This window comes from Vallitalea okinawensis (assembly GCF_002964605.1).
In the GTDB taxonomy this organism is placed as follows: Bacteria; Bacillota; Clostridia; order Lachnospirales; family PQDH01; genus Vallitalea_A; species Vallitalea_A okinawensis.
The window spans coordinates 1-115,343 of sequence record NZ_PQDH01000001.1; the positions used below are offsets into that span (position 1 = coordinate 1).

102 protein-coding genes, 1 tRNA gene and 1 other annotated feature (1 of these 104 running past the window's edge) are annotated in these 115,343 nt (G+C 33.5%); of the genes, 24 read left to right on the forward strand and 79 right to left on the reverse strand.

Annotated features, from left to right (window positions below; all coding sequences use genetic code 11):
* Window positions 1-223: 223 nt before the first annotated feature.
* Together C1Y58_RS00275 and C1Y58_RS00280 are read right to left on the reverse strand one after the other, a co-directional pair.
* On the reverse strand, window positions 224-1,090 hold the full coding sequence (locus tag C1Y58_RS00275; protein WP_105613993.1) for a tyrosine-type recombinase/integrase: 867 nt from the start codon (window positions 1,088-1,090) through the stop codon (window positions 224-226).
* 153 nt (window positions 1,091-1,243) lie between these two features.
* Window positions 1,244-2,071: a TrmH family RNA methyltransferase gene (locus C1Y58_RS00280; protein WP_105613994.1), complete on the reverse strand. Its 828-nt coding sequence runs from the start codon at window positions 2,069-2,071 to the stop codon at window positions 1,244-1,246.
* Between the two features lie 280 nt (window positions 2,072-2,351).
* Between C1Y58_RS00280 and C1Y58_RS00285 the strand changes: the two genes are divergently transcribed.
* The 3 genes from C1Y58_RS00285 to C1Y58_RS00295 all read left to right on the forward strand — a co-directional run bounded on the left by C1Y58_RS00285 (window position 2,352) and on the right by C1Y58_RS00295 (window position 5,311).
* Complete coding sequence (locus C1Y58_RS00285; protein ID WP_105613995.1) at window positions 2,352-3,176, forward strand: MerR family transcriptional regulator; 825 nt, start codon at window positions 2,352-2,354, stop codon at window positions 3,174-3,176.
* Window positions 3,177-3,263: 87 nt separating this feature from the next.
* Window positions 3,264-4,652: an MATE family efflux transporter gene (locus C1Y58_RS00290; protein ID WP_105613996.1), complete on the forward strand. Its 1,389-nt coding sequence runs from the start codon at window positions 3,264-3,266 to the stop codon at window positions 4,650-4,652.
* Window positions 4,653-4,975: 323 nt separating this feature from the next.
* On the forward strand, window positions 4,976-5,311 hold the full coding sequence (locus tag C1Y58_RS00295; RefSeq protein WP_105613997.1) for a hypothetical protein: 336 nt from the start codon (window positions 4,976-4,978) through the stop codon (window positions 5,309-5,311).
* A gap of 92 nt (window positions 5,312-5,403) precedes the next feature.
* Here the strand turns inward: C1Y58_RS00295 and C1Y58_RS00300 are convergent, their stop codons facing one another.
* Complete coding sequence (locus C1Y58_RS00300; RefSeq protein WP_105613998.1) at window positions 5,404-5,967, reverse strand: GNAT family N-acetyltransferase; 564 nt, start codon at window positions 5,965-5,967, stop codon at window positions 5,404-5,406.
* 255 nt (window positions 5,968-6,222) lie between these two features.
* Between C1Y58_RS00300 and C1Y58_RS00305 the strand changes: the two genes are divergently transcribed.
* Window positions 6,223-6,690 carry a hypothetical protein gene (locus C1Y58_RS00305; protein ID WP_105613999.1) on the forward strand — a complete coding sequence of 156 codons (468 nt, stop codon included), beginning with the start codon at window positions 6,223-6,225 and terminating at the stop codon, window positions 6,688-6,690.
* Between the two features lie 300 nt (window positions 6,691-6,990).
* On the opposite strand, the gene C1Y58_RS00310 is transcribed toward C1Y58_RS00305, so the two are convergent.
* The 3 genes from C1Y58_RS00310 to C1Y58_RS00320 form a co-directional block, all read right to left on the reverse strand.
* Window positions 6,991-7,494 (reverse strand): NUDIX hydrolase, encoded by a 504-nt coding sequence (locus C1Y58_RS00310; protein WP_242985299.1) that lies wholly within the window; start codon window positions 7,492-7,494, stop codon window positions 6,991-6,993.
* A gap of 41 nt (window positions 7,495-7,535) precedes the next feature.
* Window positions 7,536-8,015: an NUDIX domain-containing protein gene (locus tag C1Y58_RS00315; RefSeq protein ID WP_105614000.1), complete on the reverse strand. Its 480-nt coding sequence runs from the start codon at window positions 8,013-8,015 to the stop codon at window positions 7,536-7,538.
* Window positions 8,016-8,091: 76 nt separating this feature from the next.
* Window positions 8,092-8,481, reverse strand: coding sequence for a MerR family transcriptional regulator (locus tag C1Y58_RS00320; protein ID WP_105614001.1), 390 nt, complete (start codon window positions 8,479-8,481; stop codon window positions 8,092-8,094).
* Between the two features lie 381 nt (window positions 8,482-8,862).
* Here C1Y58_RS00320 and C1Y58_RS00325 point away from each other — a divergent pair, with 381 nt between their 5' ends.
* Window positions 8,863-9,552, forward strand: a complete 690-nt coding sequence (locus C1Y58_RS00325; protein ID WP_105614002.1) for an HAD family hydrolase — start codon at window positions 8,863-8,865, stop codon at window positions 9,550-9,552.
* A gap of 621 nt (window positions 9,553-10,173) precedes the next feature.
* Here C1Y58_RS00325 and C1Y58_RS00335 read toward each other — a convergent pair.
* Entirely contained in the window at window positions 10,174-10,806 is a 633-nt protein-coding gene (locus tag C1Y58_RS00335) for a flavodoxin family protein (RefSeq protein ID WP_105614004.1), read from the reverse strand.
* Between the two features lie 407 nt (window positions 10,807-11,213).
* Between C1Y58_RS00335 and C1Y58_RS00340 the strand changes: the two genes are divergently transcribed.
* Window positions 11,214-12,206, forward strand: a complete 993-nt coding sequence (locus tag C1Y58_RS00340) for a YVTN family beta-propeller repeat protein (RefSeq protein ID WP_170311471.1) — start codon at window positions 11,214-11,216, stop codon at window positions 12,204-12,206.
* 179 nt (window positions 12,207-12,385) lie between these two features.
* Here the strand turns inward: C1Y58_RS00340 and C1Y58_RS00345 are convergent, their stop codons facing one another.
* Complete coding sequence (locus C1Y58_RS00345; protein WP_105614006.1) at window positions 12,386-13,075, reverse strand: stalk domain-containing protein; 690 nt, start codon at window positions 13,073-13,075, stop codon at window positions 12,386-12,388.
* Window positions 13,076-13,548: 473 nt separating this feature from the next.
* Here C1Y58_RS00345 and C1Y58_RS00350 point away from each other — a divergent pair, with 473 nt between their 5' ends.
* The 4 genes from C1Y58_RS00350 (at window position 13,549) to C1Y58_RS00365 (ending at window position 16,094) form a co-directional block, all read left to right on the forward strand.
* A complete protein-coding gene (locus tag C1Y58_RS00350; RefSeq protein ID WP_105614007.1) occupies window positions 13,549-13,776 on the forward strand; it encodes a hypothetical protein in 228 nt (75 codons plus the stop codon).
* A 153-nt stretch (window positions 13,777-13,929) separates the two neighbouring features.
* Window positions 13,930-14,244: a hypothetical protein gene (locus C1Y58_RS00355; RefSeq protein ID WP_105614008.1), complete on the forward strand. Its 315-nt coding sequence runs from the start codon at window positions 13,930-13,932 to the stop codon at window positions 14,242-14,244.
* 361 nt (window positions 14,245-14,605) lie between these two features.
* Window positions 14,606-14,770 carry a hypothetical protein gene (locus C1Y58_RS26305; RefSeq protein WP_157949870.1) on the forward strand — a complete coding sequence of 55 codons (165 nt, stop codon included), beginning with the start codon at window positions 14,606-14,608 and terminating at the stop codon, window positions 14,768-14,770.
* Window positions 14,771-15,581: 811 nt separating this feature from the next.
* Window positions 15,582-16,094 carry a flavin reductase family protein gene (locus tag C1Y58_RS00365; protein WP_157949871.1) on the forward strand — a complete coding sequence of 171 codons (513 nt, stop codon included), beginning with the start codon at window positions 15,582-15,584 and terminating at the stop codon, window positions 16,092-16,094.
* 165 nt (window positions 16,095-16,259) lie between these two features.
* Here C1Y58_RS00365 and C1Y58_RS00370 read toward each other — a convergent pair whose 3' ends face one another.
* From C1Y58_RS00370 to C1Y58_RS00385, 5 genes are all read right to left on the reverse strand, one after another.
* Entirely contained in the window at window positions 16,260-17,723 is a 1,464-nt protein-coding gene (locus C1Y58_RS00370) for an LTA synthase family protein (RefSeq protein WP_170311472.1), read from the reverse strand.
* A 1,235-nt stretch (window positions 17,724-18,958) separates the two neighbouring features.
* Window positions 18,959-19,252 carry a hypothetical protein gene (locus tag C1Y58_RS00375; RefSeq protein ID WP_105614012.1) on the reverse strand — a complete coding sequence of 98 codons (294 nt, stop codon included), beginning with the start codon at window positions 19,250-19,252 and terminating at the stop codon, window positions 18,959-18,961.
* Between the two features lie 34 nt (window positions 19,253-19,286).
* On the reverse strand, window positions 19,287-19,442 hold the full coding sequence (locus C1Y58_RS26310; RefSeq protein ID WP_157949872.1) for a hypothetical protein: 156 nt from the start codon (window positions 19,440-19,442) through the stop codon (window positions 19,287-19,289).
* Window positions 19,443-19,559: 117 nt separating this feature from the next.
* On the reverse strand, window positions 19,560-19,742 hold the full coding sequence (locus tag C1Y58_RS00380; RefSeq protein ID WP_105614013.1) for a hypothetical protein: 183 nt from the start codon (window positions 19,740-19,742) through the stop codon (window positions 19,560-19,562).
* Between the two features lie 16 nt (window positions 19,743-19,758).
* Window positions 19,759-20,157, reverse strand: a complete 399-nt coding sequence (locus C1Y58_RS00385) for a site-specific integrase (RefSeq protein ID WP_105614014.1) — start codon at window positions 20,155-20,157, stop codon at window positions 19,759-19,761.
* Between the two features lie 156 nt (window positions 20,158-20,313).
* Between C1Y58_RS00385 and C1Y58_RS00390 the strand changes: the two genes are divergently transcribed.
* The 3 genes from C1Y58_RS00390 to C1Y58_RS00400 all read left to right on the forward strand — a co-directional run bounded on the left by C1Y58_RS00390 (window position 20,314) and on the right by C1Y58_RS00400 (window position 23,133).
* Complete coding sequence (locus C1Y58_RS00390; RefSeq protein WP_105614015.1) at window positions 20,314-21,288, forward strand: beta-propeller fold lactonase family protein; 975 nt, start codon at window positions 20,314-20,316, stop codon at window positions 21,286-21,288.
* 357 nt (window positions 21,289-21,645) lie between these two features.
* Window positions 21,646-22,623 carry a beta-propeller fold lactonase family protein gene (locus tag C1Y58_RS00395; RefSeq protein ID WP_105614016.1) on the forward strand — a complete coding sequence of 326 codons (978 nt, stop codon included), beginning with the start codon at window positions 21,646-21,648 and terminating at the stop codon, window positions 22,621-22,623.
* Window positions 22,624-22,884: 261 nt separating this feature from the next.
* Window positions 22,885-23,133 carry a hypothetical protein gene (locus C1Y58_RS00400; protein ID WP_105614017.1) on the forward strand — a complete coding sequence of 83 codons (249 nt, stop codon included), beginning with the start codon at window positions 22,885-22,887 and terminating at the stop codon, window positions 23,131-23,133.
* A gap of 1,142 nt (window positions 23,134-24,275) precedes the next feature.
* Here the strand turns inward: C1Y58_RS00400 and C1Y58_RS27205 are convergent.
* The 7 genes from C1Y58_RS27205 to C1Y58_RS00440 all read right to left on the reverse strand — a co-directional run bounded on the left by C1Y58_RS27205 (window position 24,276) and on the right by C1Y58_RS00440 (window position 29,238).
* Window positions 24,276-24,554, reverse strand: a complete 279-nt coding sequence (locus tag C1Y58_RS27205) for a lamin tail domain-containing protein (protein ID WP_105614019.1) — start codon at window positions 24,552-24,554, stop codon at window positions 24,276-24,278.
* A complete protein-coding gene (locus C1Y58_RS26805) occupies window positions 24,547-24,741 on the reverse strand; it encodes a hypothetical protein (protein WP_242985300.1) in 195 nt (64 codons plus the stop codon). Before C1Y58_RS26805 ends, C1Y58_RS27205 begins: the two co-directional genes overlap by 8 nt.
* 386 nt (window positions 24,742-25,127) lie before the next feature.
* A complete protein-coding gene (locus tag C1Y58_RS00420) occupies window positions 25,128-26,003 on the reverse strand; it encodes a class I SAM-dependent methyltransferase (RefSeq protein WP_105614020.1) in 876 nt (291 codons plus the stop codon).
* A 664-nt stretch (window positions 26,004-26,667) separates the two neighbouring features.
* Window positions 26,668-27,087, reverse strand: a complete 420-nt coding sequence (locus C1Y58_RS00425; RefSeq protein ID WP_157949874.1) for a DUF3888 domain-containing protein — start codon at window positions 27,085-27,087, stop codon at window positions 26,668-26,670.
* A gap of 156 nt (window positions 27,088-27,243) precedes the next feature.
* Window positions 27,244-27,606, reverse strand: coding sequence for a hypothetical protein (locus C1Y58_RS00430; protein ID WP_105614022.1), 363 nt, complete (start codon window positions 27,604-27,606; stop codon window positions 27,244-27,246).
* 106 nt (window positions 27,607-27,712) lie between these two features.
* Complete coding sequence (locus tag C1Y58_RS00435; RefSeq protein ID WP_105614023.1) at window positions 27,713-28,249, reverse strand: GNAT family N-acetyltransferase; 537 nt, start codon at window positions 28,247-28,249, stop codon at window positions 27,713-27,715.
* Window positions 28,250-28,611: 362 nt separating this feature from the next.
* Window positions 28,612-29,238 (reverse strand): SurA N-terminal domain-containing protein, encoded by a 627-nt coding sequence (locus C1Y58_RS00440; RefSeq protein ID WP_105614024.1) that lies wholly within the window; start codon window positions 29,236-29,238, stop codon window positions 28,612-28,614.
* A gap of 182 nt (window positions 29,239-29,420) precedes the next feature.
* Here C1Y58_RS00440 and C1Y58_RS00445 point away from each other — a divergent pair, with 182 nt between their 5' ends.
* A complete protein-coding gene (locus C1Y58_RS00445) occupies window positions 29,421-29,927 on the forward strand; it encodes a tyrosine-type recombinase/integrase (RefSeq protein ID WP_408646585.1) in 507 nt (168 codons plus the stop codon).
* On the opposite strand, the gene C1Y58_RS00450 is transcribed toward C1Y58_RS00445, so the two are convergent.
* From C1Y58_RS00450 to C1Y58_RS00460, 3 genes are all read right to left on the reverse strand, one after another.
* Window positions 29,927-29,999 (reverse strand) — tRNA-Thr (locus C1Y58_RS00450). The two genes, C1Y58_RS00445 and C1Y58_RS00450, sit on opposite strands and share 1 nt — an antisense overlap.
* 52 nt (window positions 30,000-30,051) lie before the next feature.
* Complete coding sequence (gene sigH / locus C1Y58_RS00455) at window positions 30,052-30,711, reverse strand: RNA polymerase sporulation sigma factor SigH (protein WP_170311473.1); 660 nt, start codon at window positions 30,709-30,711, stop codon at window positions 30,052-30,054.
* A 15-nt stretch (window positions 30,712-30,726) separates the two neighbouring features.
* The gene (locus C1Y58_RS00460) at window positions 30,727-31,242 is read right to left on the reverse strand and encodes an NYN domain-containing protein (RefSeq protein WP_105614026.1); all 516 of its coding nucleotides are present in this window, start codon (window positions 31,240-31,242) and stop codon (window positions 30,727-30,729) included.
* Between the two features lie 286 nt (window positions 31,243-31,528).
* On the opposite strand from C1Y58_RS00460, the gene C1Y58_RS00465 reads away from it, so the two are divergent.
* Window positions 31,529-32,557: a M42 family metallopeptidase gene (locus tag C1Y58_RS00465; RefSeq protein ID WP_105614027.1), complete on the forward strand. Its 1,029-nt coding sequence runs from the start codon at window positions 31,529-31,531 to the stop codon at window positions 32,555-32,557.
* A gap of 254 nt (window positions 32,558-32,811) precedes the next feature.
* Window positions 32,812-33,861, forward strand: coding sequence for a copper amine oxidase N-terminal domain-containing protein (locus tag C1Y58_RS00470; protein WP_105614028.1), 1,050 nt, complete (start codon window positions 32,812-32,814; stop codon window positions 33,859-33,861).
* A gap of 54 nt (window positions 33,862-33,915) precedes the next feature.
* Here C1Y58_RS00470 and C1Y58_RS00475 read toward each other — a convergent pair whose 3' ends face one another.
* The 40 genes from C1Y58_RS00475 to C1Y58_RS00670 form a co-directional block, all read right to left on the reverse strand.
* Window positions 33,916-36,459 carry a transglutaminase domain-containing protein gene (locus C1Y58_RS00475; protein ID WP_105614029.1) on the reverse strand — a complete coding sequence of 848 codons (2,544 nt, stop codon included), beginning with the start codon at window positions 36,457-36,459 and terminating at the stop codon, window positions 33,916-33,918.
* 98 nt (window positions 36,460-36,557) lie between these two features.
* Complete coding sequence (locus tag C1Y58_RS00480) at window positions 36,558-37,703, reverse strand: GntR family transcriptional regulator (protein WP_105614030.1); 1,146 nt, start codon at window positions 37,701-37,703, stop codon at window positions 36,558-36,560.
* A 174-nt stretch (window positions 37,704-37,877) separates the two neighbouring features.
* Window positions 37,878-38,897: a glycoside hydrolase family 18 protein gene (locus C1Y58_RS00485; protein WP_157949875.1), complete on the reverse strand. Its 1,020-nt coding sequence runs from the start codon at window positions 38,895-38,897 to the stop codon at window positions 37,878-37,880.
* A gap of 77 nt (window positions 38,898-38,974) precedes the next feature.
* A complete protein-coding gene (locus tag C1Y58_RS00490; protein WP_105614032.1) occupies window positions 38,975-40,627 on the reverse strand; it encodes a type 2 periplasmic-binding domain-containing protein in 1,653 nt (550 codons plus the stop codon).
* A 29-nt stretch (window positions 40,628-40,656) separates the two neighbouring features.
* Window positions 40,657-41,616: a carbohydrate ABC transporter permease gene (locus C1Y58_RS00495; protein ID WP_242985301.1), complete on the reverse strand. Its 960-nt coding sequence runs from the start codon at window positions 41,614-41,616 to the stop codon at window positions 40,657-40,659.
* Between the two features lie 14 nt (window positions 41,617-41,630).
* On the reverse strand, window positions 41,631-42,566 hold the full coding sequence (locus C1Y58_RS00500; protein ID WP_242985302.1) for an ABC transporter permease: 936 nt from the start codon (window positions 42,564-42,566) through the stop codon (window positions 41,631-41,633).
* 38 nt (window positions 42,567-42,604) lie between these two features.
* Window positions 42,605-44,014, reverse strand: a complete 1,410-nt coding sequence (locus tag C1Y58_RS00505) for an alpha-L-fucosidase (RefSeq protein WP_242985303.1) — start codon at window positions 44,012-44,014, stop codon at window positions 42,605-42,607.
* 16 nt (window positions 44,015-44,030) lie between these two features.
* Window positions 44,031-45,044: a carbohydrate-binding family 9-like protein gene (locus C1Y58_RS00510; protein WP_105614034.1), complete on the reverse strand. Its 1,014-nt coding sequence runs from the start codon at window positions 45,042-45,044 to the stop codon at window positions 44,031-44,033.
* Window positions 45,045-45,056: 12 nt separating this feature from the next.
* On the reverse strand, window positions 45,057-46,349 hold the full coding sequence (locus C1Y58_RS00515) for an alpha-L-fucosidase (protein WP_105614035.1): 1,293 nt from the start codon (window positions 46,347-46,349) through the stop codon (window positions 45,057-45,059).
* A 428-nt stretch (window positions 46,350-46,777) separates the two neighbouring features.
* Window positions 46,778-48,442: a RimK family alpha-L-glutamate ligase gene (locus tag C1Y58_RS00520; RefSeq protein ID WP_105614036.1), complete on the reverse strand. Its 1,665-nt coding sequence runs from the start codon at window positions 48,440-48,442 to the stop codon at window positions 46,778-46,780.
* A 390-nt stretch (window positions 48,443-48,832) separates the two neighbouring features.
* Window positions 48,833-49,474, reverse strand: a complete 642-nt coding sequence (locus C1Y58_RS00525) for an HAD family hydrolase (RefSeq protein WP_157949876.1) — start codon at window positions 49,472-49,474, stop codon at window positions 48,833-48,835.
* Window positions 49,475-49,513: 39 nt separating this feature from the next.
* A complete protein-coding gene (locus C1Y58_RS00530) occupies window positions 49,514-50,128 on the reverse strand; it encodes a class I SAM-dependent methyltransferase (protein ID WP_105614038.1) in 615 nt (204 codons plus the stop codon).
* A 163-nt stretch (window positions 50,129-50,291) separates the two neighbouring features.
* Complete coding sequence (locus tag C1Y58_RS00535) at window positions 50,292-50,753, reverse strand: GNAT family N-acetyltransferase (RefSeq protein ID WP_105614039.1); 462 nt, start codon at window positions 50,751-50,753, stop codon at window positions 50,292-50,294.
* A gap of 18 nt (window positions 50,754-50,771) precedes the next feature.
* The gene (locus tag C1Y58_RS00540) at window positions 50,772-51,266 is read right to left on the reverse strand and encodes a GNAT family N-acetyltransferase (RefSeq protein ID WP_157949877.1); all 495 of its coding nucleotides are present in this window, start codon (window positions 51,264-51,266) and stop codon (window positions 50,772-50,774) included.
* A gap of 22 nt (window positions 51,267-51,288) precedes the next feature.
* Window positions 51,289-51,963 (reverse strand): response regulator transcription factor, encoded by a 675-nt coding sequence (locus tag C1Y58_RS00545; RefSeq protein ID WP_105614041.1) that lies wholly within the window; start codon window positions 51,961-51,963, stop codon window positions 51,289-51,291.
* A 1-nt stretch (window position 51,964) separates the two neighbouring features.
* The gene (locus C1Y58_RS00550) at window positions 51,965-53,437 is read right to left on the reverse strand and encodes a sensor histidine kinase (protein ID WP_157949878.1); all 1,473 of its coding nucleotides are present in this window, start codon (window positions 53,435-53,437) and stop codon (window positions 51,965-51,967) included.
* A 93-nt stretch (window positions 53,438-53,530) separates the two neighbouring features.
* Window positions 53,531-54,913 carry an ABC transporter substrate-binding protein gene (locus tag C1Y58_RS00555; protein ID WP_207655684.1) on the reverse strand — a complete coding sequence of 461 codons (1,383 nt, stop codon included), beginning with the start codon at window positions 54,911-54,913 and terminating at the stop codon, window positions 53,531-53,533.
* Between the two features lie 42 nt (window positions 54,914-54,955).
* Window positions 54,956-55,852 (reverse strand): carbohydrate ABC transporter permease, encoded by an 897-nt coding sequence (locus tag C1Y58_RS00560; RefSeq protein WP_207655685.1) that lies wholly within the window; start codon window positions 55,850-55,852, stop codon window positions 54,956-54,958.
* A gap of 12 nt (window positions 55,853-55,864) precedes the next feature.
* Window positions 55,865-56,740 carry a carbohydrate ABC transporter permease gene (locus C1Y58_RS00565; RefSeq protein ID WP_105614043.1) on the reverse strand — a complete coding sequence of 292 codons (876 nt, stop codon included), beginning with the start codon at window positions 56,738-56,740 and terminating at the stop codon, window positions 55,865-55,867.
* A 269-nt stretch (window positions 56,741-57,009) separates the two neighbouring features.
* Entirely contained in the window at window positions 57,010-57,393 is a 384-nt protein-coding gene (locus tag C1Y58_RS00570; protein ID WP_105614044.1) for a hypothetical protein, read from the reverse strand.
* A gap of 172 nt (window positions 57,394-57,565) precedes the next feature.
* Entirely contained in the window at window positions 57,566-58,300 is a 735-nt protein-coding gene (gene rlmB / locus C1Y58_RS00575; protein WP_105614045.1) for a 23S rRNA (guanosine(2251)-2'-O)-methyltransferase RlmB, read from the reverse strand.
* Window position 58,301: 1 nt separating this feature from the next.
* A complete protein-coding gene (locus tag C1Y58_RS00580; protein ID WP_105614046.1) occupies window positions 58,302-59,906 on the reverse strand; it encodes a putative polysaccharide biosynthesis protein in 1,605 nt (534 codons plus the stop codon).
* Between the two features lies 1 nt (window position 59,907).
* Window positions 59,908-60,348 (reverse strand): Mini-ribonuclease 3, encoded by a 441-nt coding sequence (locus C1Y58_RS00585; protein ID WP_105614047.1) that lies wholly within the window; start codon window positions 60,346-60,348, stop codon window positions 59,908-59,910.
* 9 nt (window positions 60,349-60,357) lie between these two features.
* Window positions 60,358-61,755: a cysteine--tRNA ligase gene (gene cysS / locus C1Y58_RS00590; RefSeq protein WP_105614048.1), complete on the reverse strand. Its 1,398-nt coding sequence runs from the start codon at window positions 61,753-61,755 to the stop codon at window positions 60,358-60,360.
* Between the two features lie 12 nt (window positions 61,756-61,767).
* Window positions 61,768-62,415 carry a serine O-acetyltransferase gene (cysE, locus tag C1Y58_RS00595; RefSeq protein WP_105614902.1) on the reverse strand — a complete coding sequence of 216 codons (648 nt, stop codon included), beginning with the start codon at window positions 62,413-62,415 and terminating at the stop codon, window positions 61,768-61,770.
* A gap of 166 nt (window positions 62,416-62,581) precedes the next feature.
* Window positions 62,582-62,817, reverse strand: a binding site (T-box leader).
* A gap of 173 nt (window positions 62,818-62,990) precedes the next feature.
* Window positions 62,991-63,473 (reverse strand): HD domain-containing protein, encoded by a 483-nt coding sequence (locus C1Y58_RS00600; protein WP_105614049.1) that lies wholly within the window; start codon window positions 63,471-63,473, stop codon window positions 62,991-62,993.
* 286 nt (window positions 63,474-63,759) lie between these two features.
* Window positions 63,760-65,283, reverse strand: a complete 1,524-nt coding sequence (locus tag C1Y58_RS00605; protein ID WP_105614050.1) for a sulfatase family protein — start codon at window positions 65,281-65,283, stop codon at window positions 63,760-63,762.
* A 127-nt stretch (window positions 65,284-65,410) separates the two neighbouring features.
* Window positions 65,411-66,409 (reverse strand): LacI family DNA-binding transcriptional regulator, encoded by a 999-nt coding sequence (locus C1Y58_RS00610; protein WP_105614051.1) that lies wholly within the window; start codon window positions 66,407-66,409, stop codon window positions 65,411-65,413.
* A 126-nt stretch (window positions 66,410-66,535) separates the two neighbouring features.
* Window positions 66,536-68,218: an extracellular solute-binding protein gene (locus tag C1Y58_RS00615; RefSeq protein WP_105614052.1), complete on the reverse strand. Its 1,683-nt coding sequence runs from the start codon at window positions 68,216-68,218 to the stop codon at window positions 66,536-66,538.
* 47 nt (window positions 68,219-68,265) lie between these two features.
* The gene (locus C1Y58_RS00620) at window positions 68,266-69,159 is read right to left on the reverse strand and encodes a carbohydrate ABC transporter permease (protein ID WP_105614053.1); all 894 of its coding nucleotides are present in this window, start codon (window positions 69,157-69,159) and stop codon (window positions 68,266-68,268) included.
* An 11-nt stretch (window positions 69,160-69,170) separates the two neighbouring features.
* Entirely contained in the window at window positions 69,171-70,100 is a 930-nt protein-coding gene (locus tag C1Y58_RS00625) for an ABC transporter permease (RefSeq protein ID WP_207655686.1), read from the reverse strand.
* Window positions 70,101-70,140: 40 nt separating this feature from the next.
* Window positions 70,141-72,402 (reverse strand): beta-glucosidase BglX, encoded by a 2,262-nt coding sequence (gene bglX / locus C1Y58_RS00630; RefSeq protein ID WP_105614054.1) that lies wholly within the window; start codon window positions 72,400-72,402, stop codon window positions 70,141-70,143.
* 543 nt (window positions 72,403-72,945) lie between these two features.
* Window positions 72,946-74,415, reverse strand: coding sequence for a sulfatase (locus tag C1Y58_RS00635; protein ID WP_105614055.1), 1,470 nt, complete (start codon window positions 74,413-74,415; stop codon window positions 72,946-72,948).
* 87 nt (window positions 74,416-74,502) lie between these two features.
* Window positions 74,503-75,522, reverse strand: coding sequence for a LacI family DNA-binding transcriptional regulator (locus C1Y58_RS00640; protein ID WP_170311474.1), 1,020 nt, complete (start codon window positions 75,520-75,522; stop codon window positions 74,503-74,505).
* A 124-nt stretch (window positions 75,523-75,646) separates the two neighbouring features.
* Window positions 75,647-76,354, reverse strand: a complete 708-nt coding sequence (locus C1Y58_RS00645; protein WP_105614057.1) for a M48 family metallopeptidase — start codon at window positions 76,352-76,354, stop codon at window positions 75,647-75,649.
* 2 nt (window positions 76,355-76,356) lie between these two features.
* A complete protein-coding gene (locus tag C1Y58_RS00650; RefSeq protein WP_105614058.1) occupies window positions 76,357-77,184 on the reverse strand; it encodes an Mrp/NBP35 family ATP-binding protein in 828 nt (275 codons plus the stop codon).
* A 38-nt stretch (window positions 77,185-77,222) separates the two neighbouring features.
* Window positions 77,223-78,380, reverse strand: coding sequence for a GNAT family N-acetyltransferase (locus tag C1Y58_RS00655; protein ID WP_105614059.1), 1,158 nt, complete (start codon window positions 78,378-78,380; stop codon window positions 77,223-77,225).
* Entirely contained in the window at window positions 78,380-79,285 is a 906-nt protein-coding gene (locus C1Y58_RS00660) for a DUF2156 domain-containing protein (protein ID WP_157949879.1), read from the reverse strand. Before C1Y58_RS00660 ends, C1Y58_RS00655 begins: the two co-directional genes overlap by 1 nt.
* A 272-nt stretch (window positions 79,286-79,557) precedes the next feature.
* Window positions 79,558-80,493, reverse strand: a complete 936-nt coding sequence (locus C1Y58_RS00665) for an AEC family transporter (protein ID WP_105614061.1) — start codon at window positions 80,491-80,493, stop codon at window positions 79,558-79,560.
* A 243-nt stretch (window positions 80,494-80,736) separates the two neighbouring features.
* The gene (locus C1Y58_RS00670; protein ID WP_157949880.1) at window positions 80,737-82,590 is read right to left on the reverse strand and encodes a heparinase II/III domain-containing protein; all 1,854 of its coding nucleotides are present in this window, start codon (window positions 82,588-82,590) and stop codon (window positions 80,737-80,739) included.
* Window positions 82,591-82,782: 192 nt separating this feature from the next.
* Here C1Y58_RS00670 and C1Y58_RS00675 point away from each other — a divergent pair, with 192 nt between their 5' ends.
* Window positions 82,783-83,739: a helix-turn-helix transcriptional regulator gene (locus tag C1Y58_RS00675; RefSeq protein ID WP_105614063.1), complete on the forward strand. Its 957-nt coding sequence runs from the start codon at window positions 82,783-82,785 to the stop codon at window positions 83,737-83,739.
* A gap of 58 nt (window positions 83,740-83,797) precedes the next feature.
* Here C1Y58_RS00675 and C1Y58_RS00680 read toward each other — a convergent pair whose 3' ends face one another.
* The 6 genes from C1Y58_RS00680 to C1Y58_RS00705 form a co-directional block, all read right to left on the reverse strand.
* Entirely contained in the window at window positions 83,798-85,324 is a 1,527-nt protein-coding gene (locus C1Y58_RS00680) for an arylsulfatase (protein WP_157949881.1), read from the reverse strand.
* A 160-nt stretch (window positions 85,325-85,484) separates the two neighbouring features.
* Window positions 85,485-86,891, reverse strand: a complete 1,407-nt coding sequence (locus tag C1Y58_RS00685) for a carbon starvation CstA family protein (RefSeq protein ID WP_105614065.1) — start codon at window positions 86,889-86,891, stop codon at window positions 85,485-85,487.
* Window positions 86,892-87,036: 145 nt separating this feature from the next.
* Complete coding sequence (locus tag C1Y58_RS00690) at window positions 87,037-87,789, reverse strand: LytR/AlgR family response regulator transcription factor (protein WP_105614066.1); 753 nt, start codon at window positions 87,787-87,789, stop codon at window positions 87,037-87,039.
* Between the two features lie 38 nt (window positions 87,790-87,827).
* The gene (locus C1Y58_RS00695; RefSeq protein WP_105614067.1) at window positions 87,828-89,507 is read right to left on the reverse strand and encodes a sensor histidine kinase; all 1,680 of its coding nucleotides are present in this window, start codon (window positions 89,505-89,507) and stop codon (window positions 87,828-87,830) included.
* A gap of 197 nt (window positions 89,508-89,704) precedes the next feature.
* Complete coding sequence (gene ppdK / locus C1Y58_RS00700) at window positions 89,705-92,332, reverse strand: pyruvate, phosphate dikinase (protein WP_105614068.1); 2,628 nt, start codon at window positions 92,330-92,332, stop codon at window positions 89,705-89,707.
* A gap of 487 nt (window positions 92,333-92,819) precedes the next feature.
* On the reverse strand, window positions 92,820-94,487 hold the full coding sequence (locus tag C1Y58_RS00705) for a flavin monoamine oxidase family protein (RefSeq protein WP_105614069.1): 1,668 nt from the start codon (window positions 94,485-94,487) through the stop codon (window positions 92,820-92,822).
* A gap of 147 nt (window positions 94,488-94,634) precedes the next feature.
* Here C1Y58_RS00705 and nadA point away from each other — a divergent pair, with 147 nt between their 5' ends.
* Genes nadA through nadC form a run of 3 tightly spaced genes read left to right on the forward strand, consistent with a single transcriptional unit; the run spans window position 94,635 to window position 97,866 of the window.
* Window positions 94,635-95,549, forward strand: a complete 915-nt coding sequence (gene nadA, locus C1Y58_RS00710; RefSeq protein WP_105614070.1) for a quinolinate synthase NadA — start codon at window positions 94,635-94,637, stop codon at window positions 95,547-95,549.
* Between the two features lie 8 nt (window positions 95,550-95,557).
* Window positions 95,558-97,036, forward strand: coding sequence for an L-aspartate oxidase (gene nadB, locus C1Y58_RS00715; protein ID WP_105614071.1), 1,479 nt, complete (start codon window positions 95,558-95,560; stop codon window positions 97,034-97,036).
* Entirely contained in the window at window positions 97,036-97,866 is an 831-nt protein-coding gene (gene nadC / locus C1Y58_RS00720; protein WP_105614072.1) for a carboxylating nicotinate-nucleotide diphosphorylase, read from the forward strand. The genes nadB and nadC overlap by 1 nt, the downstream gene beginning before the upstream one ends.
* A gap of 98 nt (window positions 97,867-97,964) precedes the next feature.
* Here the strand turns inward: nadC and C1Y58_RS00725 are convergent, their stop codons facing one another.
* The 10 genes from C1Y58_RS00725 to era all read right to left on the reverse strand — a co-directional run bounded on the left by C1Y58_RS00725 (window position 97,965) and on the right by era (window position 110,186).
* Window positions 97,965-99,353 (reverse strand): glycine--tRNA ligase, encoded by a 1,389-nt coding sequence (locus C1Y58_RS00725; protein WP_105614073.1) that lies wholly within the window; start codon window positions 99,351-99,353, stop codon window positions 97,965-97,967.
* Window positions 99,354-99,707: 354 nt separating this feature from the next.
* Window positions 99,708-101,402: a M3 family oligoendopeptidase gene (locus tag C1Y58_RS00730; RefSeq protein WP_105614074.1), complete on the reverse strand. Its 1,695-nt coding sequence runs from the start codon at window positions 101,400-101,402 to the stop codon at window positions 99,708-99,710.
* Window positions 101,403-101,464: 62 nt separating this feature from the next.
* Window positions 101,465-101,872 (reverse strand): bacteriohemerythrin, encoded by a 408-nt coding sequence (locus C1Y58_RS00735; protein WP_105614075.1) that lies wholly within the window; start codon window positions 101,870-101,872, stop codon window positions 101,465-101,467.
* Between the two features lie 145 nt (window positions 101,873-102,017).
* Window positions 102,018-102,767 carry a DNA repair protein RecO gene (gene recO / locus C1Y58_RS00740; RefSeq protein WP_157949882.1) on the reverse strand — a complete coding sequence of 250 codons (750 nt, stop codon included), beginning with the start codon at window positions 102,765-102,767 and terminating at the stop codon, window positions 102,018-102,020.
* 160 nt (window positions 102,768-102,927) lie between these two features.
* On the reverse strand, window positions 102,928-103,779 hold the full coding sequence (locus tag C1Y58_RS00745) for an amidohydrolase family protein (RefSeq protein WP_105614077.1): 852 nt from the start codon (window positions 103,777-103,779) through the stop codon (window positions 102,928-102,930).
* 9 nt (window positions 103,780-103,788) lie between these two features.
* The gene (locus C1Y58_RS00750; protein WP_105614078.1) at window positions 103,789-106,881 is read right to left on the reverse strand and encodes a GNAT family N-acetyltransferase; all 3,093 of its coding nucleotides are present in this window, start codon (window positions 106,879-106,881) and stop codon (window positions 103,789-103,791) included.
* Window positions 106,882-107,229: 348 nt separating this feature from the next.
* Window positions 107,230-107,358: a hypothetical protein gene (locus C1Y58_RS26960; RefSeq protein ID WP_278286061.1), complete on the reverse strand. Its 129-nt coding sequence runs from the start codon at window positions 107,356-107,358 to the stop codon at window positions 107,230-107,232.
* A gap of 134 nt (window positions 107,359-107,492) precedes the next feature.
* Entirely contained in the window at window positions 107,493-108,824 is a 1,332-nt protein-coding gene (locus C1Y58_RS00755; protein ID WP_105614079.1) for a sulfatase family protein, read from the reverse strand.
* A 171-nt stretch (window positions 108,825-108,995) separates the two neighbouring features.
* Complete coding sequence (locus tag C1Y58_RS00760) at window positions 108,996-109,166, reverse strand: YqzL family protein (protein WP_105614080.1); 171 nt, start codon at window positions 109,164-109,166, stop codon at window positions 108,996-108,998.
* Between the two features lie 114 nt (window positions 109,167-109,280).
* Entirely contained in the window at window positions 109,281-110,186 is a 906-nt protein-coding gene (era, locus tag C1Y58_RS00765) for a GTPase Era (RefSeq protein ID WP_105614081.1), read from the reverse strand.
* A gap of 419 nt (window positions 110,187-110,605) precedes the next feature.
* Between era and C1Y58_RS00770 the strand changes: the two genes are divergently transcribed.
* The 4 genes from C1Y58_RS00770 to C1Y58_RS00785 all read left to right on the forward strand — a co-directional run.
* Window positions 110,606-111,886, forward strand: coding sequence for a PHP domain-containing protein (locus C1Y58_RS00770; protein ID WP_105614082.1), 1,281 nt, complete (start codon window positions 110,606-110,608; stop codon window positions 111,884-111,886).
* A gap of 29 nt (window positions 111,887-111,915) precedes the next feature.
* Entirely contained in the window at window positions 111,916-112,863 is a 948-nt protein-coding gene (locus tag C1Y58_RS00775) for a CehA/McbA family metallohydrolase (RefSeq protein ID WP_105614083.1), read from the forward strand.
* A 126-nt stretch (window positions 112,864-112,989) separates the two neighbouring features.
* Complete coding sequence (locus C1Y58_RS00780; RefSeq protein ID WP_105614084.1) at window positions 112,990-113,937, forward strand: CehA/McbA family metallohydrolase domain-containing protein; 948 nt, start codon at window positions 112,990-112,992, stop codon at window positions 113,935-113,937.
* A gap of 239 nt (window positions 113,938-114,176) precedes the next feature.
* Window positions 114,177-115,343, forward strand: partial view of a helix-turn-helix domain-containing protein gene (locus C1Y58_RS00785; RefSeq protein ID WP_105614085.1) — the 5' portion only. 1,173 nt of this gene lie beyond the right edge of the window; 1,167 of the gene's 2,340 nt are visible here — the first part of the coding sequence; its start codon is at window positions 114,177-114,179; its stop codon lies beyond the right edge, outside the window.

Consider the following 115,343-nt stretch of genomic DNA (forward strand, 5'->3'; position numbering starts at 1 on the left):
TCAAATACATTCATATATTAGATCTCCCTCTATAAACTTAAGTTGTTTTTTATATTTAGTAAAGCATGTTGCCTAACTATTGCATTACCGACAAAACAACAAAAGTCGTATATAATTCAATAATGGATATCTTTGCGACATATGTCGGTAATATTACCAATGGATGTAGATAAGTTTATGTCGGAAATACATCTAATGCAAATGTACTTCCGACATAATACTCTTACAACGTATCCAAAGGATTCGTAATGCTTGTTAATGATTGCGTTGACACATGTGTATAGATTTCAGTTGTCTTACTACTATTGTGTCCTAAAAACTCTTGAATGTATCTTATATCAACTCCGGACTCAAGTAAGTGTGTAGCAAAGGAATGTCTGAGGCTGTGAAAGGTTACATTCTTCTTTATTTTTGCTTTCAGAGCAGCATCATTGAAAACTCTTTGTATCGTACGGGTAGTCACATGCCCGTTCTTGTCACGATTTTCAAACAGCCATTCCTGTGGATGGTAAACTTTATAATAATCTCTTAATTGATCTAGCATTAAGGAGGATAAAGATGTAATTCTATCTTTTCTTCCTTTACCTTGATTGATTTTTACAATCATTCGGTGGCTATCAATGTCTTTAATCTTTAAATTAGCAACCTCGCTTACCCTTAGACCACATGAGTATCCCAACATCAACATGGTTTTGTGCTTTATGTTTTCTGTGACATTGAAGATGCTCTTTACCTCAGGTTTGCTTAGTACCTTAGGTAGTTTCTTCTCCTTAAAAGGTCTTACAATGCGAATGTAATCATCTTCTAATTCCTTATTATGTATTTTGAGTAGTATTTTTATAGCACTTATAGCTTGATTCACGTATGTATGGCTGAGTTTTTGATTTTCTAAAAGATCAAGTAAGTATCGATTCACTGTTTTGTAATCATCTTTACCCAAGCTATAGTCAAAAAATCGTAATAGATGTCCGAGATAAGTCTTAATGGTTTTTGTACTGTACCCTTTTCTAATCATGAATTCTCTAACTTCATTAATACATTCGTCAGCATATGTACAATGACTATTCTGATCAGTCTCTTTCCATTCCATCATACCAAATCCTTTAAATTATTCTCTTACACTATTTTACCATTATAATACAATATTTACAACGTACTCTTATAAAAATACTTTTATATAAGAAATAAATGGACAAAAAAATACTATTCCCTCGGAAATAGTATTTATTAATAAAATTATGAATTATGCTCCTCTTCTTTGCCTATCAATTTCATATAACATTATTGACGCTGCACATGAAACATTAAAGGAGGTAATTTCTCCATACATAGGGATTTTAACCAATGCATCACACATCTCTTTATACTTAAAGCTAAGTCCTTTTGTTTCATTACCAATTAAAAGTGCTGTTGGTCTGCTAAAGTCAGCTTTTTCGATGGATGTTTCTGTTTGTGAGGTAGACCCTATTATTTGAAAATTATTATACTCCTCTTTAATTTTTTCTAGCCAATTACTTACTTCTTTATGAGAATCTAGCCTTATTATTGGAATAGAAAAGAAAGTACCAAGGCTGGCTCGAATTGTTTTTACATCATATAAATCAACGGCATGACCTGTTATTATAAGACCATCTACGTTTAGAGCTTCACATGATCGAATAAGTGTACCTAAATTACCATGATTTGATGGTCTATCAAATATTACGATAAGTGGATTATCATACAATTTTATTCTCTCCAAATTATTTTCAGGAATCGATACTATTGCCAATATTTCTGAGACATCCTCATCCTTATCACTCAAATCAGTCATTAATTGTGCAGATAACTCAATATGTTTTTCTGCAGTTGAATTATTCAGAATATTTTTAGCCCAAAGACTTAATTCAGTCTCAGTACAATAAATAAAAGAGAGTATCTTCCAATTGTTTTGTACAGCATAAGTTATGGATTTTGCGCCCTCTACAAAAAATTCATTGAATTTACTTCGCTTTTTTCTATTTCTTTTTAGCACCTGGATATGCTGATATTCATTGTTTTTATTATAAACTTTAATAATTTTTGGCTTCATTTAAATCCCCTTATCTTGAGTTATAATTTACCATCAACTTTAAGTAAATTATATCACATATAGATTAAACTGGAAATATAGAGTAAAAAAGAATCCACATCTTGAATCAGAGTTAGATGGATATTAGTCTGTTTTTATATTGAAGTAACGAATGATTTATGTCATAGTAATACTTAGAACTGAAGACTTTGTTATATAAATTACTTCTTCTTAAAAAAAGATAGCTGATAAGCTATATTAGAATTCAAATCTTCAACAAGTTGATAGAGAGGAATTTGGTATGAAAGAGTTTTATACAATCGGTGAATTTGCTAAGTTAAAACAGATAACCACAGAAACCTTACGCCACTATGATCGGATAGATTTATTTAAGCCTGCTAAGACGGATAAAGAAACAGGTTATCGTTATTACCATCTTATGCAGGTAGAGCAGATTGATACCATATTAGAATTACGTCAATTGGGCATGAGTATTGAGGAGATAAAAGCCTACTTTAATAACAGAAATTTGGAACGCTCTTTTTCTATATTACAGCAAAAAAGAGAAGAATTAAGGAATCGGATTATGGAAATGCAACACCTTGAGGCTGTAATTGGTAAAAAGTTAAATCATCTTGATTCCTTAAAACAGATAAAGAATTTCGAGCAGATTGAGTTGAAGGAATTAAAAGAGAGGTATATCTTACTATCTGATAACCGTATCTCCACAGATTCGGAATTCGATTATACCATCTTACAGTTGGAAATTCAATTATTAGAGACCGCTCCTTTAGTAGCAAGTAACCGTATTGGTATCATGACAGATGCGGATGTTGCTCTAAATCAGTACAGAGAGAAATCACGATTATTTATTGTTATTGACAATCAAGAGGACTATGATCCCTCCAAAATAACAGTGATCCAGGGAGGTTTATACGCCTGTATAATGTGGAAAAAGGACATTTCATTAGTGACTAAATATGTTAAGTATATCCTTAATGATATTAAAGCTAAAGGGTATATCATTACTGGTCCATTAGTGCAGATATGCCAAATCGATATCTCTGTTACTGATGAGGAGGAAGAAGAAGTATTTGAATTGCAAGTACCAATAAAAAAGATTTGACCTTTGTGTTGCACAAAAGTTTATAATTATATCTATCGTTTTTATTAGACCTTTATAATTTTACTGGGTCAAGGAGGTAGATATGTAATGAATCAGACAACTTTAGGTACACAAAATATACACAAACTTTTTGCTCGGTTTACCATACCAGCAGTAATAGCCATGGTTATATCCGGTTCTCAGAGTATCATAGATGGTATATTTGTAGGAAATTATGTTGGGCAGAATGCCTTAGCAAGTATCAATATGGCCATTCCTTTTACACAAATTATTGTCGGTTTAAGTATGGTTATTAGTATGGGAGCCTTAAGCTTTATTGGCCGAAGTATGGGTGAAGGAAATATAAATAAAGCTCAAAATATTTTTAAAACAGCTACGAATCTAAACCTTATCATTATGATTAGTATTGCTGTTATAGCTCTGCTTTTCAATAAACAACTTGCAAGTTTGTTTGGAGCCAGTTCTGTCATACTAGATGACGTGTCTATATATATTAAAATATTTGGACTTTTTGCACCCTTTATTTCAACCATGTTCTTATTTGGCTTCACAGATAGAATCATGGGAAAACCTAACATTTATTTAATAGGAAGTATTTTTAGTTTAGTTATCAATGTTTTATTGGACTTTATCTTGATTAAGTACTTAAATCTTGGTGTTAAAGGCGCTGCCTTGGCTTCGGGTATAGCTTATTCAACGGCTTTCTTAGTTGTTATTTGGCCAATGCTCAATAAAAACAGTACATTGAATATTTTTGTAGGTAGTTTTGATAGGACAACAATATTACCAATGGTATATAATGGCTCTTCAGAAGCTGTTTCTTCGGCAGCAGCAGCTATAACCATTTTTATTTTTAATAATATCTTTATGCGAATAGCAGGAGAAGCTGGTGTTGCTGCCTATACAACCATAAGTTATATTTCACAATTTTCATCATTTATTATGTTCGGTATATCAGATGGAATAGGACCACTATTAAGCTATAACTATGGTCAGGGGAACTTAGATCGTGTTAAAAAAACTCTAAAGCTTTCAATTATCGTCAATACAACAGTAGGAGTATTTTTATTTATTGTACTGAATATTTTTGGTCGACAACTGATATCACTCTTTGTAGATGATGGTAGTCAAGTCATTGAGATAGCTGTAAGTGGAGCAAGACTTTTTGCTATAACCTTATTGATGAATGGTTTTAATATTATTAATAGTGGTTACTTTACAGCCATTGGTAATGCTCGTAACTCCATACTTATTGCTATAAGCAGAGGATTAATCTTTATTATAATCGGGCTGGTTATCTTGCCGGCGATATTAGGGTTATCAGGTGTGTGGCTAACAGTGCCTTTTGCTGAAGCAGTTACATTCATTATTGGGATTATTCTATTTAGAAAGCAACTGCAAAAAGATGCAGAGAATTTTTCTTTAAAAGAAGATGAAAAAAAGAAATATGCTATAAATAAGATGGTTACTGATTAATTATTAATTTCAAGTTGTTTAATATACTCTAGACCATTTATTAGTGAATAACTATACCCTAGTTATTATGAAGCTTATTATAAAAAAGAGTAAAGTTTATTATCCTGTTGGGTAATAGCTTTTACTCTTTAAATTTCTTACTATGCCAGTCCTAGTTCATTTTCAGAAGATATCATCTTATCCACTGCTTCCTTAAATGCCTCGTCTATTAAACTTAACTTTACACTAGATATATCCCATGTTATAATTCTAGTAATTACCAAATCAAAAGAAAATATTGAAATTTTAATTTCTTATTATTGAACTTTATTAAGGAGATTTTCATGCTAAATAATATAAAGAAACACAAGTTTGTAATGATCACTTTTATAATTGAAGTCCTACTATTTTGGATTGTTTTTTACTCAGGCATTATATTACCTTTTATAAACCCTAGCATTGATGAATACGAAACCTTAGTACAGGGAGGTACAAGTTTCCCTAGAGATTATATCCAGGGGTTGCTTTGGCATCTCTTACATGCACCTTCTTCTTTGATAATTGATTCCATTCTTCCAAGTGGATTTGATTTATTCTTTTTAATTGCAATCTTTCAAAACTGTTTTATTGTCCATTTAATAGAAAAGCACATTATAAGTAAACGAAAATTATCAGGATAATTTTCGCAGTTATGATATTATTCCTAGACTGGTTTGCTTTTATGGTGGTTCAAATGTAAATTAATGCAACTCACATGTTATTTACTATCAAACTATATAGTAGGTTTTATTTCTTCCCATTCTCTTCTTAATAAGTCCATATATAGTACATCGGTATACTGACCAGTCATACTATTAAAACTTTTTTCTCTTATATATCCAATCTTTTTAAATCCTAGTTTTTCATATAGTTTGAAAGCACTTATGTTATTAGTCAATGTTTTAAGTTCTACTCTATTAAGGTTTAAGTAATTATACAAATAATCAAAAAAATGATATAGTGTATCTAATCCATATCCCTGACCTCTATCTACGATATCACCAATTTCAATCCCAAACTCGGCGCTCCTATTTCGCTTATCCCAACTTCTATATGAAACATCCCCTATGGGTTCTAAATTATCTTTTTTACATATGATAAAGGTCTTTTCTTCTGGGAAAACATTGCTACTTTCAATCTCATTTTGTATCGATAATCGATATGCTTCTTTACTTATTAAAAATCCATGGTTAAAACCACAGTATTCATTTCCTTTTGAACTATTTCTCCACTTATGTAATAACTCTTCATCCCCTAATTCTAATTGCCTAATCACTACTTTAATACCCTCTATCAAAATTATACCTCCTAAAAAATAGCTCTATTGAGTAAATTATATCACATCATGAATTTAGTTGCATTTATTATAAGAATTAGCTATTTGGAGTCAACTACCTCTATAATTTCTCATTAGATTCCAAATTATTGTGTGGTTCTTTTTATACCAAAAATTCCATATCAACCATTTATATGATATAATTTACTTAATTAGTCTATAGGTAGTATTCGTTCAATTTATTAGCTTCAAATAATTAAGAGAGGTGCTGAAAACATGACGTATTGTCCAAAGTGTAAACAGATATATGAAACTAATGAGAAGGTATGCATAAAGTGTAAGAATGAATTAGAAGAAGCCTCTACTGTATGCCTAACAAATGTATCTAGCATTTATGAGGCTGACCAAATAGTACAACTTTTAAAAACTTTAGATGTCATAGGTTTTCATAAGAGTGAAGAGGCTGGGGATTACCTTCAGATTCGTCAGGGTTTTACTTTTGATAGATTTAATATATTTGTTTCTTCCTATGATCTTGAGAAGGCACAAAAAATATTGGAGGATTACCAGAATGCAACAAAGATAAATAATTCAGAGAAAGACATAGATAACACTGATGAAAATGACTATCCGATAGATACATATATTACTCGAAGAAGACGTGTTGCTAGATCTATAATAGTAGTGACGTTTATTATGCTTTTTATGTTTATAGCAACCTATTTTATGAGTCTAATAAAGTAAATCTTCAGGTTTGAGCCTTTACATATTAAATAACTTACTATGCCAGTCCTTGTTATTCAAGCAAAAGATGATCCTATGATTGGCTTTAATATTACTTCGAATTTTATTCAAGAAACAAAAACTGAAACTTGCATCTATGAAACGAGGTCATTTAATATCAGGGTATGGTATTCAAATGTCACTTGTTATCAATGAGTTTATTGAGAAGAATAGTAAATAAAACAAGGGGTTACTATAAACTTATAAAAGGCTTTCTTCTCTGACGTGAAACAAGCCTTTTACCAACAATCTGAAATACTATTATGATGTTGATTTCCAACTTAAATATTTCTCTAAGGTAACTATATGCATTGGATAGAATGACTCTTTATTATTATCCAATCTTCTTCTAAGTTCTTTTAAGGTAACCCATTGAATCTCTTCACTTTCATTTGATCTTTCCAGTAAATCGCCGCTAGCCCTGCAGATAAATGTATGTACCATAATAGGATATTCACCTATAGTGTTCTGTGAACATGAAAAAGGCTCATAATTAACTACTTTATAATTCCCTTGTTCAATTATTTCTGCCTCGTTTTCTCCATAGATCTCAATCAAATCTAGACCAGTTTCCTCTTTTATTTCACGTCTTAGACAATCAAAAATATTTTCATATTCTCTAATTTTACCTGCTGGGATTTCAAAGACTCCACTGCATTCTCTAGGATCTTTCATTCTTTTTTGAACCAATATCGTATCTTCACCATCTATTTTTCTTTCAATTATACCGCCAACACCTGGAATCATAAACTTCTCTTCTGTCATAAAATTCCCTCCAAGAATACTATTTTCATATATGTAAGACTCTATGAGATAGGACAATTTTCTAAATAAAAGTCCATAATACGTTTCTCGATATTATCGAAATTTCCAATGTCTTCTCTTGGATCCCATAATCTAATCTCTTTCATTTCTTCATTTTCATCAAAGTGAGTAAGTTCAACTAATGCTTGATGATAGATTGCTAGATATTCCGTTACATCTCTATTTCTATCATATAATTTAGCAAGACCAACTAAATGGGCATCATTAATTATTTGATCAGTTTCTTCATAAAGCTCACGGATGGCACAATCTTTAGGCGTCTCTCCCTCTTCAATACTACCACCTGGAAATTCCCATTGATCTCTAGATTTATGCAAACCAACGAGATACTTATCCTTGCATTTGATAAAGATTAACGTACATGTTATTGGCAGATGAATATGATTATTTTCTAGCTCCCCATCTCTCATCTTAATACACTCTAATAAACTGTATCCCCAATCATTTGTAGCCAATTCCATTTGATTTGCCCCCTTATTAGATACCTTTATTAATCACAATACCGATATATGTTTTAATCCCTTCACTTTAACTTAATTAAAATACGGTATTTGTATCTGTTTCATATACTCTCCGTTCTAGGGTTACATCTTCTAACCATCTTCTTAAATTCTCCTTATAGATAAAGTAATTATCATCCACTTTAAAATATGGGAACATCTCACCACTAAAACTACCTGTTTCACTTAATTTACTCTGTTCTATGAGTATTATTTTGAGAACTACTTCTTTATCCATTTTTAAATATTCTGCTACTTCATCTAAATTCAGTACGTCATCCACATTGTTATGATTGGTTTCTATTTCATCACTGGATTTTAATATATTTACAGCATTACTCTTAGTAAGCATATATGAGCAAGTAATCATAGATAAACTTAGAATGATAGCTGAAATCAAAATAGTGATATTATGCTTTTTACTCATTTTTAGTCCCCTCTCTTCGTTTATCTTTATACTAAGTTAACTTTTCAATTATATAATGGGAGCTAATTATTGTCAAATATTCACAACTTATTATACCTTACTTTGACAAAACATGTTTATGCGATGAAAAAGTACATGATTAATTTATACGTATAAAATTCCTATTTAGTCTATTCTGTGTTATAATCTACTCAATTAATGGATAAAGGTCTCATTTTCAGCAGTACATACATTAAGTGGTGACTTTTAGTATGTATACTTTTATTAGACTATTCATAAGTTTTGTTTTTAAAGAGCTATAGCAATGATTAGATTAGAAGAAGGATATATCGCATCAAATATATGGTGCAGACTTAATAAAACATCCAGGAGGGTGGTCACTTGCATGAAACAAATATAATTTTTGAAAAATTCAATTTAAAAAACAAAAATCAATACATTGGAATATTTGATATGGACGGGGTCATTATAGAATCCATACCTTTATGGAATGAGATAAATACAAAATTCTTCAAATCATATGGTGTAGGGTATGATGCCGTTATGTATCAGAAAGAAATCTGTGGATTGTCATATGACAAAACCGTGGAGCACATTTCAGTGAACTATATTAAGTCTCTTACTCCATCAGAAATATATGAGCAAATGACAAATATGGCTATTGAAAAATTTATTGAAACTAAAATAAATGAATATATATTGAATATAGCTATGAGTGGATTTAGAAAGACTATACTGTGTACTGCAAATATACGGCCTATCGCAAAAGCAGTATTAGACAAAATATACGCGTTATATAATTTTAGCTTTGATAAGGTTATAACTTCGGATGATCAAAATATGCGCCATTGTCATAATAAATATGATATGTATGAATCAACTATTTTAAGCAACGGCATTTCATATCCTATAAGTATATTTGATGATTCATTAAATACTTTAGAAAAACTTAGATCTGTATCACCACCCCTTAAATTAGTATACGTAGACAACGGTCATAATTTTGATAATTCTAGACATACCGGTATAACCAATCTTAGAAGACTATCTAATGAAGAAGTTAATGTTTAAATAATCTGTAGTCTTTATCAGCGGTAATAATTTTATATTGTCTTGACAACGTATATGTTACATAATTACTTGAATTTATCAATGCAATTTAAAGGAGTGATAAAATGTTATTTGCAAATACGTTTACAATGATTATTTTAATAATTGGGATCATCTATGTCGTAAAATCAATTATAAACATCTCAAAAGACCTCAGCTTTACTAATATTTTTTCTAAATTATTAGTATCACTTATATTATTTAACACATGTGCTTCTATATCATTAGGTGTAAACTATTATCAGCCCCGTTCTACAGAAGGTATAGGGAGGTATGGTCTTCTGACGCCAATAATCATCAGTCAAGATTATGGCTGGTCCTACGAATTATATTATGACTACTTTGCCCGTACTTTAATATTTACTGTTTTATTGATAATAGCACTTTTGACAGTTAACTTCCTAAAAAAGAACTTACATAGATAAGAGCTATTCACTTTTTCTCTACTCAACATAATCTTTTAAGATTAAATTCTGATTTAGCTTAAGAAGCATTTAAAGGCAAAACAATGGGATTGCTAGAAAATCATTTCCGCAACCCCTTTATTCACTATGACATGTCAGCCATCAATAATAATTTATTTTACTGTAAAGTTTTAAGCTTTAATTCAATTTGTTTTCTTAGTTTTAAAGTTTTTGCTAATTTCTCGCCAGCTTTTTTAGCTTGTTCTAATGCTTTATCATTCTTTGAAGCCTCATTCATTTTAAATAACTCTAAAATCTTAACAGTATCTACAACCCTATATCCTAAAGCTTCTAGAGGTTTAGTCATTGCTTCAGCAGTAAACCCCATGTCTTTTTCATCATCCTGCTCGCAAACAGCTATTGCAACAGCATATTTTCCACCCATAGCTTCGTTAACACTCATCCAGACTGAACGATCATCGTCATCAAACACCTCAAAGTTATAACATCTCTCTAAAAAAGCTTTTATATCTGATGATATATTATAAAAATATGTAGGTGATCCTAAAACAATAGCAGAGGATTCTAAGATAAGAGGGTACAACTTCTGCATATCATCTTTGATTATACATTTAAAAGTATCTTTACAGCCCTCACAACCATGACAACTATTTATATCATAATCTCCAAGAAATATTAGTTCTGTATCTACTTCTGTTTCTGTTTCTCTTACAGCTTTTAAAGTTTCTTGAACTAACGTTGAAGTATTACCTTTTTTTCTTTTACTACCTACAATACCTAAGACTTTCATCTAATATCACTTTTCCTTTCCATTTATGTCGTATCAAAATTATATTATAATTCAAAGACATACTTTAAAATATAGTTTAATCATCAGTATCTAAATTGTCTTCTTCTTTCCGGTGTTTGTCAAGTAAGTTGTCACTTTTAAATAAATTTAATACTAAAAGGTTTATATGAGACTTGCTAGCTAAAGTAGCTATCAGACATATTAAAGTCACCATCCTCTAATCGAATACAGTATTTCTTTTCAATATCCTTTTCGCATAATTTGATCATCTTACCTTCTTTCACAAAACATACTTTTTCTAGTGACCCTAGTTCCACAGTAAATATTGATGAATATAATATAATATAATATAAAGAAAATAAGGCTATTTGAAGTTATTAAGTCATCTTATGAAGAGGAGAGTTATAATGACTGTTTTCACTTTAGCATATATAACGAATTTTAATGATAATACTGTATCAGTAATTAATACCTCAAATAATACTGTTGTAGGTCAACCTATTCCTGTAGGAGACTCACCAATAGGAATTGCAGCAACTCCAAATGGTAGATTTGTATATGTTACTAATTTTAATGATAATACTGTATCAGTGATTGATACATCTATAAATGAAGTAATTGGTCAACCTATTCCTGTAGGAAATAATCCTAACGGAATAGCAATAACTCCAAATGGTAACTTTGCTTATGTCGTTAATTCAGGCGATAATAACATATCTGTAATAAATCTTACAACTAATACTGGAGTGGGTTCCCCAATAACTGTAGGAAATAATCCGATTGATATAGCAATAACTCCAGATGGACTTTTTGCATTTGTCACAAATTCAACAGATGGTACAACCACAAAAATTGATACATCAACTAATCAAGTAATTAATACAAACCCCACTGGCGGAAACAATCCCAGTGCAATAGCAATAACTCCAGATGGTATTAATGCATTTGTAACAAATTCTTCTGATAACACTGATTCAAAAATGGATACAGCTAGTAATTTACTCACTGGTCCACCTACTACTGTTGGAGCTAATCCTAGTGGTTTAGCAATAACTTTTGATGGTATAGATCTATATGTTACGAATTTTGATGATAATGATGTATCCCCACTTGATGTAGCTACTAATCTACTTACAGGTCAAGATATAAGTGTGGGAAATAATCCAAGTGGAATAGCAATAACCCCAACAGATAGTTTTGCTTATGTTGTTAATTCAGGTGATGGTAATGTATCCATAATTGATCTTTCAAATAATACTGTCGTGGGATCACCCATTGATGTTGGTAACTTCCCTAGAGGAATAGTAATAACTCAAGTTACAATAACCAAACCTAGAATTCTTAAAGTAACAGTATCAAATATTGAATTAGTTACTCTAACCTATGAAAATGGCATGTAATAGAAATTAGTTAAACTTATGGGCTAGAGGGATAATAAGATTGCCCTCTCCCTTCTCTTTGGTATAAACCAACATAGTTTTATATGTCCTTCCACCTATCCTGTACAAGTTTAAACTATAAAAGAGCCACCTCACTAATGAGATGACTTTTATTTTTTTACCTATTAAGCCTTATTTTTTTATTTAACCCTATTATATATCTCAATAGCTTCATTTAGAATATCAATTTCATCATAATCATTATTCACTATCGTGTAATTCCCCATATCTTCATAAGCAAAAACTTCATTATTTCTAACATAGTACTCTATATCCTTCCTTATGTAAACCACATTTCCATTAACATCGTAAATATAAAGATCATCGGATATATTACTCGACTTTAATATAGCTTCATAATCTGATGTACTTGTTTTATTCTTAACAAATAAATGTATAACCGTCCCATCACTTTCTTTGTATTCGACTACATAGTCATTTTCATGCCACATCTTATCTAATGGGTATTTACTCAGTATTTTTAGTATGTGATTTCTTTCTTGAATCTTTTCATCATAAGTTAATTCACTATCAGACTCAGGTTGTTCTTCAGCCGATCCATCCACATTGCCGTCATCTTCAAATAAATTTATGGTTCTTGTATCTCCATCCCATTCAACTTTTAATTCTAGCGCTTCTCCAATAACTCTTACAGGTAAATAAGAAGTGCCGTTTATAGTAATCACTTCTTCATCAATCTTTTTTCCATTTAAAAATAATTTAATATCCGAACTAAATGCTTGTAGTTGCCCTTTTCCATTAGCTACTCCAAACATAATCAAAAAAGTAATTACTACTATAAAAATAATACTTATTCTTTTATTTTTCATTTACACTAAACCTCCATCTAAGATTTGATAAATAAACATATTCTACGATTAAGACAGGTATATTATACCATACTATTTTAACTTTTCAAAACTTGTCGCTTTATGCATTACATAATAAGTTATATAATATTCTCCTAGCTTTTATCTTTTTGATTCTTAGTTCTTTCCTTTGATCTTGCTTGTCATAATGATAATAGTTGAGGAGTTTTATATATGTTCAGTGAATTTTTTTCGTTTTGAGGTAGATTAAGCCGTTTAAATTTTTATTTATTCTTTGCTTTTTATGTCCCCATTTATACTTCAAAGTATATATTATCCTTCATTATTTTTCCATCTACATTCTATAGATAATGATTTATCATTTATTAACAATCAATTACTATGCCTGTGGTCTTCACTCCTTATAGATAATATTGTTATTTTTTGTATCTTGATGTATAATAATGTTAAATACAAGAAAGTAGGTGAATCTTATGGATGAGATTTTTATTATTCAAGGATGGATTCTTATTGCAATCTCAATTTTAAATTACATACTATTATTAACTGGTATATCTAAAAAAATAAATCCTAAATTTGGTCATTTCCTTGATAATATAGCAATAAAGTTGCTTGCTTATTTTATGAATACTATAATATTAGTTATAGGTGTTATAGTTCTGAACAATACAGAACTTTTATCAAGCTTTATGTTTAAGTAGTCTCCATTGACTACTTACCAATCTTAATATAATCCATGTCTTATAAACTAAATAGAGCTATAATAACTAAATATCAACATTTTTTTCCATTGCATTACTCTACTTCTAGACCTATAATATTTACGCAAGTAACCATGCTAAAGGAGCGTACATATGATCATTATCATTTTTCTTTCTTGGATAATCTTCGCAGTTATCATGTATAAGCGGTCAAATAAAGATTTCCGTTTTTCTGAAGTATTATTACCTTTAATTCTTATTTACACAGTTTTCGCAATAGGACTTGGAGTCAATGCGGTTCAACCAGGTACCACTGAGGGAATATCAATTAATAACGTTTTAGCTTATTGGATCATAGGCGGAGATGATTGGAGTAGAACAGCTTTTTTGGAGTACTTTAACGAATTTCTGTATTCAGCTTTACTTTTGATTTTCATATATTCCTTATTGAAGTTATTTAAAAAGTAATAGTTTATTTTCACTTCTGAAAAGACTCCTTCTTTAGGAGTTTTTATTGATTAATCACAATTTTTATGCTTAATTTTTTTATGTAATACTTCTTTTTTTGTTATAATCATTAGGAGGAGGTGTTACTATGGGTATTACTTTAATTGGTCTTATTGTTTTAGTACTTATATTAGGTGGCGGTCTACTTGCTGCATTCATGAATAGAAAGTAAACACATGATTATCATCTACTCTAGGTTATATTTATGGTATTTAAATCTTTGGACCTCTTTTTCATCAACATGACTTTTCACTGTTAATGCTTGTACCATTTATATTGATTATGAATATAATATAGTAAAAGATAAAAGGCGGTGAATTGGATGGACACTATAGTAACTGCTACAGCTACATTTGGTGACGATGTAATTATTGAAATTACTGAAAACCCTGCAGATCCAGATATTCTTGTTGAAGCTCAGGCACAAAGACTCAGTACTCTACCACCATTATTTAGACTTAAATTAGATGTCACATCAAAGGAATAACTTAACGGTTGTCTCAAAATGACAACCTTTATTCATTTCTAATTTACAGTTTAAGTAATAAGTAAATTATGATTTAATGAATATATCTATTTATCAATATCCCCCCCCCCCTTTTTATACTTATCTTTTCATTATTGATTAGTGGTTACTTCATTTCTAAAGTCAAAAATCTTAAATCAGAAGACAAATAGAATTCGATAATTTATATTATTTGTAAATATTTAGCCATCAACAGAGGAATGAACTCTTCCCTATTATTGTAAAGTTATATAAATAATTCATCAACCTTATTAAACAAGTAAGGTTCTTTTTTATATTCTATAAATTCCAAATTAATCTATAATGTGATATAATTTACTCACAGTGAAGAATCTTTTGGCCGATTCAACAACTACTTACCAGACTTAGATAAAATCATTCCAAAAGCTTAATTTAATGAGAAGGGGGCATTACATTGGGATTTGCTATAGTAAGTATTCTCAACATTTTTCTATATGTATTAGGTATTATATTATTATTACAAATAGAACAAAAATCAATTATTTATAAATACCTAAATTTATTTTTTATTACTAAGATTATCTTACATATACTAAGTACGTTTTATTCATTCAGCCTATCTTGGATTATTAATTTATATCCTGATTTTTTAGATTTATTAGGCTATGTAAATGCTATTCTTTACATTCTAGGATGCATTCCTTATTGTATACTTATCTTGGGAATTTATAAGGTCGTTAAAACTTCTGAGTCGATGTTATAGTTAAAATCAATTAAAGCTCAATTTAATATAGACATGGGAGGCATTAATATGAAGATAGATGTAGAATATCTTGAGTTTATGTGGCCAATGAGACATTTTTTAATAACATGTGGTGATATAAAAGAGAAATCAAATATCGTAGCTATAAGTTTCTGCATGCCTCTATCAAAAGAACCACCACTCATAGCTTGTGCTATCGGAAGAGAGTTTTATTCTTATAACCTAATAAAAAATACAAAAGAATTTATAATAAACGTACCTCAAAAAGAATTAAAATCAAAGATATATTATTGTGGATTTCACTCAGGTTATCAAGTGGATAAATTTAAAAAAACTGGATTAACTCCACAACCTGCACGTAAATTAAAAGTTCCCATAATAAAAGAATGTGTAGCTCATATGGAATGTACCGTTAAGCAAGAATTAGTAACGGGAGATAAAGTACTTCTTATTGGTGAAGTTATTGAAGCCTATGCTGATAAAACTCTTATAATGGAACAAGATATGGAGTATGCTATGGGCGATTTCCCTAAAAAAATTTATACTACACGTTTTGATTGAGTAAAATGGAGGATGCAAACTAAATTATATATTAGCGAAGCCATGCAATTAATCTTGATCTTTTAATTATATATTTTTATAAAAAAGATACCTTAGATTATATGTTTAGAGTATCTTTTAAATTATTGATGAAGTTTCTTTTTTCTTTGACATTAATAAATATGTTCACTCAGTTAATAAATAATATTGCATAGTTTTATATTCTACCAACTTCTCTTCTAGCTCTTTAGATAGGCTGTCTGTATAGCCTAATGATGTTTTAAAATGATTATTAGGAGTCATTATTGGTAATTCATTGCATAATTTATTAGAATACTCAAATACAGGTGATAAATTTTCAAATTCCATAAGCTCTAAGAGTAAGCCACCTAAGTAATTAGCATTTATTACCGCACCATTAAATAAATCAATATTGTCTGCATTTGCTTGTAAATTAAAAATCTCTTTACAGGCTTTATTTTGCCATATTAAAAATGGAACCTTATTCATATTAAGTCTTTCCTCAATTGTACCATAAGTTTTCATAGGGTAGCCTAATTTTTGATACAACTCAACTCCTCCACCAAAAGAAGGTAAGTGATCTCCAAAGTACATTATTACAACAGGCTCATTGCTAATCTCTAGATTATCTGTAAGACGTCTTAATTCTAAATCAGCGTCTTTTAACCCTTCAAAATAATTGGATATCATATTTATTTCCTCTTCAGTAAGTAGCTTGTCTGTACTAAAATTTTGAGTTATTCCATTGTACTTGTTCTTATAAGCATAGTGATTTTGTAAGGTTACACAATGTATAAATATGGGGCTATGCGAATTTACTTGATGCTCTCTAAATGTATCAAGCACTTTATCTATTGTGACTTTTTCAGAAATATAATTACCTTTTACAGCATCTTGATTAAAATATGCACTATGAATAAATTCATCAAAACCTAAGTGTTTATACACATTCTGTCTATTATAAAACCATGAATATCCTGGATGTATTGCTATTGTCTTATAACCATTTTTTTTAAAAGTGTTTACAAGAGAATCTATTGGTTTTCTTATATACCAAAAAGAAGACGCATTTTCATTGATATATTTTGTACATAAGCCTGTCAAAACATCAAATTCAGTATTAGCTGTTCCTCCTCCAAAATTAGGTGTAATAATATAACCGCTTAAGCTATCTTGTTTTAGTTTCTCAAAATTCATAAGTGGATAAGTATATCCTTCAAAACTAAGATTCTTATTGTTACATATATCGGAAAAGGCTTCTCCCATAATTAAGATAACATTAATCTCGCTTGTATTAGCTTTGTTTTCAATGTCATTGTAATCCTTTAATAACGTTTCAGCCTTATCCAAACTATACCCTTCGGGTTTTTCTATCTTATTTGAGTTAATAAAATACCAAAAACAATAGATAAAACCTTTTGAATTATAATGATCCACTTGAAAGCAATCCGTTCCCTTAATATATAGACTGGAATATAATTGTTTATCGCTATAAACTGTTTGATTAAGCATAATAACACATAACACAGTAATAATGACACCACTAATACGAATATATAATTTAAATTTATATGTCCTAATCCGTAATACCAAAAAACTGGATAGTACTATGCCAATAATTACTATCATATATTCAAAATCCCTACTAAACTCAAAGATTTTAATAGACTTAATACTTTCTTTATATAGATTTATGTCTGCAGGTAAAAAAGGTTCTTGTCTTATAAGAATTTTATACCTATTAATTGTTGATAAAATTGTAATAATCCATGATGTACTCAGAATGGAAATGCTTATGTTTCCGAATAGAAAAAAAATAATTAATGCACCCAAGAAAATAGGCAAAAAGTTGTAAAGAATTATGATAGGATTTTTCTTTATACACTCTAAACATTCTACTATAGTATTGGGCTGTAATATAAATACAGTACAAGTAACAACCAAAGAAACTAAAAATATAGTTATTAGTGATATATATATTGTAAACTTAAATTGTTTTTTACCTACACCTCTTGTCATTTAAAGCCTCGTTTCAGTTATTTTTTCTCAAGTAAATAAAATGATTTACCAGCTCTATCGATATTCTGTAGTTTTATTTTACTCAAATGTACTTAATTTTACCCACGGCATTATAATCTAGGTGTTTTTAAGCAAGATAACTATCAATCATTTGTATAAGGTAAACTACTCTTTTGCTACATTCGAAATATGTATTATCTTTAAATAAAGTTGATACATATTATGTATTGCTTTTAACCCCTTGAGAATGTTCGTCAATCGATTCTCAAGGGGTTACTAATAAGCCATTGCATATAATCTAATTCTTTAATCTCTATAAGCAGTTCCTACAATTTGATTACTTTCAATATCAACTAATTTTTGTATATTCCCGATTGTAGGCTCGTTTTCTGATTCAAATGTAACCAGATATACCTCTTTACCATCAAGGTTTTCCTCATCAAGTGAAAATTGATTTGAATCTTTATCAGCTGTAATTTTTTCTATCGTACCATCCTTCCAATCACCGATTATTTCATTCCGCTCTCCTTCTGAAAGTTGTTCCCATACAATTTCTCTAACGTCTTTATCTGTAGTAGTTGTATTACCCTCACATCCTATTAGTAAGTTAAAAACTAATACTACTAATATTAAAGGTAAAAGCTTTATCCATTTTTAAATCTTCACTCCATATCTATCGTATTTATTACTTATTCTATCCAGTTGTTTACAGTATTATTGATACAGTGACGTACTAAATCTATCTTTAGTACATAACTTTCCAAGGCCAATATCAATACAAATCTTAGCCATTAAATTAATTTTGCTATTCTCTTTAGAAATTCACTCATATAGAACTCTCCTCTCTAATTTAAAACCCCTGCTACCATAACTGTAGCAAGGGCTGAAACTACTGCTGAAATAAATCCAGTTACGATAAGATCCCACCGTTTAGCTGGTTTTCCTTTCAAATCAAGTACATCTTTTTTGATTTCCTTTAACTCTTGTGTAGTTTGCTCCATCTGCTGAGCAATCAATTTTGTTGTAGTAACCATTTCATAGAGTAGCTTGTTGTCATCTTCTAGTTTGTCGATTCTATGATTATTGTTTTTACATCTCTGTTCATTTTCCTTTATTTGCTCTATAAATCTCTCTTCCATAGGCTACTCCTCTCTATGTAAAAATAACACTTATCTATTTCAGATAAGTGTTATTTTCTAGGAAAGCAATCTTGTTTTCTGTTAAAAGCTCATACTGCTCGTTTGTAATAATCCCCTTTTTCTTTAATTCTTCTACATAATTAATAAAATCTTTTGTCATTTGTTTTAAGGATTCAACATCATACGGCATAATAGTTCTCCTTTTATTTTATTAATTATGTATAATTATACCATATTAAGTTGAATTGTACAATTTTATCTTTCCACTTGTCAAATCACTTTATCACTTCATTAAATGTACTTTTACTTACTCTATAAAGTAATCTGGTTTCTTGCTAATAACAACACCTTGAGCATCTGTTACTTCAACATATAATTCATCTATCTTTGTGTTAGCCTCATCAACTGTTAGTAATTCTACTTGAGGATTTAACGCGCCTACTGCTGGGATTACATCAACTAAATTATCTTTAATATAAGCTATTGTCATATTATCCACTCCTCTATTATATTTTCTTATAATTTATATCCCCGTTGTAATCCTTTAACTCCTCTTTAAGTCTGGAAGGTATGAATATCTCTCGATACTTATTCCCCTTTCCTTTAATCACACATTTATCTTGCAATACATGTTGTGGTTCTATCTGCAAGAACTCTGATACTCTAGCACCTGTATGGTACAGAGTCTTAAACATTAAGTACGCTCTTTGATCTTTATGTAATTGAGTTCTATTAAGCATCCTCTCATACTCTCTGTACTCTAACAGATTCTCCAAATAGTATTGTTCTTGTACCTTTAATAGCTTTATCTCAGCAACTATCTTGTCATTATACTTTGGATTATTATTGATGAAGATAATGAAACGATTGATACTAGTAAGTTTCTGATTAATCGACTTAGGCACTAATGGTCTACCAGTTAGTTACTATTTGAACATATGATATTTAAAGTAATCAAGCAGCATAAACTGTTTATGCTAAATAAAGGTAATGAAACGCTTGTACAAATATTTGAATACAATATAGTAACAAGCAAATTTTAGTATGAAAGGTGTGTTATTATGTCATTTCAATCCTTTGCATATATTACAAATCAAAACGATAGCAATTTATCAGTTATACGTGTATCGGATAATATGGTCATTAACACTGTACCTGTTGGTAATGCTCCTGGTGGAATAGCAATAACTCCAAATGGTCAGTTTGCATATGTTGTAAATCAAAACGGTAACAATGTATCAGTTATACGGTTATCGGATAATATGATTGTCCAGACCATAACTGTGGGAACTTTCCCTTTTGGATTAGCAATAACACCTAATGGGCAGTTTGTATATGTTACAAATAGATCAGATGACACTGTATCAGTAATCCAAGTATCCACCAATATGGTGGTAGCGACTATATCTGTTGGAGATCTCCCTACAGAAGTAGCAATAACTCCCAATGGACAGTTTGCATATGTCACTAATGCTTTTACTAATGATGTATCAGTAATACGATTATCCGATAATATGGTCATTCTGACTGTACCTGTTGGAACCATCCCTCTTGGAATAGGGATAACTCCTAATGGACAGTTCGCATATGTTGTGAATCGATCGAACGATACAGTGTCAGTAATACGTTTATCAGATAATATGGTCATTCTGACTGTACCTGTTGGTGATGGACCAACTGACGTTGCAATAACTCCCAATGGTCAGTTTGCGTACGTAACTAATTCTTTTGACAACACTGTATCAGTAATACGTTTATCAGATAATATGGTCGTTCAGACCATAACTGTGGGAACTTTCCCTTTTGGAATAGCAATAACTCCTAACGGACAATTTGCATACGTTGCTAATTCGAGCTCTGATAATGTATCTGTAATACGTTTATCAGATAATATGGTCATTCAGACTGTACCTGTTGGTGATGCTCCATTAGATATCGCAATTACTCCACTGCCAGCTCCTATAACTAATCCCTCTTTCGTTAAAGTAACAGTATCTAATATTGAGTTAACTGCCATTGTTCGTGATATCAACTAAGTTGCTTATACAGGTAGTACATTGCAAAGTTTTAGTAATATACTACTTGTATAATTGATTCTTAATCTATTATAAAGAATCATTCTATCCTTAAAATCTGCCCCACATTCTTCTACTGGTAAATCTAGTTTACATTCTTTATTGATTTGCTCTAGCATGTTTAACAGTATTTCTTTAATTTACACTCCTCCTTATCTAAACTGAACTTATATTAATATTTAGTTTCATAACATATTCCTTGTCTTGTATATAATCAACATTCTATCTCTTATTATTTCTTCTATACAATGTAAAATAACGCTTGTACTAATTATTGAATATAATATAGTAAGTGTATTTTTCAAGAAAGGAGTAATCATGTCAAACCAACTTTTTGCTTATGTTGCAAATAGAAATGATAACGATGTATCAGTTATACGATTATCTGACAACTCAGTAGTTGATACAATTACCGTTGGTAATTTTCCCGAAGGAATAGCAATAACTCCCAATAATGAATTTGCGTATGTTGTTAATCGACTTGGCGGCACAGTATCAGTAATACGGATATCTGATAATACCGTAGTTGATACAGTCACTGTTGGAAATTCTCCTTTAAGGGTAGCAATAACTCCTAATGGACAGTTTGCTTACGTTACTAATTTAAACGATGGTACTGTATCAGTAATACGGATATCTGATAATACTGTAGTTGATACTGTTACTGTTGGAAATGGTCCTAGTGGAGTAGCAATAACTCCTAATGGACAGTTTGCTTATGTTACTAATTTGGCAGATGATACTGTATCAGTGATACGATTATCTGATAATACCGTAGTTGATACTATCACTGTTGGAGATGGTCCTACTGAGGTAGCAATAACTCCTAATGGACAGTTTGCTTATGTTTCAAATGTAGCAGATGATACTGTATCAGTGATACGATTATCTGATAATACCGTGATTGATACCATAAATGTTGGAGATCAACCCGTTGGTATTGCAATAACTCCTAATGGACAGTTTGTTTATGTTACAAATTCTAATGATGATACTGTATCAGTAATACGAATATCAGATAATACGGTAGTTGCTACTATCACTGTTGGAGACCAACCCTTTGGAATTGCAATAACTCCTAATGGACAGTTTGCATATGTTACTAATTTTAATGATGATACTGTATCAGTAATACAAACATCAGATAATACGGTAGTTGATACTATCACTGTTGGAGATCAACCCCTTGGAATTGCAATAACTCCAATAATTCAACCAATAGTTATACCTTTACCTATACTTAAGGTAACAGTATCTAATATAGAGTTAACTGCCATTGTTCGTGATATCAACTAAGTAACTTATACAGGTAGTGCATTGCAAAGTTTTAGTAATATGCTACTTGTATATTTCATTCTTAATCTATTATTAAAAATCATTCTCCAACTTCTTTAAACACAATTTTATCGACTATACCTTAATCATTTAAATCTGTATTGATGCTTTGTTACTTACAATCTTATTTTTAGTAATCACACAGCCCCACTAACAATTACCATTGCTCAATTATCAGAATCATTCTATACTCTTTATAGTTAAACTTTATGGAGGTATCGAATGGAACTGATTTTTAAATTTGCAATAATGATGATAACTGTATATCTGCTAGAAAAATTAAATGAACGATATCCATTCAAAAATAAAATATTCCCTCGCTCAAAAGTCATTCGCTTTATTGCAGTTATAACTACATATATGCTTTTAGATTTTCACCTAATTAATAAAATAATGATTGAATGGATTTATATAATTGTTGATTCCATTCTGTTTGTATTTGGTTTCTTTATAATCCTAGACACAGAGTAATTTATGATTTAGTTCTCTTCCACCCTTTTGAAAATGATGATATAATTAGTTATCTATACAAGGGTGATTACAAATGAAAACATTTTTAAAATTATTTTGTATTTATTAAATGTTGTTGTGTTCAACTATTGCATCTTTGTTCTGCCAAAATTTAATACTTTTATAACAGTTCTTGTTTTTTTCTAAGCATATATTAGAAAAGATGATGAAACCGAAGAACTGGATAGACATATCTTTTATGTCATACTAGGAATTTGGTATATTTCTGCTCTTATTTATTATATACCTAAAGTAAGATTTAACCACTGCTTCTCAATCCTCAGTTATGTTAATATCACTAGAGGTGATTTCATGCGTACATTAATCAGTTTACTTATTGCAATAAGATGTTTATTTATAGAACAGTACTTATTAAGCGCAAGTTTCTTTATTTTATCTTTAATAGCATATATAAACCGAAAAGAGAGAAACATATTTTTTTGAAGCAATTTTTTGGATCAGTATTGTTATTGTTCCAACATTGCTTGCGTTTCAAATACTTTTACCATTTTTGTAATTAAACTAATATTTAGTTACCGATTACCTAACCAGTAGTTCGTAAAGACAAGAAAATCCCTTCTATAAACGTTATGAAAGAGATTCTTGGAGATGTTAAAAAGAATAGACCTAACGCTTATCTAGTGTGCCTATTTCTTGCCTATACAGGTGCGAGACGAGGTGAAGCATGCGGCTTACAAGAAGATAGCATTTCATTAGACGACAGAATGGTAATTATTCAAGATAATTATGTCCGTGCTAACAATGAATTAATATTAAAACCCTATACTAAAAATACACAATTGTAATTTTATTCCAAATATTAGCGTTAACTGATCACTCCTTAACTATTATTTTAAACCTTATTACTCATCATTACAAGAACATACATTCGCTTTTATTATTTTTGTCAGAAATGCACGAAACACACTTTTGGTTTTTATTAATTTTCTATACTATTTTTGAGAACAATAAAATTTGAACCTATAAAAACATAAAAAAAGCCTTGTTGCTTTTCTAATGTACACAACAAGGCATATACCTGCAAACAGCACTTTATTCAAACTGAATTTTTAACCTAAAAACATGTTAATCGTTGTACCTATCTACGAGTTCACCTTTAGCATTATAAAGCTCTGCTGGATCACTTCGCTATTATTCCATGTACCTCTACCCTCAAGCCAATGAAAGTCTACATCTGGGTTCTTTGCAGAATCTCCTACTTTTACAGTTGAATTAGATTCCAAAATAAATTTAGAAAATGTAAAGGTTTGTCCACCTTTTACTGATAAGATTGTCCATCCTGAGAGATTAACTGGATCTGAACCCGAATTCTTAAGTATAATATACTCGTCCTTCTTATCAAGTTCAATTATTTCAATTATCTGTAGCCTCTTCCTTGACTACATTAACCTCATAGGGATTTACATTGTCAAACTCATCAATAATAACATTTCCATTAATAGTGTATGTGAAGCTATAGTGGCTAAGTATTTGTGTAGTTGTAATTGGATAAGTAATTTCAGCAAGAAAATATGTACATCCACCAGCATCCCTTATTACTTTTTCCATATATGCTTGATCACCATGCCTATTGAGCGTACTGTCTTGCGGTGTTATATTATATGCATTTGCGACACCTCCAAGAGAATCGGCAATTATATTTATGTCAAGAAAAACCTGTGGAAGTAATTATAGAAATGTTGTAATCACTGATCTAAAGGTTTTTACTACAACAAATTCTAAACATAATGAGAAGTTAATTATTAAATTCAAACTTTATTCACAAAAATTTACTTGATTCATTTCGCTTTTCATAGCAAATGTAAAACCAGTATCTCTTCGTCAGCTTTCAATTTGTAGGTATCTCGTTACTTACGATACGGTTCACCATAAATGCCTTATCACTGGTTTTATATCACCTGCACTTATGATTACAAATTATGAAATAAGAATAACTATTCTTTAACTTCAGCATAAGCAATTCGTTCAATTGGCATGATAGCCATCTCTCTAGCAATGGGTTCAAAATAACGTTTTTTATAATCTGTATTACCTACATCTTCTATCAAGACCAAGCCACATTGCTCTATAAACTCTGATATCTTTTCAGACTCAAGACCAGTAATCCACTCTTCTCCTACTCTCTTCGCCAGTTTAATAACCTTCCGGTACTCGGGAAAAGTTTCTGAAGAGGTGAATAGACTTTTAGGCACATATGTGAATACAACTTGGCTGCCTTTTAAACAAGATGCGATGTATTCCAAAGTACCAACGACTGCTTCAAGCGTGATATATTGCGTAACGCCTTCCCAAAGAAACAATGTTCTCTTATCTTTATCATAACCAGCCTTAACAAGTTCATTTCCAAGATTTTGAGTATTAAAATCAATCGGTACAAACTTAACATGTGCAGGGATGCCACCTTCTAATCCCGACATTATTTTTTTATAATTATCCATAACAGGCTTTTGGTCAACATGGTAGTATTCTAATCCTTTGAAATCAAATCTTAAACATTTAGTGTCATAACCCCCACCTAGATTGACAACGGCATCAAATTTATTTGCAATCGCCGCCTCCAAAACATCATCCATATACTTTGTTCGGCTGATAAATCCACCGTAAATACCAGGACCAGCCTTCTCCATTAAACTCATTATCCAATTTCTAACACCTTCATGCTTCATGATATTTATGAAGAATCTGTTAAAGCCTGTAAGAAACTCTTTGGAATATTTGTCAATATATAACCTCTCTTTTTCTGCAAACAACATTTCCATCGCTCTGCTTACTGCAGCCTTTTCTGGAGTTGACATACTTTTACTTTTCATTGTATTATACTCCTTTCTATAAGTTATATTGATACATATGTTTTTGCATGATCTTAAACTAATTGTATCACAAACAATTAGAATAAGAGCTATTCACCTACAAATCAGAAGTTAACATTGCCTTCATTCTCACATTTATAATTCTTATCTAATTAACGTCTTCATATAAATCTTCTTGTTGTTCATCATACCTATTAAGCAAATGTAAAAAAACTGTGTCAATCTTGTTAAGCTAATTCATCACTTGCATTTAATATTGATTCCGCTGATTTCATCGTAATAAAATTTTCATTTAGATTGAAAATCTAAACCTATGTAATCCAATATTCGTACGTAAGCATAAACCTAAACATTCCATTTATAATTTGAGTACTTCATCAATTAATATAGGATATGTAGATACTAAAAAAAAGGGACATATAAGTTCACTTTAACCAGTATAATAGCATGAATGATGAATATAACTAATAAAAAGCAAATCATTTTTGATTAATGTAAAAAAAGGATCCAAAATATTTATTCCTCTTGAACATAATTGTTATATCTGATAATCTTAATTTGCAATTAACATTCTTGTGTGAAGTAGTTTTAGCTATAGGTTTCATAAGTTATATAACTACTAAATAATGATTTAATGAACATATTATACAGTTGCAACAGATAATTATTTTACCACTTGATCTTCATGCTTATAGTCAACAGTATGTATACCTGAATGATCATATCTTATTGTTATAGTCTCTAATCCATATGGTGGATTATAAGACCCCTCATATGTCTTGGCTTGAACGGTTACCTCAAAATAGAATTGTCCTAGTGGTAATCTTTTTGCATCAATAATTTTCACTTCCCAAAGAGCATATTTTTTTAACTCTCCATAATATTCTATCATTGCAGAGTCAATATAAGGTTTTAGAAAAGATATCATAATATCTCTATATAACTCACATTCATCATTAGTGATTTCAGGATTTTTATTTTTATATGACTTAACTGAGAATTGGGCTAAAATAATTATTGCAAAGAATAAAAATAAAAAGGTAAGGATTTTAACAATATGAGGCTTAATCAATATTATTTTCATCATCTCAAATCCTTTAATTGTCTTCCTTCTATTTATATTCAGCCTAATGTTAAGTTATTAAACTGAGCTTTAATGAATTATTAAATTCATATTTCGATATTTACCTGCTTTTTCTTTGATTAGGGCATGAGAGGACATACCTAAACGATATGTTGTCTATTTTCTCATATAATCTGATAATTGACCTATAAAACCGTGGTCATCATCTATGATAGCTTCCCTGTAGCTTTGAAATGCTTCTAAAATTATCGTTAAAGCTTTTCTAGAATTATAACTGACTATGTAAAAATGAAGTTCATCATACATAATTAATCCAAGCTCATCTTCATTATATTCATCCACAAGATTACTATTACAATCTATCCACACATACCCTACCTTAAACTCTAAATAGATTCTATCTTTATTCACCTGATACTTTACTAGTTTTTCCTTAAAGCTGTTTTCTAAAAACTCCTCTTTACTAATCTCCTTTTCAGTAATAATTATAATCGAATTGATAGAATCACCCTTTTCCAACTACATTTTCCTCTGCATAAATATTCTTAGGCTTTTATTCCTCAGCTAAAGTGACATATGTAGTATACTAAATTAAACTTTAATAGGTTAAGAACTATAAAATAAACTAACGTTTATTATTCTCAAATTTAAATATTAATTTTTCTCCATGAATAGTTTCTCCAATAGATTCATCATAATCATTATTTGTGTATGTACTTACAGTCTTCCTCCAGAATTTTTGACCTATAAAATTTTTGGAGGAGGGATTTGTATATAATTCCCATCTACCTATAAATTTATTAAATACTTGTTTCGCTGCAATTTCTCCTATACTCTTACCCCTATATGGTCTTAATACAAAAAATTCATTGACATAATAATCTGTTGTTTTTGATACATATGGAGCTGTTGCTATCAAAATAAATCCTGCTGGTTTTTCATCTACCTTTATTATATATGGAAATAGTATATTGGGTTTATCAAACCATATATTTTGAACTTCATATTGATCTGCTAAAGTTTTAAATGGCTCATCTTCATATATTCCATAGTCGTTCGGTATATTACCATAATGCTCTGATAAATCATGTAAATATAATGGATATATGTTTTTAATGATATTTGAATTTTCTTTATTAGCTAGAACTACCTTAACTTCCACTTTAATTCCCCCAAATGCTCGATATTCATTGTAATACTTATCGTATCTAAAGATATAGTATAATCAATGTATTTATGGTTGGTTATTATGAATTAAACTAAACTTTACTTCAGTTCACCCTGTTAAATTATAGCATAATATGTAACAAATTTGAATATTTGATATAAAAAAAGAACAATAACAATATTTTATCAAATTATCTTAACTAACTTTTTGTTTAGCGCATAAGTAAAGAGCCTATCGGCTCCATCAATGATATGTAAGTTAACAAATATTCTTTTTAAAGAGTAATAATAATCATTAAAAAATTATGTATATGCTACTTAATTACCTCAAAGTCATTAAGTAGCATGATAATAATATTATTTATATTTAATTTTAGCATTTTCTTTAAGTTCTGCTAAATGTTCACTATAATATGCACTGTATTTTTCACTATATTCAGTATCTGTTTTTGCTATTCCTGTTGTAGTAATAAATTTTGCTTCTATACTATCTTTATATCTTCTAATTATTAAAGATTCTTCATATAATTTTCTTGCTAGATTCCAGTATTCTTCTTCAGTGATTCCATAACCCTCTATATAATCTAGTATTATTTGATAATTGATTGGATCGTTTTTAATTGCGTCCATATTCATTATAAAAATTTCTTGAACCTCTTCATCAGATGCTTTAACACCTTGCTCTATGGCTGTAGAATATAATAGTTTAGTGCTAATCAACTCTTCTAAGATTTCTTCATCTGTTATTTCTCTATTAATTGCTGTATACCAATTCTTTTGCTTTTCCAAATCACTATTCATGATTTTAATTCCATTAACCTCTGCAATAACCTTATCTTTATTTAAATTATTGGTAATTTCTTTATTTTTTTTACCTAGTTCCTTTAAGTCAAATTGTTGTTTCGATGAAATATTAAAAACGGCACCGAAGATCAAAAAAACAACAATAATTATGATTAATTTACTTTTAGAAAGTATTTTCATTATTATGTCTCCTATATTTATTAATTTTATGGTACTGTTATAAAAGATGGTGCATCGGCATTTAATTCTTGCGAAGTTGCAATATTTTCATTTGCGTATAATGCCTCTATTACATTGAATCTAGCATCAACTTGTCCTGATATAAGTACATTATTATTTGGTACAGATTACAAGAGGAAAGCATTTCTTTAGAAGATAGAATGGTAATCATTCAAGATAATTATGTTCGTGCTAACAAAGAATTAATATTAAAACCCTATACTAAAAATACACAAAAAAGAACCATACACCTTTTTGAAGATTTGGTTCCTATACTAAGAAAGTATGAACTTGATAAGAAAAAGAATCAATTACAGTTCGGTAAATACTATAATCATAACAATTTTTATTTTACATGGGATGATGGTCGACCTTTTGATCCTGACTATATCTATAAATCATTTAAAAAGTCATGTAAAAGATTAGGTTATAATGAATTGACTCTGCATGATCTGAGACACTTTTACGTTTCAGTAATGCTTGGCCGTGGTGATATTCCACTTAAGATTACCCAGGATAGTTTAGGACATTCTTCAGCAGAAATGATGGGCCTTAACGGACATCTAATGAATGATATGGCTAAAAAAGTATTTAAGGGCAAAACAATGGGATTGCTAGAAAATCATTTCTGCAATCCCCTTATCATCTAAGCTTCCGACGGGACTTGAACCCGAGACCTCTGCCTTACCAAGGCAACGCTCTACCTACTGAGCTACGGAAGCATGTTATATATCCTGTTCGCTAGGATATAGTAACATAGACTCTGTATAAGTGTCAAGATTTTTTTTCATTTTTCTCGTCCAACAATTCTTCTAATTTATGCTTTAATCTTTGGAGCGCATTATCGATGGATTTGATTGGTTTTCCAAGCACTTCTGCTATATCTTGATAACTCTTTCCTTGTAAATATAAGAAAAGAACTTTTTTCTCTAACTTACTTAACTTCTTACTGATCATTGCTTCAATCTTATGAACGTTTTCTTGTCCAACTAATATTTCTTCAGGATTAACCATTTTTGAAGTGGCAACAAGATCAATGAATGTGCTTCTTTCATTATCTTCTTCATACATAGGACGATTTAGTGATATATATGAGTTTAATGGCATGTGTTTTTGACGATTTGATGCTTTAACAGCTGTGATAATTTGTCTAGTGACACATAAGTCAGCAAAACTTTTGAAGGATGCCGCTTTATCTGGATTGTAATCACGGATAGCTTTATATAGTCCAATCATACCTTCCTGTAGGATATCATCACGATCTGCTCCAATTAGAAAATAGGTTCTTGTTTTAGCTCGAACAAAATCTTTGTATTTTGCCATCATATATTCTAGCGCAAAAAGGTCGCCTTGACGTACTTTCTCAACAAGTTCTTCATCTGTGTATTCGATAAATAATTCTTTCTCCAACACCATATCTTTAACATTTTCCATGATGCCACCCCCGTCTTATTTTTGTCTTCTTAATTTTTCCATGAACGCAACAACTTGCGGGTCTAGATGTGATTCCAGCATGTTTTCTTTAACTGGTTTATCCTCTATGTATTTTCGTCTAATTTTTTCTTCCATAGCTTGTACTTCTCTTTCAAATTCTTTAGCAGATACCCTGGTTGCACCTTTACTTAAGATAATGGTTTGTTCTAAAGCGTCAGATGTAGCTACACGCACTCTACATTCACGGCCAATGACATGGGCAACTCTTTCGATAAAATGATCTGCTGTCTCTGCTTCCTTTGTATAAACTACTTCTATATTATGATGGTTATAAATCTTACGAACGCTGCCCTTAACTTTATGGGCGTCAAATACTACAATAACTTCTATTTTTTTAAATCCTTGATAATTGGACATGATTTCTAAAAGTTTATCTCTAGCTTCACTTAGATTATCATCAGCTAGCTTTTTTAATTTTTCCCAAGCAAAGATTATATTATAACCGTCAACGAGTAAATATTCCGAAGTCAAATAACTTTTTCACCCTTCCGTTACCTTTCTTTTCTTCCTTTGTAGATCATTAGCACCTAGTCTTTCTCTATACCAACCCACACACATCCAATTTTAGTATTTATAAGCAAATTTTGAATAATTTACTTTTATTGATTTTAGTTATCAAAATGATATACTATACAAAGTATACTATAAAAATTCCTCAATGTTAATATAAAAAATATCCAAAACCATATTTTTTAGGTAAAAACTTATGTTATAATTAGTGATAACAATAGAAGCATATATTTTAGGAGGTATTCAAATGATGATTAACGAAAGTTATGTTAAAGAAATACTTAAGAATCTTTTAGAAATCCCTAGTCCAAGTGGTTTTTATCATGATATAATGGCTTATATAAATAGTGAAGTTAATAAACTAGGTTATACTTTTGAAACAACAAACAAGGGCTGTGGTGTTATTACCATCCCAGGTCAAGAAGAAGGTTATATTGTTGGTTTATCAGCACATGTTGATACTTTAGGTGCTATGGTACGTTCTATTAACGGTAGCGGTACACTTCGTTTGACTTCTGTTGGTGGTTATATGGGACAAACCATTGAAGGAGAGTATTGTAAGGTACATACCCGCGATGGTAAAGTCTATGACGGTACTATTTTGACTACTCAACCATCTGTACATGTTTACAGTGATGCTCGAAAGCAAGAAAGAACACTTGAAAATTATGAGATTCGTCTTGATGAAGATGTTGATAGTGATGAATCAGTTCGTGAATTAGGTATTGAAGTAGGGGATTATGTTTCCTTTGACCCACGTGCTCGTTTCTTTGATAATGGTTTTATTAAATCCCGTCATTTAGATGATAAAGCTGGTGTTGCTGCTTTATTTGGTTTCATGGAACATTTAAACACTAATAACCTTCAACCTAGGCATACAGTTAAAATCTTTATCTCTGTATATGAAGAAATGGGTCATGGTTCTTCTTTTATCCCTCAAGATATTGATGAACTGATTGCAGTGGATATGGGTGCTATGGGAGATGATCTTCAATGTACTGAGAAGCAGGTTTCCATTTGCGCTAAGGATTCATCAGGTCCTTACGATTATGATATTGTTAATCGCCTTGTTGCTTTATCAAAAGAAAAGGAGATTAACTATGTTGTTGATATTTATCCTTTCTACGGGTCAGATGTTTCTGCTGCGTTAAGAGGTGGTAATGATATTAAAGGTGGTCTTATTGGACCTGGTGTTCACGCATCACATAGTATGGAGCGAACACATATCAACGCTATACTTGATACAACTAAATTGTTAGTTTATTATACAGCTTAATCATCTAACTTTAGCTTATATGAAGCACATTGTTCCTTTTCGGAATTGATGTGCTTTTTTAATGCATTGATGACCTTCTCCTAATTATTAATTACTATAGATGAATATACCATAATAAAAGAGTCAATTATTTAGCTGTACCATTTGTGAACAATAAAAAATTTTTTATTAAAAAGGGAACCTTTTTGAAAAGTACATCGTCTAATGAACGTAATTCACAAAAAATAAAAAAGACCTCGAAAGGAAGATGACTTATGAAAAAATACAATAAACAAATCTTATCATTAGCATTAGCTGGATCAATAGCAATGGCAGGTTCAATGACGGCAGCTGCATCCACTGATTTAGTGACACCTGGTTTTCAATATGAAGAAGGTAAGATGTATATACAAACAATTAAAGAACCCGTTCCTGTGCAAATATCCGCTCCTACCCCAGTACCTATTTCTGCTCCAGCTGTACCCTTACACGAAGTAACTATTTCAGAGGATATGTTCTTTGAGCTAGAAGGTTCTTATATGATTCCAATAAGACATGTAGCAGAAAGCATAGGCTTTAATGTATCTTGGGTTCCAGAAACTATGACTGCTATTGTAAGTGATGACACGAAAGAAGCATCTGTTTCTGTAATGAATGACAGCGACGTAGTATCCTTCTTACCAAATGCTATTATTATTGATGGTTCTATGTATGTACCTTCTAACTTTTTTGAAAAAGAATTAGATACAACTGTCAATTTCAATGCAGAAGACATGTCCATTCATGTTGATACAATCAAGTATGAAGTCGAAAATACAATGACGGCTTTTATACAAGACATACGAGTAGACGATGAAAAGGATTATGCTTTTATTGACATAATGAATGATGCAACTGGCATGGAGTATTCATTGATCGTCAATGAAGAATCTGAAATCTTTGACCCAATCACAGGCGAAGATTTAAAGGTAACAGATTTGAAAGAAAATGATAGGATTTATGTTGAACACAGTCCTGCCATGACACGTTCACTTCCACCTCAAACAGTTGCTTTTAGTATTGAGCGGGTTAATGATACGGCTATCTCTTATGGCTTTGTAGAAGACATTGATATGGAGAATGATACAATACTCTTTAATATAGGTACACGTGGTGGCGTACATGTAACTTTTATGGAAGATTTAATCATCGAAGATGCAGAAGGTAATGAGCTTACTCTTGAAGAGTTGACTCCAGGAAAGAATATTAAAGTCTACCACTCACAGATTGTTTTAACAGTTGAACCTTTAACTTATCCAACATCAAAAGTTGTTGTTATCAACTAACTATGAATTCAGTAAAAGAGCCCAATATATCACTTTGGGCTCTTTCTGCTAACTCTATTCCTTAACTGATTCAATAATCTTAGTGATGCAATCTGTTACCCCGACATTATACCCACTGGACCCGTAGATAACATTTAAACCCTGATGAGTTACTATAATCAATGGTAATTTATCTGGATCTACATATATTTTACGAGCAATAGAAGATACATTGTCAGTAAAGTCATCATAATATACTCTTATCTTAGGAATAGCTTCAATTGCTTTTGATAGAGTTTCGTTTTGCAAAGCGTCTTCATTTCTTAAGATCATGATGATGTCACTGGATATCTCATTCAACTTATCTTTAAGATCAATCATTTCATTTAATATATGTTCTGTTGGTTCTTTTCCCTCGTCAACCCATAAAAGGATGTTCTTACTGTCTTTTAAAATACTATCGGCCATAACCACATGATGAGTGTGGTCGAATAATTTAAAATCTTTTATTTCTATATTTTCTAGCATATTCGTTATTTTGATTTGCTGCTGTTCAATACCTAACTCTTTATTATCATTTGGCTGCAACACCAAGCTGTATTTTCTAGCATAAATCGTTCCATTAGGCACCCTATTGGTTGTTATAATGCGATAATGGCCAGGTACTAAATGGAGGGTTAGCTGGTTATTTTCCCAAGCTTCATCTATTAGATCTAGGGTTTGGTAAACACCCTCTCTTAATACTGCAATTGACCAGTTTTGCATATAAGACCACTGGATATCATCTGTTGTTTGAAGGCTTAATTGGGCATTATAATCATCGTTATCTTCCTGGATTGTGATAAAATCCCCATTTTGATAATATTGTAAAGATAAGTCCTGTTCATTGATTCTTGCTGCTATGCCTAAGGTGCGGCAGATGGCTATAAACAGTATTTTCTGAGACATTATGCTACCCATTTTTAGTTGAAGTAATTGTACGGGTCCTGTATATAAATTACTGTATTCTTTTTCTGTGAATTTACTGATATGACGAGAAATATAATTCCATATCTCTTTAGGGTGATTTTCAAAATGATGCTGCGTTGAAGAGTCGAAATAGTCTAAAATAAATGGGCGATAATTGGTGATCATCTCATAATAAACTCGTGGATTCATCACATTCTTAATAAAAATTTCTTCTGGGTATAATCCTTTATAACCCAGTGAATGTTTCAAATGCTCCTCTAATAGCTCTGCAGTAACATCTGTATAATCTTTATCTATAAGACTTCCAAGTAGTAGTAGCTTATCATGGAGATTGTATGCATCCCGATTCAAAAAGTCAATGATTTCTTGGGCATTCCCTTTTGATTTCAATAGAAAAGCTTCTATTAAATTGGCTTGTTCATCACTTATGCTCAAAGACTTATATTCTTTATGAAAACTACTCTCTTTCTCTTTTCTTATGGCGTCAGAATGATTAAACCGTTTTCTGCTCTCTTCTTCTTGCTGACTTGTAAGTTTAAAGCCATTAATGATATGCTCCTCTGGTGGAATCATTTCAAAATCTTCAGTATAAGGTTTTTCTTTAATCGCCTCATCCCAATGCAATATAATCTTACTTTGTTCCCTCGTATCGATTATTTGGTTGATGAATTGATTATCTTTCATTACATGAATATGTATATGCCCTAAACCCAGCGTTACATGAGCTTTTCCATCATGACCTGTCCGCACTGTGGTTACTGGGAAGAATTCTGAGTAATTCAACACTTCAAAACGTACCATTACGTCCTCTACTGGTTGTTGATTTGAATCAACGACTAGAACTGTTATTTCCTTACTCTCGGCATAGTGACTTAAATGATTGATGTATGTAATTTTATCGTTCTTTGAGATAACTTCTTCGTTCATTGTACATGATGAAAAAACTCGACTGTGAATCAGCATGGCTCTAGAAGCAGCTGCTGTAAACCACCCTCTATTCAAAACAGGTTCAGGTTCACATCCCCCTAGATAATACCAGTTACCATCACACCACACTTCAACCCAAGCGTGATTGTCATCACAGTGGGACCACCTTGGTACATAGACTTGTCTTGCAGGAATCCCTATGCTTCTCAACGCAGTGACAGTAAAGGTTGATAACTCGCCGCATCGACCATACGCGGATTTTAATAAGGTGAGAGGTGACGCTGTTCTTATATCCGTCGCTTGATAAGTTGCTTGTTCTAAACACCAATAGTTGACCTCGATAACGGTCTCTACCATACTTTTACTAACGATCCTGTCGCAAAGCATTTTATAGAAAGTCGATCTGCAATCTTCAATGTTCTCATTGTTCACTCGATAAAGCATGACATAATTAAGAAAAATATCACTGGGAATACTCTTACCCCATGGTGTATTTTCTCTTATAAATAGAGCATGCTTTACAAACTGCAAATAGATATCAAAATCTACATTGACCATATCGCTTAATGGCATCGATCCATAGAGAAATTTCACGCCACTTTTCTCTAACTGACTACAAGAACGTAGTCCTTCAAGAATTTCATTTTTTTTATAACCTGCTAGCTGAATGGCTTCTTCAAACTGGGTATCGATAGAAGCCTTCAATTCTTCTGAAAATAGCATATTCTAACACTCCTTTAATAGGATAAAAGTGTCGAATAATTAAACGTATGAAAGGTATATACATTAAGTTTTGATGTGCAGGCATGAATGATATCTTCTTACTGTTTACACATTATGCCAGCATAATTGACATCAGAATTACCACATTTAACTATCCGAACGGGTAAAACTTCTTTTTTATTGATATATTCATTGTTTTCGATGCTTTCAACCACCATCTCAGCAGCTCTAAATCCAATTCCATAAAAGTTCTGTTCTACTGAAAGCACTTTCATATTGAAGAACTCTGGTATTTGCATATGATCAAATCCTAGTATTGTAAACTCATCAGGAAACTTGATTCCTTCATGGATGAGTTTTCCTATCCCTTGAACTAAATCTATATCATTTTCTGTGACGATGGCCGTCACGCCTAAATCTAACTGCTCTTTGATCATATTAGCCAAAACGCCGATTCGTTCTTCATAATCATCACATGGAATAAGCATTGCATGGTAGCCGTTGACAATCCTATGATGATCCAACTCTATCTGGTTTTCAACAAGGGATTGGCAGTAAGCCATGTAGCGCTCCTTTAATGACGACGCACGTTCTATGGGTTTTCGACTAAAAAAACTTATGAATTGATGATCTTTTTGGATCAACTGATTCATGGCTTTATAGGTCCCATTAAAATTATCAGAAACCACACTGCTTATAGGTAAGGATTCAAAATATTTATCTATAAAAACGATGGGATAATGTTGGATACTTAATGGTATTAAATATTGGTAATCATCATTCACATTAGATGGGTAATAAATGATACCGGATACATCCTGTAAAGGTATGCTTTTTAAGTATTCAGCTTCTTTTTCGTTATTCTCATTTTCTACACAATGGACAGATAGATGAAATCCTTTGGAATTCAAGAAATCTGTAGCGCCTTTAATATAATCCAACATCTCTTCGCGATTTTTTTGATAAGGTATTATTATGGAAACGATTTTACTTTGGTTATGAGTTGCTCTAAGTACAGAACTATTTTCTGATACAAAACTACCCCGACCTTTTTTTCTATAAATGATTCCATCCCTAGCTAGCTCTTCCATGGCTCTCTTTGTTGTTATTCGACTAACGTTAAACTTTTCAGCTAATTCTATCTCTGTCGGTAATTGATCTCCCTGTTTCCATTCATTACTCTCTATCTTATTTTTTACATATTCAATAATTTGTAAATACAGTGGTTTTTTCACTTGCGCCATAAAATACCTCCTTTTACTTAACTTATAACTTTGTCTAACGATTATTATAAACTATCAATACTCTATTGTATACACATATCAATAATTATGCATGAATGCTAACTCATTCTAATCCTTTAACAAATTGTATCAATCAATAAAGTTAGAAATAAAGAGATATTATACAACTGCCATTTAATCATTGAGTTCTCTACATATTGTATCCAGTAGAGTTCCTGTTGGATCGCATTTATGCTCCCAATAGAATATACCACCAAATCCTTCGTCTTTAATGTAATCACATTTTGCTTTTAATGATTCTTCGTCATCGTAGGAAAGAAATGTACTTCCGTTAAAAAGATACGGTGCCTTGGCTTCATCATCCCAATAGCGTATATAGCCATTCTTATTCACATAACTTTCAACAAGTAATCCATAATCCGGTCCATAGCCTCCACCATTTTTACTGATTTGTAGTAACCCATGGTTTCTGTCTTCAATGTTCTCCCACTTCCTGGAATAGAAGGCTGCCCCCATCAATAATCTATCTTTAGGTACACCAGCATGATGGAATAACCTGAGTGCTTGATCGCAGCTATTACGGAATACGTCACCGGTTGAAGAATACAATTGTGTATGATGCCCTGCTAGTGCATGGAATCCACATTTCAAGTCATAAGTCATCAAGCATATATAATCTAAATACTGCATAAGCTCAGGCAGTTCTACACTTTCAACATAATATAAATCTGCACCTGCAGCGATTGACAATACATAACGTTGACCATCAATGGCATCTAAATGTTGTCTAATGGTCTTGCATAAATATGTGAAATTTTGCTTGTCCGCTGGAGTACAATTTGCGCCATTGGAAGGTACACAAGGATACTCCCAATCAAGGTCTACACCATCAAAATTGAAATCTGTCACCATTTTGGCACATGATTCCCCGACTTTTTCTCTTAACTCCGAAGAAGCACAGCAAACTGTGAAAGCATCAGGCTCTGCAGGCACTAAAGAAAGGACAATTTTGATGTCTGGATTATGTGATCGAATCTCATCCATCTTATTGAGAACAGTTAGATGTTCTACAGAAATGGTACCATCACTATTCAGATGACCAAAAGCTATATTTATATGCGTGAGTTGTTTCGCTTGTTTAGGTGTTACAATCCCTGTATTACCTACGTAACCTAGAATCATTTTTTCATTCATATGCATTATCTCCAATCAAATTTTATTAGCCAATTAAAGACTGTCGTAATTGATTATATTACGACAGCCTTGTGAAACTATTGTGCACTATCCACTGCTCGTCTTCTCATCTCAATTAATTCTTGTAAACCTAACTTATCGAGTTGTTCTACATAATCCTCCCACTCTGCTTCCACATCTGTTTGACCACTGATCCACTCAGCTTGCTTTTTGACTATATAGTTTTTGATATCTGTTTCAATGATAGAAACACGTTTTGCATCTTCTGCTGTTGCCCAAGCTTGAGGAATAGCTTCAGTTAAATGTGGCGCATATAATTCATCTGCAGTTTTCTTATCATTATAGGGCAGTTCTTTCCCCTCGACGGGAAGAACTTTGAAGTCAAGTGGAATAAATTTAGGCATGGATTGTGTAAACATATTACCCCAGCCATACTTTTCACGGTCTGCTTCAGATAATAGTGTTTCATCTAATGCTCTATATTGACCTTCTCCTAACTTTTCAATACGCTTACCAATTAGACCCGCTTGAATTTGAACGGAGTTTTCAAGTTCAAAGACATTATCAAACCATCTTACAATAACCTCAGGATTTTTAGCTCTATCTGTGATAGCCACCTGAGTCTTAAGTGTTGCTGCTCCATAAGTGCTACGTGCATAGTTAGGTGTATCCACAAATTCACTCTTTAATACAGGTAATGGGTCAAAAGCACTTCTGTTTGTAGCAACATCAACATCAACAAAATCTCCAGGTCCATAGGCCATAGAGCAACCGTATAGATCTTGTTTACCTTTAGCAGTCCATTGAGCTGAATCTTGTGTGAAAATCTCTGGATCAATTAAGCCTTCTTCGTAAAGGCTATTAAGGTACTTCATGGTTTCTTTATACCCTTCAGTATTATATTGATAAACCAATTCTCCATCTGCCATGGCAAAACCCATAGGTTCTTTTTGACCAGCTGAAACGCCAAACCAACCAGCAAGATATCCGAAATTTAAATTGTCTGGACTAGCTGAATAAGGAATTTCATCATTGATGCCATTTCCATTGGGATCTTCTGTTTTAAAAGCCCTTAATACATCTCTAAATTCTTCTGTAGTCGTTGGCATATCCTTGCCAACAGCTTCCAGCCATTCGTAATTAATCCATGGACTGAAATCCACATGAGGTGCTTCAATAACATAAGGAATGGTATAGATATGACCATCTGGTAAAGTCATGGTTTGACGTACCCCTTTAATATCCAGAACTTCACGCATATTGGGTGCATACTTTTCAATATACCCATCAATAGGAATATATAACCCATCTTCCATGCCGTCTTTTAGGATGTCTTTTTGACCTAAAATCCATCCGGCGAATACATCAGGGTACTCCCCACTATTAATAAGGATATTTTTCTTTTCTAATGCTGTATCGTATGGATAAAGTAACAATTCAACTTTGACGTTGGTTTGTTCTTCTAAAATAGGGTACATAATCTTATCTTCTGCTCTACCACCGTCATCCACAAAGATTGTAAATGTTTCTTGTTCTTTTACAATGGGTAGCCCTTCAACATACATGTTACCAACCATTTCACGCCCATCTTCATCTGTCGTAACCTCTTTTGACACATCATCTGTACTTGTGTTATTGGCTTCATCCGAAACCTTCTCTCCACCACATCCAGTAAGCATAATGGAAATCATCATCCATACAGCTAAAGTTAATGCAACCCCTTTTTTCATCTCTTTCACTCCTATTTTTTATTTTATCATTATCCCTTCACTGATCCAAGCATTACACCCTTAACAAAATGTTTTTGGATGAATGGATATAAAATCATGACAGGGATACTCGATACAATGATAAGTGAATATTTCATCAGTTCCGTTACTTGACGTAATCGTTCAGCTTCTTTTAAAGCTTCTTCAGTCAAAATACTTTGGGTCTGTCTCAATGCATTATTAATCAATATATTTCTTAAAACTAATTGCAATGGAAATTTTTCTTGATCAATGATATAGAGCAATCCTGAAAAGTATGAGTTCCAATGACCTATACCGTAAAATAGAACTAATATAGCGATGATAGGTCCTGATAAAGGCAGGGCTATATGTATGAAAAATTTTGTATTGCCACAGCCATCCAGTTTAGCAGATTCAAGAAGTTCTAAAGGTAAATTGGTTTTGAAAAAGGTTCGGGCAACAATCATGTTATAAACACTTAAAGCTCCCGGTACCACCAAGGCCCACATGGTGTTGATCATTCCTAAACTTTGAACAACTAAGTAGGTGGGCATCAAACCTCCACTGATAAACATGGTAATTAAATAGAAAATCGTAACTGCTTTTTTTCCAAAAAAGTCTTCTCTAGATAAAGCATAGGATGTTGGTATAGTGACACCAAGATTAATCAAAACCCCAACCGTCGTATAGATAATGGAATTCAAAAAACCTCTCATTACATTTTCCTCTTTGAAAACAGCTTCATATCCATCCAGTGTAAACCCTATAGGACGCCATGTAACATTTCCTCCAGCTACTGCAGCAGGGTCACTAAAAGAAGATATAATGATAAAATATAAAGGATAAGCCACAATTAATAAAACAATGGTCAATATAACGAAGATAACCCCGTCAAAAATTTTATCACTATTGGACCTTTTAGCTCTTTCTTTTTTACTTTTCTGTCGTAATCCCTCTTTGTGTTGATTCTTCATTATTAAAGTACGCATTTTTCCACCCCCACTTACCATAGACTGTTTTCGGAAATCTTCCGTGAAATCCAATTAACTGAAATCAATAAAATGGCATTAATCACCGAATTAAATAAACCAATAGCAGATGAAAACGAAATGTCATTGTCAATCATACCCACTTTATAGACATAAGTAGAAATTATTTCTGAAACATTTAAATTCAAAGGATTCTGTAGTAAATAAGCCTTCTCGAATCCAATGGATAATATACTACCACAATTCAATATGAGCAGGATTGTAATAACAGGAATTAAAAAAGGAAGATCTACGTACCACATTCTTTGTAATTTACTGGCACCATCTACAACTGCTGCTTCATGGTATTCAGGACTAACACCACTCAAGGCTGCAAAATAGATAACAGAATTCCATCCCGCCGTCTGCCATACTCCAGACCAAACATAAATATGCCTCCACATGGACTGCTCACCCATGAAATTAATCGGTTCCACCCCAAACAAACCAATAATATGATTAGCAATACCAATACGTGGTGATAAAAACAACATGAGCATACCACACATAACAACTGTGGAAATAAAATTGGGTGCGTATGTAACGGTTTGTATGACTTTTCTATACCGCTTGTGTCTAAAGGAATTCAAAAATAACGCAAGAAGTATAGGGATTGGAAAGCCTGCAATCAAAGAATACAGACTGAGAGCGAAAGTATTCCACAAAACCATTTCAAAAGATGCCGAATCAAAAAAGCGTTGAAAATGCTCCATGCCAACCCAAGCACTACCCCAAATACCTTTTCTAGCAGAAAAATTTCTAAATGCAATCTGCACACCATATAAAGGTATATAATGAAAAATTGTTGTTATGATCATTCCAGGTAATACGAATAGATATAAATCGAAGTTATTAGCTATCTTCTTCCAAAAACTATGATTCGTTTTTAGTTTCATCGATTTGCCTTTCATAATCATCATCCCCCTCTCCTTTTTCAAATTGCTCACTTTCATCTATCAACATGCAACTTCAATACATGAGCAATAGGTATCTCATGTATAGCTGTTTCTGGAAGTGTTACGACAATTCCATCCACTTGACGAGTAAAATCAATTTTTTCTTCGTATCCTAATAATTCAATCTTATTAATTTCTTTTGTATAAGGAATAAAAAGCTCACCCTTTGGTATTTCATTAGCATCAGGATACATATATAATGCATATACCAACTGATCCTCTTTCTTTGTAAAGGCAACTTGATTAACTTTATAAGGTTCACATGGACGTGTTTCATAGATGGCTTCCCCATACTTGCTGAGCCATTCCCCCATACCTTTCATGGTTTCTATAGCACTTCGAGGCAAACGCCCGTCAGGTTGTGGAGCAACATTGAGAGCAAGATTGCCACCTTTGGATACAATATCAACGAGTAAATTGATTACTTGTCTAGGATTCTTATAGTTATCTTCATAGGTAAAAGCGAATCCTTTTCCCATGGTAATATTGCTTTCCCATGGAACGCTTAATGGCTTTTCTGGTACACATTGCTCAGGTGTTATAACATTCTCATAAGCACCACCTACTGTACGATCTGCACAGAGCATCCATGGTTGTGTTTCTCTAATCTCATCGATTAATTCACCCATACGGATATCCTGCTTAACTTTGGATTGAGGACAAACCCAACCAGCGTCAAACCATAGCATATCTATTTTTCCATAATCGTAACAGAGCTCTTTGACTTGATTATGAGTAAACTGAACAAATTGCTCCCATAGGTCTGGTTTTTCTACTGGGCTATATGATGGTCCCCTCCATGTTGGCTCGCTCTTAATGTCTTCGGGTACCCAATAACATGGTGATGCCCAATCAGCTTTCGAAAAGTAAGCTGAAATGGCCAACCCTTGCTCCCTAAATGCATCAAAAACATGTTTACAAATATCAGCATTAGGATTCTTATGGAAAGGACAATCATCATCAGTTACTTTGTAATCTGTATACTTCGTATCCCACATACAGAAGCCATCATGATGTTTGGTTGTAAAGGTTAAATATCTAAAGCCTGCATCTTTAGCCAACTGTGCCCACTTTTTAGGCTGAAATCTAATAGGATTAAAGGATTGATTTAAGTGGAAATAATCTTCCTTGAACATTTCCATATCATCAGTCCAGTCAACATCATGTCGTGACCAGTCCCCATCTTGATCACTTAATGCCCATGATTCCACCAAACCAATTTGAGAATAAATACCCCAATGCATCATTAAGCCTATTTTTTGATCTTTAAACCATTCTAACCTCTCTAAAAGTTCCTCCTCTGTTGGGTAAATATAATCACTTTCTTCACTGTAGTTATGAACACCTTCTTCAATCATTGTTTCTTGTAATTCTTGAACTTCCATTTCAGATTGATTCCCCATTCAATTCACTCCATTCCTATCGGATTATTATTTTTCCATCACCCAAAATAGCAATTTCTTGACTACCATCTTGTGTTAGACAATACATTTCAAAATTACTTTTGGTCACTTCAATACAAATGTCTAACCCTAGCTTACGACCTTGCAGCAACTTTTTTAAATCAGCAGTGAAACAACCCTTTTCATTGAAATGTCCGTGCTGAGCATAATATAGTTGACGTAATTCCCATTTAACATACTCATGGTCAGGAATGGGATAGCCTTCTTTATCTTCACAGAAAAATACGAAACCCCATAACTCCGGATAGTGCATATTGACCACGCCTGTAGGTGACCATACCCAATTATCTTCTGGTAACGACTCCCCTGTTATTGGATGCATTTTTTTAACATACTTGCCATCCATCACATCAACTTGCCACTGTACTCGCGAGAAATTGATACGCCAGTAATCACCTTTTTCAGGGCGTTTCTTATATGTATTGGCTTCTTTTAATGCCTCAAAGGGCATCACTACCTCAAGGGTCCATCTTTTATTATCAGCAGTGGGATCGTTCAATGCACCATTGATTTTAACTGCGCTCCTTAATCCTTTGATATCCCAACCGTTAAGAGGAATCCCATGATCTCTATATGGCTTTGTTAAAAACAAATCCCAAACAGTATTAAGAGCATTTATTTCAAACTCGTAATAATGGTGGGTATCAGAATCCGGATCAATGAAAATTTCAAAATCATTATCTTGAAAGATTACAGCATCCCGTTCCTTTACATGAGCCCAAATTTCATCTCCCCATAATTCAGCAGCAAAGTAAAGATTATTATCATCCCATAGCATTTTTGCTCGAGTTAAGCAGCGAGGCTTTCCACGAATATCCCCTTCAATGTCAACAAAGTCACTGGTATACTCTGCATCATTCCAAAACACTTTATCGATGTCACCATCTAAGGTGAAGGGTTTACTAGCCTTCTTGCAATAGTAAATTGGGGGATTAAAAGTAATATCTGCTTTTTGAATTCTATAGGTCATTCTTTAATCCTCCTAGTTATTATCTGATACAACAATCCCATGACCGTAGTAAAGCTTTAATTCATCTTCAAGTTCAACTTTTAAAACAGTCACCATAGGTTCTAAATCGCCCTTATTCAGTTTAATCCATATTGTTCCTGGTACATCACTCCATGGAATAGAACCTGTATAGGTATAGCCAAGTTCCTTGCCTGAACGTAACAACGATATCTTTTTCGTCTTGGTTTGAATCCCTTTTAAGCACAGTTCCCCTTCTGGTTGACCGTATACAAACAGATAGATTGTCTTCTTATCCTTTGTTATGGTACTGCCTCCTAAGAAGAAAGAGTAATCTAAACCTTTTATGGTACCGTAGATAGCTTCTTCATTCCCTTTGATAAAACTCCCTAGATCTAATAATACTTTCTCCTGCCGTGGATCTAATCTACCATCTTCCATGGGACCTACATCCAAAAGTAAGTTACCACCCAATGTGATACAATCACAAAAGGTTCGGATGATTTGCCAGCTAGATTTATAGTCATTATCAGAAACCCTATAGCCCCATGATGTATTGATGGTCGTGCAAAATTCCCATGGACCTTTAGGAGGGATTACTGGGATACCGATTTCTGGTGTTTCATAGTCTCCATAACCTTGCATACGAGAGTTGAGTATAACATTAGGATTGAAAGAATGCAGATAATCTCTAAATTCTTCCATACGCCATTGCTTTGCACTTCTCTCCCAATCACCATCAAACCATAACAAATCAATGGTTCCATAGTTTGTCATGAGCTCTTTCATTTGATTGTTATTAAACTCTAAGAATTTTTCCCATAATTCCGGTTTTTCTTTACCTCCTGCAGGTGTAGCAAAACTGTTTTCGTCTCCATAGTCTACTGGATCAGTGCCATCTGGATATACAGACCGGTAGTCTTCTCTGGACCAGTCAATCAAAGAATAGTACAATCCAACTTTCATGCCTTGACCACGAATGGCCTCTACATAGCCTTTTACAATATCCTTTGCAGCTGGTGTTCTATGTATAACACTTAAATCACTATATTGTGTATCAAATAAAGCCATTCCATCATGATGCTTTGTCGTCAAGACAGCATACTGAGCACCTGCCTTTTTAAATAATGCTGCCCATTTTTCTGGCTCATAGTTGGCTGCTGTAAAGCCTTCTGCCTGCTTCATATAATCTTCATAAGAAATCTGCCCATTATGAAAGGACCAAGATTCTGAGACATCACCAACAGCATAAATACCGTAGTGAATAAAAATACCTAATTTTGCTTCTTTAAACCATTCTTGCATCATGCTATTTATCCCCCTCTCTGATTACCAATTAGTCAATATTAACTGAACTTTATAGCTTGTGATCATTTTCTGGTAACTCTAGCAAGCAATACTTTATCACCTCATAAATAATATACCTTAAACACTCAGCCATTTCCTATTCTCTATACTATATTATTAATATGATATACTTTATTAGTTGCCATTTATGTGTTAAATTATATCATTAACAAATTTAATAGTCAATAATAAACACTAATATTATATATAAATTTATTTTTTTAGTAATCATGCTGCATTTACTCTTGGTTACCTATTAATTATAGACAAATCATTTGATATACTTTTAATTATGTTACACCCATCAAATATTATGTTTTACAGTGAAATAACCCACCCAAACTCAATCATTGGGTGAGTTACTAATTATATAAATAAAGCATAATATATTATCTACGATCATAATACTCTATTGAATCAAGAATTAGATTGTGATAATTATCAATTAAGTTATAGGGTGCTTTATCTTCAAGAAGGGAAAGTTGACTATAACAGGGTTTTGTATTCACTTCTAATACCCAAGGGTGCAGATGATTGTCTATCCCTATATCCAGACCTAGCTCCCTAAGTCCTGGATATACTTTAATTAAAGTATCTGCAACATCATAAGCTAGTTGATTCATCTTGTCTCTTAGTTTTTCAAGGTCTGATTCATCATAGGCATTGTTTTTGATAACATCTATTAAATGCATCATACTACCATCGTTACATAAATTAGTTACCATCTTATTTTTAGCTGCAACTTTTGCAAAGGTACCAGTTATTTCCCAATTATCATATGGCTTTTGCATAAATATTCTAACATCTACAGGATTATTATTATATCTTAATAAATCAATGGCCTTTTGTATAAGAAACTTTTTGGTAGGTTTTAGTTTTACAATAAATTGTATTATTTCATCAATGCTCGCCATATTATAAAATTTAGTCTTATAATGAATGGTATACATTTTGCTATCAATGTTTTGCCGAATTAACCCAACATATTTGCCACCAGAACCACTCTCAGGTTTAAAAACTACACTTTTGAATTCATTGAGCATCCTTTTTAGGTTATTTGCATTTAAATACAGTGTTTCTGGTATATAAGATACTAGCAGCGGATTATTCAAAATAATTTTTGTTTTTTCCATTTTACTGCTGACTATTTGATAATAGTTTACCTGAGGCGCTTTAAGTTTTTCAGATTGATCCAATAGTTCTTCTATAAAGTATTTAAGTATTTCATAAGCGATGTCTATACCTGTTGCTTCATGAAATATTGATAATCCCGGAACGCCATTTACCTCCAATATGGAGTAATTGCCTTCAGTATCTTGAATAATATCAATCCCAGCGAAGTTTAAATGCATAGCTTTAGTAGCCTCTAAGCACATAGACTTAATGGTATCATTTAACTCATAAGCTTCTGCTTGCCCTCCATGAGCAACATGAGTTCTCCATTCACCTTTCTTAGCAGTTTTTTTAATTCCACCGATAACTTTATCTCCAACAACAATCACTCGCATATCCCATCCATTGTTTTTTACATACTCTTGAAGATAAATATCTTTTTTCTTCATCATTTTTTCTAAGAAATTATTCATATCTTCAATACCATAAAATTTCTGCGCGCCCTTACCTTTACACCCATTTTTCTTTTTATAAACTACAGGAGTCTTCAATGATATTTTGGGAATCTTTGAGAGTTTAGGTATAAAAATTGTTTTTGGTTGGGATATTTTATATCTATTAAGAGTCATATTGGTTAATATTTTATTTCTACAATTTCTCACTGCAGAAGCAGAATTAATGCAAGGTATCCCGGCAAAAGAAAAGGCTTCAAATAGTTCGTTATATTTGTTTTCGTAAGGAATCCAGTCAATAATACCATCAATCTGTATAGGCTCCATATTATAATTGAGAATGCTAACCTTTTCCTCATCTACTTCTATAATGAGATCTGATGGTCTATAGTATTCAACAGATATATTTAATCTTTTTGCTGCTGTCTTAAAGTATTGGAAAGCTTTTGATTTTTTAGAATTCCGTCTACCAACTATACCGATTTTCATTTTAGATTCACTCCTTTCTATATATTGGGCTTAAAATAGAACTTTTCTTTAGGCATAATATATTGATTTCATCTTATACCCATATAAATATAAAATATTGTCCATTATAAAATATGAAATAAACGAATCAAGTGGCAATATAACTTAGCACAAATTACCAAGAAATTTTGATATACATCACCGATTATAATATTCTATACGCTAAATGCCGTGGTAATCATAAGGCTTGAGACTATAGAAAAAAAGACCTATCCAGTAGTACAAAAGTGGCTAACGCCACGTTAAATCTGAAATAGGAAAGTACGGTACCCTGTGAGCAAAACTCGAACTTTCCTATTCCATAAAAAAAGCATATGATCAAATTCAATTATTGATCATATGCCTTTATATCTATTTTAGTATAAATGCTTCAACTTCTTCTAAGTTTTTAAAGACTAGTCCATGTTGTAATTCCAAGCGCTCAAAAGGTTGATGCCCGTGAGCAACTAACGCACAATGGCATCCTAAGGCTTTTGCTACTTCATAATCATGTATAGTATCACCGATCATTATGGTCTTATCAACATTGATTTGTTGATTCTTGATCCAGGCTTGTCCTCTTTCAACTTTACTTTTGGCCTGATGGTCATCTAAGCCGACCAAATCCGTAAAGTATTCTCTAATACCAAAATGCTTGACAATTTCATGTAGACCATTTTGCTCAGCTGCAGATAAAATGGATTGCGTTAATCCATTCTCTGAAAAGTTCTTCAAGGTTTTATCCACACGATGATGTAATCCTGTCATATGTAAATGGTTACGATAATTAGTGACAAAGAAATCAGAGAGTTCTTCCATTGATTCTTGCTCTAAATCAAAACCAATCTTCCTATAGTAATCACTGACCGGAAAACCAAAGTGTTTAAAATACTCCTTTTTACTCAATGGATTCATTTTTTTATCAGCCATAATAAGATTCATTGAGTGAATAGCAAGATCTACATCATCTAAAAGCGTTCCATTCCAATCCCAAATGATATGTTCAAAAGACATTTGCATCAACCTCTCTCATTCTAAATATTCTACTATCTACTACAAAGGACTAAGTACCATGGACTGGAAATACATTTGTCTTTCCTCTAAATAAATTTTGTTAAACTCCTTCACAGTAAATAATTCTCCCACCGATTCAATGAGTGCTTCATCGGTATAGAAAGAGAAAAATCGCTTAGGTTCATAAGAATCATCTTCGTAGATACCTTCAAAATCTTCTCCACCATATAATCCCATGTAAAAATGCCCGTCCTTCTTTAAGACCCGATGAACTTCTTCTAAAACCTTTGTTAAGCTTTGCTTAGGAACATGTAATAGGGAATTCATTGACCAAACAAAATCAAAACTATTATCCTCGAATTGTAGATCATAAAAATCCATTAGTCTTGCGTGTAAGCCACGATCAACACATTGACTTACCAACTCAAATGATAAATCAATGCATGTAACATTGATGCCTTGTTTATTAAAATATTCACCATAGATGCCTGATCCTGCCCCTAAATCTAAAAAGCGACTATTATTTTCTAAATTAATATAGTCCAAGGCTCTTAATAGCTCATTTTCTTTCCAACTTACAATGTTATTCCCCTCTCTTAATTGCGCGTTGTTGTTATAGCTCTCAGCCAAAGTGGACTTAATACTTTCATCCATAAATTTCCCTCCAATAAAGGTGCTAAAAAAATAAGATGCAATTATTATAGCATGATTGAAGACAAAAAACAAGAACACATGTTCACCAATTCCAACAAGTAATAGCTTGACAAATCACTCATTGTAAATTAATCACAACACCTGTTCTTATTCTTTGATTTTATTATTTTTTTCTTTTTAAGACATAAGCCTTTGGATAAAAGTCATAGCGTTTATAGAACTCTAAAACATCTTCATTCCCAGCTACTACACCTATGATCTGGGTTTCAACATCTCTTTCGTCCATCCACTTAACTGCCCTCTCCATTAGTTTTCCGCCTACATTATAACCTCTATATTGATTATCTACATAAAGGGAATCAATTTCGCCATTACGACCATCGTTTATGGTAGTAATACAGTAGCCAATAGGTTTATTTTCTTTTTCATCAATAACCAATTCTAAGAGTATGTTTTCCTTACTGTTTACTTTTGAGGTAATTTTTTTGATCCTATCTTCGAAGGTATAGTTCACAAAATCTTCTCTAAATACAGGCGTCTGCTGATAGTGATGCTCATTCAGTTGCTGCCATAATTCCTTCATTCGATGGACTTCTGTTAGAGGAATTCTTATATAACTGATCAATACTTATCACTCCTACCATTATATTAGTTTTGCCATATAATACTCATCAATATACTTATCATCTATCTTAATTGACCTTTCTTTTTTCCCTTCAACTTCATAGCCCATTTTCTCATAGAGATGTACTGCTCTAGAGTTATGGGTCATGACTGTTAATTCAATGCGAGTTAACCCAGCCTCTTCTGCCCATTGATCAACAGCATTAAATAACTTTGATCCAATACCCTGGTTACTGTAATCCTGTCTTATCCCAACGACGATATAACCTATATGTCTAATTCTTTGTAATGGACTTCTTTTACATGCAATATAACCAACTAATTCCTTATCATCTTCTACAACAATAAAAGCACTCTCTGTTTCCTTAAAGTCTTGAAGCATATTCTCCATTCTTTTAATATCTTTTTTACGTTCCCCTGGCTCATAAAGCATGTATTTGGTTTCTTGATCTAGACGTATCATCAACTCTTGTAATTTCTCTGCATCATTTATTTCAGCTTTTCTTAATAGCATATCTTTCATCCTTTCATATCAATTATTGCTCTTGGAATAAAGCCTCTAAATTTAGATCTTTAATGGTGTTAATGACTTCTGTTGCTCGTTTACATTTAAATTTCTTCAATATACTGCTGACATGAAACTTCACCGTACTGAGTTCAACGTGGCGTACCTTAGCAATTTCTTTTTGCTTTTTACCATCCAATAATAGTCGTAGCACATCTAGTTCAGAAATGGTTAAAGTCGATAGTATATTGGTAATGGATAATAAACTATTCTTATAGCTTCCTATCTCTTTCAGTTGTTTTCTAATGGCATTCGCTGCATAAGAACGTATAGGTGAGGTATCATTATAAGCCGCTCGGATAGCTTCTAATATCTCCGAAGACGAATTATCCTTTAAAACATAATCAACTACTCCCGCCTCATAGGCTTTGATAATGATCTCTTCATCTTCGTGGCAAGTTAATATAATAATTCTTACATCTGGATACTTGGCTAATATCCTACTGCTGTATTCAACACCTGCTAAAGGTGTCTCCATCTCCACATCCATTAAGATCACATCTGGTTGTTCTTTTACTACTTGTTCATAAAGCTCTTTACCAGAAGAGGCCCGAAAGACTACATCCATATCCTTTTCGTAGTTGATAATGTTATAAAATATATTGTTAAGTGTCTCGTAATCTTCAGCAATCATACATCTGATCATCTTACCCTCTCCTTTCTTTGGGTATATATATTTCTACAGTTGTCCCCCTATTGACCTGTGAATCGATATGTAAAACACCGCCAAATGCAGCAATGGCTTTTTGACAGTACGCTAAGCCTACGCCCCAATTAGAAACTGTTGGCTTTGTTGAATAGAAAGGACGAATAACTTTCTTAAGCTCTTTTTCTTCTATCCCATGACCGTTATCCTTTATTTTAATAATGCCATAATCCCAGCTGTCTTTTAAAGTAACTACTATTTCTGGTTTTTCTTCTTCATGAACGGCCTCTACACCATTCATTAACAGGTTATCCATAACTCTTAGAAATTGATTTTTATCAATAAATAATTCCAAGTCCTGTCTGTCTTCATAGTTAATGAAGTCTTTAGACAACTTACGTATACTCCTTCGAATCAGCTCATTGATGTTTTCTTTTGCATAATGTAGTTCGATTTTTTGGGTATTCTTAGATAAATTGCTGAGCTTAGATATTGAATCATCACAAACATTTAATATTTCTTTGGAAATAGCCTGCTTTCTTTCTGAATCCTCAACTTGCTCAAGATGTTCAGCTAATAACTTGATGGCCACAAACTGATTCTTAATGGAATGCGAAAAAATCCGCAAACCAATATTAGCTGTTTCATATTGCTGTTCAAAATCAATCTGTTTTTTTCTTTCTGATGTTTCAAAAATATTATATTTAAACATAGCAATGATCAATATAATAACGGATATGACACACAAGTAAGATACCGTTTTGTATAAAAAATCATTGTAAGTAAAATTATACATGTAGAGCTGTTCATAACGCCTAAAGATAATGTTGTGATTAGGAAAATAAAAAAATAATAACATAAATAATAGCCATATAGGGATGCTTCCTATCATCATGTATTTGAATTTCTTCCGAATGACTTGAGGTGTTTTGATAAAGGTATATATCATCACATAAGTAGCTGCAAATAAATAAGTCTTAATCATGATGTTGAAAAATATATTGACTAAAGCCATACGTTTATTAATCTCCTTAAGGCTAATCTCATATAGTGTGTGGGTATCAAAACCATAGAGTTTTTCTAAAAACACGGAATCAAATACCATAACTAATAATAAAGGAATTATTCCTAGAAGTATATAGTGAGTCACCTTGGTTCGTCGCATAAATGATACTGCAAAACAGATAGCTCCATAAATATAGAGTCCCGTCCCAATGTTCATGATACGAAATTGTTGAAGTATATCTAGATCCAAGTAATAATTCAACATTAAGATATATTCCTCTACATCTTTAAAAAGCATGTTTTCCGAAAAGGTAGAACTGGATATGTATGTATTATAAAAGGCAAGTCCAAAGGTTGCCATACAAAAACCTATGAGCATGAGTATGAACCATATAATCGATCGATTTTTATGATTTTTAATAATTAAGAGTATGCTAAAAATGATATACATCCCCACTAAATAGACCACAACCATCACCCCATCTTCTCTCTATTTTATCAGAAAATTAGATAAATAGAAAGACTAGGGTATGAACTACTCCCCTAGCCTTTGTTATATTTTTTACTTGTTAGCCCAATACTTTATGGATTCTGCTTTTAGACTTTCAATAAACTCTTCTGGTGTTAATTCACCAAATACCAACTGATTATCGATAGGATAAAATACGTTAGCAAACCATTCAGAATACATAGCCATGGCACCATCATAGGAAAGATGGAAAGTTTCTGCACTACTCACTACTGGTTCTATATCAGCAAGTATGTCTGGATATGCTACATCTTTTCGTGCTGAGATATTAAGAGTTTCTGTCGCATATTTCTCTGCATATTCTTTCTCCATCATAAATCGAAGTAACTCTTTCGCTCCTTCAGGGTTAGGTGCATCCTTAGGAATAGCACAACCAATGAGGTAAGCTTCAACATCTTTATTAGAACCTACTCCACCATCAACCATTGGGAAAGGATAGAAACCAAAATTAAAATCTGCATCTGCAATATCTTTTGTCTCGACCGGAATCCAGCTACCACATAGTACACTACCTGATTTACCTAAAGCCCAATCCGATTGACCAGCTGGATAATTACTACCTTCATATCCGTCTTGGAAGTGGTTTTTGCCTCCCTTACTGATTTCATAAACCAGTTCAGCTGCCTTTAAGAAACCTGGGTCATCCCATGATGCACCCGTTTTATCTCCAGCTGCTTCATATAAAGCACCTTTACCTAATACACGAATAACTGACCAATAATAATAATAAGCGTTGTAGAAAGATATGTTACCATCTAAAGCTAATGGCGCAATACCTGCCTCTAATAAAGCTTCATTGTTAACAACAAACTCTTCCCAAGTGTTTGGTGCTTCTAATGATAATTCTTCAAACATAGATTTATCATAGAAAAAGCCTGAAGTTATATAAGAATATGGCATGTAATAAAGATTCCCCTCTTGCTCATAGAGTCTAACCACATCTTCATTAAATACATCCATCATGGTTCCACCTTCAGGACCTGCTTCAGCAAAGAAGTCTGTTAAAGGCAATACTAAGGACTCTTCTTTCATTAACGCCCCGTTTAATTCGCTTAAGTCTTGATCAATGATATCAGGAGCATCATTCATCAATAATCGACTTCTAATCTTTGTTAATACGTCACGTCCTGCAAATTCTACCTCCACTTTTGTTCCTGTTTCTGCTTCAAAATCAGCACAAATCGCTTTGATGACTTCTGCTTGTGGTTCACCTTCATTCCACATGGAAACATAATTCAGATTACCAACATTCTTTGTCTCTTCCTTCTCCTCTTTAGGCTCATTTTTAGCCTCTTCTTTTACTTCTGTTTTTACACCTTCTTCTTTAGCTGTTTCTGTTTCGCCACATGCAGTCAATAACCCCATAATAAATATGACTGAAAGTAGTAATGCTAAAACCTTCTTAAAACTTTTCAATTCATTTACCCCCTTATTATTCTACTTATATCTTGTCAACTATCACTCTTTCACTGCTCCCATAGTCAAACCTTCCATGATCGTTCGTGATAGAAGAATATACACCATAAATGTAGGTACTACAACCGTTGTAAAACCAGCAAATAAAGAAACCCAATCTCCTGTGTATTGCATAGAACCTTGTAAAGAATACAAGCCTATGGATAAAGTGTACTTGCTGTCCTTAGTCAATAATGTTAATGCTAATAAAAATTCATTCCAAAGCCAAATGAGATTAAATATACCGGATGTAACTAAAGCTGGGCGCCCAAGTGGTAACATGATCTTAAAAAATGTTTTGATAGGAGAGCATCCATCGATATAAGCTGCTTCCTCTAATTGACTGGGTAGTGTCTTAAAGAATCCCATCATTAAGAAAATAGTAAATGGTATGGATAAAGCTATATAAACTAAGCAAAGACCTACTAGACTATTGATTAATTTCAAACTGAATAAAACAAAGAATAGTGGTACTAATAGCAATTGATAAGGTACGCCCATACCAAATGTAAAAAACCGCGAAAATGCTTCCTTGAATTTAAAAGGTATTCTTGATAGAACATAAGATGCTGGAGCACAGATAGCAATCAAGCCAAAGACCGCTCCTAATACAACTAATAAACTGTTGATAAAGTAGGTATTCAAGTGATAGTTGTTCCAAACGTTAGCATAATTACTCCACTGTGGCGCTTGGAAGAACCCCCATACATTTTCAAAAAGTTCCCGATTGGTCTTCAAGGAACCAATGAGTATCCACAAAAAGGCAAATAATGAAAACCCACACCATAAGTTTAAAAATATCTTCACTAAAAACCCAGGCACACTCTTTATAACCCTTCGCATACCACGTTCATACATTAAGGAAGGACTACTATTCCGATTGATCTTTGCATTTCCCATAAGTACTCCTCCTTAATATTCAATGGTTTCACGTTTAGCCAATAGTGAAACGATAATAACAAAAGTTACAATTAATAAGAACATCACCACTCCCATTGCAGTACTATAACCCATGCGATAAATGGTTACTCGTCGGCCAAAAGCTGTCATGTACATATATGTTGCTAAGTTTTGTGACCCTGGTGGCGGGACATCCACCCCTCCACCCCATGCATAGAGCAGTGAGAATTCCTTCACAGCATTAATACACCATAATATGATTGCTGTTGTTAGAACATCCCAGATCATAGGAATTTTTATTTTAAAGAATATTTTAAGCTCATTAGCACCTTCTAACTGTGCCGCTTCAATTAACCCTTGAGGTACACGATCAAAAGCAGCTAGAAGTATAACGCAATAGAAGCCTGTATACATCCATACTAAAGCCACTAAGATAGACCAAATAAGGGTGTCAGGTGCAAGCCATGCCTTTTCTAAGTTTTCTAACCCTATAACTCGTAACAGATTATTAAGTAATCCCCATTGTTTATTATAGATAAAGGACCATAAAATAGCTACTGCTACCGGATTCACCACAGAGGGAAAGAACAATATAGCTCGATAGAACTTCTTCCCTTTGATATCTGTTGTGAGTACGCCGCATAATATAAAGGCAATAGTAAAAATTATGATACCTCCAATAAAAATAATGATGAAAGTATTGTTCATCACCACAGACCAGAAATGGCTGTCATGGAATAATTCGATAAAGTTACCTAATCCAATAAAGTCCATATCATTTGAGAATCCACTCCAATCAAATAAACTAACATAAAAAGCTCTGATTGATGGATAAATGAAAAAGAATAAATATAAGACCGTAACAGGTAATAAAAATAGAATAATCATTTTTTTATGTTCCTTGCGATAAATAGTAACCACCCTCTCATATCATCTAACGCAAACTAAGTTCAATAGTCAACATATAAGAATCATTATGAACTTTACTCATGTACAACATCTGAGTCATTAACCTGATCTCTGTATTAATCATATCGAAGAAGTGTGGCTTTCACAAGTCCAGTCTTTTCTCAAACTATTTTGAAAGGACAAATTCCATGGTATAAAAAAAAGTATAGTAATATACTATACTTTTTCATTCAACTATTTAATTATTATTAAAAACTATCCAATATAATCGTTAGTTTATCAATCAGCTCTATATCTTTGATGTCTTCTGGATTTTTAGATCCTACCTTGTGTTTTTTGATACTGTTTAAAGTTGCTACAGGTAAATCTTCTATATATTCTACTTCATCACCATCGCATTCTTTAACAATAACTTGTCCATCTTTGATATGTAAAGATTCTTCATCCTTATTGGCTTTGTCGTTATTTTCTAGCAATTCCTTGTATAACGTACTTGTACAACCAATTTCTATGCTCTCTGTATCATATCTAACACCGTGTAGAACTAAAGCTGTTCTAGCTGAAGCCCAGTATTCATTTGCTGGTAAGTTTAAATCATGTAGTCGATCAATTACATCATCTCTTTTAAGCATTGTCGTACCTCCTTTTAGAAAATATTCTAAACATTTTTTCTTGGCGGAATTGCTTATCTAGTCTATATTATATGCTAAATTCCTCATAAAGTAAAGTCGCACCCATTAACTTCCAAGAAAAAGAGAAAGAAAAATGCATAATAAAGTAGTTTCTACCTCATTATGCATACTTTTATTTCATACGTTGTCGTATAATCTCATACATCAAAACACCTGCTGCAACAGATGCATTAAGTGAGTTAATTTCACCTTTCATCGGAATACGGGTTATGAAATCGCATTTTTCTTTTACCAGGCGTGACACACCTTCGCCTTCACTACCAATAACAAGGCAGATAGGACCTTTCAAATCTACATCATACATCATATCTCCATCCATATCAGCACATACCGCCCAAAGACCTTTCTTTTGAAGATCTTCAATGGTTCTTCCAATATTGGAGACTTTGGCTACAGGAGTATGTTCAATAGCCCCAGCTGATGTTTTTGCCACAACAGCCGTCAAACCAACAGCACGACGCTTAGGTATGACAATTCCATGAGCACCAACGATATTGGCTGTACGAATGATAGCACCTAAGTTATGTGGGTCAACTATATTATCAAGAACAATGATAAAAGGATCTTCTCCCTTATCTTTGGCTCTGTCCATAATATTTTCAAGTGTTGAATAATCGTAAGAAGCAATAAAAGCAATAACTCCTTGGTGCTTTTCACCTTCAGAAAGACTGTCCAATTTTTCCTTATTGACTTCTTGTATAACGTAGCCGTTACTTTTTGCTTGGCTAATTATTTTTTTGATAGATCCTTCTTTTGATCCTTTTTGAATCATTATTTTATCAATAGTCCGCTCTGTTTTAAATGCTTCAATGACTGCATTACGTCCAATCAAAATATTATCCTTCATATTATCTACCTCTGTAAAAAATTTTGTTAATTATTTTATAAATACGCTCACCTTGTGGAATATAATAGTAGTCTTCTTCCTTTAGCGCCTGCGTTAAAATGATTAATATACCATATACCAATACGCCAACCATAACACTAACACCTATTTGCAAAATAGCTATGCTAGTCATCTTCTGGATGAAGTAAAATGTTCCATAAGTACAAATCCCCATAACCAATGTTGAAATGAATCCTTTTAATAGGAAAGGAATATTGATTTTATAATTTGTTTTTTTCGACACAGTAATATAATTAAGTATAGCCAAACTTCCATAGGCAATAACAGAGCTTAATACTGCTCCTTTAACATAGAGTGCATCATTGATCAACATCATATTGAAGCATAGCTTTATAGCAGATGCTATTGCTAAATTAATTAATGGCAAGTAGACGTTGCCAATTCCTTGAAGTACAGCCGTATAGGTTTGAGCCATAATAACAAAGAGTATGCTCAAACTGTAGATAGCTAAAACCCCTGCTCCACTTGGATCACTGAAGAAAAACAATTGGAGTAAAGGCTTGGCTAATATAAAAATACCAATACTCGCTGGCAAGGCAATTAAATAAGCCAACTTTGATGCTATATCTATCTTTTCTTTAAGCTGTTTTATATCTTTTAAGGCTACAGCTTCTGATATAGCTGGTAATATGCTGATGACCAAAGATACACTAAGAACCATAGGGATATTAATGAAGGTATCAGCCTTGATCTTCTGACCCATCATCTCGTTAGCAGCAGCGAAATCTAGACCTACATGCTTTAATTCTCGAACAATCGTAAATGAATCGATAAAGTTCATCATGGTATAGCAAGCTGCTCCTATGGCAATTGGTATAGCAATTGTAAAAATAGACTTGAATACCTGAGAGAAAACAATAGCATTACCACTTTGATCTTCTTTAACTTTCTTCAGTATGCTTTTTCGCTTATAACCATACATAACAACAAGGAATAACATGCTTAAAAAGACGCCTATACTCAATCCAACAGCTGCTCCACCTGCAGCATAATCAATATCGTATCCCATAGATAATAAGAACATGACGAAGCCAATACCAAATATCACTTTACCAAGGGATTCGAAAATTTGCGCAAAAGCTGATGGCAACATGTTTTGCATGCCTTGAAAATAGCCGCGAATAGCACCAACAATAGCTAAAATAACGGGACTTATGGCCATTCCTTTTAATGCATAAACGGTTCCAGGGTCCCACCCAGCAATGTCAACAATGAATTCAGTTAAACCAAATAATAAAATTGATGATAATCCACCTAAGACCACTAAAATCATTAACATGTACTTAAAGATGGTATGTGCTTCTTCATAGCGATTAAAGGCTAACTTCTCAGATACCATCTTAGACATGGCCGATGAAATACCAGTAATAAAAATTGCAATAAATAATGTATAGATGGGATAAGGATTGTAATAAAAAGCCAGACCTTCATCACCAACAAAGGCTTGTAAAGGTACTTTAAAGAACATGTTAATCAGTTTTGTTGCAATACCTGCAATGGATAATAAAACTGCCCCATGCACAAATTTCTTTGTATTATTCGACATACTATTCCTCCGTCGTATCTTGCTCCAGTCCTTCAATCCCAAAATTAATAATTTCGAAGATGCGTTCCATCCTACCTTCTAAATATAAATAACCTAATAGTGCTTCAAATCCTGTGGCATTTTTGTAATCCATTAGATTGGCATTCTTAGGAACTGATGCGGACTTAGCATTTCTTCCTCTTTTGAATACAGCTACCTCTTCATCTGTCAGCTTGTCCATGATGCCTTTAACTATTACTGCTTGAGCGGAAGCTTTGACATAGGTTCTGCATTCTGAATGCAACTTATTAACAGGTGCATTTGCCTTTGCTACCACTTTAGTACGTATGATTAAATCATAGATGGAGTCACCCATAAATGCTAAGACCAAAGGTGAATATTGTCTTGTATTCACCTTTGGTATATTAAGTGCCTCAAACCAACTATCTAATTCCTTTGTCATTCTATCACCTTATATCCTTTTAAAGCGTACACCTTCTCTTGTATCTTCTAATAGGATACCTTTCGCTTTAAGTTCATCTCTAATTTCATCTGCTCTTGCAAAGTTACGATCTTTTCTCGCTTGTTGTCTTTCTTCTATAAGTTTCTCAATATCTTCATCTAGTAATTCTTCTTCTTTTTCAACCTTTAATCCTAACACATCTGATAAAGTTGTTATGCGATCAAGTAAGAATTCTGCATAGGTTTTACTTACATCACCAGTAATTTCTGTATTGGAGAAGCGAATCAGTTCAAATATAGCTGCAATAGCATCTGCTGTATTAAAATCATCGTCCATGGCTTCTTCAAACTTCTTAACCAAACCTTCTACGGTAGCTTTACGTAATTCTTCATTTTCTGTCATCTTCTCAATTTCAGTATGTTCAATAACGTGTTTAATATTGAATACACCTGTTTGAATACGATCTAGTGAATTACTTGCTGATTCCATTAATTCTCTTGAGAAGTTAATAGGACTTCTGTAATGTGCACTTAACATGAACATACGGATAGCATCATAACCAAATTCTTCAGCTACTTGGCGTGCTGTATAGAAGTTGCCTTCTGACTTGGACATTTTCTTGTTCTCAATGTTCAAGAAACGGTTATGCATCCAGTATTTAGCGAAGGCTTTTCCATTGGCTGCTTCACTTTGTGCTATCTCATTTTCATGATGAGGGAACACTAAATCTTCACCACCAGCATGAATATCTATTTCTTCACCTAAATAGCGTTTTGCCATAACAGAACATTCGATATGCCACCCTGGGCGACCATCCGACCATGGGCTTGACCATGCTGGTTCACCTTCTTTTTTAGGCTTCCATAAAACAAAGTCCATAGGGTGTCTCTTGTCTTCATTGACAGCGATACGTGCACCAGCTTCAAGATCTTCTTGATTTTTTTTGGATAGCTTTCCATACTCATCAAAGTTTTGAGTATTGTAATAAACTGTTCCATTAACTTCATAAGCTGCCTCTTTATCGATGAGGGTTTGAATCATCTCGATAATACCATCTATTTCATTGGTAACCCTTGGATGGGTTGTAGCACGCTTAACGTTAAGACCATCGGCATCTTTTAATGTCTCATTAATATATCTTTCTGCAACTTCTGCTGCGGTTATACCTTCTTCATTAGCCTTTTTGATAATTTTATCATCGACATCTGTGAAATTTTGTACGTAATTAACATCATAACCTTTGTATTCGAAGTAACGTCTCACAGCATCAAATACGATATAAGGTCTTGCATTACCTATATGAATAAAGTTATAAACAGTAGGTCCACAGACATACATCTTCACTTTGTTTTCTTCTACGGGTATAAATTCTTCTTTTTTGCCAGATAAAGTATTGTATACTTTCATAAGATCAACTCCTTACTTTTTCTCGACTCTTTTTAGTCTGTCTTCTAAAATTTCTATGCGTAATAAGAGACGACACATTTCCATTTTAACTGGATCAGGTAAGTGCACTTGATCCAATGTATCTTTAGGCTTAACCTTTTTCTCGCCTCGTTTAACAACTTTACCAGGGATACCGACAACTGTTGAGTTAGGGGGTACCTCGCCAAGCACAACTGAACCTGCCCCTATTCTTGAATTATCTCCTACTTTGAAGGATCCTAGTACTTTAGCTCCGGTACTAATCATAACATCATCACCAATAGTAGGATGACGCTTGCCGTGTTCCTTCCCTGTACCACCCAAAGTAACACCTTGATAAATGGTTACATTATCACCAATTTCACAGGTTTCACCAATAACAACACCCATTCCATGGTCAATGAATAATCCTTTACCAATGGTTGCTCCAGGATGGATTTCAATACCAGTTTTTTTACGAGATCTCTGAGAGATATGTCTTGCCCAAAAGTACCACCCTTTTTTATACATCCAGTGAGCAACACGATGGTTTATGACTGCCCAGAAACTTGGATATAGAAAAACTTCAGAACTTTTCTTAATAGCTGGATCCCGTTCTTTAATAACTTGAATCTCTTCCTTAATATATTTCATAATATTAATCATGTAATCACCCCGATTTATATCCACTTTAAACGTTTTATAAGAATATCTTTTTCTAGGCCGTTATTGATGCCTTCCTTGAGGTGTTTTATTAGCTTTCCTGCACGGCAAGTAAAAGTTTAATAGCACTTAACTTTACTTGCATTAAAAAACTTCGTCTCTATAAAAAAGAGACGAAGTTACTCGCGGTTCCACTCTCATTAGCATAAAAACATACTTATTATGCTCACTCAATACCCTTTTAACGGTGGGCTGCCGGATTAAACTACTTATTAATATACTCGTTCGCTTAATCAGTTCAAGGATGCAATTCATTTAATTTCTCGATAGAACTGCTTTCAGCCGGTGACAGTTCCTCTCTGATTCGTTCCATTAAACTACTCTTCCTATCATTACCATTTTCATATACTTCAACTTGTGTTTATGTTAATACATATTGAGCAGTATGTCAAGGATAAATACAGATATTGGACTGCAAAATCCTTTACCCTGAATCATTGTGAATAATTGGGTTTACTAATAGTTTATTACATGACAAGAATAAAGTGACAATATTATAACAAAAATATAAGCTTTTACCCAATTAACTTAGGTATAAGCTTCTTTAATCTGAATACTGTTAAAAAGTTTTTAGTTGCAACAACTTTATCTGAAAAAGTCACTATATAGGATTCCACATACTTTGGTGGTACTAGAGTTAAAGGAAACATATGTTTCAAAATAATGTCAGCTTCAATTTCATTGACCTCAAAATGCTCTACTGCATTCTCATATGAAATAATGGGATGATTTCTTGTATGTCTAAAGTCTAAAATCCCCTGTTTATACTCTTTCCAATCATAGTGGAAAAAGTCATGTAACATAGCCCCTCGTGTAGCTGATACAACGTCTGCACCAGTTAACTTAGCAATACGGTAGGACAGTCTTGCAACTTGTATATTATGGGATACAATATCCTCTTCATCATGATGCGAAAACTCTTTTAAAGCCATGTAATGATCATTTTCAAGCATTTCGCTAATTAATCTATTGAATTCTATTTTATTCCTTTTAAGCATTCCTTCACCTTCTCTTCAGAGACTCTTTTATTTACCCACCCTATATATCAATAAATATTCTTATTTTATATCACTCAATTAGAATTGCATACTTAGTATTATAACTTAAATACAATTTATTTTGAATATCAAAATAATGGTATAAAATTTTTTATGTCCTTATTTATTGTATCAGCTAAGTATTAATAAAGTCTTAAGATTAAGTTAAATTTTAAAATGTTACAAATTGGAAACACTCTAGATATGTCTCAAATGATCTAGAGTGTTTCTGCTTGTACATTATTCTTTAAATAAATTCCTTTGGATGTTTTACTTTCAGTTGGGGAACTGCGAATTCTCTTCCTGTTTCTACTAAACGTTTACAATACTTTGGTAGGTTACCATTAGCATGAAAAGGACCTCCTTCTTTCATTACCGTCCATAAAGGATCAATATCATATATCATCGTATCCATCATTTCATCATGCCAATTATTCAATCGATAAACAGCTTCTTTACATACATCTCTATATTGATCAGCCACATTATTTTGTTCATACGGATCTTTTTTAATATTAAAAAGCATTTCTTTAGGAAAGAGATGATAGCCATCATGATAAGTTCGGATATACATCCAATCATCAAATCTAACACCTCTTTGACAAACATGGGCACATTGACTAATAATTAATTCTGATCTTGAGCTATCTTCGCCATAAAGGGCTCCAGCATAGCTTTGCCCATCCCATTGCTTTGGAACGTCTTCTTTCAGCTTCTCGATTCTAGGTGCTATATGAAATGCAAAATTTCTATCTGAATTTATATTATTACCTTTGATTAGATCTGCAAGGGTTGGTGCTAAATCTAGATTATAGTGAAGTCCTTCATCGATATGTCCCTTTTTGCAACCTGGCCATTTAATGATCATAGGAATTCTACAGGTCGTGTGGTCTGCTGTAGCATGCTCACCGTAAATACCTAATTCGCCCATGTTTTCACCATGATCAGCACTAATAATAATTGCAGTATCTTCATACAATTCATTTTCTTTTAAATATTCAATTATCTTACCTACATGTTCATCCATGTAACGAATACCGGTATCATATCCGTCAAACATCTTTTTCATTTGCTCCATGTTCATAATCTTTCCAGGTTGTCTAGGAAATTGATCTGACTCATGATCGTTATACATGTTTACTTCGTATACACTGTGGGGTCCAATAAGCTTTTTATGCTCTTCAAGTACCTCCTTTGTAATCCATTCAGGTATAGGGCTATCTACAAAAGGATTATCATAATCTTTAGGTACACGATAGGGTGTATGTGCATCCCAATAGTTTACTTGCAAAAACCAACTATCATTTTGCCCTTCTGATTCTAACCATTTGAGAACAGTAGGGGTAACTTCCTCTGCTAATTCATCTCCACACTTACCCGTATTATGGATTTCATCAAAACCAGCATAAAAGTTCCAAGATGCATGTCTTTCTGCAAATGGGCTTATGGAAATAGTCTTGAATCCATAATATCTTAAATAAGCTGGTAAACTTCCAAAAGCTATAGCATCTTTAAACCCTCTACTTTTTCCTTCCAATCTCATATCTGCCGCTGTACCACCATGTCCAACTACTCCTGTATGTATACCGAATTTTCCTGTCATTAATGCAGTTCTTGACGGCAAACAAGGTGCGTCAGAACAGTAATAATTATCAAATCGAACGCCATCCTCGCATATCTTATCTAAATTCGGGGATGTATTCCTGTGATACCCATAACATCCTAAATGGTCCGGACGTAGAGTATCTAGATCTAGATATAATATTCTCATCGCAATCATCCTTATCTTTTTCATCAACATACTTTTATGTAATACATATCTCAACATGCATTCTTTCAACTTTGATAAACGATTTTATAAAATGATGCCTATCAAAATTGAAAGAATCCTTTTACTATTAAATATTGATAATGCCACAACTGTTTCTTATAATCAGTTGAGTGGGAATAATTGTTTTTGGAGCTACATCTTGCTTTTCGATGATGTTGAACAGTGTCTGTGCTGCTGCCACGCCCCATTTATATGTTGGGTTTCTCACCGTTGTTAATGAAGGTTGAACATATTTAGCTAAGATCATGTCATCAAAACCCACAATAGCAATATCTTTTGGTATAGACAGCCCACTTTCTTGAATAGCTTTCATTGCACCAATAGCCATTTCATCTGTTACGCAGAACACACCCTCAATATCATTAAAATCTTCTAGCAAATGCTTCATAGCATAATAGCCACCATCTTGTTTACACCAACCTGAGATAACCATCTCATCATTATAAGACAAACCATTTTTCTCTAGAGCCCTTTTATAACCCTGTAACCTCATGCTGGAATCCAGTGAATCGGCGCCCCCACTAATGCATGCAATATTTTTTATTCCCAGCCGAATCATATGCTCTACCGCCATATAGGCACCATTTTCGTTATCAAGTATTACAGAATGTATATAGGGATGTTCAATCTCTCTATCCAAAACAACAATAGGTAATTTTTCTGATGCAACTGATTGAAGAAATGCATCATCGATATTAGAACACAAAACTATTGCCGCATCTACTTTCTTTTCACTCATATACTTACATGCGGTACTATTAGTGCCCCCAACGATACTACCTGTAATAAAATCATACCCCTTTTCCTTAACAATAAAATCATGCATCCCTTTAACCATATCTCCAAAAATAGGACCATGCACATTCCAGATAAAAACACCTATCGTATTGGTTGATGTGACCTGTATATTTCTAGCCGTACCATTATGAACATATCCTAGTTCTTCTGCAGCCACCAAAACTTTGTTCTTAGTCTCAACACTTACTTTTCCTTTATTGTTAAGGGCATATGATGCAGTAGATAGAGCTACTCCAGCTTTCTTAGCAACATCCTTTATTGTAGCCATTTGTTTCACCACCTATCGAAATTATTCGTATCATTTCACTCATGTTTCACTAAAACTATATTATCATAATAAGATTTTCTTATCAATAACAGGATGGTGAAACAAAATGTATATCAACTTTTATAGTTATTTATTATTCTCATATCTTTCATATGCAGCCTTATAGATGGTCATATACTCATCCAAGCCCATATCAAATAATGTCTTCGTATACTTATCCCAACCTTCATCATCAAAAACATAATCGCCAATAATTACTTTAGCCCTTATTTCTGCTACATAACTATCAATATCTGATTTCAATGCACGTAGTTGATCTGTTTCATCTGTGGTATAGATAAACTCTGGCCAAACTTCTTCTATATGATATGGAGTCGTTTTTTCAGCAGCTGCTAAAGCTTCTGGTGATGCCTCTGAACCTTTAAAGTACTCTTGCTTCGTTACGGATACCCAACCGGATACAGAAGGTAATAATTGATTTCGGGCTTCTGCTACAGATAATCCATTAGGATTTTTATTGATAATATCCATGTATTCATATTTACCCTCGTTTACCTCATAGGTTTCACCTTCTATCCCCAAATCAAACAGTCTAATACCTTCTTCACTGTACATAAAATCAAGCCATCTCATTGTAGCCTCTGGATACTCGTTCTTATCTGTTATAGCTACCATAAAAGTAGGTGATAAAGGAGGATTTATTGAACTATATGACTGATCCCCAAATGGCCCCTCAAGAGCATTCATCCCTTGATAATTTATATCTGTACCAATGGCTATTGGCGCAAATCCTCCATAACTACCAACGGCACCATTGTGAACATTCGCTACGACATCTTTCCATTTAGAAGTAAATAACTCTTCTGCAATTAAATCTTCAGAATACAACTTATTTAAATAGTTAAGCATATCTCTGTAATTTTCATCTGCAGCTATAAAACGAAGTTCTCCTGTCTCTTCGTTCATATCTACCATTGTATGTTTTTTACCTCGATTCATTAATCCCCATGAACCATATAAATTGTTCATTAAATTACCTAAATTCATACCATAAAAAGGTATTTCATCCGCCTGACCATTGCCATTAGGATCTTGCTCTTTAAAAGCCTTTAATACCGTGTATAGCTCATTTGCATTTGTTGGCTCTTCAAGACCTAAATCCTCCAACCAATCTTGTCTCATGTATAATCGATCACCTGAAAGCATTGAAGTGAAACTTGGATCGATTATCCTTGGTAACGCATAAATCCCACCATCTGGTGCTTTCAAACCATTTTTAACTATTGGATATTGCTTTGCAATGGCATTGAAATTAGGAGCGTATTGTTCAATTAAATCATCAAGCTGTATAAAAGTACTTTGTTGTGATCCATATGTAATGACATCTAATGAATTAATAAACATACGCAAGAAAACATCTGGATAATCTCCACTTGCTAACATTAAGTTTTTCTTTTCATTCGCTGCACTCCAAGGTACAAGTTCCCAATCTACATGAATGCCAGTAATTTTCTCAAGCTCAGGTATAGAAACTGTGTCATCGAAGTGAGCTTGCACAGGTGTTTGCGTTGATACTACTTTAATGGTTATAGGTTCATTGACGATTGGATAACCTGTAGCGTTCATATAGTCTGGTACATCTGATTCTACTTTAGTTTCTTCTTCCACATCCTTTGATACATTTTCTTGAGATTTAGTATTTGCATCACTGTTATCCCCTGCACCACATCCGACTAACATTGTTGAGATTAGCGATATAGATAACATGAATGCTACAATGCTTCTTAATCCTCTGCTTACTCTTTTCATCTTACAACACTCCCTTATTTTGATTTATATAAATATAAAATTTATATTTAACCTTTTAAAGCTCCTATCATAACCCCTTTGACAAAGTATCTCTGAATAAGGGGATAAATTATAATAACAGGAAGGCTTGAAATAATAATAATCGCATATTTGATACCCTCTCCCCACATCTGTTGCTCAGCTACTGAGCTACTGCTCAAATCTAACATATCTGTCATCTGATTTTGCAACAATATTTCACGCAAAATAAGTTGTAAAGGAAACTTTTCTTTGTCAGATAAATAAATCAAAGCTGTAAAAAATGCATTCCAGTGGGCTACCCCGTAATAGAGAACCAAAACTGCAATGATTGGTTTAGCTAATGGTATGACAATAAGGTTAAGGATTTTAAAATTAGAACATCCATCAATCATAGCTGCTTCTTGAAGTTCAATAGGAATACTACTCTGAAAAAAAGTTCTCGCAATGATGACATTATAAACACTTATTAATCCAGGGAGGATCATTACCCAGAAATTATCTATTAACCCCAGTGTTTTAATAACTAAATAAGTAGGGATTAATCCACCACTAAAGAACATAGTAAATGTAAATATAAGCATCAATACGTTTCTACCAACAAAATCTTTCCTTGATAAAGGATAAGCTGTGATAATGGTTATGATGATATTCGCAAATGTACCTATTACAGTGTAAAGTATTGTATTTCTATATCCAGTGAGAATCCCATCATCTTTAAATACTCGTATATACCCTTCAATTGTGATATCCTTTGGAAACAGAATAACATTTCCATTGATGACTTCTGCTGGGTTGCTAAATGAAGCACTTATTACATATATAAGAGGATAGGCTACTACAACGGTGACTATTGCTAACAAAGCATATACAAAGGTATCAATAACTATATCCTCTCTAGATTTTCTTTTATTATTAATCATATCGATACCCCCTACCATAGACTCGTTTCACTAACATGTTTTGATATTCTGTTAACAGTGATCAAAATCATAAAGTTAATTAAAGAGTTGAAAAGACCAACAGCTGATGCAAAACTATATTGAGCCCCTAAAATACCACTTCTATAAACATAAGTCGAAATAACATCTGAAGCTTCCATATTCAAATCATTCTGCATTAAGAAAACCTTCTCAAACCCAACCCCCATGATCCGACCTACATTTAAAATTAAAAGAATAACGATAGTCGGCATAATACCAGGTATATTAATGTGCCATATTCGTCTAAGCCTGCTAGCCCCATCGACTATTGCAGCTTCGTGAAGTTCATAGTTAATACTTGATAAAGCCGCAACATAAATGACAGAGTTCCAACCCATTTGCTGCCATACCCCTGAAAAGACATAGATAGATTTAAAATACTCTGGCTTTGTCATAAAGTAAACGGGCTCACCTCCGGACATTTTAATAAACTCATTGACAATCCCGTTTTGCGGAGATAGAAAGCTCACTACCATACCTACTAAAACAACTGTTGATAAAAAATGAGGTGCATAGGTGATGGTTTGAACAGTTTTCTTGAATTTTGAATTCTTAATTTCATTTAAAGCCAGAGCTAATAGGATAGGTATTGGGAAGCCAACAATTAATTGATAAATACTTATCCCTAAAGTATTCAATAAAAGCCTTCTAAAATAATAACTATTAAAAAATCTTTCAAAATGCTTCAACCCCACCCATGGACTTCCCACAATGCCTAGTTTAGCAATATAATCTTTAAATGCTAATTGTACCCCATACATAGGCCAATAGTGAAATATAACAATATATAAGATTGCAGGGAGTATTAATAAGTACAAATCATAATTCCTAGAAATATATTTCAATGCTTTACCTTTTTTTGATTCCCCTCTACTTTGCAAGGTCTAAACCACCTTTCTGTGAATTCATACATCATTCAACCTATACGTACTCAAATCTTGCTTTTTGGTTGTTATCACTTGAAGTACCGATGTAAAGTTCAAACACACCTTTCTCTGTTGTATATTTCATATTTCTATCATAGAATTTAACCATCTCTTCATTGATTACAAACTCAACCTTTGCTTTTTCTTTTGGATTTAAAGTAATCTGCTGATAACTTTTTAATTCCTTTACAGGTCTTGAAAGACCATATGAGTGAAGGTCTCTTATGTATAATTGTACAGTTTCTGTACCTTTTACATCACCTCTATTAGTCACCTCTATAGATGCTGTAATACTGCCATCTTTTATAAGTTCTTGATGACTTAAAACTATCTCTGAGTATTGAAACTCTGTATAACTTAATCCATGACCAAAACAGTATAACGGGTGATTTGAAACATCTTCATATTTGGACCTAAAACGATCTTCTGGTTTATCTTCATGTGGTCGCCCAGTTTTTAACCTTCTATAGAATACAGGTATTTGTCCTTCACAATAAGGGAATGACATAGAGAGTTTTCCTGAAGGATTATATTCTCCAAAAAGTACTGAAGCTACTGCATTTCCCCCTTCTGTACCAGGAAACCATGCTTCAAGGATAGCTGGAATATTTTGATCATACCAATCTAATATGACTGGGCGTCCGTTAAATACAACTAAGGCAGTTGGTTTGCCTAATTTCATTATTTCTTCAGCCAATCTTCTCTGTGCTCCTGGTAGACCTATTCTTGAATAGCTTTTTGCTTCTCCACTCATTTCCTTTACTTCGCCTAAAGCAAGGAGTATAATATCAGCTTTCTTCGCTTCATTAACAGCGTCTCTAATACTTTCTTCAGCTGTTTCTAAATCTGAACCATCAGCGCTACAACCTTTGGACTTATATATCTTACATTCTTTGCTAAGCTTATTTTTTATCCCTTCTTCAAGAGTAACAATTGAATCTCTATCTTTTACAAAAGCCCAAGCACCTTCAATTTTTTTCTCTTCTACTAATGGTCCTATTAGAGCAATTGATTTTATGTTTTTATCAAGAGGTAAGATCTTTTTCCCCTTATAGGGATCATTTTTTAGTAAAACCATTGATTTCTGAGCTAATTCATGAGCTATTTCCCTATGCTGAGGATTCAATTTAAGCTTATCTTCAAGATCTGGATCAATATAGAAATAAGGATTATCGAAAAGACCCAATTTGATTTTAGCTCTTAAAACTCTACGTACAGATGTTTCGATCTGATCTACAGACAACTGTCCTTTTACTACTAATGACTCAATAGAATTTAGAAAACAATCCGATACCATTTCTACATCCACAGTTGAATCAATTGAAAGTCTTGCTGCTTCTTCTTCATCTTTCGCTGCGCCGTGAGCTATGAGTTCTGTGACAGCCGTATAATCTGTTAATACAATCCCATCAAAGTCATATTCATCTCTTAAGATATTTTTCAATAAATATTGGTTGGCTGTTGCTGGTGTATTACTATATGTAGTAAAGGCTGGCATAATGGAATCAACACCTTCATCTACAGCCGCTTTAAATGGTGGTAAATAAGTCTCACGTAAATCTCTTTCTGAGATACTTACGGTATTATAATCCCGTCCTCCATCAGATGCACCGTATGCAACAAAATGCTTTGCACATGCCATCATATAATGCCTTTTCCCATTTTCATTGGATTGATACCCTTTAATCTGTGCTTTTGCTAGCTCTTGCCCCAGATAAGGATCTTCTCCTACCCCTTCAGTACACCTACCCCATCTTGGATCCCTTGATACATCAATCATTGGTGAATTATTCCAATGAACACCTGCTGCTGTTGCTTCTATAGCTGCCATTCTTGCTGCTTTTTCAACTGCTTCCATATCAAAAGAGCATGCAAACCCTAATGGAACAGGATAGATAGTATCACAACCATGTATGATGTCTGCGTTGAATAATAAAGGAATACCTAGTCTTGATTCTTCAACAGCCATTTTTTGATACTTAAAAGTATTTTCCCAACCTTTTATTCCTAATGTAATACCTGTATCACCATTTTTAACACTTTCTTCAAAACTTCTTTCAACTAATTTAGAACCGAAAGGATTCGCACCTCGTACCATCTGATACATTTGACCAATTTTTTCTCTCAAAGTCATCTTCTGAAGTAAATCATCAATCATTTCTTCAATTTCTTCATTACTCCGTGTTTTAATCACATTTGGATACTTCTGTTTTTCTTCATAAACTTTTTTACGACTGAATTGATTCATATCACGCATTTTATGCCTCCAACTATTTATTTCGATGTAATTTCGAGAGTTGTTTCGATCGTTTCACTTTGTTTCGTTTATAGAATATCATATTTCTATAAGTCAATCAAGCACTTTTTGTGATTTTGAACACTTTTGGGAGTATTATTTATTAATTTGCATGCAATTATGCTAGTTATATATGCGATTCTATAACTTTAATCGAAATAATTTCGACATAAGTTTCGACCCCTCTTTTTTTTTCAGCAATTCAAGTAGCTAAAGCCACATTTAAACAGGTGATAGGAATGTATGGTTCCTTTCAAGCAAAACGCAATACTTTCCTACACTACAAGAATAGTGACCAGCGTCACGTTTCAAGTATGTGCAGGAAAGTATGGTTCCTTGCAAGCAAAACGCAGTACTTTCCTACACTACAAGAATAGTGACCAGCGTCACGTTTCAAGTATGTGCAGGAAAGTATGGTTCCTTGCAAGCAAAACGCAATACTTTCCTACACTAAAAAAATGCCTTAATAACCATTTCTCAGTTATTAAGGCACTCCACAATTATTTATATGAGGTTATATCGCTTATATTGTTCTTTTGGTGCATCTGATTCATCCATTAGTCTTATCATTAGTTTCATCATTCTTTCTTCAATATCTCTATCTGTAAGTTCATTTTCTTGGCATGGATCTTCTTTTACATTAAATAACTTATTCTCTTTAAAGGTATACTTTCCGCTGAGATGTCTAGGTTCTGTTTTGATCTTCATTAATTGACAGCCTTTTGTAAAACTAAAAGGAGCACTTAATTCCATTCCTTCAAATTCACTAGGTTTAAACATACTTCTCATATGGGTTGGCATTAAGGTGTACTGATAAATAGGTACATCAGATTCAGCGTTTCTCATATAAACATATTCACCGTCTGTGACATTAAGAAACTTACCGAAATAACCAAAAAGAATAGTATCCCTTAGTCTCTCATCATGTGCTATAGCCTTTTTAAGAGATTGTCCTTGCATATCTTTTGGAATTTCTACGCCAAAATATTCAAGTAACGTAGGTGCAATATCTATTGTTTGTGCTAAGACACTACACCGTTTATGCTTCGCACCTATCCTAGGATCCCATATAAAAAAAGGAGTATTAGCTATTTCATTATATAATGGCATAATCGACTTTGCCCACCAATTCTTCTCCCCAAGGAAAAAGCCATGATCTGTATTAACAATAAGCATTGTATCTTCCCACATATTATAGTTATCCATCATGTCAAGAACTTTACCTAAATAATGGTCACACATACTAAGCAAAGCCGCATATTGATAACGGGCATGTCCTACTATCTCATCGCGTTGAGTTACTTTATCATATGGAGGCCAATCAAAATGTCGTCCATCATATTGATGTGGATATAGATCTTTATAATGCTGTTGTGTGAAAAAAGGTTCATGTGGATCGAATGTTTCTATTTGAAGAAACCATTGGTCTTCGGTATAATTCTTCTCAATAAATTCTAAACCTGCTTTAAAGGTTTTAGCTTGAGGCTGATTATCTTCAGAAACTAGATATTGTCGATTAACCCAATCTTGACGCCAAAGTCTCCCCTTTTCATGACTTGTGTATTCATGCTCTGGTATGTGAGGTTCACCAACCATTCCTTTCCAAGTATCCCCTTCTTGACCACGTGATATTTCCCATGATGAATATCTGGAATGATATGTACAACCTCCATCTTCCCAATAGTGCTGATGGTCAGAAACAAGGTGTGTATAAACCCCATTGTTCTTTAATATTTCTGGCATTGAGTCATCAAAGGGTTCCAAAGGTCCCCAACTTCGATGCAGCATGTTGTAGCGACCAGCGTGCAACTCCCTCCTTGCAGGCATACAAGGCATACTACCAACATAAAACTGGTCGAAAGTTACTGTTCTATCACCTAATCTCTTGAAATTGGGCAGTTTTGTCCAATCACAGCCATAGTTAGGTAAATAGTGCTTGTTCAGTGAATCAAACATTACCATAATTGCTTTCATATCTTTCCTCCTAATTTCCTATGATTTATTAATTTACTCGTGTAAATTATAGTTCACAAAGAAAGGAACATCAAGTTCCTTTTATAACTAACAAGAATCCCTCTCAGTCAAACTACAAGGTAAGGACATGTTCACAGGCATAGTTGAAGGTTCCGTCAATGTTTCTAATAATGTCATGGCACTTTTTTTGCCTAATTCGTATAAAGGCAAGTCACAAGTTGTAAGTCTTGGATAAGAATAGGATGCAAAGCTAGAGCCAGCCAATGAAATGACTGCTACATCTTCTGGAACAAGTATTTTGTTTTTATTGGTCTCATATAAAGTTTCAAAAGCAAACTTGTGCCAAGCACCAATTATTGCAGTACGTTGATTACTTTGCTTTATGCTGTCAAAGATTTTCTCACACTCTGTACATACATCTGCATGAATTCTGACGATTTCTAATAGGGTATTTTTTGCATCATCCACAGCTTTCTTAACACCTTTTAGACGCTGTTTCTCTTGTTCTGAAACCACATGAGGTAATAATAAAATTAAGTTATTATATCCTTTTTCTATAACATGCTGAGTTGCTATATAAGCACCATGATAATAATTAATGTCAATACAATTGATTGATGGATCATACATGTGGTAATCTGCAAAAACAGTTGGTATTTGCTCTTTCTGAATCATTTGTGTTACTATTTTGAGTTCTTCTCGATCAATTCCTTCTTGGTAAGATAAAAAGATAATACCATCAATTTTTTTACTCTTGTAAAAAGAATAATACTCAGGCATCCCTCTAGCATCCACCTCTTCTGAACATAGTGTGATACTGTACTTATGCTTACTCAGTTCATCTTTTATACCACTTAGTACATGGATAAACCTCTGTTCACTTATTTTCCTTTTAGAGACCACACCGATAGCCATGGATTTATTAGTTTTTAATGCCTGGGCCATGGAATCCGGATGATATCCAAGCTTATTTGCTGCTTTTAAAACCTTTTTCTTAGTCTCTTCTTTAATACTAATCCCTTTGACGTCATTCAATATATAAGAAACTGTAGCACGAGAAACACCTGCTTCTTTGGCTACGTCTGTACTTGTTACTCGTTTTTTCATAAAATCCTCCATTAATACTTACTGTACGACTTTCTAATCCCCATGATACCATGCCTATTTACACCTGTCAAAAAAGCTATTTAAACAATGATCAACATTGCTTAAATAGCTTCTAAAGTCTTTTCTATATGGCTATTATATTCATGATTGTATAGCCGTGCTTTTTCACCCATTCTTGACGTAATTTATAATCAGGTAAGAATTTCTCGACTAATTGCCAAAAGTCCTTTGAATGGTTTAAATGAATTAGATGGCACATTTCATGAACAACGATATATTCAATGACTTCAATTGGCATCATGCTCAAGCGCCAATTGAAGTTAAGATTCTTCTTAGAACTACAACTTCCCCATCTTTTTCGTTGATTCTTAATTCGAATCTTCTGGGGTTTTACTGTCATTTGGTCAACGTATTTATCCACAAAAAACTTAATCCATTGCATGGTTGCATCTGAATAAGCATTGATTAAGACTTGTTTCATATGGTTGGATGCTTCATTTTTAATATGCATCTCTATACGATCATCATGAAAAACTACATGATCTTTATTACCTTTATGGATCATCATGGGTATTTGATTTCCTAGGTAATAAAACATTTCCCCTGATTTCATTTGCTTAGTTACAGGTTCAAATTGCGCCAATTCATCAAGTTTACCTAAGAGCCAAGCTTCTTTTTTTCTTAACACTTTCTCTATTTCACTTTTTGGCACCCCTTTAGGTGAAATAACTCGTATGTGATTGGGTGGTAATAATCGAATTTCCATGGTTTTACGCTGACGATAGATCAACTCATAATCAACAGTTTTGCCTTTTAATACAACTTGATTCATCACTACTTTTCAACTGCATTAACCACATTAGTACCTATGTTTTCAAAGATTTCGCGAATCTCATCAGGTAATTCCTCTAATGTATGTGGCATTTTTATGATATCTTTATGCATTGGTATTTCACCAAATAAAGGTAAGTCATGTTCCTTAAGGAATTTGTCAACATCACCTTCAAACAGTCTTATTTTCTTACTACAATCAGGGCATTGAATATAACTCATGTTTTCAATGACACCTAGAACATCAACATTCATAGCCTTGGTCATATTGATGGCTTTGGCTACAATCATAGAAATCATATCTTGTGGAACAGATACCATCACAATACCTTCAAGAGGAATCATTTGCATAATAGTTAAGGCTACATCTCCAGTTCCTGGTGGCATATCAATAACTAAATAATCTAAATCTTCCCAGATAACATCTGTCCAGAATTGCTGAACCATTTTACCAATCATTGGTCCACGCCATATAACGGGTTTGTTTTCTTCTTCAATCAATAGATTAAGAGAAATAACTTTTAAGCCATCTTTTAGGATATAAGGTACAATACCCTGCTCCATAACAGTTGCTCTTTTATCTTCTATACCTAATAAACGCGGTACGGATGGTCCAGTTATATCTGCATCCATAATACCAACTTTATAACCTTGCTTAACAAGACTTTTAGCTAACATAACAGATACCGTGGATTTACCAACACCACCTTTACCACTCATAACACCGATAACATGTTTTACATGATTAAGAGGATTATTCTTGATACCACATTCCTCTTTTTTACTTGTACTGCATTTGCTATTTGATGGACAGCTATTACAATCGCCCATTTCATCATCTCCTATCTTTTCTGCAGTAAAATGTATAACTAAACAAACTCATTGATATAATTTGTTTGGTTAGATAAAATGTTAAAAAATTGCTTTGCTTTCTTATTATAAGTTAACCCATCTAGAAAAACAACTTCATCATAAGTCAAATACCCAGTCAATAATCCCGTTAAGGAGGAAATAGATAAGGTCACATGGGGTTTTTGTTGATTTTCTTCAACTTTTACTCTATTTGGACCGTATTTGATTCCATACACCTTATTATTTTCTTTTATATGCTCATCTATGACACTTATTCGAATCTCTGCATCTTCATTTGTAGAGAAGTCTAATGCTTCTATAAATCTCTTAAAGTTGATAATGCGTCCCATCATAAAAGGCGCTAAATGCATGATGTTGATACCATCCTGTGGGAGAAGATATTTCAATCGACCATCAGAAGCTTCATTCACCTTAATTCTTTTAACTTGTGTTTGGTGCATAAGGAATAAGTTCATGAATGTTTCTAGGGTACGTTTATCGTCATAAAGCATTTCCCTTACCTCTAGTTGATCTTCAGCTAGATAGTAAAAAAGAAAGCCCGTTATTCTTCCACCCTGTTCACAAGCATAGCAGTAACCACCCTCGGACGCTACTTCATCTAATATCCTATTGAATAGCTTTTCATTTCTATGAACCCAGATACCTTTATTCTGCATTTGTAAGTTATAAAATCTTGTTAACTCATATAAATGTTGTTCTTGTATTGGAACTAATTCAGTTGATAATTTTACTCTATTTATGCTGGATAGATTAACCTTATACTTTAAATGGTCGCTTATATAGGCATAACCATAAGGCTCATAAATTCGACTATCTATTGGCATTAAGATTGAGAATATTTCACCTTTATGATACATTTCCTCTAAGGATTTTTGCATCAAAGCTTTCATATACCCCTTTCCTCTAGCTTCTGGTCGTGATGAAACACCAACCACATAGGAGGACTTATATACATGATCACCTATAAACAAGTCGTGTGGATTAAGCTGCAGAGCCGTTTTCAGCTGATCATCCTCAAGACATAACAGGGTATTTTCAGGAGCAAAAACTTGCTTGAAATAGTAAGTGTTAAAACTTTCAGAATCCTTAAAACAGTACTCCCATAAGCTTTGAATAGCCCTACGATCTTCTTCTTTAGCATAACGTATTTCCATTATTCTACCCTTTCAGTTATATTATATTTTTCAGCAAATCGAATAGGCCGATAAGTTAATTTGGCTTGTCGTATCCCCTCTATCCCCAAATCTTCTTCTCGATTAACGAAGGGAACATCAGGAAATTCTGCTAGCAAGAATTCTTGATTAATCATTGGATACAATCCTCGTATGTCAGGATTAGCTTTTTCAACATGAATAACTGCCATTTCTTTTTTGCTATTGAGATAACTTCCCATTGAAAAAGCCTCCAATTGCCCATCTATGTAGATTCCCCCAACTTTTACGTTGCTTTCTTCAAGATGTTCAAACACCCTTTTTATGCCTAGAATCTCACCTTGAATTTGATCATAAGGTGAATCTGTTTTCTGAGTACGCCATTTCTTTAATAATTCACAACAATCCTCTTTATCTTCTGCAGATAGTCTCTTGTATAAATATCTTTTATCAAAATCCTTTTTAAATGCATTGATATGATTTCTTTTTTTATGATATTTCTTACCTTTTAGCAGCCTTAAAGCATCCCCTTCATAAATATAATCAAATGAATCTCGATCTGGATAGACTTCAAAATGCTCCTCATAATGTTCTTCAACAAATTGAGCAAATTCAGGTTCTACACAGTACATCTCCAATGGATACCCTGAAGCGTTGATATGATCTTGCATATGATCAAATGCCTTCTTATAGTCATTAGGCTTACATATAGGCATTAATGCATATTCACGACCTTTATAATCTTGCTTAAGAAATAGAATGTCATCCTCAATACAAAAGTGGGTTTTATAAACGTTATACCATAGATACATGATATTAGTATTATACTCACAAATTCCTTCTGTCGTTAGATGAAAAAAAGGTTGAAGCAGGTGATCGTCTTGTAAATCAACTGGTTTAAATTCCATAAACATTACCTTTCTAATAATAGTCATTATCCTTTAATAATATTATAACAGATTTTAGCCTAATAACAAGGAGAACAACTATCTTTATATAGTTTATCATATGAAATTTTTGAAAGGTTTATGGGTAATTGTAAGAAGAAAAATGGTCGTATAGAAAGGCTCGCTATTCCATTGAACCCCTCTATACTTTCTGTTACTTTTAGGTTAAATACCACTAGACTAATGCTATTGTGATAATTACTGGGAAACTATTAGTATAAAGAGTTGGTTAATTATAAGATAATCAAGGTGAATGCTACAAATGCGATGATGCAAATAATAGTGTTGAGCACCACCATATTATTAAGCAACTCACTGTTTTCTTTGGTACTGTACTTACCAGCGAAAATAGGTAATGACATTGGTGGTGGTAATATTAAAAAGGTAAAATAAGCGTAGTCAAAGAATTGATCATTGATGATGTTATCTAAAACTAGCCACTTAAAGAGATAACCTATACTTAGCATAACCACTAAACGAAGAATAATTAATTGGATGCTCTTCTCCATATACTTTCGATTAAGAACCAGCCCATACCCTACAATGATCAAAATTAAGGGTGTTGAAATACTGGCTAGATATTTTAGAGTAGTGAAAAAGCCACTCAAAAGGGCATTATCATGAAAATAATGGGATAGTCCAAGCATATTGAGAGCTAAGCCTGAGACCACTGCGATAATTAAAGGTGACTTGATAAAATCCATAATAACCTTTAAATTAAACTTCTCATTATTAAGACGTATTTTCATCAACGTTATGTACACAAACCAGATAAATAATTCATGACCCACACCGATAATACTCATTTTAATTAAGTTTTCACTTCCAAAAACTGTTTCGTATAATGATAGCCCTAATAGTCCAAAGGTCGTAGCTGTTAAAGCAAAGGGCAATAGAGGATGACTGACCTTAGGAATTTTATTGATAAGAATACCAATCAAAAACAAGAGAATGAGCAATACAAATATTGCTACAAAAACCAATAGATACTCGTCCTGAAGTTCCATATCTACAAAGGTTACAAACAAAACAGCTGGTAAGAATATATTGATTACTGCTTTTTTCATTTCACTTATAGCCACAGAATTAATAACTTGTTTCCATCTTAAAAAATAACCTAATCCAATTAATAAAATTACGGGTAAAATTTTAGCAATTACTTCTGACATGAAAACACCTTCTAATCATTTATTTTAAAACATTCACATGTTAACATACTTTTTAAATTAAATCAATGCTAGTATGAATGTAGCTGATACCGTAAACTATGCTTGTCTCCTATTCAAAAAAGGACTCTCCAAGGGAAGGAGATGTCCTAATTGAGGGATTGGACTACCTAACATTAATACAACCCCATCTTAACATCTGTTGATTAAGGTATCATTAGTCCAATATAAATTTCTTGTAAAGTCTTAGTACATTAAGAGGGAAAAGTCACTCCTAAGTTTTTCATCTTTCTTGATGAACTTAGTGCGATAAATATGCTCACCCCAAACACTTTTCAAATTCTTATCATCGAGTGGTACTTTTTCAATTTCTAGCACAAAATGGTCAACAGGCATGTCTATATGTAACTCTGTTCCATCATTAATAATTGTTAATCCATTGTTAGTCATCAGAGGTTCTTTTTGTGTCATTAGATGCCATGCCATAGGCTCTTTCAACTGAGATAAATGATACTTATCTTCTAAACGAACAACTTTCTCCTTACGGTCTAATACTAGACGTCGTTGGTAAGTATTAACACATGCTTCATCTGGATAAGCTTTAGCTAACTCGTAAGTAATAGACATAGACTTCTCAGTTGCTTCATAATCGCATACGGAGCCATAATAAGCTTCACCATCTTTTTGGTCTACGCCATTAATAACTGGTAGATTATGATATCCTGATTGCATATTCCAAATCTCATAGCGTCTAGGTGAAAAAGTTTTTTTAGAGTAAACACCTACCCCAACATCAATGATCATTGGCTTTCCATCCTTGTAAACGACGAATTGCCCAATGTCATTATGATTATGGCTTTCGTTATTATGACCACCTTTGGCTCCTAGGAATAACCCTTCTATCTTTCCTGCTGCCTCTCTTGTTGTCATGACTTGGATATATTTCATAAAACACTCCTGAACATATGGGAAATCTGCAATTTGCGCTTTCATTTCATTGTAGTTCATATAGCAGTTCATATGTCGGTAGGCAGAAAACCATGGTATATCTGTTATCTTACATTGATGATAATGAAATGTAGCCAATCCATGATGCATCAATGCCTCACATCCGATTCGTTTACCATATCGGTAGATTAACTCTGCAGGCTGCTCAACTTTAGCCCCACAATCGGCAAAATTGAGATATGCATCATTACAAATCTGCATTTTATACACATAACGCCCCATATCTTTAATAAGAGGATTATCATAATAGTTCAGTTGTCCTTCTGTTACAGCGCATAGTACTTCCAAAGCATCGAATAAGGATGCCGCTGCTCTTGTCCAGTAACCAGGTCCTTCATCGCAACCTCCATCCTCATCATAAATGGCTATAAATTTATCCAATACATGAAGTGCTTTCTTTACAATTTGAATGCGATAGTCATCATTATCTTCTATGATCATGGTTGCTAATAGTACATTTGAGGTAATCCAAGGATTCCAATTGTTTGGTTCTCGCCCAACATAGCCCATCCACCAATAATGCAAATGTATACGATATGGCTCAATAATACGCTTTTTAATCTCCAACTGGATTTTCTCGCAAATCAGAGGTGATATTGGGTCCAACTTATCTTTAAGGAGATAATAGGCAGAAGCTAGCAATTCGCCTGTCTCAGCTGCAAATAAATCTATCATATATTCTGTGTTATGCGGAAGCATGTATCTTTCTAAATCTACATATTGATTGTTATGTGCCGGTACTACCCAGCTACTTTCTTCACAAATGCAATAAATACCGTTAATAATATCATCCAAATAAGTTCCATTATCAGCTACACATTCAGCCATGACCAAACTACCTAAAGCGTAGCGACGCTTGTCATAATCCTCCTTATAACGAGTCCGATTACCATTACGAACGAAATCCATATAACGTACTGCTGGTAACATGGGATAACTAAATTCTTTAAAGACATCCCCTTGACTCACAATATCCTTTTGCAACTGACTATCCAATCCACCCCAAAATGATCGATCGCCACACTTCGGAAATGGAATAAACTGCTCCCTAGATAATACCTTTAAATCTATTGGCATATTCTCCACTAACATAATAACTCTCCTTTTAAGCTTGGAATTTATGTCCATTATAAACCCATTAACTTAGAAAAAGCATGCTTATCTTGCTATAAACCTTGCTGATGTTTAGTAATACTATCACCTTTAATTCACCGAATGTTTAATCATTGACTGTAGTGCTTTTTTTTAATATAATGCTACTATAACACTAAGGAGTCCTTGATTATGACAAAAAAAAATATGATTCAAAGTTATTTGTCTTCTAATTACAAAATTGATCTGAATCAACTATTGCAAATCCAGCATGAAAATGTAATTTATCGTTTTGAAATAGAGAGACTTGTCTACAGGAAATTCGAAGAAAATGAATACTTACATTTTATAAAAAGAAAAATGCTTACGACTCATAGCTATCGTCTGATCTATTATCGTAAAAGTGGTAATGCTGTTTGGATAGATAAAAAATTAGTTCAATGCCCTGAAGGCACTCTCCTCTTATTATCACCTGGCGAGCAACCAAGTAATACACCAAATATCAAAGGTGCTTATGAAATTATAGTCTTTGTATTTGATTATAAGTCAATTGAGGGAAAATACTTGACTATTCCCTTTTCAGCATTATTACTGTATTATATTAATGCAGCAGAGTTAGACCTTGAAACATTTTCTGTCCTTCCATTGAGTCATCAGCAGCAACTCCTGACCATACTCGATAATATATTCTTAGCTATTCAGAATTTTCCTAAGACTTTTCAATCAACGAACCCTGCATACACGACCTCATTTAATATGGCTGGTACAGTACTTCAACTGTTTGACTTCATATCCAGTATGAATCGTAAAAATATTGATATAATCCCTACTCCTATAAAAGAGGCTATATTTTACATTGAGTCAAATTATCAGCAACAACTTTCAATAGAAGATTTAACAAGAATAGCATCCATATCCAAAACTCATTTCCAGCATTTATTCAAAAAATATACCCAGACAACGCCCATCCAATTTCAACAAAATATCAGATTGAACAATGCTAGATTACTACTTTCTGAAACCAACCGTTCTTGTAGAGAAATTGCTGAAGAAATAGGCTATAGTAATCAATATTATTTTAGTAAACTCTTCAAAGAAAAAACAGGAATGTCACCCCTAACATTTAGAAAGCAGAGCAGAAACATATAATAATTGAGAGAACTCCTTGTCACTGACAGGGAGTTCTCTCAGTTAAGACTTATTCAAGTTAGTTTAGTCCAAAAAAATCAAAATTTTCATCATAGCCTAAGCTTCTGATCCACTTTATGTAGTTAGGGTCCATACACTTAAATCTGTTCTGTTCAAGATGAGCTGTCTTCGCAAGTACATATTCTTCTGATTCACCAGGATTTAACCATACCTCACTATCAACATGAGATTCTTTGATAAACTCTGTAATTTTTTCTACTATGTCTGGATGGTCTTTAGCTATGTCATTATGTTCAAGCTGATCCACTTCTAAATCATAGAGTTCAATTGGTTCACTAGGATGATTCCTATGGGCTTTGTATTTACCGTATCTAACAGCCTGCTCATGACCATACTCCCAATAGAAATACTCATGTTGTTCCTGGATACTTTCCCCTGTAATTGTTGGTAAGATGGATATACCATCAATATTGTCAGGTGCTTGAACACCTGTGATATCAGCAAAGGTTGGTAAAATATCATAAAAAGAGAAAGTTTGGTCGCAAGTTCTTCCAGGTTTGATTACTCCTGGCCAAGACATAATAAAAGGTACTCGAATACCACCTTCGTAAAGATTACCTTTGTATCCTGTAAAAGGACCTCTGTTCTTAAAGAACTCTACCTCTTCACCTTTTTCTTGCCCAAAATAAGCATGAGCACTATAACCATTATCACTAGCAAAGATAATGATGGTATCCTCTGCAATACCATAGTGTTCTAGCTGTTCCATCATTTTACCTATATCCGAATCCATTCTGCTGATCATAGCTGCCCATACCTTATGCCTAGTACTAGGAAAATCCTCATTGGTATAAGGTTCAAGTGAAGGCGTAACAATAGGTCCATGGGGTACTGTATATGCTACGTACAAAAAGAAAGGACTTTCATGATTCCTATCAATAAATTTGTATGCTGCTTCACTCATTAAATCATGCATATTCTTAGCCTTTGACGGATCTTTTATCCCATCAGGGCTATATGTTCCATTTTCATCGTAGATGGTCTTATCTTTTCCTTCATCAAATCGATTGGTCATCAGTTCATAAACTTTGGTCATATCATACCCTTCATTTTCTGGAATTCTAACAAGCCTATCGTTTTCAAAAACTAAATTAGGATAGTATGTATGGGCCTGTGTCTGGTCGATAAACCCAAAAGAATAATCAAAACCCTTTTTCGAGGGCATTCCTTCTGAGTTCGCTGCCCCGAGAGCCCATTTCCCCGCAATTCCTGTGGTATACCCTGCTTTTTTAAGGACTTCAGCTACTGTGGTGTCTTCTGCTTTTAAACTATCTATGTATCGAGTTGCTCCCTTCGCCCTGATGAAATTCTCTCTAACCCTAGCATGCCCCATATGCTTACCTGTCATTAAGGCGCATCTGGAAGGTGCGCAAACAGTTGAACCAGAATAACATTGAGTAAACCTCATGCCATCATCAGCAATTTTATCAATATTCGGTGTTTTAATAATCTCTTGGCCATAACAACCAATATCCCTGTAACTTAAATCATCTGATAGAATAAAGATTATATTTGGTTTCTTCATAGATTTCATCTCTTTCTTTTGTTTAATTGTGTTTATATTATAATACTACGAATATTTATCAACAATTAACCAAAGTACTTATTTTTTATAGAATACTACGAAAAATAACCACTAATATTAGAATAATATCTAATATTAGTGGTTATTTATATATCCTTAACTAACCTTTAATATTGGTTGATGGATTGTTTGTTTTTGCCTTCGTCATGAATAGTACAAATGCACCTAATGCAACAACTAACCCTACTGGGTAACCAATTGATGAAGAAAGTTGAAACCCTTCTGGAGCTATGATGATATATGTTGTCGTAACTGCTGTCATAAAGGTCGCTGGTATTGTACAGATCCAATGTAAACTACCTTTCTTAGCTAAGTAGCTAGCCGCTGCCCATAACATGATAGTTGCTAGTGTTTGGTTAGACCATGCAAAGTAACGCCAAATAATACTGAAATCAATGAAACATAGTGCAATACCTACTGCAAATAATGGAATAGCAATGATGAAACGATTACGATACTTATCTTGATCGAATTTCAATGCATCAGCAATCGCTAGACGAGCACTTCTAAATGCTGTATCACCTGATGTAATAGGACAAGCAACGACACCAAGTAAAGCTAATAACCCGCCGACAGTACCTAATAAGGATACAGAAATTGTATTAACAACAACTGCTGCTTTACCTGCTTCTTGTAATGCTTCTGTGCTTCCGAAGAATGCCATTGCAGCTGCTGCCCAGATAAGAGCGATGATACCTTCAGCAATCATTGCACCATAGAAAATCATACGTCCTTGTCTTTCATTTTGTACACAACGAGCCATAATTGGAGATTGAGTAGCGTGGAAACCACTAATAGCTCCGCATGCGATTGTGATGAATAAGAATGGGAAAATACCCTTTCCATCAGGATGAAGATTGGCTAACTGTATCTCTGGAATAGAATATCCTTTTGCAAAGATACCAATGATAATCCCTACACCCATGATTAATAATGCTGCACCAAAGATAGGATAGATTTTACCGATGATCTTATCGACAGGTAATACTGTCGCTAATAAATAATATACGATAATGAAAGCAACCCATGCCATTTGTGGAATCCCTGTCATATTCGCTAATAACCCTGCTGGACCGTTTACAAATACAACACCAACTAAAATAAGTAAAACAACTGAGAATACACGCATAACATTTTGAGCTGTTGTACCTAAGTAACGACCAACTATTTCTGCCACTGTTTCACCTTGATGTCTAATGGATAACATACCAGCAAAATAGTCGTGTGTAGCACCAGCAAATATACAACCTAATACAATCCAAAGGAAAGCTACTGGCCCCCATAATGCACCTGCAACTGCACCGAATATTGGACCTAGACCTGCAATATTAAGAAACTGAACTAAAAATGCTTTCTTTGCATCGAGTGGAACATAATCTACACCATCTTCCATTTCCATAGCAGGTGTCTTTCTATTTGGATCCATTCCAAATACCTTCTCTACAAACTTACCATAAAAAACATACCCCAATACTAAAGCTATAACTGCTAGTATAAATGATATCATTAAGTTTACCCCCTCAGACTTAATTGATTTATTATACTATAACTCTATCATATCATCGTACTTAATATGCTGTTCTCGGCCTTAAATGCAAAAAATGCAACCTAAACGGTTGCATTCTATCACTGAGCGGTTTTAAGCAAAATTACTAAAAATTAAAGATATTTTTAAAATCTTTTATATGTCTTCTACTAACTGGAACCTTTTCATCACACCCAAACATCTTCACGTTATAAGTATTATTGAACCAAGGTATGATTTCTTCTATTTGCTCAATATTAATGATATAACTACGATGGCACCTAAAAAAATGTTGGCATTCTAACTGTTCTTCTAATTTACTCAAGGTATCTGGTACATAGAATTCATTATCTTTCGTGATGATATAGGTTGCTCCATCCTTGACTGTACAATATAAGATATTGCATTGATTAATCAAGATGATACGATCATTTAACCAAACAGCTAATTTATTACACTTTTTTAGACTGTGACCTTTAATTGCATTCTTAATGTTGTCATTATTTTCATTAGAACGATTACCCATTCCTTTACGAATACGTTGAATGGTTTTATTAATACGATCTTCATAGAATGGTTTCATGATATAATCAACTGCATTAATATCAAAAGCTTGAATAGCGTACTCATCATAAGCAGTAGCAAATACAATTTGAATAGAGTCATCTAGCTTCATAATAGCGTCAGCCAGTAAGAAACCATCCATCTCAGGCATGGATATATCTAAGAATACAACTTCTGGCTTCAAATCTTTTATGTCCTCTAATGCTTTAACAGGATCTGTGTATTTCCCAGCAATGTGAATATCCCCAAAAGACTTCAAAATATACTCTAACTCTTCTAAAGCTGGTTTTTCGTCATCTACCAAAATGACACGCATTGTAACCCCTCCATTTTAAATAACTTCCTTTATATCACTTATTTTACTACAGGAATAATCATTGAAACCTTCGTCCCTTGTCCTTCATTACTTTCAATATGCAAACCTTGTCCATAAATACTCTCCAATCTTTTATGGACATTACTTACCCCAATGCCTTCTTTTTTACATTGATGATCAAGTAGACATCTTACTTCATCCTTAGACATACCTACACCATCATCAATGACTGTAATCTTAACATGATCATCCCTTCTAGCAACTCGGATAACGACAGACCCACCTGTTTTCTTAGGAAGTAAACCATGCTTCAACGCATTTTCAACAATGGGTTGTAAAATCAATGGAGGTATATTGCAATTAATATCACCATCTTCCTCAAACTTGACTACAAGACGCTCTCCAAATCTGGCTTTCTCAATGTATAAGAATGCTTTTACATATTCAAGTTCTTTCTTTATGGGTATATAATCCCCGATATTCTTGAAATTAGTCCTAAGGTAGTAGCTCAATTTAAGTAAAAGTTCTCTGGCTTTGCTAGGGTCTGTTCTACAAAAAGATACAATTGTATTTAGAGCATTGAATAAAAAGTGGGGTTGTATTTGAGCTTGTAAAGCTTTTAATTCAGCTTTACTCAGTAACTTGTTTTGATAATCTAACTGACTAAGTTCTAATTGGGTTGAAAACAAGTGTCCAAGACCTTTGGCTAGTTCAACATCAGAAGAAGTGATACTATTTTCTACTTTCTTATAGAGCTTCAATGTTCCGGTAACCTGCTCGTTGATCAACAGAGGTACAACGATAACAGACTTCAACGGACACTTTTTATCAAAACATTCTATAGCACTTTTCTCATGAGCAACCATAAAGCGTCCTTCCTGTATGGCCCTCTTTGTAAGTCTTGTACGAATGTGTCCACCTGTTTTATGATGGTCCTTTCCTGCACCGACAAAGGCTAGTATTTTTTCATTATCTGTTAAAGATACTGCTGCTACTTTCGTTGATTCATGAATAATCTTTGCTGTTTTTTCTGCTGACACAAAATTTAAGCCTTTTCTGAAATAAGGTAATGTTTTCGTCGCTATGGATAGAGCAAGCTGTGCTTTCATTGCACCCGCCTTCTCTTTTTCATCATAAATCTGTTGGATTAGTAATATAAAGGCACCCGTTCCTAATGAATTAATAAAAGTCATTGGTATAAATATAATTTCTACTAGAAGAAGAGCTTGATCAAATGGTCTTGCTACTAATAGAATAACGCCCATTTGCAATGTCTCAATGATAGCAGCTACTAAAGCTGCAAATAACCATTTATCCTGTTTATGATCCACATATTTTTTAGCATAACCAGCTATAACACCACCCAGAATGGTTGATATCCCACATGCTATAGCTGTAAATCGCCCTGTTGTAATTAGCATACGATGAATACCTGCTATTAACCCAGCTCCTATCCCTACAAATGGTCCGCCTAAAAGACCTGCTACCACAACACCGATAGACCTGCTATTGGCAATAGCATCATTAATTGGAACACCAGCATAAGTTCCTCCAATGCCTACTAAACCAAATACTACTGCAAATAGAACTTTATCGTAAAGTGTTAAATTCTCTTTTAATATATAATTCTTAAAAAATCTTGATCTCGATAATATAAATGCTGCCAAAACAATAATCCCCAGTTGATTAAGCAGCCCCTTTAATATAACTAAAATCATAAGCAAACCCCTTTAATGACTATCTTAAATACTCTATCTTTATAATAATACAAAAACCGATATAAATTCAAGTTATAAAGAATAAAAGTATCTATACCAAGACTTACCAAGAAAGCTTGTATGCTCTAACTATACCAAAAAAAGTGGCTGGCATAAGCCAACCACTTTCTTTATATAAATTTTAATACAATCCGTTACTATCTGTTGTTGATTACCGCTTGAGCAGCAGCTAAACGAGCAATTGGTACACGGAATGGAGAACAAGATACATAATTTAATCCAGCTTTGTAGCAGAATTCGATTGATGCAGGATCTCCACCATGCTCACCACAGATACCTAATTTGATGTCTGGGCGAGTTGCTTTACCTTTTGTAGCAGCCATTTCTACTAATTGACCAACACCTGTTTGGTCTAATTTAGCGAATGGATCTGATTCAAATACTTGCTTCTCATAGTAATCATCTAAGAAGTTACCAGCATCATCACGTGAGAAACCAAATGTCATTTGAGTTAAGTCATTAGTACCAAATGAGAAGAACTCAGCTTCTTCAGCGATTTGATCAGCTGTTAAAGCAGCACGAGGAATCTCGATCATTGTACCAACTGTGTAATCTAATGCAACGTCAGCAGCAGCGATTACTTCATCTACAGTCTTAACAACAATAGATTTAACGTAAGCTAACTCTTTAACTTCTCCAACTAATGGAATCATGATTTCAGGAACGATATCATAACCTTTAGATTTTTTCACTTCAATAGCAGCTTCAGCGATAGCTCTTGCTTGCATTTCAGCGATTTCTGGGTAAGTTACTGCTAAACGACATCCTCTATGACCAAGCATTGGGTTGAATTCATGTAAGCTTTCAACTTTAGCTTTTAAATCTTCAAAAGTTACACCCATATCTTTAGCTAATGCTTCGATATCAGCATCTTCATGAGGTAAGAACTCATGTAATGGTGGGTCAAGTAGACGTACTGTCATTGGCTTACCTTCTAATACTTCATACATGCCAGCGAAGTCGCCTCTTTGTAATGGAAGTAATTCATCAAGGTAAGTTCTTCTCTCAGCTTCATCTTTAGCTAAGATCATTTTTCTAACTTTAGCAATTCTGTCTTCTTCAAAGAACATATGCTCAGTACGGCAAAGACCGATACCTTCAGCACCGAACTCTACAGCGTTCTTAGCATCTCTTGGGTTATCAGCGTTTGTTCTAACTTTAAGAGTTCTAACTTTATCAGCCCAAGCCATGAATTTAGCAAAGTCACCACTAATTTCTGGTTCAACAGTATTAATGTCTTCAATGTACACATTACCAGTAGAACCGTCTAATGAAATATAGTCGCCTTCTTTAACTGTTTGACCGTCAACTGTGAAAGTCTTAGCTTCTTCGTCAATTTTGATATCGCCACAACCACATACACAACAAGTACCCATACCACGAGCAACAACAGCTGCATGAGATGTCATACCACCACGTACTGTTAAGATACCTTCTGATGCGTACATACCTTCAATATCTTCTGGAGAAGTTTCAAGTCTTACTAAAACTACTCTCTTTTCACCATTAGCTTTTGCAGCAGCAGCATCTTCAGCAGTGAAGAATACTTTACCAGCAGCAGCACCCGGAGAAGCAGGTAAACCTTTAGCAACAACTTTTGCAGCTTTTAAAGAAGCAACATCGAAGTTAGGATGTAATAATTGATCTAATTGCTTAGGATCAACTTTCATTACAGCTTCTTCTTCAGTAATTAAACCTTCTTCTACTAAATCAACAGCAATTTTTAAAGCTGCAGCAGCAGTTCTTTTACCATTACGAGTTTGTAAGAAGTATAATTTCTTATCTTCAATAGTGAACTCCATATCTTGCATATCACGGTAGTGATTTTCTAATTGACCAGCAATAGACATGAATTGCTCATAAACTTCTGGCATATCTTCTTCTAATTTAGAGATAGGTTGCGGAGTACGGATACCAGCAACAACGTCTTCACCTTGAGCGTTGATTAGGTACTCACCATACATACCATTTTCACCTGTTGCAGGGTTTCTTGTGAAAGCAACACCTGTACCAGACGTATCACCCATGTTACCGAATACCATAGATTGAACGTTTACTGCAGTACCCCATCTACCTGGAATATCGTTCATTCTTCTGTATACGATGGCACGTGGGTTGTCCCAAGAACGGAATACAGCTGTAACAGCTTCCATTAATTGAGATTGTGGTTCTTGAGGGAAGTCTTCACCTTTTTCCTCTTTATATAAAGCTTTGAATTCTGCAACAACGTCTTTTAAATCATCAGCTGTTAAATCTGTATCAAATTCAACACCTTTTTTCTCTTTGATTTCATCTAAAACTCTTTCGAATTTAGATTTAGGAATTTCCATAACAACGTCAGAGAACATTTGGATGAATCTTCTGTATGAATCGTAAGCGAATCTTGGGTTGCCAGTTGCATTAGCAAAACCTTCAACTGCTACATCATTTAAACCTAAGTTTAAGATTGTGTCCATCATACCAGGCATAGATACTCTTGCACCAGAACGTACAGATAATAATAATGGCTTCTCAGTGTCACCGAATTTCTTACCTGTAATTTTTTCAGTTTCTGCTAAAGCATCTTCGATTTGTTTAACGATATCTTCAGCAATCACCTTATCGTTATCATAGTAGTTTACACATGCTTCTGTTGATACAGTGAAACCTTGTGGAATTGGTAATCCAAGTTTTGTCATTTCAGCTAAGTTAGCACCTTTACCACCAAGAAGGTTCTTCATTGATGCGTCAGCTTCATTAAATAGATAAACCCATTTCTTGCTCATTAATTTACCTCCTATATATAATAAAAATTTATATATGTCATAGAATAGTTTGGTTAGTGATTCAACCTCTCATCTGGGACAATGGAAATTGGCATAAACCGTCTATTCTAAACTCGCTTTTAATTATAACATAAAAAACAGAAAATAATAGGGTTTTTTAAAAGAATGTTTGATGTTTTTATTGTTTGTAAAATTTCTAATAAAAATCATAAAACCATTCAAATATTTTGTTAGTTTTATACAATCTGTAACATGTTTTTTACACTATTCTGCCATTTTTTCTTCCATATAATTTTAAAATTCATTCATATTCTACCATTTTTTCTTGATATTTAAACCAAGAAACCTAGTAAAATATGTTATAAATTTTTTATCATTCTACTCTCAAGTGTTGTTACACTATTACAAAGAAGGGATAATACTACTAGTTCAAAGAAGCTTCCAACAAAAAAAAGTGATCTTTCGTCAGAAAAATCACTTCAATATATTACTTTTCATATCGGTTCAATCGGCATTGATAGGCAATACCATTAGCTGCTTCCATAGCTGTTTTAAGGGCTCCCTGCAACCATCCATGGGTTTCTGATATATGAACACCTGCAAAGAACATATGATTATTGTAAACTGGTGTATCCATAGAAGCACTAAAAATGGTTTTCTGCTCTGGACTGTATAAACAGATGCCTAGATACAAAGGTGCTGAACCCCAATTCATGGTTTTATAATCCATAACAATTTCATCTAGATAGCCTTCTTCTAAACCATGTACTTTTTCAACCTGTCTTTTAATAACTTCAATACGTCTTTCATCTGATAAATTGCCAAGATAGGATGCATTGAGTCCCAGATTGTAGGACGCAGTCAGTACACCTGGTACATTGGGATCTTTTACACCATCAACAGGATACCAAATGGAAGAAATAACTTCGTCAGTAGATGAACCTCCACCATAAATCCCCTGCTCAAGCCAGAATCTTTTTTTGCACAAGAATAAGGTCTTTTGGATATCATTATAATTCACCTCACGAATGGCTTCCATTTTTCGATCTCCCAATATAGGATCAAGTTCAACAGTTCTTAATCTTGAGTATGGTAGCGTACATATGACATAGTCAAATGTATCCGTTTCGTGCTGATGTTGTGGATTCCCTAATGTCTTTCCATACGCCACTTCTACTTGATTACCCTCTACTTGCTTAATAGCTTCTACTATATGACCGAGCTTAATATCTACATTACCTAAGTCCTCTTTATTGAATCCCTCATAAGCTTCCGGTCTCCTTCCCGTCAATGCTTCATAAAAGGCATTAGGCAATTGATCAAAACCATCATCAATTTGATACAGGTATTCGAAATCTCCTGTATAGTTTTCTTGAAAAACCTCAGAATAACTGTTATAAAACATTGAACCCAATAAGGGGGTGATACTTCCTATTAGATTAATTGCCCCTTGAGACAACTTCATTTTCTGAAGTACTTGCCGACTGTTTTTAGCAACCCAATAGACCATTTTAGGGTTATACTTTGGCAAACTGTATACAATTTCCTGTCTTACAGTAGGCGACATGGTGAATAAAGGACTATTTGTCCCGTATCCAATAAGCTCTTGCCAAGACATGCTTTTTTCTCTAGGTGTTAGTGGAAACTCTGGATAGATTTTTTCAGATACACTTTCACCATTGGCATCATTTCTAACCCGTATATCTCGTACGTAAATAAAAGCATTTTCATTATTTTGAATAAAGGCATTTGTATTGAGTTTAAATAAGTTAATGTAATGCCATGTAGATTGGTGCCCAACCGGAATACGCATAGCACCTAATTCTCCAAACAAGTCTTTCTCTTCATCAAAATAATAAGTATAAACACGTCCTCCTACCCGCTCTTCTGCTTCAAAAAGCGTTATATCGCATCCGATTTTTCGTAGTTCATAAGCTGCAGATAGACCTGCTACACCACCACCTAAAACTGCAACTCGTACTCCTTTAAATTCCCCAGGCTGAGCAATTGATGTGATGTCTTCAGGAGGGTTTAGCGCCTTGATTATATAAGGAAAATCAACTAATCTATTTGCTTTTTTAAGCACATCACTTAACAGTGCATACCGTTGTTCATCTGTAGGGTTTGATGGTTGCTTCATGTTTTGATCTCTCATTCCTTTACTCCCTTTTTGCTCCTTAATTAAATATATTTCCTTATTTATTTACTTAGAACTATATTGCAATAGAGTATTATTAGTGATATACTAGTGGCACATCTTACTGACAAGACAGATGTAAATACACTATTATGAGGTGAAGAGATGACTACTCAGGAAATCACCCGAGAGATCCTGCAACTAAAAGAAAAGAACAAAGCTGTTATTCTTGCTCATACCTATCAGGATGGGCATATACAAGATATAGCCGACATCGTAGGTGATTCACTCATGTTAAGCAAAGCAGCTAAAGAAGTTGATTGTAAAACCATCGTATTCTGTGGCGTACGCTTTATGGCTGAAACTGCAAAAATTCTGTCACCAAAGAAAACAGTCTTACTTCCAGCTATTGATGCTCTATGTCCGATGGCTAAAATGGTGACTGCTGAAGATATAAGAGTTTATAGAGAAATGAATCCAAAGAAAAAAATTGTATGTTATGTCAATTCTACAACAGAGGTAAAAGCTGAATGTGATGTATGTATAACCAGTGCTAATGCAGTAGAAGTGATTAACCGCCTACCTGAAAAGGATATACTTATCGTCCCTGACGAGAATCTGGGGCACTATATCAAACAATCCCTTCCCCATAAGAACATTGATCTATGGCCAGGTTTTTGTATAACTCATAAACGAGTATTAGAAAAAGATATTTTACAAGTAAAAGCTATTCACCCCAATGCGCCTATTCTCGTGCATCCTGAATGTTCTTATAGCGTTTTAAAGCATGCAGATTATGTTGGCAGTACCTCACAAATAATTCACTATGTTGACCAGCATGATTATGATAAATATATTATAGGAACAGAAATGGGTGTTATACATAGCTTAAAGAAAAATCATCCAGATAAAGCCTTCTATTTACTATCGACAGGTTTGATCTGCAGTAATATGAAAAAGACAGGATTAAAAGATGTATATCATGCTCTCAAGTACCAGCAACATGTTATTGAAGTGGATGAAGAATTGCGCCAAAGAGCTTATGGGAGCATTGATAAAATGTTCAGTATATGTGAGTAGGTGATTATGTGTATGCAGATGTGGTTATAATAGGTGGAGGTCTAGCGGGGATTATCACCGCTCTTCAGATCGATCCCCATCTTAAAGTAGTTTTGCTGACTAAAAATAAAATAAAGGATTCTAATTCCTATTTGGCACAAGGTGGTATAGCTGCAACATTGGATGATAATTACATAAGCCATATCAATGATACGATGGAAATAGGACACCAATTAAACAATAAAGAAATTGTTACATTTTTAGTCAATGAATCAAAGAAAACCATCAACCTGCTGGAAAGTCTAGGTGTTATATTCGATCAAACTGAACAAGGCTATCGTTTAACATGCGAAGGTGGACATCAGCATCAACGAATCTTGCACATTAAAGATCAAACTGGTAAGGGCATCCTATTGGCTTTGTTTGATGTACTCATGAACCGTCACAATATTGAATTGATGGAGGATACCGCATGTGTTGATTTACTCATTCATTCAACTGAATGTCACGGTGTTCAAATCATTAAAGATAACTTACTACAACCTTTATATGCAAGGCACACTGTTTTAGCTACCGGAGGCATAGGTGGTATATATGTTCGTTCTACCAATAGGAGTCACTTATACGGTGATGGGATTGCTATGGCATTTCGTCATCAAGTCCAGCTTTGTGATATGGAATTTGTTCAATTCCACCCTACTGCTTTCTATGACGCTACTGGTGGGAAAAGCTTTCTTATCTCAGAAGCTGTGAGAGGTGAAGGTGCCCACTTAGTTCATAGGGATGGGGAAAGATTTATGCTCCGATACCATGAGAAAAAGGAACTTGCTGGAAGAGATATGGTTTCTCAGGCTATTTATAAGGAAATGATCGCATGTAATCAACCCTGTGTGTATTTGGATATGCGTCATTTAGATACCGCGTATATGACGGATAGATTTCCTTACATTCAATCACGTTGTTTAGAAAAAGGCATTGATATATCTAAGGATCTCATTCCTGTTTCTCCTGTACAGCACTATGTCATGGGAGGTGTTAAAACGGACCTTAATGGGTGTACTTCAATCCTCGGTTTGTATGCATGCGGCGAATGTGCTCATACTGGCATACACGGTGCTAATCGTTTAGCAAGCAATTCACTACTAGAATGCGTTGTATTTGGTAATCAAGTAGCTTCTTCAATTAATAAGTCTAATCATACTAGGATTATTAAGATCATAGGTCAGAACCGCCAGCTAAAAGATACTCATGATAACAGCCGTTATGAGCTCTTATTAGACAAAGTAAAAGCTATTATTTCAGAGTATTGCTGGTTGTCTCGTAATCCATGTGATTTAGAGACTGCTTATTCATTATTGACTACATACTATCAAGAGATGCTTGATTCAGAGGATTATAGTATCGCCTATTACAACTGCTTAAATGCTATATCCACTGGTATTACTATATGTAAAGCTTCAATTCACCGTAAAGAATCCATTGGCAGTTTTATCAAGGAGGTTTATTGATGAAAGAACTTATCGTTCAAGATATTCTCATAAATGCTTTAAAGGAAGATATGCCCTATGGCGATATGACCACTGATTATCTTATCCCCAGTTCTCTAAGTGGTTTTGTTGAAGTAAAAGCAAAAGAATCTGGTGTTATTGCTGGATTAGATGTGTTCAGAATGGTTTTTAGAATTATTGATCCTAAAATACGAGTTTCTAACCATGTTGAAGATGGTGATCTTATTAGTAAAGGTGACGTCTTTATAACTATAAGTGGTTCCACAAATGCTATCTTAAAAGGTGAACGCCTTGCCCTTAATCTACTTCAACGATTAAGTGGTATCGCTACACAGACACGGCAATACTGTGAAGCCATCAAGGATTTACCTACTGTTATTGTCGATACCAGAAAAACAACACCAGGATTAAGGCTCTTGGAAAAAATGGCTGTACAAGCTGGAGGTGCCAGTCTTCACCGCTACAACCTTTCCGATGCTGTGATGATAAAAGATAATCATATTAAGGCATGTGGTAACATAACCCAGGCAGTGTCTCAAGTGAGAAATAAAATCCCATTCACAACTAAGGTTGAAGTTGAAGTCTCTAATTTAGAAGAGTTTAAGGAAGCCCTTGCTACATCCACTGACATTATCATGTTAGACAACATGACCAATATCGACATGAAAAGTGCTGTAGAAATGAATAAAGGAAAGTGCATTCTAGAAGCTTCAGGTAATATGAACCTTGAGCGTATTCGAAGCGTCGCTTTAACAGGCGTAGACTATATTTCAGTAGGTGCCCTTACCCATTCTGTCAAATCTTTAGATATCAGTTTAAACTTGCTTTAATTAAATACTTTAATCAATAAAATAAAAAGTACATGATCTGTATCTTTATAGCTGATCACGTACTTTTTTTAGGTTGTAAATATAACTTACTTTAGTTTTTAGAAGTCAAACTTATCATGGAAATACATTAATAACTCATCTATCTTAACTCTCTCTTGCTCCATTGAATCTCTATGACGAATAGTAACAGAAGCATCATCTCTTGAGTCAAAATCAAATGTGATACAGAATGGTGTACCAATTTCATCTTGTCTTCTATAGCGCTTACCAATAGATCCTCTATCATCAAATTCTACATTGTAGTATTTACTTAGCATTTTTACAACATCATTAGCCTCTTCAGATAACTTCTTAGATAATGGTAAGACAGCCATTTTAATTGGCGCTAATGCTGGATGGAAACGAAGTACATTTCTTACATCGCCATTTTCCAACTCTTCTTCATCATAAGCTTCACAAAGGAATGCAAGTGTTACTCGATCAGCACCTAATGATGGTTCAATACAATAAGGAACATATTTTTCATTAGTTGTTGGATCGAAGTAATTCATATCTTCTCCGGAATGCTCCGCATGCTTTTTAAGGTCAAAGTCAGTACGGTCAGCAATACCCCAAAGTTCTCCCCAGCCAAATGGGAATAAGAATTCAATATCTGTTGTTCCATTACTGTAATGAGATAATTCTTCTTCACTATGATCACGTACACGCATATGCTCATCTGTCATTCCTAAACGTTTTAACCAATTTACACAGAACTCTTTCCAGAATTCAAACCACTCTAAGTCTTTACCTGGTTCACAGAAAAATTCAAGTTCCATTTGTTCAAACTCTCTTGTTCTAAAAGTAAAGTTACCTGGAGTTATCTCATTTCTAAAGGATTTACCAATCTGACCAATACCAAATGGTACTTTTCTTCTTGTTGTTCTTTGAACGTTTTTAAAGTTAACAAAAATACCTTGAGCTGTCTCTGGACGCATATAAACTGTATTCTTAGCATCTTCCGTTACACCTTGAAAAGTTTTAAACATGAGGTTAAATTGACGAATATCTGTGAAATCCTTTTTACCACAAGATGGACACACAATACCTTGTTCATCAATATAGCTCTTCATTTGATCATTTGTCCATGAGTCAACTGGATCAGTGATTTCTTCACCTTTTTCCATCATAAAATCTTCAATGATTTTATCTGCTCTGAATCTCTCTTTACAATCTTTACAGTCCATTAATGGGTCATTGAAACCACCAACATGACCAGAAGCAACCCATACTTGTGGGTTCATTAAGATGGCACAGTCCACACCAACGTTATGTGGATTTTCTTTAATAAATTTATCCCACCATGCTTTTTTAACATTATTTTTTAATTCAACCCCTAAAGGACCGTAATCCCATGTGTTGGCTAAACCACCGTAAATTTCAGAACCAGGGTAAACAAATCCTCTTGTTTTCGCTAGAGATACTATCTTTTCCATTGTCTTTTCCATAAGCTCCATCCTTTCTTCTTCTTTTAGGCTTTACAAATCAATTTTTGATTATGCCTACTCTATTAATTGAACTTAATTTTTATACAACAAAAGACTCCCGTCTCTTGCTGTACGCAAGGGACGAAAGTCTTATTCCGCGGTTCCACCCTTATTGCCATTTTCTTACAAAACGACCTCTTTATTCTACATGCTCTGAAGTGCCTTTCTTACAAGATATCGGCTAAGCTCTCACCATCCTTAGCTCGCTTGACGCATCTCCTGTAATACTCCTCTTCGTCTACGCATGACACTATTTACCTTTAATGAAACTAAGTATAACAAATTCTTAAACTGTCGTCAATAAAAATCTTGTATTTAAAATTTACTATCGTCAATAGTATCCAAGTATGCTTTCACTGGTTCAACTGCTTTTTTGATGCAACCATCTTCAAATGGATTATCGAGACCTACATAATCTAAAAGCTTAATGAAAGACATTGTACCACCTGCTTTACAAAGCTTCATATAATCTCCCCAAGCTTTTTCGCGATTTTCTTCAGCCTTATTGCGGAATTGAATTGCACAAATAGCGGCTAATGTATAGTCTATATAATAGAATGGATCGTAGAAAATATGTCCTTGTCTAAACCAGAAGCCACCTCTCTCCAAGAAATCACAATCCGCATAATCTCTATGAGGTAAGTACTTCTTCTCAATTTCACGCCACATTGATTTACGTTCAGTAGGCGTTGCTTCTGGGTTCTCATATACCCAATGCTGGAATTCATCAACAGTTACACCATAAGGAATAAAAAGAATGGAATCAGCATGATGATAGAATTTATATTTATCTGTATCCTCAACAAAGAATTCTTCCATCCAAGGATAGGTTAAAAACTCCATGCTCATAGAATGAATCTCGCTTACTTCATAGGTTCCCCAATAGTATTCAGGTAATTCGTAGCCTCGACTAGAGAACACTTGGAAGGCATGACCTGCCTCATGAGTTAATACATCCACGTCACCTGCTGTACCATTGAAGTTTGCAAAGATGAATGGTGATTGGTATTTAGGTAGATACGTACAATAACCACCTCCACGTTTGCCTTTTTTACTCAATACATCAAATAAATCATGTTCCACCATAAACTCCATAAAAATCTTTGTTTCCTCGGAAAGTTCACTGTACATCTTCATACCTTTATTCATGATCCAATCCGGGTCACCTTTAGGTGTTGGATTACCTGATAAGAACTGTAAACCTTCGTCATAATAATATAAATGATCATAACCTAATCGTTTGCATTGGCGTTCTCTTAATTCAGTCGTTATTGGTACTAGACTATCTTTCACTTGCTTACGGTAATTTGCAACCTGTTCTGCTCTATAGTCTGTACGTTGCATCCGGCGATAGCCCACTTCCACAAAGTTCTTGAAACCTAATTTCTGTGCAATAGAATGACGTACTTTCACCATGCTATCATAGATTTCATCTAACTCCGCCTCATGCTCTTCAAAAAAAGCTATATACGCTTTTTGTGCCGCAATTCTTGTATCCCTGTCTTTTGATTGCATAAATGGACGCATTTGAGATAAGTTACGCTCTTCACCTTCGAACATGATCTTAGCTGAAGACAATAACTTCCCATATCTACTGCTTAACTTATTTTCTTCTTGAAGATCAGGAATGATTGCCTCACTGAATACGCTTAATTTTGCTTCAGCAAGATCAAACAATTGCTGTCCCCATTGTTCCTTTAGTTCTTCTTTAAATTTTGAATTAACTAAGGCTTCATAGTATTTGGATATTAAGCCTTCATAGATAGGACTGTTTTCATCCATGTAATCATTTTCTTTGTCATAAAACTCATCAGTTGTATCAATGGTATTACGAATGTAGGCTATATCCATCATTGTATCTACCGTTTGGCGAATATCATTTATTTCTGCGATAATTTTATTTTGCTCCTCTAATGATTCTGCTTCATTGAATTTAACAATTAACTTCTCAACGTCTGCTTTGATCAGATCCATTTGAGGTCTTTTATATTCATAATCTACAAATTTCATACTAGCACCTCCACGGCTATTTTTCAAACTTTAAAATTTATGACTGTTTATTGCTTTCATAGTTAAGCATTCAATATAATTTCAGCATACTCATTGTCTGTGTTTAAGATATGATGAAGTACCCAACCCATTACAAAGTTTGTTAATTCTTTAAGGTTTTCTTTTTGGTTCTCATCAATATCTTTATCAAAGAACTTGTCTACTTTCTTCATAAAGAATTCATGCTCCATGATATGTACATCCTTATTAGGATAGTCTAGTTCTCCAAACAATTCTTCTTCTCTCTCAAAATGATATCTGGTATATTCTCGTAATTCATTCAAGATTTCAACAATATCGTCGTATCTGTCAATAGAATCATCAAGTTCTAATAAGGATAATAACTTATTGCCTATTGAAACAAGTTCTCCATGTTGCTCATCGATTTCATCGATTCCTAAAACATACTTTTCATCTAATTTTGTTGCCATATGCCACCTCTTTCGTACCTTATTTCATGACAAAAGTCTTAGCTCGTTCTTTCATCTAAGACTTAGTAAATCATTAAAGGCTAATGTTTTTTCCAGTATAACACATCCAAATTATTGAAATCAATACATTATCATAACTCGGTGTTTAAACTAAAGGATTTAATATTTCTTCAAGAAAATCTAAGGTCTTGAAATGCCTATCTAAATGATATTGAATAAACTCTTTAGTAATGATAGATAGCTTATCGAGAACCTCTTCAGACACATTAAACTGAAACACTGATTGAACATTGGTATAGATAATGTATCTTAAAGACATGATGACACCTTCTTCTAAAGGTGATGACATTCCTTTAGAATGACATAACTGACATACTAGACCTCCTTTTCTAGAAGAAAAAAAGTACGTATTAGCTTCTTTACTACAATTGGAACAGCATTGTAATTCAGGCGTATAACCACTGAGGCTTAATACCTTTAACTCATAAATTACTTTGATTAATTCTAAAGCTAACTGCTCATCTTCTAAACGTCTCAAAGCTTTTAAAGTTAATAGCAGCAACTGTGGATAAGGTTCATTTTCAAGAGCTACATAATCTAATAATTCCATAAAATACATACCATAAGCCACTCTATGAATATCACTACGTATATTATGAAAAAAATCAATAAGCTCCATACTCTTTATAGTTGTATAACTCTTTCTCTCTAAAAAGATAATATCACAATACGCAAATACTTGGGTCGTTGCCAGCAGATTACTCTTCGGCTTTCTTGCCCCTTTAGCAAAAGCTGTAATTTTACCGTATTCTTTTGTATATACGGTTATTCTTTTATCATTCTCTCCGATAGGCATTTCATTGATAATGAGCCCTCGTGCTTTATATTCTTTCACATTGATCACCAGATTATTTGTAGAATGAGGTAATGTAGATAGAGTAAACATAATCTACTTTCTACATTATAATCAAAAATAGGTTCTCTGAATATAGTTTTCATCAAATTAATATCATTATTATGCATAAATCTTTGAAAATCACAAATCTTTTTATTAATTATAAGCCAAATACCCTTATAGCATTATGATAAAAAACATCTTCATGAAACTCTACCGGTACCAAAGCTTTAACAAATTGGATATAGGCTTCTAAATCTACCAGTGGCCAATCAGAGCCAAATAGCAGCTTTCTATAATTATCTGTATACACAAGAGCCCGCTTTATATGATCCATGAATAATCTTTCATTCATGAATTTGTTGACCTGTTTAGCATCACCTACAATTAAACCTGAAAGATCAGCGTATACATTGGGATTCTTAGAAATCACTTCAGCACAATCCATAACCCATGGATCACCTAGATGAGCGATGATAAAGTCGATGTCTCGATGACTTACAGCCAGTTCATCTATATTTAAAGGATGCGAATATTTCAGTAAACCTCTATCCGAATAGGTATCTCCAGAATGGATAACTACTGGTAGTTGATGCTTTGCTGCTAACGCATAGATAGGTTGATATACCTCATCATAAACATGAAAATGATAGTATCCTGCATAAATCTTAATACCTACAACTGAATCATTCATCAACTGTTCCTCAATGTTTCTTAACTCTAATTCCTTAGTCTGATCAGCTAATGGGATAGGATTAACTCCAATGCATGTATATAGACCTCTTGGTAGCTTATTTTCTAGATCTAATAGCATGGGATTAGGGCTTTCTCTATCAGGAAAGCCCCCTTTATATTGTTCTGTTAGCCCCATACCTATGCTTTTCATCACATTATTCTTCTTAAATTCATCTTTATATCCAGCCGCAGAATAATCCACATTTGAAAGCTCTTTAGCCGTATCTATAAAGCTATTTATATTCGAAAAATGAATATGAGCATCAATAATCTGCATTCTGTCCTCCTATAGTCTAAAAGTAAGTTTATTTAAATCCTCCAGCATTACCAGGTCTATTCTTTCTTCACTGAATATCATGAAAGATGGATTGGTAATGGCTGTGGATTGATCTGGAACAGCAAGGTCAAGCAAATAACTCTCCCACGCAACACCATTGGAATTATAGAAAGCTAGCGGAACTGTTTCATTAATGAGGCGAGTCATCTTATCCTTAACTCCTTCACACTCATGAACAGCATAATGCTTATTAAGAACATCAAATTCTGAATCGCCACATCGATAGATCATATGATTTCCTTCATGATCCTGATAATGTACTTTATTCTTACCTAAATCTTCACCAGCCTTCATAAACATGGTATTGACTAGAGAGCCTGAGCCCAAATATTTGCCCATGTTCTGCTTAATAACTGCAAATGAACATAGTATAGGTACCCCAGAAATCATTAAGAAATACTGATCTAATTGAAGCCCTTTATATTTTTCATTCTCAGTGATATCTAGTGTCATTCTTATGCCGGACCAACTGTTCCCATGATTATCATCAATAGTAACGAACTCAGCAGATCGTTTTTCTTTGTATAAGGATGCAAAGGTCATATTGGTTGGTCGATAATCAAATCCTCCAGTCCAATAGTTCCACCATCCCTTTATAGAGGCTTCTGGGAAACTATGATCAAGCCATTGAAGTCCTTTATTCTCAATTGAGTAGATACCATTTCCATAAGTAGGAGCAGCTTTAATGGTTATCAATCCATTGGAAACTTCGTAGACTTCCACCTCGTCTTCCATGTACTTGTTGCTTAAAACCTTATTTTCTCCTTGGAAGAAGATAGCCTTATTTTTTAACATTGATCTAGAGTTAAGATCGATCTGAAGACAGAGAATATCCATAGGTCGATTCTCCTTCATTGTCATTTCTACCATAAACTCATTATGATCATTTGATTTCAATTGACATTCTTTAGTTTCAACACTACCTGTCGTAGATTGAATACTCATTGAACCAGCTGCAGAAATTTTTTGATGTTCCTTGATGGATACCTTCAATTGGTTATCAACTATAGGGTTGCCATCATTTATTTTACATTCTAGCCCCTGCTTCAAATCTTTTATACTGTTTTGATAAACCTCATTACCCATGTATTGACTGAAATCCTGCCATTTATCAAAGGTATCAAATGCTAAAACAATAGGCTTTGATAATCTCTCTTCTAATGGTTCTAGTTTACCTATATTACTTTCTATCATCGCAAATACCTGATTAAAAGACATCTTGCTATCATGAGACCAACCTAATCCTGTATTGATGTCAAAATCACAGAAAACCCAGTTTTGATCCACCTTCTTGTAGTCCCATCGGTTAGCGATTAACCCATCTGCTCCTGGTGTTCTGATAACGCCACCATCGTAAGGAATGTAACCACCCCATAGAAGATTAAAGACTTGCTGATTGACAAAGATCTCATCAAAGGTATAGGTTTCAGAACAGTTACGCAGTTTAAAATAGATTTCTGCAAGACCATCTTGGTATAATTCAATAAAATATTGAAATTGGAGATCTAATAATTTTTCAGAAAGATAAACAGCTTTTAATAACACACTGTCTTTTCTTACTTCAAAACTTACTTCTTCAGGTTTTTTATTATAAAACTCCAGTGAATAGGGTTTACCTAATTGTGGTGGTCTGAATGTAATATCATCATCAGGTATATGTCCAAACTTATATATACTAACAAAATTATTACGCTTATTAAGCTTCATAGAGTATTGACCATTGTAAATATACCAACCATCCTCATCAGCACCATAGTAACGTCCTCGGTAGCCCTTAAAGGCTCCAGTTACTTTTGATTTGAACATTAGTTCATCTGTTGGAGATTGTATATTCACAGTAATATCTTGATCATAAAACCCATAATCCTTCAAAAGAACACTTATAGGTACGGATATTTTTTCTTTAGGCTTAAGTTTTGATTTCACCATACCATCATTAAAGGTTAGAAAATCAGTATCATTCAATTGGAATGAAACTTGAATATCGTCATCAAAATTATTTTGAATATCCATATGACAGATAGATGGTTGGTTAATTAATAAAGCCCCTTCCAGATCAGTCATTTTAAGTTTAACTGGGAATTTTGGATCTATTCCAACTTTAAATAACGCCTTCTTACCATTAACTTTTACTTCAGAGACAACGCATGGATGTGTCTTCCATATACTCTGCTCCTCTTCGACTGGATCAATAAAGAATTCTCTCGTTATTGTTTCCGAATCACTTATATTACCTTCATACAAGAAGTCACATTTTATATTCTTATCATTTTGACTCTTTATTGAGACTTGAAGCTCTTTCTTACTTTTATTATGTATATCATATTGGATCACATATTTTCTACCAAATACTAATTTCTGTTTATTTACTCTAGCTTTAATAACGTAATCATCGGTTTCAATACATGTTAATCCTCTACCTTTACGTTCAAATTCCATCCTTAAATGAGTATCACCTTTTTTCCAGATGTAATCGTAATACTCAAAGTCACCCTCTGTTCTTCCATCACTTTCAACTTTTATTTCACGATAACTATCTGCATACCAATCTAAATCATCAAAGTAATGTTTAACAGCCTCTGTTCTCATGACATAGGGTATAAAGTTCATTAGATGAGTGGAATCATCTCTTCTTTCCCAGAAAAATCCACACTTTTTATATAAAGGTACAGCTTTATCATTACCCTGCCATGTATAAAGGTCAAGTCTAGGCCATTTGGCATCGATAGCTAATTTGACACATTCCAAAAGCAATCTCTTACCAACCTTCTGACCAATATAGTCTGGACGAACGTTTAATAGAGGTATATAGGATGCTCCTTCATCTTGTTTATATTCTCCAAAACTGCAGTAACCAACTACTTCTTTACCATCAAGAGCTATGAAGGCGCAGATATTCCCCATATTATCATTTTCATTAATAATATCTTCAGCTGTTTTTACAACCTCTTCGCCTCCCCAGTTTTTCCCGCTTTTGTTCCACATGATTGCAACTTCTTCTGCATAACTGTGACTGTATTTAACAATATCAATTTTCTTCATAATCCATTACCCCCTAAATCCTTTACTCTGCAACATTCCAATCCACCATATTCTATTCTCCGCATTCCTCCATTCAAATATTCTTATATGAATTCCCATAATAGAGAATATCACTCCACTCTTTAAGTAATTTAGCAAACAAAAAAAGCTGTAATCAATACAGCTTTTTAATAACATCATAGATAGTACTACATAGCGTAGTTTATAATAAGCAATTTTTCTCCATTTGATAAGCAATAAAAAAGCAGCTATAAACTACAGCTACTTAAAATTTACTCAATATAGTTTTCCTTAATTATTAAATAAAGCTGCAGATTACCTGCAGCTAAATAATCCTCAATAATAAAATTATAGAACACCAATCTGCAGGTTGCGTTGTTTAATTTTCAAAGAACAGTCCTTAACAGTCATCATTCCATTTGTTATACAACATATTTCCAATGTTTGTTTGTTTAGTTCCATGAAATTAGTTAACATTTACACAACCTCCTTTTCTATAATTTTACTTTCTATAACATCATAGCATGAACATAATTAAATTGCAAGTTTTTCCATTATAATTATTTTTATGAAGCTATATCTATAAATGACTCCCTCACTAAAGCTTCTTATTAAAAAAACTCTGATAGTCTTTTTGCGATATAATAATGATCATGATAAATATTTATTAGTTCACATGGATCTTCATACAAATCATATAGCTCGCTCTTATCATTATAATATTCAATATATTTATACCTTCTAGTTCTAACACATCTAAAATTTCTTTCTTCAGAAATAATGGCATCACGGTGTTTTTTACTCTGGCCACTAAGAATACTAGCTAAGGATTTTCCATCCATAATTGGTTGTTGACTGATACCAGCTAAATCTTGTATTGTAGGGTTGACATCGATCAATTCTACCAACTCTTCACAAATCCCACTGCTAATCTTTGGTCCTGAGATAAGTAAGGGTATATGTATAGCGCTTTCATAAGGCATATGTTTACCGAATAAACTGAAATCTCCGAGCATGTCGCCATGATCACTTGTCAATATAATGTATGTACTTTCTAGACTACCTTTCATCTTTAAAGCATCAATGATTCTACCAATCTGCTCATCAAGCAAGCGAATATAAGCTGCATACTGCTGTTTTGCTCTAAGTTGCTGTTCTTCACTTAAAGTCTTTTTTTTCCTCTTAACCCAATTGGAGCTTTTTTCTTCTTTGCTTATGATAGATACGGGCATTTGCCTGTCAGCATATATGTCTGCATAAACTTCTGGTGGATCAAATGGATCATGAGGTCCTAAGAAATTGACTTGTAAATACCATGGAAAATCCTGTTCCATATCATAAATTGTCTTAATGACTCTATTTGCAACGAAGGTGTCAATGTAATCTTCTGTTTCTAAATGACTACATTCTGTTAATCCATTAAAATAGTCTGCCCTTCTTAATTCTTCTTTCCGCGCGTGGAAACCCGCTAATACCCCCTTTTCTTTAAGATACTGTGTATAGGGTCCTATAGGTTCTATAGCTCTTGCCGCTTCCCTTTTTCCTTCTACTTCAAAGGGTTTAGTAAAGCCATAGGAATAGTTACAAGGTCTTTCTCCCCTAACGCCATCACTATCTGTCACTTTTGCCAAATCCAGTTTACCCACAAAATCAACCTGATAACCATTATCTCGTAGTGATTGGTAATAGGTTCTATAGTTTAATGATAATGATACTTGATTATCCAGAACCCCAATATGCGAGGGATGCATACCAGTTGCTAAACCAATTCTTGCAGGTGCACAGACAGGGGCATTAGTGAAACAGTTAGAAAATACCATCCCATTTTTAGCTAATACATCGATATTGGGTGTATCCACATGTTTTGCTCCATTATAACCAAGGTAATCAAATCTTAACTGATCTAGCATGATCATAAGTATATTCGGTCTTTGAGGACTCATTACTTCATCTCTCCTTAAACATTTTATCCCTTATAATCATACCTGATTATTGATGGTCCTCTAATAGTCTCAACCAGCAAAAACATGTTACAAAAAAGTGACTACTGCACAAATTTCCAACACTAAAAAAAAACACAATTTTGATTCAAGGAATCAAAATTGTGATCTCAATTAATTCATATCGTTTGTAAAGTAGTCATCATTATGGTCATGATAACTCTCTGTATTGGTTTGATAAGTATTATATTCATGCTCCTCATTGGTATCAAGTTCCTTTGTTGCCATATAAGCATTGATGTTACCTGTGTTTTTAAAGTATTTCCAGAAAACTTCTTCCAACATTAGCACGCCCCCTTAACCTATTTACATTTAATATTCTCTCCGTTAGGGGATAAAAAAATACTGCTAAAAAGTTACCAAAAAAAAAATGAAATTTGTACCTTGACAATGGTTATTTTAGAGTTCTCCGTTACTATAACCAAAGTTTTTTAATAAGAAATCACTATCTCGCCAGTCTTTCTTAATTTTCACCCACAACTCTAAGTATACTTTAGTACCTAATAAATGCTCTATATCTCTTCTTGCTAAAGAACCTATTTTCTTAAGCATAGAACCTTGTTTTCCTATTATAATTCTCTTATGTGAATCTCTTTCACATATAATAGTAGCATTAATCTCAATTAAATTCTTATCTTCTCTTTCAACCATCTTCTCAATAACAACGGCAATACCATGAGGTATTTCTTGTTGCAAACTATGAAGTGCTTTCTCTCTGATAAATTCTGCAACAATCTGACGCTCAGGTTGATCTGTAATCATATTCCCAGGGAAATACATAGGACCTTCTTCCATGTATTTATATAATGTCTTCATTAGCTCATCAACGTTTTCACCTTTGTATGCAGATATTGGTACAATCTCTTTAAAATCATAAAGATCTTTATATGCAGCTATGACTTCCAAAATTGAATCACGATCAACTGTATCAATCTTATTAATAACAAGAAAAACAGGTGTTTTAACGTGTTCCAATTGCTCTATGATATAACGATCACCTTTACCAGGTTTTTGATCAGGTTCAACTAAGAATAAAACTACATCAACCTCATTCAGTGTATTTTCTGCCACCTTTACCATATACTCACCTAGTTTAGACTGAGGTTTATGTATACCCGGCGTATCGATGAATACGATTTGTCCTTCTTCAGTGGTATGAATACTTTGTATGCGGTTTCTTGTAGTTTGAGGTTTGTTGGACATGATGGCTACTTTCTCCCCAACAACTTGGTTCATTAATGTAGACTTTCCTACATTAGGTCTCCCTACTATTGTAACAAATCCAGATTTAAAATCATTACTCAAATTATATTCCTCCATGTTTTAACTTTCTCTTCAATTGCCTTATTTAATTAAATAATATTTTGATGATATTTGCAAGTTATTTTTATAGGATATAGTATTTATCTTACTGGATTAAACCATACATCATTAGCTTATTCTACTTCGAAAATATTTAATCATTGAGAATTGCCACTATTTCACTTGTTATATATAAGTATTTAGTTGCGTTTTTGTGCATTTATATGTTGACACCCACATTCATAAATAGTAAAATGAAATCAATAGTAGCTAAAGCATTCTTCTCACATGTATTCATAGATAATTGGGAGTAAAGTTTAGCTATACGCTTTGATAGATTTTAGATAAGAAGGTGGTATACACTGTATAAATAAACTTATAGATTGCTCAATAATCATTTAAAAGGAAGGAGTTTAACTGTTATGAAAAAAGAATTAGCTTATTATGATGTTTATCCAAAAATCCTGCCATCCAATACAGAAACAACTATAAAAATAGAATCTCTTTATTGGCCCTGGGATGTGACCTTAGATTATACCATTACCATCTATCCTATGGATACTAGAATTGAGTTATTAGAGTCTTCAGATTATGATGAGATCCATTTAAAAGCAAATGATAATTTTCTTGAATTTACATATGCCTTTAAAAAAGAGCAGGAGTATGTTTTACAGTTAAAGAGTAACTTGACTACCAAAAAAGAGGATCTATTGTTCTTTTCTGTTTATGCTTTAGATGAGGATTTATTTAAAAGAAAAGCATTTAAAGGTGATTTCCATCTACATAGTTTTAGATCCGATGGTAGAGAAAACCCAGCATTTGTTGCTGCATCTTGCAGAAAGATCGGTTTAGATTTTATGGCTCTTACAGATCATGGTCGTTATCAACCCTCTCTAGAAGCTCAAGAAGCATTTCAAGATGCAGCTATTGATCTTAAGATCTTCCCTGGCGAAGAAATTCATCCACCTGGGAATGATGTTCATATGATTAATTATGGTGGAAAATTTAGTGTTAATGAGCTTTTTAAGAAGGAACCCAATTGGCGTGAGGAAGTAAAAGCGCTGGAAAATGAAGTAACAGATTTACCAGAGGGTATTAGCCTTTTTGAATATTGTAGCTGTAAATGGGTTTTTAATAAAACCCGTGAAGCAGGTGGTTTAGCCATCTACTGTCATCCTTATTGGGTTTGTGGTAAATGTTATCATGTCAAACCTGCTTTCAATGACTACATGTTTGAAAAGCAGGATTTTGATGCCTTTGAGGTACTTGGTGGTCATACTCCTGAATCTAATATGTTACAAGTTTCACGTTACCATGAAGAGCGTGCAAAGGGTAAAAAGATTCCAATTGTCGGTGCAAGTGACACTCATGGATGTGAAAGAGGTATCTACTTTGGTTGGTACTATACCATCGTTTTTTCTGAAAATTTACAGATTGATAATATCATAAAGGGGGTCAAAGACCTGTATTCCGTTGCAGTTGAACATCTACCAGGTGAAGAAATAAGAATACATGGTCCCTATCGCTTAGTTAAATATGCATTATTCTTAAATAGAGAAGTCTTCCCTAAACATGATCAGTTATGTCATGAAGAAGGTACTCAAATGTTAAACTATATCCATAATAAAGATGAAGCAAACTCTATTTTAAAACAGTTACAAGGTAAGACTGATGAACTTTACAAAAAATATTGGAACGACTAGAAAAACAATACACTTCGTAGGGGGTAATCATGGATAATAAAGTATATTTGAATCGAGATAATGCCTATTATAAAGGTAACGTACATACCCATTCAACAATATCAGATGGAGCTAAATCGCCGGAAGAAGTGGCAAGAATATACCGAGAGGAAGGTTACCATTTCTTGGTCTTAAGTGATCATGATAGATATGTAAGGATTGATGATTTTAACACGAAAGATTTCATCTTAATCCCTGGGATGGAAAGAGGTAAGATGGCACCAGATTCATCAAAAAATCTAGGCTTTCATATATCTGCTTTAGATGATCCTACTGTGGAAGTTAAAGAAAGATTTTCTCATCTTGATGATCAGACTGATCGTAAAAAATGGGAAGGTCTATCCACTGTTCAAAAGGTAATCGATGAATGCGTTGAAAAAGGAAACATCGTCATCTATAATCATCCTGAATGGTCCATGCATACCTACGATCACATGGAACGATTACATGGTTATTTTGCTATGGAAATATATAATCATGGTAGCCGCTATAATACTTCAGCATCTTATGGAACAAGTTACTGGGATTATTTATTACGAAAAGGTCGAAAAGTCTTTGGTATAGCAGCAGATGACGCACATTTACTTTGGACAGATACAGAAATCAAAGATTACTTTGGAGGCTGGATTATGGTTCAAGCTGAAAGTTTAACCCATGCAGCTATTATCACTGCCTTAAAGAATGGACGCTACTATTCAAGTACTGGACCTGAAATATATGATTATAGGGTAGAAAACGGTAATGTAAAAGTAGAATGCTCAGAATGTAAATTCATTGAATTTAAAGCCTTTGAAGAGCGGGGAGAAATATTTTTTAATAAAGATGCATCTCCACTAACAGAAGCCTCCCTAAAAATTAAAGAAGGCATGAAATATATAAGGGTTGAATGTGTAGATTATGACGGTAATGTAGCATTCAGTAATCCTATCTTCATGTAATAGGAAACTTGACACTAGTCACTTTTTCAGAAGATAATCATTTTATGAAGATAAAGAGCCTATAGAAGGGCTCTTTATCTTTATTACAACAATTATCTTAGTGGAGCAAGATATATGGAGGTATTTATGAAAAATAAAATCTATTTAGATCAAGATATTACTTGCTTTAAGGGTAACATACATACTCATTCATCGATATCTGATGGGGCTAAGCCACCTGAAGAAGTTGCTCGAATATACCAGGAAGGAGGTTATGACTTCTTGGTTTTAAGTGATCATGATAGATATATACGAAATGATTCCTTTAACTCCAAAGATTTCATTTTGATCCCTGGGATGGAAAGAACTAAACTTGCACCAGATGCATCTAAAGATCTTATTTTTCATCTAAATGCATTAGATGATCCTACAGTAGAAGTTAAAGAGAGATTATCCCATCTTGATTATTTTGGCCATGCAAAGTGGGAAGGCTTATGCACTGTTCAACAAGAAATCAATCAACTTATTGAAAAAGGAAATATAGTCATTTATAACCACCCTGAATGGTCCATGCATGTATACGACTACCTGGATAAATTAGAAGGATATTTTGCATTAGAAATATACAATCATGGTACTCGCTTAAATACATCAGCCTCTTATGGTACAAGTTACTGGGATTATTTATTACGAAAAGGTCGAAAAGTCTTTGGTATAGCAGCAGATGACGCACATTTACATTGGACGGATACTGAAATCAAAGATTATTTTGGAGGTTGGATTATGGTTCAAGCTGAAAGCTTAACCCATGCAGCTATTATCACTGCCTTAAAGAATGGATGCTACTATTCAAGTACTGGACCTGAAATATATGATTATAGGGTAGAAAACGGTATTGTAAAAGTAGAATGCTCTAAATGCAAATTCATCGAATTTAAAGCCTTTGAAGAGCGGGGAGAATTATTCTTTAATAAAGATGCGTCTCCACTAACAGAAGCTTCCATAAAAATTAAAGATGGTATGAAATATATAAGGGTTGAATGCGTTGATTACGAGGGAAATGTAGCATTTAGTAATCCAATTTTTATGGATTAGGAACCTTCACACCAATCTCATTTGGACATATCATCATTTAACAATGCTAGAGAGCCTGTAGATAGGGTTCTTTAGTTTTTATTATTATGTATAATTGTGCTTTATTGTGCATATTAGTGCATTTACTGTTTGACATTCCTCAATATTAAGATTAAAATAATAAGTGAAGAGTAGAAATAATGCTAACTAAAGTACAATCTTAATTATTAATTTATGCATTCAAATAAGGTGGGGTGTTCATGCAAAACAAAATTTATATGAAAAGTAAAAAATCATTAGGTCAAGGTCACTTTTTCCACAAACTACTCTTTTCTTATGTGACCATATTGATTATTCCAATCTTGTTAATTCTGATGTTATCTTATTTTTATGTTGAGTCCTATTTGAAGCCCAGTTTAAGTAATATTGAATCCCTTCAATTAGATATCATTAAGTCCAATACTGAAAGTCTCATCGAGCAAATTGATTTAATTGCTCTTAATATCATGCATAGCGATAATATTGAGTTTTTAAAGGATCTTACAAAAGATAATCTTCTAAGCGATTACAAATATATAGAGAACTTATATGAAATAACAGATAGATTGTCAAGATATACTCAATTAAACAGTAACATTCATTCTATATACATATACAACCAAGACACTTCACTATTATTGACATCAGAAGGAAAGGTTGAAGATGTTTCTGATATTAATACCAAAGTGATCTCTAATGCTACCGATCATGAATTTTATCTTTTTAAAGATATTAGCTGGTTAGACGAATATCAAATGGGTAACCGAATAACCTCTCCTAGAATAATCAAAGAAAAATCAAACGTAGAGATATTTTCGATTATCTACCCAATTAACTATAAAAACATGAATAGTATCATCGTCATGAATATTAATAAGGGAGAACTTTTTAACTTTCTTGACGAAAATACTGAAAGTACCTTTATACTTACACTAGATAATAGAGTCCTTTATAACAGTATGAATCTATCAAGTCCTTTAGCTGAAGCCGACTTCAATACAATAATTGAGAGAATTAAGTTTAATAAGGATAATAGCCAAGGTCATTTCTTTTATGAAGTAGAAGACAACGAAAAATACGCTGTTACCTACCGTCAAATGAATAGTTTATATGAAGATAACATTACCTTCATTAATTTATCGCCTGTAAGCATATTATTTAAGCAAATTAAGACTATTGGTATTTTAACAATTATTACTTCACTGATCACCATTATTATTGGTATCGCTATCTCTTATTTTGTTGCTGGTAAACTTTATAATCCTGTGAAGAAAATGCTCTACGATATAAAGTCTCAAGTTAAGATTAATTCTAATGGAAATGAAAATGAATTTGAAATAGTAGCATCAGCAATTGATGAACTTCTTAGACAAGAAGATGAGAGTAAT

Excerpts from the sequence above, each read along its gene's own strand:
- C1Y58_RS00275 (WP_105613993.1), bottom strand. The coding sequence starts at position 1,090 with ATGGAATGGAAAGAGACTGATCAGAATAGTCATTGTACATATGCTGAC.
- C1Y58_RS00280 (WP_105613994.1), bottom strand. The coding sequence starts at position 2,071 with ATGAAGCCAAAAATTATTAAAGTTTATAATAAAAACAATGAATATCAG.
- C1Y58_RS00285 (WP_105613995.1), top strand. The coding sequence starts at position 2,352 with ATGAAAGAGTTTTATACAATCGGTGAATTTGCTAAGTTAAAACAGATA.
- C1Y58_RS00290 (WP_105613996.1), top strand. The coding sequence starts at position 3,264 with ATGAATCAGACAACTTTAGGTACACAAAATATACACAAACTTTTTGCT.
- C1Y58_RS00295 (WP_105613997.1), top strand. The coding sequence starts at position 4,976 with ATGCTAAATAATATAAAGAAACACAAGTTTGTAATGATCACTTTTATA.
- C1Y58_RS00305 (WP_105613999.1), top strand. The coding sequence starts at position 6,223 with ATGACGTATTGTCCAAAGTGTAAACAGATATATGAAACTAATGAGAAG.
- C1Y58_RS00310 (WP_242985299.1), bottom strand. The coding sequence starts at position 7,494 with ATGACAGAAGAGAAGTTTATGATTCCAGGTGTTGGCGGTATAATTGAA.
- C1Y58_RS00315 (WP_105614000.1), bottom strand. The coding sequence starts at position 8,015 with ATGGAATTGGCTACAAATGATTGGGGATACAGTTTATTAGAGTGTATT.
- C1Y58_RS00320 (WP_105614001.1), bottom strand. The coding sequence starts at position 8,481 with ATGAGTAAAAAGCATAATATCACTATTTTGATTTCAGCTATCATTCTA.
- C1Y58_RS00335 (WP_105614004.1), bottom strand. The coding sequence starts at position 10,806 with ATGAAAGTCTTAGGTATTGTAGGTAGTAAAAGAAAAAAAGGTAATACT.
- C1Y58_RS00340 (WP_170311471.1), top strand. The coding sequence starts at position 11,214 with ATGACTGTTTTCACTTTAGCATATATAACGAATTTTAATGATAATACT.
- C1Y58_RS00345 (WP_105614006.1), bottom strand. The coding sequence starts at position 13,075 with ATGAAAAATAAAAGAATAAGTATTATTTTTATAGTAGTAATTACTTTT.
- C1Y58_RS00350 (WP_105614007.1), top strand. The coding sequence starts at position 13,549 with ATGGATGAGATTTTTATTATTCAAGGATGGATTCTTATTGCAATCTCA.
- C1Y58_RS00355 (WP_105614008.1), top strand. The coding sequence starts at position 13,930 with ATGATCATTATCATTTTTCTTTCTTGGATAATCTTCGCAGTTATCATG.
- C1Y58_RS26305 (WP_157949870.1), top strand. The coding sequence starts at position 14,606 with ATGGACACTATAGTAACTGCTACAGCTACATTTGGTGACGATGTAATT.
- C1Y58_RS00365 (WP_157949871.1), top strand. The coding sequence starts at position 15,582 with ATGAAGATAGATGTAGAATATCTTGAGTTTATGTGGCCAATGAGACAT.
- C1Y58_RS00370 (WP_170311472.1), bottom strand. The coding sequence starts at position 17,723 with ATGATAGTAATTATTGGCATAGTACTATCCAGTTTTTTGGTATTACGG.
- C1Y58_RS00375 (WP_105614012.1), bottom strand. The coding sequence starts at position 19,252 with ATGGAAGAGAGATTTATAGAGCAAATAAAGGAAAATGAACAGAGATGT.
- C1Y58_RS26310 (WP_157949872.1), bottom strand. The coding sequence starts at position 19,442 with ATGCCGTATGATGTTGAATCCTTAAAACAAATGACAAAAGATTTTATT.
- C1Y58_RS00380 (WP_105614013.1), bottom strand. The coding sequence starts at position 19,742 with ATGACAATAGCTTATATTAAAGATAATTTAGTTGATGTAATCCCAGCA.
- C1Y58_RS00390 (WP_105614015.1), top strand. The coding sequence starts at position 20,314 with ATGTCATTTCAATCCTTTGCATATATTACAAATCAAAACGATAGCAAT.
- C1Y58_RS00395 (WP_105614016.1), top strand. The coding sequence starts at position 21,646 with ATGTCAAACCAACTTTTTGCTTATGTTGCAAATAGAAATGATAACGAT.
- C1Y58_RS00400 (WP_105614017.1), top strand. The coding sequence starts at position 22,885 with ATGGAACTGATTTTTAAATTTGCAATAATGATGATAACTGTATATCTG.
- C1Y58_RS26805 (WP_242985300.1), bottom strand. The coding sequence starts at position 24,741 with ATGGAAAAAGTAATAAGGGATGCTGGTGGATGTACATATTTTCTTGCT.
- C1Y58_RS00420 (WP_105614020.1), bottom strand. The coding sequence starts at position 26,003 with ATGAAAAGTAAAAGTATGTCAACTCCAGAAAAGGCTGCAGTAAGCAGA.
- C1Y58_RS00425 (WP_157949874.1), bottom strand. The coding sequence starts at position 27,087 with ATGAAAATAATATTGATTAAGCCTCATATTGTTAAAATCCTTACCTTT.
- C1Y58_RS00440 (WP_105614024.1), bottom strand. The coding sequence starts at position 29,238 with ATGAAAATACTTTCTAAAAGTAAATTAATCATAATTATTGTTGTTTTT.
- sigH (WP_170311473.1), bottom strand. The coding sequence starts at position 30,711 with ATGGAAAATGTTAAAGATATGGTGTTGGAGAAAGAATTATTTATCGAA.
- C1Y58_RS00465 (WP_105614027.1), top strand. The coding sequence starts at position 31,529 with ATGATGATTAACGAAAGTTATGTTAAAGAAATACTTAAGAATCTTTTA.
- C1Y58_RS00470 (WP_105614028.1), top strand. The coding sequence starts at position 32,812 with ATGAAAAAATACAATAAACAAATCTTATCATTAGCATTAGCTGGATCA.
- C1Y58_RS00475 (WP_105614029.1), bottom strand. The coding sequence starts at position 36,459 with ATGCTATTTTCAGAAGAATTGAAGGCTTCTATCGATACCCAGTTTGAA.
- C1Y58_RS00480 (WP_105614030.1), bottom strand. The coding sequence starts at position 37,703 with ATGGCGCAAGTGAAAAAACCACTGTATTTACAAATTATTGAATATGTA.
- C1Y58_RS00485 (WP_157949875.1), bottom strand. The coding sequence starts at position 38,897 with ATGAATGAAAAAATGATTCTAGGTTACGTAGGTAATACAGGGATTGTA.
- C1Y58_RS00490 (WP_105614032.1), bottom strand. The coding sequence starts at position 40,627 with ATGAAAAAAGGGGTTGCATTAACTTTAGCTGTATGGATGATGATTTCC.
- C1Y58_RS00495 (WP_242985301.1), bottom strand. The coding sequence starts at position 41,616 with ATGCGTACTTTAATAATGAAGAATCAACACAAAGAGGGATTACGACAG.
- C1Y58_RS00500 (WP_242985302.1), bottom strand. The coding sequence starts at position 42,566 with ATGAAAGGCAAATCGATGAAACTAAAAACGAATCATAGTTTTTGGAAG.
- C1Y58_RS00505 (WP_242985303.1), bottom strand. The coding sequence starts at position 44,014 with ATGGGGAATCAATCTGAAATGGAAGTTCAAGAATTACAAGAAACAATG.
- C1Y58_RS00510 (WP_105614034.1), bottom strand. The coding sequence starts at position 45,044 with ATGACCTATAGAATTCAAAAAGCAGATATTACTTTTAATCCCCCAATT.
- C1Y58_RS00515 (WP_105614035.1), bottom strand. The coding sequence starts at position 46,349 with ATGATGCAAGAATGGTTTAAAGAAGCAAAATTAGGTATTTTTATTCAC.
- C1Y58_RS00520 (WP_105614036.1), bottom strand. The coding sequence starts at position 48,442 with ATGAAAATCGGTATAGTTGGTAGACGGAATTCTAAAAAATCAAAAGCT.
- C1Y58_RS00525 (WP_157949876.1), bottom strand. The coding sequence starts at position 49,474 with ATGTCTTTTGAACATATCATTTGGGATTGGAATGGAACGCTTTTAGAT.
- C1Y58_RS00530 (WP_105614038.1), bottom strand. The coding sequence starts at position 50,128 with ATGGATGAAAGTATTAAGTCCACTTTGGCTGAGAGCTATAACAACAAC.
- C1Y58_RS00540 (WP_157949877.1), bottom strand. The coding sequence starts at position 51,266 with ATGCTATTAAGAAAAGCTGAAATAAATGATGCAGAGAAATTACAAGAG.
- C1Y58_RS00545 (WP_105614041.1), bottom strand. The coding sequence starts at position 51,963 with ATGATCAGATGTATGATTGCTGAAGATTACGAGACACTTAACAATATA.
- C1Y58_RS00560 (WP_207655685.1), bottom strand. The coding sequence starts at position 55,852 with ATGGGAAATGCAAAGATCAATCGGAATAGTAGTCCTTCCTTAATGTAT.
- C1Y58_RS00565 (WP_105614043.1), bottom strand. The coding sequence starts at position 56,740 with ATGATTATTCTATTTTTATTACCTGTTACGGTCTTATATTTATTCTTT.
- C1Y58_RS00570 (WP_105614044.1), bottom strand. The coding sequence starts at position 57,393 with ATGCTTAAAAGAGATGATGTAATTGATCGACTACATGATTTAAACTTA.
- rlmB (WP_105614045.1), bottom strand. The coding sequence starts at position 58,300 with ATGAAGGATAATATTTTGATTGGACGTAATGCAGTCATTGAAGCATTT.
- C1Y58_RS00580 (WP_105614046.1), bottom strand. The coding sequence starts at position 59,906 with ATGTCGAATAATACAAAGAAATTTGTGCATGGGGCAGTTTTATTATCC.
- C1Y58_RS00585 (WP_105614047.1), bottom strand. The coding sequence starts at position 60,348 with ATGACAAAGGAATTAGATAGTTGGTTTGAGGCACTTAATATACCAAAG.
- cysS (WP_105614048.1), bottom strand. The coding sequence starts at position 61,755 with ATGAAAGTATACAATACTTTATCTGGCAAAAAAGAAGAATTTATACCC.
- C1Y58_RS00600 (WP_105614049.1), bottom strand. The coding sequence starts at position 63,473 with ATGCTTAAAAGGAATAAAATAGAATTCAATAGATTAATTAGCGAAATG.
- C1Y58_RS00605 (WP_105614050.1), bottom strand. The coding sequence starts at position 65,283 with ATGAGAATATTATATCTAGATCTAGATACTCTACGTCCGGACCATTTA.
- C1Y58_RS00610 (WP_105614051.1), bottom strand. The coding sequence starts at position 66,409 with ATGGCTACAATAAAGGATGTTGCTAAGAAAGCTGGAGTAGCTCTATCT.
- C1Y58_RS00615 (WP_105614052.1), bottom strand. The coding sequence starts at position 68,218 with ATGAAAAGAGTAAGCAGAGGATTAAGAAGCATTGTAGCATTCATGTTA.
- C1Y58_RS00620 (WP_105614053.1), bottom strand. The coding sequence starts at position 69,159 with ATGATTAATAATAAAAGAAAATCTAGAGAGGATATAGTTATTGATACC.
- bglX (WP_105614054.1), bottom strand. The coding sequence starts at position 72,402 with ATGCGTGATATGAATCAATTCAGTCGTAAAAAAGTTTATGAAGAAAAA.
- C1Y58_RS00635 (WP_105614055.1), bottom strand. The coding sequence starts at position 74,415 with ATGAAAGCAATTATGGTAATGTTTGATTCACTGAACAAGCACTATTTA.
- C1Y58_RS00640 (WP_170311474.1), bottom strand. The coding sequence starts at position 75,522 with ATGAAAAAACGAGTAACAAGTACAGACGTAGCCAAAGAAGCAGGTGTT.
- C1Y58_RS00645 (WP_105614057.1), bottom strand. The coding sequence starts at position 76,354 with ATGAATCAAGTTGTATTAAAAGGCAAAACTGTTGATTATGAGTTGATC.
- C1Y58_RS00650 (WP_105614058.1), bottom strand. The coding sequence starts at position 77,184 with ATGGGCGATTGTAATAGCTGTCCATCAAATAGCAAATGCAGTACAAGT.
- C1Y58_RS00655 (WP_105614059.1), bottom strand. The coding sequence starts at position 78,380 with ATGGAAATACGTTATGCTAAAGAAGAAGATCGTAGGGCTATTCAAAGC.
- C1Y58_RS00660 (WP_157949879.1), bottom strand. The coding sequence starts at position 79,285 with ATGGAATTTAAACCAGTTGATTTACAAGACGATCACCTGCTTCAACCT.
- C1Y58_RS00665 (WP_105614061.1), bottom strand. The coding sequence starts at position 80,493 with ATGTCAGAAGTAATTGCTAAAATTTTACCCGTAATTTTATTAATTGGA.
- C1Y58_RS00670 (WP_157949880.1), bottom strand. The coding sequence starts at position 82,590 with ATGTTAGTGGAGAATATGCCAATAGATTTAAAGGTATTATCTAGGGAG.
- C1Y58_RS00675 (WP_105614063.1), top strand. The coding sequence starts at position 82,783 with ATGACAAAAAAAAATATGATTCAAAGTTATTTGTCTTCTAATTACAAA.
- C1Y58_RS00680 (WP_157949881.1), bottom strand. The coding sequence starts at position 85,324 with ATGAAGAAACCAAATATAATCTTTATTCTATCAGATGATTTAAGTTAC.
- C1Y58_RS00685 (WP_105614065.1), bottom strand. The coding sequence starts at position 86,891 with ATGATATCATTTATACTAGCAGTTATAGCTTTAGTATTGGGGTATGTT.
- C1Y58_RS00690 (WP_105614066.1), bottom strand. The coding sequence starts at position 87,789 with ATGCGTGTCATTTTGGTAGATGACGAAAAACCAGCTTTAGAAGAGTTA.
- C1Y58_RS00695 (WP_105614067.1), bottom strand. The coding sequence starts at position 89,507 with ATGATTTTAGTTATATTAAAGGGGCTGCTTAATCAACTGGGGATTATT.
- ppdK (WP_105614068.1), bottom strand. The coding sequence starts at position 92,332 with ATGAGCAAGAAATGGGTTTATCTATTTAATGAAGCTGACGCATCAATG.
- C1Y58_RS00705 (WP_105614069.1), bottom strand. The coding sequence starts at position 94,487 with ATGAGAGATCAAAACATGAAGCAACCATCAAACCCTACAGATGAACAA.
- nadA (WP_105614070.1), top strand. The coding sequence starts at position 94,635 with ATGACTACTCAGGAAATCACCCGAGAGATCCTGCAACTAAAAGAAAAG.
- nadC (WP_105614072.1), top strand. The coding sequence starts at position 97,036 with ATGAAAGAACTTATCGTTCAAGATATTCTCATAAATGCTTTAAAGGAA.
- C1Y58_RS00725 (WP_105614073.1), bottom strand. The coding sequence starts at position 99,353 with ATGGAAAAGACAATGGAAAAGATAGTATCTCTAGCGAAAACAAGAGGA.
- C1Y58_RS00730 (WP_105614074.1), bottom strand. The coding sequence starts at position 101,402 with ATGAAATTTGTAGATTATGAATATAAAAGACCTCAAATGGATCTGATC.
- C1Y58_RS00735 (WP_105614075.1), bottom strand. The coding sequence starts at position 101,872 with ATGGCAACAAAATTAGATGAAAAGTATGTTTTAGGAATCGATGAAATC.
- C1Y58_RS00745 (WP_105614077.1), bottom strand. The coding sequence starts at position 103,779 with ATGCAGATTATTGATGCTCATATTCATTTTTCGAATATAAATAGCTTT.
- C1Y58_RS00750 (WP_105614078.1), bottom strand. The coding sequence starts at position 106,881 with ATGAAGAAAATTGATATTGTTAAATACAGTCACAGTTATGCAGAAGAA.
- C1Y58_RS26960 (WP_278286061.1), bottom strand. The coding sequence starts at position 107,358 with ATGTTAACTAATTTCATGGAACTAAACAAACAAACATTGGAAATATGT.
- C1Y58_RS00755 (WP_105614079.1), bottom strand. The coding sequence starts at position 108,824 with ATGAGTCCTCAAAGACCGAATATACTTATGATCATGCTAGATCAGTTA.
- C1Y58_RS00760 (WP_105614080.1), bottom strand. The coding sequence starts at position 109,166 with ATGTTGGAAGAAGTTTTCTGGAAATACTTTAAAAACACAGGTAACATC.
- C1Y58_RS00770 (WP_105614082.1), top strand. The coding sequence starts at position 110,606 with ATGAAAAAAGAATTAGCTTATTATGATGTTTATCCAAAAATCCTGCCA.
- C1Y58_RS00775 (WP_105614083.1), top strand. The coding sequence starts at position 111,916 with ATGGATAATAAAGTATATTTGAATCGAGATAATGCCTATTATAAAGGT.
- C1Y58_RS00780 (WP_105614084.1), top strand. The coding sequence starts at position 112,990 with ATGAAAAATAAAATCTATTTAGATCAAGATATTACTTGCTTTAAGGGT.